The organism is Streptomyces sp. NBC_01506 (genome assembly GCF_045040295.1).
GTDB lineage: Bacteria > Actinomycetota > Actinomycetes > Streptomycetales > Streptomycetaceae > Streptomyces.
This window is the reverse complement of the sequence record NZ_CP109422.1, coordinates 6643973-6757812: the sequence shown is the minus strand read 5'-3', so window position 1 is coordinate 6757812 and position 113840 is coordinate 6643973. Positions and strand designations below refer to the sequence as shown.

The 113840-nt window shown below is 69.5% G+C and carries 107 protein-coding genes, 2 tRNA genes, 12 other RNA genes and 5 pseudogenes (1 of these 126 cut by a window edge); 36 read left to right on the top strand and 90 right to left on the bottom strand.

The genetic code is table 11. The features are described 5' to 3' along the window. Window positions 1-80: 80 nt before the first annotated feature. Together OG329_RS30350 and OG329_RS30345 are read left to right on the top strand one after the other, a co-directional pair. Window positions 81-803, top strand: coding sequence for an MBL fold metallo-hydrolase (locus tag OG329_RS30350; protein WP_405799578.1), 723 nt, complete (start codon window positions 81-83; stop codon window positions 801-803). A 24-nt stretch (window positions 804-827) separates the two neighbouring features. After that, on the top strand, window positions 828-1646 hold the full coding sequence (locus OG329_RS30345) for a DUF3097 domain-containing protein (protein ID WP_405799577.1): 819 nt from the start codon (window positions 828-830) through the stop codon (window positions 1644-1646). Window positions 1647-2173: 527 nt separating this feature from the next. Here the strand turns inward: OG329_RS30345 and hemW are convergent. Then, complete coding sequence (gene hemW, locus OG329_RS30340; protein ID WP_405799576.1) at window positions 2174-3406, bottom strand: radical SAM family heme chaperone HemW; 1233 nt, start codon at window positions 3404-3406, stop codon at window positions 2174-2176. Between the two features lie 30 nt (window positions 3407-3436). Further along, window positions 3437-5626, bottom strand: coding sequence for a SpoIIE family protein phosphatase (locus OG329_RS30335; protein WP_405799575.1), 2190 nt, complete (start codon window positions 5624-5626; stop codon window positions 3437-3439). A 344-nt stretch (window positions 5627-5970) separates the two neighbouring features. Between OG329_RS30335 and OG329_RS30330 the strand changes: the two genes are divergently transcribed. Further along, window positions 5971-6408 carry a two-component system response regulator gene (locus OG329_RS30330; RefSeq protein WP_405802096.1) on the top strand — a complete coding sequence of 146 codons (438 nt, stop codon included), beginning with the start codon at window positions 5971-5973 and terminating at the stop codon, window positions 6406-6408. 51 nt (window positions 6409-6459) lie between these two features. On the opposite strand, the gene OG329_RS30325 is transcribed toward OG329_RS30330, so the two are convergent. Together OG329_RS30325 and lepA are read right to left on the bottom strand one after the other, a co-directional pair. Continuing rightward, on the bottom strand, window positions 6460-8349 hold the full coding sequence (locus tag OG329_RS30325) for an AMP-dependent synthetase/ligase (protein WP_405799574.1): 1890 nt from the start codon (window positions 8347-8349) through the stop codon (window positions 6460-6462). 254 nt (window positions 8350-8603) lie between these two features. Next, window positions 8604-10469: a translation elongation factor 4 gene (gene lepA / locus OG329_RS30320; protein ID WP_078077404.1), complete on the bottom strand. Its 1866-nt coding sequence runs from the start codon at window positions 10467-10469 to the stop codon at window positions 8604-8606. Window positions 10470-10670: 201 nt separating this feature from the next. Between lepA and rpsT the strand changes: the two genes are divergently transcribed. Further along, the gene (gene rpsT / locus OG329_RS30315; protein WP_405799573.1) at window positions 10671-10937 is read left to right on the top strand and encodes a 30S ribosomal protein S20; all 267 of its coding nucleotides are present in this window, start codon (window positions 10671-10673) and stop codon (window positions 10935-10937) included. A 200-nt stretch (window positions 10938-11137) separates the two neighbouring features. Here the strand turns inward: rpsT and holA are convergent, their stop codons facing one another. Then, complete coding sequence (gene holA, locus OG329_RS30310) at window positions 11138-12124, bottom strand: DNA polymerase III subunit delta (RefSeq protein WP_405799572.1); 987 nt, start codon at window positions 12122-12124, stop codon at window positions 11138-11140. Window positions 12125-12205: 81 nt separating this feature from the next. Here holA and OG329_RS30305 point away from each other — a divergent pair, with 81 nt between their 5' ends. Beyond that, window positions 12206-12454 (top strand): hypothetical protein, encoded by a 249-nt coding sequence (locus OG329_RS30305; protein ID WP_405799571.1) that lies wholly within the window; start codon window positions 12206-12208, stop codon window positions 12452-12454. A 151-nt stretch (window positions 12455-12605) separates the two neighbouring features. Here the strand turns inward: OG329_RS30305 and OG329_RS30300 are convergent, their stop codons facing one another. The 6 genes from OG329_RS30300 to leuS form a co-directional block, all read right to left on the bottom strand. Then, the gene (locus tag OG329_RS30300; protein ID WP_405799570.1) at window positions 12606-13487 is read right to left on the bottom strand and encodes a YceI family protein; all 882 of its coding nucleotides are present in this window, start codon (window positions 13485-13487) and stop codon (window positions 12606-12608) included. A 279-nt stretch (window positions 13488-13766) separates the two neighbouring features. Beyond that, window positions 13767-16280, bottom strand: a complete 2514-nt coding sequence (locus OG329_RS30295; RefSeq protein ID WP_405799569.1) for a ComEC/Rec2 family competence protein — start codon at window positions 16278-16280, stop codon at window positions 13767-13769. Next, window positions 16277-16948, bottom strand: coding sequence for a helix-hairpin-helix domain-containing protein (locus OG329_RS30290; protein WP_405799568.1), 672 nt, complete (start codon window positions 16946-16948; stop codon window positions 16277-16279). Before OG329_RS30290 ends, OG329_RS30295 begins: the two co-directional genes overlap by 4 nt. A gap of 614 nt (window positions 16949-17562) precedes the next feature. Beyond that, window positions 17563-18408 carry a DegV family protein gene (locus tag OG329_RS30285; protein WP_405799567.1) on the bottom strand — a complete coding sequence of 282 codons (846 nt, stop codon included), beginning with the start codon at window positions 18406-18408 and terminating at the stop codon, window positions 17563-17565. A 278-nt stretch (window positions 18409-18686) separates the two neighbouring features. Next, complete coding sequence (locus OG329_RS30280) at window positions 18687-19523, bottom strand: hypothetical protein (RefSeq protein ID WP_405799566.1); 837 nt, start codon at window positions 19521-19523, stop codon at window positions 18687-18689. A 212-nt stretch (window positions 19524-19735) separates the two neighbouring features. Continuing rightward, the gene (gene leuS / locus OG329_RS30275; RefSeq protein WP_405799565.1) at window positions 19736-22636 is read right to left on the bottom strand and encodes a leucine--tRNA ligase; all 2901 of its coding nucleotides are present in this window, start codon (window positions 22634-22636) and stop codon (window positions 19736-19738) included. Window positions 22637-23182: 546 nt separating this feature from the next. Between leuS and OG329_RS30270 the strand changes: the two genes are divergently transcribed. Then, window positions 23183-24727 (top strand): hypothetical protein, encoded by a 1545-nt coding sequence (locus OG329_RS30270; protein ID WP_405799564.1) that lies wholly within the window; start codon window positions 23183-23185, stop codon window positions 24725-24727. Continuing rightward, window positions 24724-26314 (top strand): annotated as a pseudogene (locus tag OG329_RS30265) (NADH-ubiquinone oxidoreductase-F iron-sulfur binding region domain-containing protein). The gene OG329_RS30270 and the pseudogene OG329_RS30265 overlap by 4 nt, the downstream one beginning before the upstream one ends. Window positions 26315-26342: 28 nt before the next feature. On the opposite strand, the gene OG329_RS30260 reads toward OG329_RS30265, so the two are convergent. Both OG329_RS30260 and OG329_RS30255 read right to left on the bottom strand, forming a co-directional pair. Beyond that, window positions 26343-27242, bottom strand: coding sequence for a putative RNA methyltransferase (locus tag OG329_RS30260; protein ID WP_405799563.1), 900 nt, complete (start codon window positions 27240-27242; stop codon window positions 26343-26345). A gap of 108 nt (window positions 27243-27350) precedes the next feature. Continuing rightward, window positions 27351-27423, bottom strand: a tRNA-Ala gene (locus tag OG329_RS30255). A 119-nt stretch (window positions 27424-27542) separates the two neighbouring features. Between OG329_RS30255 and OG329_RS30250 the strand changes: the two genes are divergently transcribed. After that, window positions 27543-28793 carry a glycosyltransferase 87 family protein gene (locus OG329_RS30250; RefSeq protein WP_405799562.1) on the top strand — a complete coding sequence of 417 codons (1251 nt, stop codon included), beginning with the start codon at window positions 27543-27545 and terminating at the stop codon, window positions 28791-28793. On the opposite strand, the gene OG329_RS30245 is transcribed toward OG329_RS30250, so the two are convergent. The 3 genes from OG329_RS30245 to OG329_RS30235 all read right to left on the bottom strand — a co-directional run bounded on the left by OG329_RS30245 (window position 28772) and on the right by OG329_RS30235 (window position 30732). Beyond that, window positions 28772-29005 (bottom strand): hypothetical protein, encoded by a 234-nt coding sequence (locus OG329_RS30245; protein ID WP_031231688.1) that lies wholly within the window; start codon window positions 29003-29005, stop codon window positions 28772-28774. The two genes, OG329_RS30250 and OG329_RS30245, sit on opposite strands and share 22 nt — an antisense overlap. A 3-nt stretch (window positions 29006-29008) precedes the next feature. After that, a complete protein-coding gene (locus OG329_RS30240) occupies window positions 29009-29173 on the bottom strand; it encodes a hypothetical protein (RefSeq protein ID WP_405799561.1) in 165 nt (54 codons plus the stop codon). A gap of 101 nt (window positions 29174-29274) precedes the next feature. Then, window positions 29275-30732, bottom strand: a complete 1458-nt coding sequence (locus tag OG329_RS30235; protein ID WP_405799560.1) for an MFS transporter — start codon at window positions 30730-30732, stop codon at window positions 29275-29277. A gap of 94 nt (window positions 30733-30826) precedes the next feature. On the opposite strand from OG329_RS30235, the gene OG329_RS30230 reads away from it, so the two are divergent. Next, window positions 30827-31714, top strand: coding sequence for a helix-turn-helix transcriptional regulator (locus OG329_RS30230; protein ID WP_405802095.1), 888 nt, complete (start codon window positions 30827-30829; stop codon window positions 31712-31714). Window positions 31715-31762: 48 nt separating this feature from the next. Here OG329_RS30230 and OG329_RS30225 read toward each other — a convergent pair. The 6 genes from OG329_RS30225 to OG329_RS30200 all read right to left on the bottom strand — a co-directional run bounded on the left by OG329_RS30225 (window position 31763) and on the right by OG329_RS30200 (window position 35712). Beyond that, a tRNA-Ala gene (locus OG329_RS30225) sits at window positions 31763-31835 on the bottom strand. Between the two features lie 128 nt (window positions 31836-31963). Then, window positions 31964-32617 (bottom strand): histidine phosphatase family protein, encoded by a 654-nt coding sequence (locus tag OG329_RS30220; protein WP_405802094.1) that lies wholly within the window; start codon window positions 32615-32617, stop codon window positions 31964-31966. Next, complete coding sequence (gene rsfS / locus OG329_RS30215) at window positions 32614-33045, bottom strand: ribosome silencing factor (RefSeq protein WP_405799559.1); 432 nt, start codon at window positions 33043-33045, stop codon at window positions 32614-32616. Before rsfS ends, OG329_RS30220 begins: the two co-directional genes overlap by 4 nt. 75 nt (window positions 33046-33120) lie before the next feature. Further along, on the bottom strand, window positions 33121-34845 hold the full coding sequence (locus OG329_RS30210) for an LCP family protein (RefSeq protein WP_405799558.1): 1725 nt from the start codon (window positions 34843-34845) through the stop codon (window positions 33121-33123). A 19-nt stretch (window positions 34846-34864) separates the two neighbouring features. Then, entirely contained in the window at window positions 34865-35509 is a 645-nt protein-coding gene (nadD, locus tag OG329_RS30205; protein WP_405799557.1) for a nicotinate-nucleotide adenylyltransferase, read from the bottom strand. Window positions 35510-35547: 38 nt separating this feature from the next. Beyond that, entirely contained in the window at window positions 35548-35712 is a 165-nt protein-coding gene (locus OG329_RS30200) for a hypothetical protein (RefSeq protein WP_405799556.1), read from the bottom strand. A gap of 195 nt (window positions 35713-35907) precedes the next feature. On the opposite strand from OG329_RS30200, the gene OG329_RS30195 reads away from it, so the two are divergent. After that, a complete protein-coding gene (locus OG329_RS30195) occupies window positions 35908-37056 on the top strand; it encodes a M48 family metallopeptidase (RefSeq protein ID WP_405799555.1) in 1149 nt (382 codons plus the stop codon). 25 nt (window positions 37057-37081) lie between these two features. Here OG329_RS30195 and OG329_RS30190 read toward each other — a convergent pair whose 3' ends face one another. The 12 genes from OG329_RS30190 to OG329_RS30135 all read right to left on the bottom strand — a co-directional run bounded on the left by OG329_RS30190 (window position 37082) and on the right by OG329_RS30135 (window position 53028). Then, window positions 37082-38176, bottom strand: a complete 1095-nt coding sequence (locus OG329_RS30190; protein ID WP_405799554.1) for a hypothetical protein — start codon at window positions 38174-38176, stop codon at window positions 37082-37084. A gap of 104 nt (window positions 38177-38280) precedes the next feature. Then, a complete protein-coding gene (locus OG329_RS30185) occupies window positions 38281-38877 on the bottom strand; it encodes a hypothetical protein (RefSeq protein ID WP_405799553.1) in 597 nt (198 codons plus the stop codon). A gap of 71 nt (window positions 38878-38948) precedes the next feature. Beyond that, entirely contained in the window at window positions 38949-40241 is a 1293-nt protein-coding gene (locus OG329_RS30180) for a glutamate-5-semialdehyde dehydrogenase (protein ID WP_405799552.1), read from the bottom strand. Between the two features lie 171 nt (window positions 40242-40412). After that, window positions 40413-40949, bottom strand: a complete 537-nt coding sequence (locus OG329_RS30175; RefSeq protein WP_405799551.1) for a hypothetical protein — start codon at window positions 40947-40949, stop codon at window positions 40413-40415. 144 nt (window positions 40950-41093) lie between these two features. Further along, complete coding sequence (gene proB / locus OG329_RS30170; protein ID WP_405799550.1) at window positions 41094-42221, bottom strand: glutamate 5-kinase; 1128 nt, start codon at window positions 42219-42221, stop codon at window positions 41094-41096. Window positions 42222-42673: 452 nt separating this feature from the next. Continuing rightward, entirely contained in the window at window positions 42674-44851 is a 2178-nt protein-coding gene (locus tag OG329_RS30165) for a hypothetical protein (protein WP_405799549.1), read from the bottom strand. A gap of 140 nt (window positions 44852-44991) precedes the next feature. Continuing rightward, window positions 44992-46494, bottom strand: a complete 1503-nt coding sequence (locus OG329_RS30160; RefSeq protein ID WP_405799548.1) for an SDR family NAD(P)-dependent oxidoreductase — start codon at window positions 46492-46494, stop codon at window positions 44992-44994. 294 nt (window positions 46495-46788) lie between these two features. Next, window positions 46789-48825: a glycosyltransferase family 4 protein gene (locus OG329_RS30155; protein WP_405799547.1), complete on the bottom strand. Its 2037-nt coding sequence runs from the start codon at window positions 48823-48825 to the stop codon at window positions 46789-46791. A 363-nt stretch (window positions 48826-49188) separates the two neighbouring features. Beyond that, on the bottom strand, window positions 49189-50625 hold the full coding sequence (gene obgE / locus OG329_RS30150) for a GTPase ObgE (RefSeq protein ID WP_405799546.1): 1437 nt from the start codon (window positions 50623-50625) through the stop codon (window positions 49189-49191). A 143-nt stretch (window positions 50626-50768) separates the two neighbouring features. Continuing rightward, entirely contained in the window at window positions 50769-51026 is a 258-nt protein-coding gene (gene rpmA / locus OG329_RS30145) for a 50S ribosomal protein L27 (RefSeq protein WP_363242380.1), read from the bottom strand. 14 nt (window positions 51027-51040) lie between these two features. Next, on the bottom strand, window positions 51041-51364 hold the full coding sequence (rplU, locus tag OG329_RS30140; protein ID WP_354603360.1) for a 50S ribosomal protein L21: 324 nt from the start codon (window positions 51362-51364) through the stop codon (window positions 51041-51043). 239 nt (window positions 51365-51603) lie between these two features. Continuing rightward, window positions 51604-53028 (bottom strand): hypothetical protein, encoded by a 1425-nt coding sequence (locus OG329_RS30135; RefSeq protein WP_405799545.1) that lies wholly within the window; start codon window positions 53026-53028, stop codon window positions 51604-51606. Between the two features lie 264 nt (window positions 53029-53292). On the opposite strand from OG329_RS30135, the gene OG329_RS30130 reads away from it, so the two are divergent. The 3 genes from OG329_RS30130 to wecB all read left to right on the top strand — a co-directional run bounded on the left by OG329_RS30130 (window position 53293) and on the right by wecB (window position 56273). Then, window positions 53293-54381, top strand: coding sequence for an acyltransferase family protein (locus tag OG329_RS30130; RefSeq protein ID WP_405799544.1), 1089 nt, complete (start codon window positions 53293-53295; stop codon window positions 54379-54381). 66 nt (window positions 54382-54447) lie between these two features. Then, window positions 54448-55059 carry an acyltransferase gene (locus tag OG329_RS30125; protein ID WP_405799543.1) on the top strand — a complete coding sequence of 204 codons (612 nt, stop codon included), beginning with the start codon at window positions 54448-54450 and terminating at the stop codon, window positions 55057-55059. Window positions 55060-55142: 83 nt separating this feature from the next. Then, a complete protein-coding gene (wecB, locus tag OG329_RS30120) occupies window positions 55143-56273 on the top strand; it encodes a non-hydrolyzing UDP-N-acetylglucosamine 2-epimerase (protein ID WP_405799542.1) in 1131 nt (376 codons plus the stop codon). A gap of 63 nt (window positions 56274-56336) precedes the next feature. Here wecB and OG329_RS30115 read toward each other — a convergent pair whose 3' ends face one another. The 9 genes from OG329_RS30115 to OG329_RS30075 form a co-directional block, all read right to left on the bottom strand. Beyond that, window positions 56337-57890 (bottom strand): glycosyltransferase family 4 protein, encoded by a 1554-nt coding sequence (locus OG329_RS30115; protein ID WP_405799541.1) that lies wholly within the window; start codon window positions 57888-57890, stop codon window positions 56337-56339. 24 nt (window positions 57891-57914) lie between these two features. Then, entirely contained in the window at window positions 57915-59198 is a 1284-nt protein-coding gene (locus tag OG329_RS30110; protein WP_405799540.1) for a nucleotide sugar dehydrogenase, read from the bottom strand. Further along, window positions 59195-60832, bottom strand: a complete 1638-nt coding sequence (locus OG329_RS30105) for a glycosyltransferase family 2 protein (protein ID WP_405799539.1) — start codon at window positions 60830-60832, stop codon at window positions 59195-59197. The genes OG329_RS30110 and OG329_RS30105 overlap by 4 nt, the downstream gene beginning before the upstream one ends. Continuing rightward, complete coding sequence (locus OG329_RS30100; protein ID WP_405799538.1) at window positions 60829-62439, bottom strand: glycosyltransferase family 4 protein; 1611 nt, start codon at window positions 62437-62439, stop codon at window positions 60829-60831. The genes OG329_RS30105 and OG329_RS30100 overlap by 4 nt, the downstream gene beginning before the upstream one ends. A 108-nt stretch (window positions 62440-62547) precedes the next feature. After that, window positions 62548-63561: a Gfo/Idh/MocA family protein gene (locus OG329_RS30095; protein ID WP_405799537.1), complete on the bottom strand. Its 1014-nt coding sequence runs from the start codon at window positions 63559-63561 to the stop codon at window positions 62548-62550. Beyond that, the gene (locus OG329_RS30090; RefSeq protein WP_405799536.1) at window positions 63558-64676 is read right to left on the bottom strand and encodes a DegT/DnrJ/EryC1/StrS family aminotransferase; all 1119 of its coding nucleotides are present in this window, start codon (window positions 64674-64676) and stop codon (window positions 63558-63560) included. Before OG329_RS30090 ends, OG329_RS30095 begins: the two co-directional genes overlap by 4 nt. A 350-nt stretch (window positions 64677-65026) precedes the next feature. Then, window positions 65027-69055, bottom strand: coding sequence for an Rne/Rng family ribonuclease (locus tag OG329_RS30085; protein WP_405799535.1), 4029 nt, complete (start codon window positions 69053-69055; stop codon window positions 65027-65029). A 247-nt stretch (window positions 69056-69302) separates the two neighbouring features. Next, complete coding sequence (locus tag OG329_RS30080) at window positions 69303-70085, bottom strand: TIGR03936 family radical SAM-associated protein (RefSeq protein WP_405799534.1); 783 nt, start codon at window positions 70083-70085, stop codon at window positions 69303-69305. A 131-nt stretch (window positions 70086-70216) separates the two neighbouring features. Next, on the bottom strand, window positions 70217-71359 hold the full coding sequence (locus tag OG329_RS30075) for a hypothetical protein (protein WP_405799533.1): 1143 nt from the start codon (window positions 71357-71359) through the stop codon (window positions 70217-70219). Between the two features lie 274 nt (window positions 71360-71633). Here OG329_RS30075 and OG329_RS30070 point away from each other — a divergent pair, with 274 nt between their 5' ends. The 3 genes and pseudogenes from OG329_RS30070 (at window position 71634) to OG329_RS30060 (ending at window position 75142) form a co-directional block, all read left to right on the top strand. Beyond that, window positions 71634-72833: a glycosyltransferase family 2 protein gene (locus OG329_RS30070; protein ID WP_405799532.1), complete on the top strand. Its 1200-nt coding sequence runs from the start codon at window positions 71634-71636 to the stop codon at window positions 72831-72833. 394 nt (window positions 72834-73227) lie between these two features. Then, window positions 73228-73434, top strand: a pseudogene (locus OG329_RS30065) (IS5/IS1182 family transposase); the annotation flags it as partial. Between the two features lie 283 nt (window positions 73435-73717). Continuing rightward, window positions 73718-75142, top strand: a complete 1425-nt coding sequence (locus tag OG329_RS30060; protein WP_405799531.1) for a hypothetical protein — start codon at window positions 73718-73720, stop codon at window positions 75140-75142. A gap of 21 nt (window positions 75143-75163) precedes the next feature. On the opposite strand, the gene OG329_RS30055 is transcribed toward OG329_RS30060, so the two are convergent. Next, window positions 75164-77392, bottom strand: coding sequence for an alpha-L-fucosidase (locus tag OG329_RS30055; RefSeq protein ID WP_405799530.1), 2229 nt, complete (start codon window positions 77390-77392; stop codon window positions 75164-75166). 302 nt (window positions 77393-77694) lie between these two features. Between OG329_RS30055 and OG329_RS30050 the strand changes: the two genes are divergently transcribed. The 14 genes and pseudogenes from OG329_RS30050 to OG329_RS29985 all read left to right on the top strand — a co-directional run bounded on the left by OG329_RS30050 (window position 77695) and on the right by OG329_RS29985 (window position 91045). Next, entirely contained in the window at window positions 77695-78348 is a 654-nt protein-coding gene (locus OG329_RS30050) for a TetR/AcrR family transcriptional regulator (RefSeq protein ID WP_405799529.1), read from the top strand. A 258-nt stretch (window positions 78349-78606) separates the two neighbouring features. Continuing rightward, window positions 78607-78909 (top strand): hypothetical protein, encoded by a 303-nt coding sequence (locus OG329_RS30045; protein WP_405799528.1) that lies wholly within the window; start codon window positions 78607-78609, stop codon window positions 78907-78909. Window positions 78910-79247: 338 nt separating this feature from the next. Beyond that, a complete protein-coding gene (locus OG329_RS30040) occupies window positions 79248-80312 on the top strand; it encodes a sugar ABC transporter substrate-binding protein (RefSeq protein WP_405799527.1) in 1065 nt (354 codons plus the stop codon). A 45-nt stretch (window positions 80313-80357) separates the two neighbouring features. Continuing rightward, the gene (locus OG329_RS30035) at window positions 80358-81920 is read left to right on the top strand and encodes a sugar ABC transporter ATP-binding protein (protein ID WP_405799526.1); all 1563 of its coding nucleotides are present in this window, start codon (window positions 80358-80360) and stop codon (window positions 81918-81920) included. Beyond that, window positions 81913-82956: an ABC transporter permease gene (locus OG329_RS30030; RefSeq protein ID WP_405799525.1), complete on the top strand. Its 1044-nt coding sequence runs from the start codon at window positions 81913-81915 to the stop codon at window positions 82954-82956. Before OG329_RS30035 ends, OG329_RS30030 begins: the two co-directional genes overlap by 8 nt. Before the next feature lie 110 nt (window positions 82957-83066). After that, window positions 83067-84398 (top strand): enolase C-terminal domain-like protein, encoded by a 1332-nt coding sequence (locus OG329_RS30025; protein ID WP_405799524.1) that lies wholly within the window; start codon window positions 83067-83069, stop codon window positions 84396-84398. A 19-nt stretch (window positions 84399-84417) separates the two neighbouring features. After that, window positions 84418-85341, top strand: a complete 924-nt coding sequence (locus tag OG329_RS30020; protein WP_405802092.1) for an amidohydrolase family protein — start codon at window positions 84418-84420, stop codon at window positions 85339-85341. Then, entirely contained in the window at window positions 85332-85769 is a 438-nt protein-coding gene (locus OG329_RS30015; protein ID WP_405799523.1) for an RbsD/FucU domain-containing protein, read from the top strand. The genes OG329_RS30020 and OG329_RS30015 overlap by 10 nt, the downstream gene beginning before the upstream one ends. Next, window positions 85766-86809, top strand: coding sequence for a zinc-binding dehydrogenase (locus OG329_RS30010; protein ID WP_405799522.1), 1044 nt, complete (start codon window positions 85766-85768; stop codon window positions 86807-86809). Before OG329_RS30015 ends, OG329_RS30010 begins: the two co-directional genes overlap by 4 nt. Beyond that, window positions 86806-87567 (top strand): SDR family oxidoreductase, encoded by a 762-nt coding sequence (locus OG329_RS30005; protein WP_405799521.1) that lies wholly within the window; start codon window positions 86806-86808, stop codon window positions 87565-87567. The genes OG329_RS30010 and OG329_RS30005 overlap by 4 nt, the downstream gene beginning before the upstream one ends. Continuing rightward, a pseudogene (locus tag OG329_RS30000) lies at window positions 87552-88195 on the top strand (bifunctional 4-hydroxy-2-oxoglutarate aldolase/2-dehydro-3-deoxy-phosphogluconate aldolase). The gene OG329_RS30005 and the pseudogene OG329_RS30000 overlap by 16 nt, the downstream one beginning before the upstream one ends. Continuing rightward, the gene (locus OG329_RS29995) at window positions 88192-89259 is read left to right on the top strand and encodes a sugar kinase (RefSeq protein ID WP_405799520.1); all 1068 of its coding nucleotides are present in this window, start codon (window positions 88192-88194) and stop codon (window positions 89257-89259) included. The pseudogene OG329_RS30000 and the gene OG329_RS29995 overlap by 4 nt, the downstream one beginning before the upstream one ends. 59 nt (window positions 89260-89318) lie before the next feature. After that, window positions 89319-90332, top strand: coding sequence for an aldo/keto reductase (locus OG329_RS29990; RefSeq protein ID WP_405802091.1), 1014 nt, complete (start codon window positions 89319-89321; stop codon window positions 90330-90332). Next, on the top strand, window positions 90323-91045 hold the full coding sequence (locus OG329_RS29985) for a FadR/GntR family transcriptional regulator (protein WP_405799519.1): 723 nt from the start codon (window positions 90323-90325) through the stop codon (window positions 91043-91045). Before OG329_RS29990 ends, OG329_RS29985 begins: the two co-directional genes overlap by 10 nt. A gap of 52 nt (window positions 91046-91097) precedes the next feature. Here OG329_RS29985 and OG329_RS29980 read toward each other — a convergent pair. The 45 genes and pseudogenes from OG329_RS29980 to OG329_RS29760 all read right to left on the bottom strand — a co-directional run. Then, window positions 91098-91193, bottom strand: a pseudogene (locus OG329_RS29980) (nucleoside-diphosphate kinase); the annotation flags it as partial. 128 nt (window positions 91194-91321) lie between these two features. Then, window positions 91322-91528, bottom strand: a pseudogene (locus OG329_RS29975) (IS5/IS1182 family transposase); the annotation flags it as partial. A gap of 308 nt (window positions 91529-91836) precedes the next feature. Then, on the bottom strand, window positions 91837-93447 hold the full coding sequence (locus OG329_RS29970; protein ID WP_405799518.1) for a recombinase family protein: 1611 nt from the start codon (window positions 93445-93447) through the stop codon (window positions 91837-91839). Between the two features lie 4 nt (window positions 93448-93451). Continuing rightward, window positions 93452-93577 carry a hypothetical protein gene (locus tag OG329_RS29965; protein WP_405799517.1) on the bottom strand — a complete coding sequence of 42 codons (126 nt, stop codon included), beginning with the start codon at window positions 93575-93577 and terminating at the stop codon, window positions 93452-93454. A 384-nt stretch (window positions 93578-93961) separates the two neighbouring features. Further along, the gene (locus tag OG329_RS29960; protein WP_405799516.1) at window positions 93962-94462 is read right to left on the bottom strand and encodes a hypothetical protein; all 501 of its coding nucleotides are present in this window, start codon (window positions 94460-94462) and stop codon (window positions 93962-93964) included. A gap of 42 nt (window positions 94463-94504) precedes the next feature. Then, window positions 94505-94569, bottom strand: an RNA gene (locus OG329_RS29955) — hammerhead ribozyme type II. Between the two features lie 16 nt (window positions 94570-94585). Next, window positions 94586-94933: a hypothetical protein gene (locus OG329_RS29950; protein WP_405799515.1), complete on the bottom strand. Its 348-nt coding sequence runs from the start codon at window positions 94931-94933 to the stop codon at window positions 94586-94588. Window positions 94934-95042: 109 nt separating this feature from the next. Further along, window positions 95043-95618, bottom strand: a complete 576-nt coding sequence (locus OG329_RS29945) for a hypothetical protein (protein WP_405799514.1) — start codon at window positions 95616-95618, stop codon at window positions 95043-95045. Further along, a complete protein-coding gene (locus tag OG329_RS29940) occupies window positions 95611-95841 on the bottom strand; it encodes a hypothetical protein (RefSeq protein ID WP_405799513.1) in 231 nt (76 codons plus the stop codon). The genes OG329_RS29945 and OG329_RS29940 overlap by 8 nt, the downstream gene beginning before the upstream one ends. Further along, window positions 95838-96122: a hypothetical protein gene (locus tag OG329_RS29935; protein WP_405799512.1), complete on the bottom strand. Its 285-nt coding sequence runs from the start codon at window positions 96120-96122 to the stop codon at window positions 95838-95840. Before OG329_RS29935 ends, OG329_RS29940 begins: the two co-directional genes overlap by 4 nt. Next, a complete protein-coding gene (locus OG329_RS29930) occupies window positions 96122-96451 on the bottom strand; it encodes a hypothetical protein (protein ID WP_405799511.1) in 330 nt (109 codons plus the stop codon). The genes OG329_RS29935 and OG329_RS29930 overlap by 1 nt, the downstream gene beginning before the upstream one ends. A 17-nt stretch (window positions 96452-96468) precedes the next feature. Next, window positions 96469-96531, bottom strand: an RNA gene (locus tag OG329_RS29925) — hammerhead ribozyme type II. 10 nt (window positions 96532-96541) lie between these two features. Then, entirely contained in the window at window positions 96542-97273 is a 732-nt protein-coding gene (locus OG329_RS29920; RefSeq protein WP_405799510.1) for a DUF2786 domain-containing protein, read from the bottom strand. Window positions 97274-97291: 18 nt separating this feature from the next. Continuing rightward, window positions 97292-97355: hammerhead ribozyme type II (locus tag OG329_RS29915), an RNA gene on the bottom strand. Window positions 97356-97366: 11 nt separating this feature from the next. Next, a complete protein-coding gene (locus tag OG329_RS29910; protein ID WP_405799509.1) occupies window positions 97367-97540 on the bottom strand; it encodes a hypothetical protein in 174 nt (57 codons plus the stop codon). 2 nt (window positions 97541-97542) lie between these two features. Then, on the bottom strand, window positions 97543-97827 hold the full coding sequence (locus OG329_RS29905) for a hypothetical protein (RefSeq protein ID WP_405799508.1): 285 nt from the start codon (window positions 97825-97827) through the stop codon (window positions 97543-97545). After that, complete coding sequence (locus OG329_RS29900; RefSeq protein WP_405799507.1) at window positions 97824-98066, bottom strand: hypothetical protein; 243 nt, start codon at window positions 98064-98066, stop codon at window positions 97824-97826. Before OG329_RS29900 ends, OG329_RS29905 begins: the two co-directional genes overlap by 4 nt. 17 nt (window positions 98067-98083) lie before the next feature. Then, window positions 98084-98144, bottom strand: an RNA gene (locus OG329_RS29895) — hammerhead ribozyme type II. A 3-nt stretch (window positions 98145-98147) separates the two neighbouring features. Next, complete coding sequence (locus tag OG329_RS29890) at window positions 98148-98330, bottom strand: hypothetical protein (RefSeq protein ID WP_405799506.1); 183 nt, start codon at window positions 98328-98330, stop codon at window positions 98148-98150. Beyond that, window positions 98327-98890, bottom strand: coding sequence for a hypothetical protein (locus OG329_RS29885; RefSeq protein ID WP_405799505.1), 564 nt, complete (start codon window positions 98888-98890; stop codon window positions 98327-98329). The genes OG329_RS29890 and OG329_RS29885 overlap by 4 nt, the downstream gene beginning before the upstream one ends. A gap of 90 nt (window positions 98891-98980) precedes the next feature. After that, window positions 98981-99538 carry a hypothetical protein gene (locus tag OG329_RS29880; protein ID WP_405799504.1) on the bottom strand — a complete coding sequence of 186 codons (558 nt, stop codon included), beginning with the start codon at window positions 99536-99538 and terminating at the stop codon, window positions 98981-98983. Between the two features lie 15 nt (window positions 99539-99553). Continuing rightward, window positions 99554-99614, bottom strand: an RNA gene (locus OG329_RS29875) — hammerhead ribozyme type II. A 39-nt stretch (window positions 99615-99653) separates the two neighbouring features. Continuing rightward, window positions 99654-99809, bottom strand: coding sequence for a hypothetical protein (locus OG329_RS29870; RefSeq protein ID WP_405799503.1), 156 nt, complete (start codon window positions 99807-99809; stop codon window positions 99654-99656). After that, window positions 99806-100231, bottom strand: coding sequence for a hypothetical protein (locus tag OG329_RS29865; RefSeq protein ID WP_405799502.1), 426 nt, complete (start codon window positions 100229-100231; stop codon window positions 99806-99808). Before OG329_RS29865 ends, OG329_RS29870 begins: the two co-directional genes overlap by 4 nt. Before the next feature lie 11 nt (window positions 100232-100242). Beyond that, complete coding sequence (locus OG329_RS29860) at window positions 100243-100545, bottom strand: hypothetical protein (protein ID WP_405799501.1); 303 nt, start codon at window positions 100543-100545, stop codon at window positions 100243-100245. Then, on the bottom strand, window positions 100545-100682 hold the full coding sequence (locus OG329_RS29855) for a hypothetical protein (RefSeq protein WP_376521181.1): 138 nt from the start codon (window positions 100680-100682) through the stop codon (window positions 100545-100547). The genes OG329_RS29860 and OG329_RS29855 overlap by 1 nt, the downstream gene beginning before the upstream one ends. Before the next feature lie 18 nt (window positions 100683-100700). Then, window positions 100701-100761: hammerhead ribozyme type II (locus OG329_RS29850), an RNA gene on the bottom strand. A gap of 4 nt (window positions 100762-100765) precedes the next feature. Continuing rightward, window positions 100766-101014 (bottom strand): hypothetical protein, encoded by a 249-nt coding sequence (locus OG329_RS29845; RefSeq protein WP_405799500.1) that lies wholly within the window; start codon window positions 101012-101014, stop codon window positions 100766-100768. Further along, on the bottom strand, window positions 101011-101226 hold the full coding sequence (locus tag OG329_RS29840) for a hypothetical protein (RefSeq protein ID WP_405799499.1): 216 nt from the start codon (window positions 101224-101226) through the stop codon (window positions 101011-101013). The genes OG329_RS29845 and OG329_RS29840 overlap by 4 nt, the downstream gene beginning before the upstream one ends. Continuing rightward, window positions 101223-101564 carry a hypothetical protein gene (locus OG329_RS29835; RefSeq protein WP_405799498.1) on the bottom strand — a complete coding sequence of 114 codons (342 nt, stop codon included), beginning with the start codon at window positions 101562-101564 and terminating at the stop codon, window positions 101223-101225. The genes OG329_RS29840 and OG329_RS29835 overlap by 4 nt, the downstream gene beginning before the upstream one ends. A 16-nt stretch (window positions 101565-101580) precedes the next feature. Then, window positions 101581-101643: hammerhead ribozyme type II (locus tag OG329_RS29830), an RNA gene on the bottom strand. 17 nt (window positions 101644-101660) lie between these two features. Further along, window positions 101661-102461: a hypothetical protein gene (locus OG329_RS29825; protein ID WP_405799497.1), complete on the bottom strand. Its 801-nt coding sequence runs from the start codon at window positions 102459-102461 to the stop codon at window positions 101661-101663. 9 nt (window positions 102462-102470) lie between these two features. Beyond that, window positions 102471-102548, bottom strand: an RNA gene (locus OG329_RS29820) — hammerhead ribozyme type II. Window positions 102549-103005: 457 nt separating this feature from the next. After that, window positions 103006-103069: hammerhead ribozyme type II (locus tag OG329_RS29815), an RNA gene on the bottom strand. Window positions 103070-103228: 159 nt separating this feature from the next. Next, window positions 103229-103606: a hypothetical protein gene (locus OG329_RS29810; protein ID WP_405799496.1), complete on the bottom strand. Its 378-nt coding sequence runs from the start codon at window positions 103604-103606 to the stop codon at window positions 103229-103231. 13 nt (window positions 103607-103619) lie between these two features. After that, window positions 103620-103680, bottom strand: an RNA gene (locus tag OG329_RS29805) — hammerhead ribozyme type II. A gap of 3 nt (window positions 103681-103683) precedes the next feature. Beyond that, the gene (locus tag OG329_RS29800) at window positions 103684-103893 is read right to left on the bottom strand and encodes a hypothetical protein (protein WP_405799495.1); all 210 of its coding nucleotides are present in this window, start codon (window positions 103891-103893) and stop codon (window positions 103684-103686) included. Window positions 103894-103911: 18 nt separating this feature from the next. Continuing rightward, window positions 103912-103974, bottom strand: an RNA gene (locus tag OG329_RS29795) — hammerhead ribozyme type II. After that, entirely contained in the window at window positions 103974-104126 is a 153-nt protein-coding gene (locus tag OG329_RS29790) for a hypothetical protein (protein ID WP_405799494.1), read from the bottom strand. The genes OG329_RS29795 and OG329_RS29790 overlap by 1 nt, the downstream gene beginning before the upstream one ends. 10 nt (window positions 104127-104136) lie before the next feature. Then, window positions 104137-104307: a hypothetical protein gene (locus tag OG329_RS29785; protein WP_405799493.1), complete on the bottom strand. Its 171-nt coding sequence runs from the start codon at window positions 104305-104307 to the stop codon at window positions 104137-104139. Then, window positions 104307-104489 carry a hypothetical protein gene (locus tag OG329_RS29780; protein WP_405799492.1) on the bottom strand — a complete coding sequence of 61 codons (183 nt, stop codon included), beginning with the start codon at window positions 104487-104489 and terminating at the stop codon, window positions 104307-104309. The genes OG329_RS29785 and OG329_RS29780 overlap by 1 nt, the downstream gene beginning before the upstream one ends. Window positions 104490-104506: 17 nt before the next feature. After that, window positions 104507-104567: hammerhead ribozyme type II (locus OG329_RS29775), an RNA gene on the bottom strand. Window positions 104568-104583: 16 nt separating this feature from the next. Next, window positions 104584-104976 (bottom strand): hypothetical protein, encoded by a 393-nt coding sequence (locus OG329_RS29770; protein ID WP_405799491.1) that lies wholly within the window; start codon window positions 104974-104976, stop codon window positions 104584-104586. Between the two features lie 1115 nt (window positions 104977-106091). Further along, the gene (locus OG329_RS29765) at window positions 106092-106727 is read right to left on the bottom strand and encodes a hypothetical protein (protein WP_405799490.1); all 636 of its coding nucleotides are present in this window, start codon (window positions 106725-106727) and stop codon (window positions 106092-106094) included. A 42-nt stretch (window positions 106728-106769) separates the two neighbouring features. Beyond that, complete coding sequence (locus tag OG329_RS29760; RefSeq protein ID WP_405799489.1) at window positions 106770-106946, bottom strand: hypothetical protein; 177 nt, start codon at window positions 106944-106946, stop codon at window positions 106770-106772. 442 nt (window positions 106947-107388) lie between these two features. Between OG329_RS29760 and OG329_RS29755 the strand changes: the two genes are divergently transcribed. From OG329_RS29755 to OG329_RS29745, 3 genes are all read left to right on the top strand, one after another. Next, entirely contained in the window at window positions 107389-107703 is a 315-nt protein-coding gene (locus OG329_RS29755; RefSeq protein WP_405799488.1) for an HNH endonuclease, read from the top strand. 258 nt (window positions 107704-107961) lie between these two features. Further along, window positions 107962-108192, top strand: a complete 231-nt coding sequence (locus OG329_RS29750) for a hypothetical protein (protein WP_405799487.1) — start codon at window positions 107962-107964, stop codon at window positions 108190-108192. A gap of 34 nt (window positions 108193-108226) precedes the next feature. Next, window positions 108227-108658 carry a hypothetical protein gene (locus OG329_RS29745; RefSeq protein WP_405799486.1) on the top strand — a complete coding sequence of 144 codons (432 nt, stop codon included), beginning with the start codon at window positions 108227-108229 and terminating at the stop codon, window positions 108656-108658. Here the strand turns inward: OG329_RS29745 and OG329_RS29740 are convergent. Beyond that, entirely contained in the window at window positions 108631-109011 is a 381-nt protein-coding gene (locus tag OG329_RS29740) for an endonuclease domain-containing protein (RefSeq protein WP_405802090.1), read from the bottom strand. The genes OG329_RS29745 and OG329_RS29740 overlap by 28 nt on opposite strands. Window positions 109012-109631: 620 nt before the next feature. Here OG329_RS29740 and OG329_RS29735 point away from each other — a divergent pair. The 3 genes in view from OG329_RS29735 to OG329_RS29725 are tightly spaced (at most 32 nt apart) and all read left to right on the top strand, a layout consistent with a single transcriptional unit that may run on beyond the window. Next, window positions 109632-111272, top strand: coding sequence for a terminase (locus OG329_RS29735; protein WP_405799485.1), 1641 nt, complete (start codon window positions 109632-109634; stop codon window positions 111270-111272). 32 nt (window positions 111273-111304) lie between these two features. Next, window positions 111305-112780, top strand: a complete 1476-nt coding sequence (locus OG329_RS29730; RefSeq protein ID WP_405799484.1) for a phage portal protein — start codon at window positions 111305-111307, stop codon at window positions 112778-112780. After that, a protein-coding gene (locus tag OG329_RS29725) for a hypothetical protein (RefSeq protein WP_405799483.1) crosses the window boundary here: on the top strand, window positions 112777-113840 show its 5' portion. 22 nt of this gene lie beyond the right edge of the window; 1064 of the gene's 1086 nt are visible here — the first part of the coding sequence; its start codon is at window positions 112777-112779; the stop codon falls past the right edge of the window. The genes OG329_RS29730 and OG329_RS29725 overlap by 4 nt, the downstream gene beginning before the upstream one ends.

Here is a 113840-nt window from a genome sequence, read left to right as displayed (position 1 = left end):
CCGTGAGGTACGCCCCTAGCAAGGCCGACCGGTCACGCTACCGCGCGCGGCACCGCCGCTCCCACCGATAGCGTCGCCGTATGAACGTCCGTTGGGAAGAGCACGACTGGGAACGGATCGCCCCGGGGGTCGGCAGACGGAGACTGCCTGGCTGGGATGCGACGGTCGGTCTGGTCGTGGGCGAGGACGCGGTCCTTCTGTACGACACGGGCTCCACGCTCCGTGAGGGCGCGCGAATCCGCGCGCAGGTACAGGCGCTGTGCGGCGGCCGGCGCGTCACGCACATCGTGCTCAGCCATCCCCACTTCGACCATGTCCTGGGGACGGCGGCCTTCTCGGGTGCGCGGGTGTACGGCGCGGTCGGCCTGGCGGAGCTGCTGCTCCGCGACCGCGAGAGCCTGCGCGCGTCGGCCGTACGGCACGGGGTGTCCGCCGCCGAAGCCGCCTCCGCGGTGGACGTGCTGGTCGTGCCGGGGCACCCGGTGTCCGGCGAGTGGACGCTCGATCTCGGCGGACGACAGGTACTTCTCGCCAATGTCGGCCCCGGGCACACCGGGCACGATCTGGCGCTGCTCGTCCCCGGCGACCGGGAGGTCGTCTTCTGCGGCGACCTGGTCGAGGAGTCGGGCGAGCCGCAGGCCGGGTCCGACGCGATCCCGGCGCGCTGGCCGGCCGCGCTGGACCGGCTGCTGGCGCTGGGCGGCGAGGACGCGGTGTACGTTCCCGGCCACGGCGCCACCGTCGACGCGGCGTTCGTACGGGCCCAGCGTGGCGCGCTGGCCGCGCGTTTCGGCACGGGGTGAGCGCGGCCCCGTTATCGTCTGCGGATGCGCAGTTACAGCCCCGATCTGACCCCGCCCTGGAAGCGTTCGAAGCCGGTGCCCGAGGTGCCCGCCGAACCCGATCTGGTGGTCGAGGAGGTGTCGACGGGCTTCTGCGGCGCGGTGATCCGCTGCGAGAAGACCGCCGAGGGCCCGACGGTCACCCTGGAGGACCGCTTCGGCAAACACCGGGTGTTCCCGCTGGTGGAGCGGGGGTTCATGCTCGAAGGCCGGATCGTCACCCTGGTCCGGCCGACCACCGGCGGCCCCTCGCGTCCCACCCGTACGGCCTCCGGCTCGGTCGCCGTCCCGGGCGCGCGGGCACGGGTGGCCCGTGCGGGGCGCATCTACGTGGAGGGGCGGCACGACGCGGAACTGGTCGAGCGGGTGTGGGGCGACGACCTGCGGATCGAGGGCGTGGTCGTGGAGTACCTGGAGGGCATCGACGATCTCCCGGCGATCGTCGCGGAGTTCGGCCCGGCGGCGGACGCGCGGCTCGGGGTGCTGGTCGACCATCTGGTGCCCGGCTCGAAGGAGTCCCGCCTCGCCGCAGAGGTCACCGGGGACGACGTGCTGATCGTGGGCCACCCGTACGTCGACGTCTGGGAGGCGGTGAAGCCGTCGTCGGTGGGCATCGGGGCCTGGCCGACGATCCCGCGCGGCCAGGACTGGAAGACGGGCGTGTGCCGCGAACTGGGCTGGCCGGAAAACACCGGTGCGGCGTGGCAGCGGATCCTGGGCTCGGTCCGCTCCTACCGAGACCTGGAGCCGGCGCTGCTGGGGCGGGTGGAGGAGCTGATCGACTTCGTGACGGAGTCACGTTGACCCTGCGGGCCGGTTTCGTCCTCAAGCGCCGGACGGGCTTGGTGGTTGCGGTCTCGTTGCCGGGGCGGGGTGCGGGCCCTCCGGGTGGGTATGTCCGGACGGCATGATTTACGCCGCGTGCAAGGCTCATTGGTCCCGACGGGACCGGCATGTCCACGCGACACAAATCAGCCTGAGTGTCCGAACACACCCACCCTCCGACCCCACACCCCTCCACGCCGCCCCGGCCCGCAGTTCAGGCAAACCCCACCTCCCGCGCGGGGAAGGGGGACGCGCAGGGGTCGTGTCCGGACACTAAAGCGTGATTTGTGGCGCAACCCGGACCAGCACCACACCAACACCGCTGGGCGCCGTAAATCATGCCGTCCGGGCATGACCCCGGAGCGGCACCCGGCCACCACCGCAACCACCAAGCCCGTCCGGCGCTTGAGGACAACGACCACCGGCCCGCAGGCGGCAAACAAAACCGGCAACCACCCAGCCCGTCCGGCGCTCGAGGACGAACCCGGCCCGCAGGCCGCAGACCCTCAGTCCACCAGCCCCCGCACCACCGCATCCGCCAGCAACCGCCCCCGCAACGTCAGCACCGCCCGGCCCTCCCCGTACGGGCCCTCCGACAGCAGCCCGTCCGCCAGCGCCCGGCCCGCCGCCGCGAGCCCCGCAGGCCGCAGCAGGGACAGCTCCACGCCGTCCGACAGCCGCAGTTCCAGCAGGATCCGCTCCACGCGCCGGTCCTCCGCCGTGAGGAGTTCACGGCCCGCGCCCGGCGACCGCCCCGACGCGAGCGCCGCCGCGTACGCCCCCGGGTGCTTGACGTTCCACCAGCGCACCCCGCCGACATGGCTGTGCGCCCCCGGCCCCGCGCCCCACCAGTCCGCGCCGCGCCAGTACAGCTCGTTGTGGAGGCACCGACCGGCCGGCGTGGTGGCCCAGTTGGAGACCTCGTACCAGGAGAACCCGGCCGCGGCCAGCGTCTCGTCCGCGATCAGGTAGCGGTCGGCGTGCTCGTCGTCGTCGGTCATGGGGACCTCGCCGCGCCGGATGCGCCGGGCGAGCCCCGTGCCCTCCTCCACGATCAGCGCGTACGCCGAGACATGGTCCGGCCCCGCCCCCACGGCCGCCGCCAGCGACGCGCGCCAGTCGTCGTCGCTCTCGCCGGGGGTGCCGTAGATCAGGTCGAGGTTCACATGGTCGAACCCGGCCGCACGGGCCTCCGCGACACACGCCTCGGGCCGCCCCGGGGTATGCGTGCGGTCGAGCACCTTCAGCACGTGCTGCCTCGCGCTCTGCATACCGAAGGAGATCCGGTTGAAGCCGCCCTCGCGCAGCTCCGCGAGGTACGCCGGGTCGACGGACTCCGGATTGGCCTCGGTGGTGATCTCGGCGTCGTCCGCGAGGCCGAACTCCTCGCGTACGGCGCCCAGCATCCGTACGAGGTCGGCGGCGGCCAGCAGCGTGGGCGTACCGCCGCCGACGAAGACCGTCCGGACGGGCCTGGAGTCGTCGCCCAGGACCTTGCGGGCGAGCCGGATCTCGTCGGTGAGGGTGTCGGCGTAGTTGTCGCGGGAGGCCAGCACGCCGCCCGAGCCGCGCAGCTCGGTCGCCGTGTAGGTGTTGAAGTCGCAGTAGCCGCAGCGCGTCGCGCAGTACGGCACGTGCAGATAGAAACCGAGCGGGCGGTCCGCCGCGCCCTTCAGGGCGTGCGGGGGAAGCGCGCCGGACTCGGGCATGGGGTCACCGTCGGGCAGGGCGGAAGGCATGCCCCCAGTGTCCCGCACCCCCGCGGGTAGCTACACCGCGCGCAGCACCAGCATCGCCAGGTCGTCCGAGGGCGGGCTCGGGTCGAAGTCGTGCACGGCGCGTCTGATCCGCTCGGCGACGCCCTGCGCGCTCAGTCCCGTGCAGCCCGCCAGGATCGCGGTGAGGCCGTCGTCGTCGTCCAGGAGCAGCCGCCCGGAGCGGCGCTCGGTGATGCCGTCGGTGACGCACAGGAGGGTGTCCCCGGACTCCAGGTCGAAGCTGAGGCTCTCGTACGCGACGTTCTCGTCCACGCCGAGGAGCAGTTGCGGCTCGGCCGCCACCCGTACCGTCCCGTCGGGCTTCAGCAGCAGCGGCAGGGGGTGGCCGGCGCTGGCGAGGGTGCAGCGGGCGCCGCCGCCGGTGCCGGGGAGGGGGGCCAGCTCGCCGTAGAGCAGGGACAGGAAGCGCGACTGGCCGCCGTCGGCGAGGCCGCCGCCGTGGCCGTCGTCGAGGCTTTTGCCGATGTCGCGGATGTCACCGAGCGGGCCGAGGTCGCTGAGGCCGGGGAGGCCGCTCTCGCCGCCGGAGAGGTCCTGTCCGCCGGCGACGGCGACCATCAGCGCGGCGGCCTCGGCGGCTTCCATGGCGTCGTCCAGCAGGAGCCGGTTGAGCCGGTCGAGGACTTCGCCGACGCCGTACCCCTCGCGGGCGAGGAGCCGCAGCCAGGGGCGGGCGAGTCCGGTGACGACGGCGGCCTCGGGGCCGCTGCCCTGGACGTCGCCGAGCATGAAGCACCAGCGTCCGCCGGGCGGCGCGGGGAAGACGTCGTAGAAGTCGCCGCCGACCACGCCGTCGTCGGCGGGCTCGTACACGAGGTGGCTCTCGACGCCCGGGATCCGGGCGACCTGGCTGGGCAGCAGGCTGCGTTGCAGGACGCGGCTGATGGTGGCCTGCCGGGTGTAGCGGCGGGCGGCGCCGATCGCGAGGGCGACGCGGCGGGCGAAGTCCTCGATGAGCGCGGTCACTTCGTCGGGCATCCGGGCGAGCCGCCGCCGGCCGAGGACCAGGGTGCCCAGCGGGCGGCCGTTGGCGACGAGCCGGCAGGAGACGGCCGCGCCGTCGTGCGCGCCGGTCTGGCCGGAGCCGGGCCACGGGACGGGGACGGGGACGTTGCGCCCGCTCCCCGTGCCGGTGCCCGTGCCGTCCCGCTCGCGCCGGGAGTCGAGCAGCCGGGGCGGCTCCTTCTCCAGCAGGGCGCGCAGCGTCTCGATGCGGGACTCGTCGGCGTGCCAGACGCGCGCGAGCCGGGGTGTGGCGCCCGCCCTGCCGTGTCCTTCGCCCTCGCCGTCGAGCCAGATCGCGCACCAGTCGGCGAGGCGGGGGACGAGCAGTTGGCCGGCGAGGGCGGCGACCAGGTCCTCGTCGAGCTGTCCGGCCAGCAGGTCGGAGGCTTCGGCGAGGAAGGACAGGGCGCCGCGGCTGATCCAGTCCGGGTCCTCGCGCGGCATGCCGCGCGGTGCGGGGGCGAGGATTTCGGCGGCGCGCAGACCGCGGCGCAGGGCGGGTTCGCCCACGACGCCGTTTCCGTTGACGCCCACGGCTCCGTCGGCGCCGGTGCCCGCCGCGGCCTCGGTGGTCGGCCCGTCGAGCGGGATACGGGCCCACACGGTCTTGAGGCCGGTGCGGTACGTGATGCCCCAGCGTTCGGCGAGGGCGGCGATGAGCTGGAGGCCCCGGCCGTACTCGGGGGAGCCGCCGCCCGCCGGGCCGTGCGCGTCGCTGCGTACGGAGCGGGCGGGGTGGTGGTCGGACACCTCGATGACGAGTGCGGCGGACTCCCGCACGGGGGTGGCGCCGTCACCGGACGCGGTGCGGGGGCCGGCGGCGCCCGGCCCGGTCTCGGACGTGTCGTCGGGTCCGTCGCCGTCCGGCTCCCTCAGGGCCGCTTCGAGGCGGCAGAGCAGTTCCACGTTGGTGCCCGCGTGGACGACGGCGTTGGTGACCAGTTCGCTGACGATCAGCACCGCGTCGTCGGCCGCCCCGTCGGGGCTGTGCCGGCCCGGTGGGCACACCTGGTCGCCCTGGCACAGGGCGCAGGTGGTGAGCAGCCCCAGGCTGGTCCACTCGGCGAGCGCGGCGCGCACGAAACGGCGCGCTGCGGACGGGGCGAGCGGGTTCCCCGGCAGGCTGGTGTGTCGCTCGTCGTTCCGGAACGTCCGGCTCCGTGCCGGAGTCGGCACTTCCGGATCGTCCGTGTCCCGGCAGTCCCCTATAGGCCCCACGTGCGGCTCCTGATTGTTTCTTCCGTTGCGCCGCTTACGACCCCGACAGAGTGACAGACTGAGCCTGCCCATAAGCGTCGAGTCATCGAAATGGGCGAAGAAGTGGGGCGAAGAACGGAGCTCAAGGGCCACCTCCCGGCCGCCACACCCGCATCACACTACGCACCCGGATCCCCCACACCGGGCCATCACCTACTCGGACGCCACCCACGATGAGCAACCCGATACCCACCGAACCACCCGTCGAACCACCCACGGACACCTCGGTCACCGACCGCGCGGGCATCCTCCTCGTCGACGACATGGAGGAGAATCTTCTCGCGCTCGAAGCGGTGCTGGCATCGCTCAACGTGCCGCTGGTGCGAGCCCGTTCGGGCGAGGAGGCGATACGGGCGCTGCGTCACGAGCGGTTCGCGCTGGTCCTGCTGGACGTACGGATGCCGGGCATGGACGGCTTCGACACCGCCGCCGGGATCAAGCGTCTGGACCAGGCGAAGGATGTCCCGATCATCTTCCTGACGGGGAGCGATCCCGACGGCGGCTTCACCTTCCGCGGCTACGCGACAGGGGCCGCCGACTTCATCCCGAAGCCCTTCGACCCGTGGGTGCTGCGCGCCAAGGTGACCGTCTTCCTCGAACTGCACCGCAAGAACCGCGAGTTGGAGGCCCTGCGCGACCGGGTGGCCGGGCTCGAAAACCTACTGCGGGAGTTACGGCGCGGACAGAGCCCGCGACCGTAGCGCCCGACCGCCGGCCCCGCCCGCGTCCTCGTCCACGACGCGTAGACGCGACTACGCCTCCCGCGCGCCGTCGTACATCTCGTCCAGCAGGTGCTTGTACTCCCGCTCCACGACCGGCCGCTTGAGCTTGAGGCTCGGCGTCAGCTCACCGTGCTCGATGTCCAGGTCGCGCGGCAGCAGCCGGAACTTCCTGATCGTCTGCCAGCGCTGAAGGCCCTCGTTCAGCTCGTTCACATAGCCCTCGATCAGCTCCCGGGTCCGGGGCGACGCGACGACGTCGGCGTACGACATGCCCTCCATGCCGTTCTCGGCCGCCCAGCCCAGCAGGGCCGCCTCGTCCAGCGAGATGAGCGCGGTGCAGAAGTTCCGGTCGGCGCCGTGCACCAGGATGTTGGAGACGTACGGGCACACCGCCTTGAACTGGCCCTCGACCTCGGCCGGCGCGACGTACTTGCCGGCCGACGTCTTGATCAGGTCCTTCTTGCGGTCGGTGATCCGCAGATAGCCGTCGACCGACAGCTCGCCGATGTCGCCGGTGTGGAACCAGCCGTCGGATTCGAGGACTTCGGCGGTCTTCTCGGGCAGCCCGTGGTAGCCGTCCATGATGCCGGGGCCGCGCAGCATGATCTCGCCGTCGTCGGCGATACGGACCTCGCAGCCGGGCAGCGGCTTGCCGACGGTGCCGGTGCGGTACGCCTCGCCCGGGTTGACGAAGCTCGCGGCGCTCGACTCCGTCAGGCCGTAGCCCTCCAGGATGTGGACTCCGGCGCCCGCGAAGAAGAAGCCGATGTCGGGCGCGAGCGCGGCGGATCCGGAGATCGCGGCGCGCAGCCGGCCGCCGAACGCCTCGCGGAGCTTGGCGAAGACGAGTTTGTCGGCGACGGTGTGCTTGGCGCCGAGCGCGAAGGGCACCGAAGCGGTGCCGGTGTGGCGGAAGTTGTCCTGGCTGACCTTCGCGTACTCGCGTGAGACCCCGGCGGCCCACTGGAAGATCTTGTACTTCGCGGGGCCGCCCGCGCGTGCCTTGGCCGCGACGCCGTTGTAGACCTTCTCGAAGATGCGGGGCACCGCGGCCATGTAGGTCGGCCGTACCACCGGCAGATTCTCGATGATCTTGTCGACGCGGCCGTCGACGGCGGTGACATGACCGACCTCGATCTGGCCGGAAGTGAGCACCTTGCCGAAGACGTGCGCGAGCGGCAGCCAGAGGTACTGGACATCGTCCTTGGAGATGAGTCCGGTGGCCGCGATGGCCTTCGCCATGTAGGACCAGTTGTCGTGCGGCAGCCGTACGCCCTTGGGGCGGCCCGTGGTGCCCGAGGTGTAGATGAGGGTGGCGAGCTGGTCGGCCGTGATCGCGCCGACCCGCTCCTTGACGGCCCCGGGCTGGTCCTGGAGGTGCTTCGTCCCGCGCTCCTCCAGCTCGGCGAGCGAGAGGACCCAGCCCTCGGGGTCGCCGTCGGCGGGCTTCGCGTCCGCGGCCTCGATCACCACGACATGGGCGAGGTTCGGCAGCTCGGCGCGGCGCTCGCGCGCCTTGGCCAACTGGGCGGCGTCCTCGGCGATCAGGACGCGGCTCTCGGAGTCGGCGAGGATGTACGCGAACTCCTCGGCGTTCGTCGAGGGGTAGACCGTCGTGGTCGCGGCGCCGGCGCACATCACACCGAGGTCGGCGAGGATCCACTCGACCCGGGTGGCGGCGGCGAGCGCGACGCGCTCCTCGGGCCGTACGCCGAGCGAGATCAGACCGGCGGCCACCGCGTACACGCGTACCGCGGCCTGGCCCCAGCTCAGGGACTTCCAGTCGTCGGGGCCCTGACCCGAGGCGGGCGGAACGGGATAGCGGTACGCCTCGGCGTCCGGCGTGGCCGCCACGCGCTCAATGAAGAGGGCCGCCACCGACGGCGGCCTGTTCTCGATCAAGGTCTTTGTGTCGCTCACGACGTCCTCCGGGCCCCGCGAAGCTTGCGCGACGGGCTTGTTGTTTAACTGGTGAGTAACCATCGAGCAGTGATCAGAGTAAAGCGCACCCGCCCGGTGCGTAAGGGGACGCGGGCAGCCGCTTCATAACGAACCGGACCAACGAACCGGGCCCATGAACGGGACCCGTGAACCGGACCCGTGAACCGGACCCGTGGACGGCGGCCGGGCCCACGCGTCCGCGCGCACGGGCCCGACCGGTCAGTTCCCCGCGGTCACTTCTTCTTGCTCGACGATTCGTCGCTCGAAAGCACCGCGATGAACGCCTCCTGCGGCACCTCCACACTGCCGACCATCTTCATCCGCTTCTTGCCCTCCTTCTGCTTCTCCAGCAGCTTTCGCTTACGGGAGATGTCGCCGCCGTAGCACTTGGCGAGGACGTCCTTACGGATGGCGCGGATCGTCTCGCGGGCGATGACCCGCGAGCCGATGGCCGCCTGGATGGGCACCTCGAACGCCTGGCGCGGGATCAGCTCCCTGAGCTTGGCGACGAGCCGTACGCCGTACGCGTACGCCTGGTCCCGGTGCGTGATGGCGGAGAAGGCGTCGACCTTGTCGCCGTGCAGCAGGATGTCGACCTTGACGAGCTGGGCGCTCTGCTCGCCGGTGGGCTCGTAGTCCAGTGAGGCGTAACCGCGGGTCTTGGACTTCAACTGGTCGAAGAAGTCGAAGACGATCTCGGCGAGCGGGAGGGTGTAGCGGATCTCGACCCGGTCGGCGGAGAGGTAGTCCATGCCCAGCAGCGTGCCGCGGCGGGTCTGGCACAGCTCCATGATGGAGCCGATGAACTCGCTGGGCGCGAGGATCGTGGCCCGCACGACGGGCTCGTGCACCGAGTCGATCTTCCCCTCGGGAAACTCGCTCGGGTTGGTGACGATGTGCTCCTTGCCGTCCTCCATCTCCACCCGGTAGACCACGTTCGGCGCGGTCGCGATCAGGTCGAGATTGAACTCGCGCTCCAGCCGCTCGCGGATCACGTCGAGGTGCAGCAGCCCGAGGAAGCCGACGCGGAAGCCGAAGCCGAGAGCCGCGGAGGTCTCCGGCTCGTAGACGAGGGCCGCGTCGTTGAGCTGGAGCTTGTCGAGGGCGTCGCGCAGCTCGGGGTAGTCCGAGCCGTCCAGCGGATAGAGGCCGGAGAACACCATCGGCTTGGGGTCCTTGTAGCCGCCCAGCGCCTCGGTCGCGCCCTTGTTGAGGGAGGTGATCGTGTCACCGACCTTGGACTGCCGGACGTCCTTCACGCCGGTGATGAGATAGCCGACCTCGCCGACCCCGATACCGTCGGCGGGGGTCATCTCGGGCGAGGAGACGCCGATCTCCAGCAGTTCGTGGGTGGCGCCGGTGGACATCATCCGGATGCGCTCGCGCTTGTTGAGCTGGCCGTCGATGACACGGACGTAGGTGACGACGCCCCGGTAGGAGTCGTACACCGAGTCGAAGATCATCGCGCGCGCCGGGGCGTCGGCGACGCCGACCGGCGGGGGCACGTCCTTGACGACCCGGTCGAGCAGCACGTCGACGCCGACGCCGGTCTTCGCGGAGACCTTCAGGACGTCCTCGGGCTGGCAGCCGATGAGGTTCGCCAGCTCCTCGGAGAACTTCTCGGGCTGCGCGGCCGGCAGGTCGATCTTGTTGAGCACCGGGACGATGGTGAGGTCGTTCTCCATCGCCAGATAGAGGTTGGCGAGGGTCTGCGCCTCGATGCCCTGCGCGGCGTCCACCAGCAGGACCGTGCCCTCGCAGGCGGCGAGCGAGCGGGACACCTCGTAGGTGAAGTCCACGTGGCCCGGAGTGTCGATCATGTTCAGGACATGGGTGGTGCCCTGGTCAGGACCCTCGTTGGGGGCCCACGGCAGCCGGACCGCCTGGGACTTGATCGTGATGCCGCGCTCGCGCTCGATGTCCATCCGGTCGAGATACTGAGCGCGCATCTGCCGCTGGTCGACCACTCCCGTCAACTGGAGCATCCGGTCGGCGAGCGTCGACTTGCCGTGGTCGATGTGCGCGATGATGCAGAAATTACGGAGCAGCGCCGGGTCCGTACGGCTGGGCTCGGGCACGTGGGTAGGGGTCGCGGGCACGCAGGGTCCTGATTCTTGAGACGCGCGGCGTCTCGTCTCGGGTCGACATCGGATCGATACGTAGCCTCCATCGTCCCATGGGTACGGGGCTGCGCCCGGTTTGGGCCGTTCGGACGGTGGCTGGTAGCGTGGGCGGCTGTGTCTGCTGCCGTCTCGGCACGGACGCTCATTCAAAGATCATCGAACCTGAAAAGGCATTTCGTGGCGAACATCAAGTCCCAGATCAAGCGGAACAAGACCAACGAGAAGGCGCGCCTGCGCAACAAGGCCGTCAAGTCGTCGCTGAAGACCGCGGTCCGCAAGGCCCGCGAGGCTGTCGTCGCCGGTGACGTCGAGAAGGCCAACGCCGCCGTCCGTGAGGCGTCGCGCAAGCTCGACAAGGCCGCCTCGAAGGGTGTCATCCACAAGAACGCCGCCGCCAACAAGAAGTCGGCGCTGGCGTCCAAGGTTGCCGCCCTCCAGGGCTGAGCGCGTTCTCGCTCATTCTTGATCCACTCTTGATCTCAACCGCCGGAACGGACTCAGCGGGCCCTCTCTACCGCTCCTGACCGGCGTTCTCGGATCCGTACACGACTGCGTTCGCCACGCGGGTGCGGGTCCACACCAGGTTTGACGACGAAGGCCCCGGTACGGCGTACCGGGGCCTTCGTGTTGTCCGGTAGGGGCGTTCAGCGGCCGGCGCGGGCCGCTCGGGCGATCGTGACGACCGCCTTCTCCAGCGCGTACTCGGGGTCGGCGCCGCCGCCCTTGACGCCCTCGTCGGCCTCCGCGACCGCGCGCAGCGCCGTCGCCACCCCGTCCGGGGTCCAGCCCCGCATCTGCTGGCGCACCCGGTCGATCTTCCACGGCGGCATGCCCAGCTCACGGGCGAGGTCGGCGGGCCGGCCGCCGCGCGCCGACGAGAGCTTGCCGATGGCGCGCACGCCCTGCGCGAGGGCGCTGGTGATCAGTACGGGCGCGACGCCGGTCGACAGCGACCAGCGGAGCGCTTCGAGCGCGTCGGCCGCGCGGCCCTCCACCGCCCGGTCGGCGACGGTGAAGCTGGAGGCTTCGGCGCGGCCCGTGTAGTAGCGGGCGACGACGGCGTCGTCGATCGTGCCCTCGACGTCGGCGGCGAGCTGGGACACCGCGCTCGCCAGCTCCCGCAGATCGCTGCCGATCGAGTCGACCAGCGCCTGGCACGCCTCGGGCGTGGCGGAGCGGCCCAGCGCGCGGAACTCCGACCGGACGAAATTGAGCCGCTCGGCGGGCTTGGTCGTCTTCGCGCAGGAGACCTCCCGGGCGCCGGCCTTGCGGGCCGCGTCCAGCAGGGGCTTGCCCTTGGGCCCGCCCGCGTGCAGCAGCACGAGCGTGATCTCCTCGGCCGGTGCGTCGAGGTACGCCTTGACGTCCTTGATCGTGTCCGCCGACAGATCGTGCGCGTTCCGTACGACGACGACCTTGCGCTCGGCGAACAGCGACGGGCTCGTCAGCTCGGCGAGGGTGCCCGGCTGGAGCTGGTCGGAGGGGAGGTCGCGCACGTCCGTGTCCGGGTCGGAGGCGCGGGCCGCCGCCACGACCTGCTGGACGGCGCGGTCCAGCAGCAGGTCCTCCTGGCCCACGGCGAGCGTGAGAGGGGCGAGCGGATCGTCGGGGGAAGTCTTCCTGGTGGCCATCGCGGTCCAGCATCGCACGGCCCACCGACAGCGCCCCGACCACCGCCCCGACCACCGCCTGCCGTGCGGGACAATGGCCGGGTGAGTGACGTTCGACATGTACTGGTGCTGCCCGACCGCGCCGCCGCCGAGGAGGTCGCGGGTGAACTCGCGGACCGCTTCGGGGTGTTGGAGGAGCCTCAGCTCGTACGGGACGCCCTGGCCGGCGAGGACGACGCCGAGGACGCGCAGTGGCTGGTCGTGATCGAGGACACGCGGGCCCGGCTCGACCCCACGGCGCTGGACGCCTTCGCCGCCGAGTACGAGGGCTGGCTCGAAGCCGGTGACTGACGGTACGCGTGCGACGACGGCCGTAGCCGCGTCGAGCTGCTGACCGGCCATGTCGCAGCCGCGCGGCGGCACCGTATCGAGGACATCGCGGCCCGCTGAGCGCGTCGGCCCGTTTCCGGCCGGTGACTTCTCGTCAGGCGCCGGACGGGCTTCAGACCTTGCGGACGATCTGGACGTCCAGGTCGATGGCGATGCTGGAGCCGACGACCGCGATGCCGCGGGCCAGCATCGTCTGCCAGGTGAGGGTGAAGTCCTCGCGGTGCAGCTCGGTCGTGGCACGGCAGGCCGCGCGGGTCTCGCCCTCCATGCCGCTGCCGATGCCCAGGTAGCGGGTGTCGAGGGTCACCGTACGGCTCACGCCGTGCAGGGTCAGCGCACCGGTCACGCCCCAGTGGCCGCCGCCCCGGTGGACGAAACGGTCGCTGTAGAACTCCAGCGTCGGATAGTTCGCCACATCGAGGAAGTCCGCCGAGCGCAGGTGGTCGTCGCGCATCCGGACATTGGTGTCGATGGTCGAGGCGTCGATGATGACGTGCATCGCCGACTGGTCCATGCGCTCGGCTATCCGCACGGCGCCGGCGAAGGTGTTGAACCGGCCGTGGATCCGCGCCAGTCCGATATGGCGCGCGGTGAAGCCGATCTGGGAGTGCGTCGGCTCGATCTCCCACTCCCCCGGCTCGGGAAGTGCCGGGGGTGCCGCGATCCGGAGGGTCACATCGCCGAGGCCCGCGTGCGCGCCCTGGCTCACCGTGGCGTTGGCGTGGTGCGGGGTGAAGCCGTCGGCCGTGACCGCGAGTCGGTAGTCACCGGCCGGGACGGTCGCCATGACCGAGCCGAACGGATCGCTCTCCCCGCCGACGACCTTGCGCCCCGACCGGTCACTGAGAACGAACTCGGCCTGCCTGACGGGTTCACCGCCGGGATCGAGAACGCGGCAGCTCAGTACGCCCGCCATGGGCGGCACCGACACCTCCGCGAGCGGACCGGCCGCCGCGGCACCGGCCGCGCGCCCGCCGAACCAGCGTCTGAACATCTCCACACACCCCCGTGCCCTTCGGGACTACTCGTGGCCCGCACCCGGCAGCACATCGTTGCCGAATACACGGACCCTTCATGAACAGGCATTCGATCACTCTTGTGCCGTTCGGGGCAAACACGGATGGTCGGAGGGGGTTTGACCGTCCCCTACCCGCAAGTACCTGACGTCCAGTTAAGTCCCTCCCTCCCACCATGCGTCGTTCGTCCTGGCCCGCAGGGGGGGCACGGCCACCTCCGGCCCCGCGAGCCGTCCGCGCCTCCCTCCTCCCGCCCCTCACGCGGGCCCGCGCGCCACGGCCCGCAGCCCCGCACCCGCGCCCGTCACCGCGACGGCGCCGTCGGTGTCCGTACGCATCACCACCGCTCCCCCGGCCCGCAGCGCACCGACCGTGCGCGGCGAGGGATGGCCGTACGGGTTGTCCCTGCCGCAGGAGATCAGGGCCAGCCGGGGCCGGGCCGTACGCAGCAGTCCGGGGTCCTGGAAGGCCGAACCGTGGTGGGCGACCTTCAGCACATCCACCGACGGCAGCGTCGGATGGTCCCTCGACAGGCCCTGCTGGGCGGGCGGTTCGAGGTCTCCGAGCAGCAGCAGCGTCGTACCGCCCGCCGTCCGGACGAACAGGGTGACGCTCGCGTCGTTCGGCCCGCCCGCACCCAGCCCCGGCCCGGCCCTCGGCCACAGCACCCGCCAGTCGAGCGGCCCGACCCGGCGCCGCTCCCCCGGTATCGCACGCACCAGCGGGATGTCCGCCGCCTCGGCCGTGCGCCGTACGAACGCGCTCTGCTCCCAAGGCTCCTGAAGGGTCGTCGTCTGGATGGCACCGACCCTCCTGCCACGCAGCACCCCGGGCAGCCCGGTCACATGGTCGGCGTGGAAGTGGCTGACCACGAGCAGCGGTACGCGGGTGATCCCGAGGTCCCGCAGACAGCGGTCGGCCAGTTGGGGATCGGGTCCCGCGTCCACGACCACCCCCGCGCCCTCACCGGCCGCGAGCACCATGGCGTCGCCCTGGCCGACGTCGCACATCGCAAGGGCCCAGCCCGGCGGCGGCCAGCCGGTGACCATCCGGGTCAGGGGAGCCGGCCGCAGAACCACCAGCAGCAGGAGCACCGCGCAGGCGGCGGCGACCCAGGGGTGCCCCCGTATGCGTCGTACCGCCCACACGACGAGCATGGTGACCACGGCGAGCAGCGCCCCGCCCCGCCAGCCGCCGGGCCACTCGGCCTCGGCTCCCGGGAGCGCGGCCCCGGTGCGGGCGACCGAGGCGATCCAGCCGGCGGGCCAGCCCGCGCACCGGGCCAGCAACTCGGCCACCGGCATCGCCACCGGCGCGGTGGCGAGCGCCGCGAACCCGAGCACCGTCGCGGGCGCCACCGCCAGCTCCGCGAACAGGTTGCAGGGGATCGCGACGAGACTGACCCGCGCGGCGAACACCGCCACCACCGGCGCGCACACGGCCTGCGCCGACGCGGCCGCCGCCAGCACCTCGGCGAGCCGGGGCGGCACGCCGCGCCGCCGCATCGCCGCACTCCAGCGCGGCCCGATGGTGAGCAGCGCCCCGGTGGCGAGCACGGACAGCACGAAGCCGAAGCTGCGCGCCAGGGCCGGGTCCCACAGGACGAGGAGCAGGACGGCGGCGGCCAGCGCCGGGATGAGCGATCTGCGCTGGCCGGTGCCGATCGCCAGGAGGGTGATCAGTCCGCAGGCCGCCGCCCGCAGCACGCTCGGCTCCGGCCGGCAGACCACGACGAAGGCGAGCGTGAGCGCCCCGCCGAAGACGGCGGTCGACCGCAGCGAGATCCCCAGACGCGGGGCGAGTCCGCGCCGCTCGGCCCTCAGCGCGAGCCCCGGAGGCCCGATGAGCAGAGCGAGAACGATCGTCAGGTTGCTTCCGGAAACAGCGAGTAAGTGAGACAGATCGGTCGCCGTGAACGCGTCGTGCAGCTCGGGCGGGATACGGGTGGTGTCCCCGACGACCAGTCCGGGCAGCAGGGCACGGGCGTCCGGCGGCAGCCCTTGGGTCGCCTCCCGCAGCCCCGCGCGCAAGTCTCCGGCCGTGCGTTGCAGACCGGTCGGCGGCCGTACGACCTGCGGCGGCCCGCTCCCTTCCACCCGCAGCAGCGCCGCGTACCGCTCGTCCCCCTCCTTCGGCGGCGCGAGCCGCCCGGCCAGCCTGAGCCCGGTGGACGGCAGCAGCCGCCGCCACGCCCCGGCCCCGACCTCCGCCCCGGCCCCGACCTGGGCGAAGACAAGCACCGGCGTTCGGAGGGTGGTGACGGCTCCGTCGGTGGACCTCACGCGCGTGAGGTCCGCGTCCAGGACCAGGCCCGCCGACGAGAGCGAGTCGCCCCGGACTCGCGGTCTGGTGGGGCGCGGGTCGGAGGTGACCGTCAGGTCCACCGTGACGTGTGCGTACCGCTCCGCCAGTCCCGGCACCGGGCCCCGGTGCCGGTCCGCGCCGTGCAGCCAGGCGGACCCCGCCCCCGCGCCGGCGCAGAGCAGCACAGCGGCGACAGCGACCCCGTTCACCCGCCGCCGCACGCCGTCCGGCCCCGCGCCCGCCCGGCGCGCCACGAGAGCCGCCCGCACCAGCAGCACACCCACCACGGCCAGCCCGGCCAGCACCGCGCCGGCCGTCCAGTCACCCGGTGCGCCCGTCGCCACCGCCGCGGCGGCCCAGGCCGCCAGCGCGGGCGGGACCAGCCGCAGATCGGCCGGACCTTCCTGGCGGGGGTCCGCGGCACCCAGCGGGTGCCCCGATGCGGTGTGCACACCCGCGCGGGTCACGGCAGCACACGGGGCTCGATGTCGGCGAACCGGCGTTCACCGATCCCGTTCACCTCGCGCAGCTCGTCGACGGACCTGAAACCGCCGTGCTGGGTGCGGTAGTCGATGATGTGCTGCGCGAGCACCGGGCCGACGCCGGGCAGCGTGTCCAGTTGCTCCACCGTGGCCGTGCTGAGACTCACCGACGCCCCACCGGGAGCCGCGCCGCCGGCGCCCGGCCCCACCGCCGCCCCGCCGGGCGCGGCCTGTCCGGGTGGCGCGGGGCCGCCCACGACCACCTGCTCGCCGTCCATGAGCACACGCGCACGGTTGAGCCCGGTCAGATCGGCGCCGGGCTCGACGCCCCCGGCGGCCCGCAGCGCGTCGGTGACCCGCGACCCGGCCGGCAGTTGGTGGACGCCGGGCCTGCGCACCTTGCCGCCGACATCGACCACCACGCGCTTGGCCGACGACGCGGCGGTGGCGGCGGCAGGCGGGGGTGCCCCGGGCGACGGCCCCGGCTCCCCCGCCGACCCCGTCGTGGCCACCTCTTCACGGACCGTCTCCGGCGCGCTGACCGGCTGCGGCCGGCCGGACCAGAAATGCTGCGCGGCCAGGACGGCGGCGACCACGAGCACCACCGTCAGCGCGGCGAGGGTCTTCGGCTCAAGCCCACATCTGAGCTGCACCCACAACGGCAACCGCTCCCGCACGGCGAGCCACGCCCGCTCGCGCTTGTTGACGCCACCGACCGCCGCCCCGGCCGCAGTTGGGGACGGAACTGGTGGCGAAGCGGGCGGCGGAGCTGGTCGCGGCGCCGGCGGCGAAACCGGCGGCGGCACCGGCGGCGAGGCTTGGACCGGAGCCGGTGGCGGGCTCGCGCCCACCGTCGCAGCCGTCCGAGCCGCCCGCGCGTCCGCGAGCCCCACAGCCCCTGGCGGCGCGGCACCGGCCGCCGTCACGGCGAACAGGGCGTCGGCGCGGCGGCGTAACGCGGCCGTCGCGGGTGTCGTCCCCGCGCGCCGGTGGCGCGGGCGTGGCGTGCGGGAGAAACGACGAGCGCGGCCGTCGGACATCGGGGCGCGACCGGGGCCGCTGGTCACGGAATGTGATCGGAGAGTCATGCCCCAGACGGTAGGCACTCCCGCCCGATCCCGCCGAAGAGGCCGAATTACCGTGGATAACTCACCAGTTGTGGATAACTCGGCCACCCGAACGAGTGCTTCCGCCCTGCGACAACGACCGCAGCACTGACCCCGACCCCGACCCCGCCCACTACCCCAACCACCGGGAGTCCCCCACCTCAGCGCGGTGAGACCACAGCCCCCAACAGCCCCGGCCCGGTGTGCGCCCCGATCACCGCGCCCACCTCGCTCACATGCATCTCGGCCAGGCCCGGCACCCGCTCCCGCAGCCGGTCGGCGAGCGCCGCGGCCCGCTCGGGCGCCGCGAGATGGTGCACGGCGATATCGACCTGACCGGCGCCCGCCCGCTCGGCGACGATCTCCTCAAGGCGGGCGATCGCCTTCGACGCCGTACGCACCTTCTCCAGCAACTCGATCCGGCCGCCGTCCAGTTGGAGCAGCGGCTTCATGGCGAGCGCCGAGCCGAGCAACGCCTGCGCGGCGCCGATCCGGCCGCCGCGCCGCAGGTAGTCGAGCGTGTCGACGTAGAAGTACGCGTACGTCCCGGCGGCCCGCTTCTCGGCCGCCGCCACCGCCTCGTCCAGCGAGCCGTCCGCCTCCGCGGTCTCGGCCGCCGCCAGGGCGCAGAAGCCGAGGGCCATCGCGACCATGCCGGTGTCCACCACCCGTACCGGCACCGGCGCGTCGCGGGCGGCGAGGGCCGCGGCGTCGTACGTCCCGGAGAATTCCGCCGACAGATGCAGCGATACGATGCCCGTCGCACCGGCCTCGGCGGCGGCGCGGTAGGTGGCGGCGAAGACTTCGGGGCTCGGCCGCGAGGTGGTCACGGAGCGCCGTTTCTGTAGCGCGAGGGCGAGCGATCTCGCCGAGATCTCGGTGCCCTCTTCGAGTGCCCTGTCGCCGAGAACCACGGTCAGCGGCACCGCGGTGATGCCATGGCGCTCCATCGCCTGCGGCGGCAGGTAGGCCGTTGAATCGGTGACGATCGCGACATGGCGGGACATGAGCGGGAGGTTACCCGCCGCGACCACCGGCCGGGAGCCCGGCCCCGCCTCGCCGAGCGAATCCGAAGAGGTCCCCATCGGCTTCCGCCCTCTTCCTCGCTTCGACGTTCGTCATCTCGACGGGTCCACACCTCTGACGGTCCAACACCCGCCGTGCGTGTGCCCCGTCCGGCGACGCTCAACCACACGCACACGCGCGCCGTCAGATCAGTTCAGGATCAATTCAGTTCAGTTCAGTTCAGTTCAGACAGGATCAGTTCAGATCGGATCAGATCGGATCAGTTCGTCGTCTCCGGACGCGCCGACTTCTCCTGCCACGGATAGGTCGTCTGCCGGGGGTCCGGCGGCTCGATCGCCTGCGGCCCCTCACCGGCCGGCGGCGGGTCGGGCCATGTCTGATCGGCGAGCGTGGGCTCCACGCCCGCCGGGCGCGCCGCGCCCCCGCCTCGCTGCCCCGCCCGCTCCGGCCCGCTCGCGGACTCCGGGGCGGACGTCTGCTCCGGCTCCGGCCACTCCATCGGCTGCGGGCGCACCGGCTCCCCCTGCGGGTTCGACCGCGACTCGGGGTCCACCGCCGACCAGTGCCGCAGCGCGCCCGACTCGACGTCGATCTGTTCGCTCAGAAGCGTCAGCTCGTCCTCGGAGAACTTCCGCGCCCGGTCCCTCGCCGCCCACCGCAGCGAATCGGCCGACTTCGTGATCCGTTCCGTACGATCCCGCAGCTCGGGGAGGCGCCGCGCGAGCGTCGCCCGGTCCGGGTCCCGCTCCAGCCGCCTCAGCTCGTCGTCCAGCTCGCGCCCGTGCACACTCAGCCGCGCGAAGAGGCTCAGCGACTCCGACAGCGAGGCGTCCTCCGCCTCGTTCGCCCGCAGCGCCTCCTGGGTGGCGCGCATGGACGTGCGCAGTGTGAGCCGGAGCTGGGCCAGCTCGGCCGTCACTCCGGTCTGCCCGAGGCTCTTGGCTCTCAGGGTGGTGTCCTCGACGGTCCGGCGGGCCTGCGTGATCGTACGGTCCACGCCCCGCTTGGCCGCGCGGACCGCCTTGACGCTCACGTACACGCCCAGGGCCACGAATGCGACAAAGAGCAGCGCCACGATCAAAAGCACGGCCTCCATGTGGATGCCTCTCCGGTGTCGACGTCGGTACTTCCACGGTAAACGGAACGGGCAGCCTGAGGGTTCCGTCGGAACCCCCAAACTGCCCGTAGGGGAAAGCCCTGCGCCCGCGCCGAGCCTACGAAAACCCGCGCGAGCCCCACAGAGACCCGCACGAGCCCCACGAACAACCCGTGCGAACCCTATGCAAGCCCCACAAAAGCTCCCGGCGTCTACTCAGGCACGATGTTGACCAGCTTCGGCGCCCGCACGATCACCTTGCGGATGCCCGCGCCGCCCAGCGCCGCGACCACCGCCGCGTCGCCCAGCGCCAGCGCCTCCAGCTCCTCGTCCGAGATCGACGGCGGGACTTCCAGCCTCGCCTTGACCTTGCCCTTGACCTGGACGACGCAGGTGACGGTCTCGTCCACCACATACGCCGGATCGGCGGCCGGGAACGCCTCGTGCACGACCGAGCCGGTGTGCCCCAGCTTGCGCCACAGCTCCTCGGCGACATGCGGCGCCAGCGGCGCCACCAGCAGCACCAGCCGCTCCGCGACCGAGCGGGCGACCGGCCCGCCCGTCTTGGTCAGATGGTTGTTCAGCTCGGTGATCTTGGCGATGGCGGTGTTGAAGCGCAGCGCGGCCATGTCCTGGCCGACGCCGTCGATCGCCTTGTGCAGGGCGCGCAGCGTCGTCACGTCGATGTCGGCGTCCGGGACGTCGACGACCGTGACCTCACCGGTCGTCTCGTCCACGACGTTGCGCCACAGCCGCTGGAGCAGCCGGTACTGGCCCACCACCGCGCGCGTGTCCCACGGCCGCGAGACGTCCAGCGGGCCCATCGCCATCTCGTACAGCCGCAGCGTGTCGGCGCCGTAGTCCGCGAAGATCTCGTCCGGAGTGACCGCGTTCTTCAGGGACTTGCCCATCTTGCCGAGCAGTCTGGTGACCTTCTCGCCCCGGTACCAGTAGCCGTCCTCGCGCTCCTCGACCTCGGCGGCCTCGACCGCGATGCGGCGGCTGTCGCGGTAGACGTACGCCTGGATCATGCCCTGGTTGTACAGCTTGTGGAACGGCTCGACCGCCGAGACATGGCCCAGGTCGAACAGCACCTTGGACCAGAAGCGCGCGTACAGCAGGTGCAGTACGGCGTGCTCCTGGCCGCCCACGTACAGGTCGACGCCGCCGTGCGGCATGCCCTCACGCGGGCCCATCCAGTACTGCTCGACGGTGGGGTCGACCAGTTGCTCGGTGTTGTGCGGGTCCAGGTAGCGCATCTCGTACCAGCACGAACCGGCCCAGTTCGGCATGGTGTTGGTCTCGCGGCGGTAGCGCCGTACGCCCTTGCCGTCGCCCAGGTCCAACTCGACGTCGACCCAGTCCTCGTTGCGCGACAGCGGCGTCTCGGGCCGGGTGTCCGCGTCGTCGGGGTCGAACGTGCGCGGCGAGTAGTCGTCCACCTCGGGCAGTTCCAGCGGCAGCATCGACTCGGGCAGGGCGTGCGCGATGCCGTCCTCGTCGTAGACGACGGGGAAGGGCTCGCCCCAGTAGCGCTGCCGGCTGAACAGCCAGTCGCGCAGCCTGTAGTTGACGGTTCCCTCGCCGATGCCCTCGGCGACGAGCCATTCGGTGATCTTCGCCTTGGCGTCGACGACGCCCAGCCCGTCCAGCGTGAGGGCGGGGGACGACGAGTTGACGATCTTCGCGTCGTACGCGACGAACGCGTCCTCCCACTGAGAGGCGTCGGTGCCCCGGCCGTCCGTCGGCTCCACGACGCAGCGCACCGGCAGCTCGAAAGCGCGTGCAAACGCAAAGTCACGGCTGTCATGGGCCGGGACGGCCATGATCGCGCCGGTGCCGTATCCCATCAGGACGTAGTCCGCGATGAAGACCGGGATCCGCTCGCCGTTGGTCGGATTCGTCGCGTACGCCCCGGTGAAGACGCCCGTCTTGTCCTTGGCCTCGGCCTGCCTCTCGACGTCGGACTTCGACGCCGCCTGCTTGCGGTACTCGCCGACGGCGTCGGCGGGCGTGGCGTGGCCGCCCGTCCATACGTCGTGCGTGCCCTCGGGCCAGCCGGCCGGGACGATCCTCTCGACCAGCTCGTGCTCCGGCGCCAGGACCATGTACGTGGCCCCGAACAGGGTGTCCTGACGGGTCGTGAAGACGGTGATGGCACCGGCGTCGCCGACCGGGAAGTCGACGCGCGCGCCCTCGCTGCGCCCGATCCAGTTGCGCTGCTGGAGCTTGATGGCCTCGGGCCAGTCCAGCTCGTCCAGGTCGTCCACCAGCCGGTCCGCGTAGGCGGTGATACGCATGTTCCACTGGCGCAGCTTGGACTTGAAGACCGGGAAATTGCCGCGCTCGGAGCGTCCGTCGGCGGTGACTTCCTCGTTGGCCAGGACGGTGCCCAGGCCGGGACACCAGTTGACGGGGGCCTCGGAGGCGTACGCCAGCCGGTACTCGCCCAGAATGTCCGCCCGCTCGCTGTCGGTCAGCTCACGCCAGCTCCGGCCGTCCGGCGTCGCGCGCTCGCCGCTCTCGAACAGCGCCACCAGCTCGGTGATCGGGCGAGCCTTGTCGGCGTCCGGGTCGTACCAGGAGTTGAAGATCTGTACGAAGATCCACTGGGTCCAGCGGTAGAACTCGGGGTCGATCGTGGCGACCGAGCGCCGCTTGTCGTGTCCCAGGCCCAGCCTGCGCAGTTGCCGCGTCATGTTCTCCATGGCGGCCTCGGTCGACACCCGGGGGTGGGTGCCGGTGCTGATCGCGTACTGCTCGGCGGGCAGGCCGAAGGCGTCGAAGCCCAGCGTGTGCAGCACGTTGTAGCCGCTCATGCGCTGATGGCGGGCGTAGACGTCGGTGGCGATGTAGCCGAGCGGGTGCCCGACGTGCAGTCCGGTACCGGAGGGGTACGGGAACATGTCCATGACGTACTTCTTGGGGCGTGCGACGACGGCCGGGTCGCCGGCCAGGTCACCCGTCGGGTTCGGCGCCTCGTAGGTGCCGTCCGCGTCCCAGAAGTCCTGCCAGCGTGCCTCGATGTCGGCGGCCATGGCAGCCGTGTAGCGGTGCGGCGCGGTCGGCGCGGTCGTCTCCGCGCCGGCGGCGGCCGGATTCGTCTCGCTCATGTCCTCTGAAGCTCCATCGATCGTCTCTGCCGCGGGAATGAAAAAACCCCTCGCACAGGAGGGGGCAGCCACGCTGATTCCGACCGGATCTGTCTGTCATCCGTCGGTACTGATCAGCGCGGCTCGCTAAGCAGAAGGCGTACGGCACGCATGGGGGCAGGGTACCGCAGCGGGCACAGCGCCCGCACGGCGGATCGGAGGACGGGACGTCGGCGATGGCTATCACGAGGGGGGGCAGCGGCGGCGGCTGCGACTGCGACTGCGGCGAATTCGCAACGGCGACGAAGTCAGAGCCGAAGACGACGATGACGGGCCGTTCGACGGCCATACAGGATCGTTCGAAGCGGGAACAGGCCAACAACCCCTATGTGATTCATCGAACCTTCGAGCCCGGATTACTCCGCGTATCAACCCGATCCGGGGCATCCCCAGGGGCAGTTGACACTCAATCCCCTCGGTAAACCTGCAAAAAGCGTACTGCCCAGTATGGAGCGACTTAGCATGCGGCAACGGGACCGCTTTGCCGAGCCATTCGGAGTCGCCCCTATGAATCTCCAGAGCAAGATCCGTTCTTCGCTTCCCCCGAGCCACGGCATGGGCCGCTCGGTCCGGGGCGGGCTGTGGGTCGCCGCACTCGTTCTCGTCCCCCTCCTCGCCGTCGCGGGGAGTGACGGATTCCGCGCGATGCTCGACTTCACCACCGGCGTTCTTTCGCTGGTGTCCCTGACGGCCGCCGTCGCCTGGGGACTGATAGCCACCGACCGGCTGCTGCTCTCCCCGCGTCACCGGCTGCTCGCCCAGGGCATCCACCGGTTCATGGCGATGGCCTCTCTCGGCTTCCTGCTGCTGCACGCCACGGTGAAGATCGCGCTCGGACACGTGGCGCTGATCGGCGCCGTACTGCCTTTCAGCCTCGGAATCACCGGCACGAACGGTCTGATCGGCTTCGGCTCGCTCGCCGGATTCCTGATGGTGACCGCCGCCGCGACCGGTGCGCTGCGCAGTGCCTTCGCCGTCCCCGGCAAGATCGCCGGCCGCTGGCGCGCGCTGCACATGCTGGCGTATCCGGCCTGGTGTTTCGCGCTGATGCACGGGCTGTACGCGGGACGTGCCGCCGCGACCTGGGTGATGACCCTGTACTGCCTGGCGCTCATCGCCGTCATCGGCGCCGTCTCCGTACGACTGCTGCCGCGTCCGGTGCGGCGCCGTATCGCGGACACGATCCTCGAGCTGACCGGTGGTGTACGGGAGACTCCCGAGCCGGACCGGCCGGACCGGCCGGAGCGCCGCGACCCGAACCGCGACCTGGACCGCGAACCGCTGCCGGGTACGGCGGGGATGCCGCGGGTGGAGTTCGAGCAGCGGTTCCCGCGCCCGCGGCCCGCGTCCGCACCGGCCTCTCCGCCGGCGTCGGCGGTGCCGCTCGGGCCGCCGCTGGGCGCGACGCGTGTCCCACCGCGCATCGCCCCGCCATCGCCTCCTCTTTACGAGGCGGGGCGCCCGCCGGGCGCCGACCCGTTCGCCGACCCGTTCGCGGACACGTTCGCCGCCCCGGGGACGCGTACAGGCGCCGGTACGGGCCTGTCGGCCGGCTACCGGGCCGTCTCGCTCGGCGCCGAACCCCCGGCCCGCACACCGGCGCCCACGCCGTCGCCCGCACCCTTCGGCGGCCCGCCCGGCCCGCCCGACCCGCTGACGTCGAGCACGATCCCGTACGCCGAACGCGTCCCCATGACCGAGGAGATACCGGTCATCAGCGAGCCGTCGGCGGCCGGGGCCGGTCTGTGGCCCACACCGTCGCCCCCGCCTCCCGTCCAGGCCCATGCCCCGGCCCCGGCCCCGGCCGACCCGTACCAACAGGACTACCAGCAGCAGGAGACGTACCAGCGGGTTGAGACAAACCAGCGGTCGGACACGTACCTACAGTCGGCCCCCTACCCACAGCCCGACGCCGCGCCAGGGCCCGACCTGTACCAACAAGCCGATCCGTACCGGCAGTCGGACGACACGTTCCAGCAGCATCCCGCCAACGGCGGGGGAACCCCGAGTGCCGGTGAACCCTGGTACCCACCCGCAGGAGACCGACCGTGAACGCCCCTCTCCCCGATGTCCCCGAAGTCCGTGTCGTCGGCCTTCCCCAGTTGACACAGGGATTCGACCTCGTCGAACGACTCGACCTCTCCATGCACCTGAAGGTGCACGGGCCGCTGGAGCCGCTGACCGGGGAACTGCTCGCGCGACTCGCCGAGGACATCACCCTGCGCGGACGCGGGGGCGCCGGTTTCCCTTTCGGCAAGAAGCTGCGCGCCGTCGCCAAGGCGTCGATCCGGCGCGGGGTGCGCCCCGTCGTCGTCATCAACGGCAGCGAGGGCGAACCGGCGTGCCGCAAGGACACCGTGCTGCTCAACCGCGCGCCCCATCTCATCCTCGACGGCGCCCTGTTGGCGGCCGAGGCGCTGGGCGCACGCACCCTGGTCGTCGCCGTCACCCGCAACTCCACGGAGATATCCATGCGGGCCGCCCTCGCCGAACGCGGCCTGTCCGACCGGCGCGGGCAGCCCCTGCGGGCGCGGGTGGTCCGTACGCCGGAGCGCATGGTCTCCGGCGAGGCGTCGTCCGTCATCCGCGCGGCGAACGGCGGGCCCGCCCTGCCGCCCGGCCGCCGCGAGCGGGCCGCCGAGTCCGGCGTCGGGGGCGCCCCGACGCTGCTGTCCAACGCCGAGACGTACGCCCAACTGGCCATCGGCGCCAGGATCGGCGCGCGCCGCTACGGGCACACCGGGCTCGACGCGGAGCCGGGCACGGTCATGCTCACCGTCTCCGGCGCCGTCGCGCGCCCGATGGTCGTGGAGGTGCCGACCGGAGTGCCGCTGCGGTACGTGCTCCAGCTCGCCGGGGCGCCGCCGCTCCCCCAGGGCGTGCTGACCGGTGGCTACCACGGCAACTGGATCGACTCCGTGGCCGCGCACGACGCCGTCGTCTCTCGCGAATCCCTCGCCGCTGTAGGAGGTTCGCTCGGCGCGGGCGCGATCCTGCCGATCGGCCCGGAGACCTGCCCGCTCGGTGAGGCGCTGCGGGTGGCCAACTGGCTCGCCGCCGAGACCGCCGGTCAGTGCGGGCCCTGCAAACTCGGCCTGCCGGCCGCCGCGGGCGGCCTGAGCGACGTGCTGAACGGGGGCGGTCCGGCGGCCCTGGAGGCGCTGCGCGAGGTGACTCAGGCGGTACGGGGGCGGGGAGCCTGCAAGCACCCCGACGGGTCCGCGCGGTTCTTCATGTCGACCCTCTCCGCCTTCACCGACGACCTCGCCGCGCATGTGCTGGACGGCGGCTGCGGGCGTGACACCACCGGTGTGCTGCCGCTGCCGGGGCCCGGCTACCGGAGCGCCGAGGAGTCCGTCCCGAGCGGCGAGAAGCTGGCCGTGGACGCTCTGCCAGGGGCACGGGCTCTGCGCGGACATCGTGCCCGAGCTGATCCGGCTCGGCCCGGACGGCTATCCCGCGCTCGCCGACGCCTCCGTACCGATGCATCTGCGCGGCCGTGCCCAGCGTGCCGTACGGCGCTGCCCGGCGCTGGCGCTCCGTATCGAGCAGCCGGCGCCGCAGCGCGCCGCGCGGCAGGGCGGTCCGGCGGCCTTGATGCCGGGCGGCGGCAGGAAGGCCCTGGGCAGCGGGCGCTGACCCGCTCGCCTCTTAAGGAGGCCGGTCGTCAGTGCGGCCGGTAGACCGAGACGAGGAAGGAGACGGTCACCGGGAGCGGTGTGTCCAGCGACGCGACGCTGCGGTGCACGTCCTCGGCGCTCAGATGGTGCGCGCTCGGGCCCATGAGGATCAGATTCCGTATGTCCTGGTCCGTCATGGCGACCTCCCGCTCCACGACGTCCGTACGCTCCTGCCGGAAGTGACCGGACAGTGTGCGGTGCAGCCGGTCCTCCTTGGCGGCGTCGACCGACAACATGCCCAGGCCGGCGGGGAGTTCCGCGAGGTGGCGTGCGGTGGGGGTGACGACGACGAGGGCGCCGTCCGGCCGCAGGACGCGCTGGAACTCCGGACCGTTACGGGGCGCGAAGACGTTGATCACGACGTCGGCGGCGCCGCTCACGACAGGCAGCGGCTTCCAGATGTCGCCGGTCGCGGCACCGGCCCTCGGGTGGGCCCCGGCGGCCCGGCGCAGCGCGAACTTGGAGGCGTCGAGGCCCAGTCCCACGGCTTCGGGCAGGGCGTCGAGGACGGCCGCCAGGTAGTACCCCGTGCCCGCCCCGGCGTCCATGACGGTGCCGTCGGCCGGGCACAGCTCGGCGACGGTCCCGGCCAGCGCGCGGGCGAGCGGTTCGTAGTGGCCGGCCTTCAGGAACAGCGTCCGGGCCGTCACCATGTCCGCGCTGTCGGCGTTCGCCGCGTTCGCGCCGCCGGTCAGCAGGCTGAGATAGCCCTGCCGGGCGATATCGAACGAGTGACCCTCGGCGCAGCGCAGGGACTTGACCCCGCGGAGGGTCGGGAAGGACGCCGGGACGCCGTGCGGGGGTGCGAGCGGTCCGCCGCACAGGGGGCACCTGAGCACATCGAGGAGCCGGTGCCAAAGGCCGGGCGCGGCGGGTGAGTTGGACACGGCGTTCCTCCGCGACGGGCTGTCGACGAGAAGGGCTGTCGACAAGAAGGGGCTGTCAACGAGAAGAACCCGCCCGGACGCGGCGTCCGGACGGGAACTTCTGAGATGTGGAGCTAAGGAGAATTGAACTCCTGACCTCCTGCATGCCATGCAGGCGCTCTACCAACTGAGCTATAGCCCCTTGTGATGTACCGCACTTCGGGTATCCCCTCGGCGGCGGTGCCAACATTACACGGTCCCTCGGGCCCACCGCCAAATCGTTTCCGATTTGCACCGATAGGACTGCTACTGTCACCCTTCGTGACCGTATCCACTCTCGTGCTCACGCGAGTCACCGCCACTCGGCGGTCCACCCTCGTCGGCGCCGGTGTCTGTCTGTTGTCCTTCGCGGGATTCTGGATCGCGCAGCGTCTCGCCGCGGTCTCGATGATCGATCTAATGGTCTACCGGGCCGAGGGCCGCACGGTCCTCGACGGGCTCGACCTCTACGCGATGCGCGCGACCCGCGCGGGTCTGCCGACGACGTATCCGCCGTTCGCGGCAGTGCTGTTCACGCCGCTGACCCTGCTGCCCGTCCCGGAGATGCGCACCCTCGCCACGGTGGGCAATCTCCTGCTCCTCGTCGCGTTCGTCCACCTCTCACTGAAGCTGACGTTCCGCGACGCGGTGCGGCCCGGTGCCGCGCTGTGGGTGGCCGCGATCGCCGTCTGGTGCGAACCGGTGTGGACGACCCTGCGCTACGGGCAGATCAATCTGCTGATCGGCGTCCTGGTCCTGTGGGACCTCACACGCCGCGACGGCCACCGCTGGGCGGGCGTCGGCATCGGTCTCGCGGCGGCGATCAAGCTGACCCCGGCGCTTTTCGCCGTCATGCTGCTGATCACCGGCCTGCTGCGGTTCCGCGAGGCCGGCTGGAACCCCTGGCTGCGGAAGGCGGCCGTGGCGGTGGGCGCGTTCCTCACCGCGAGCGTCGCGTCCGCCGTCGTCCTGCCGTCCGACTCCTACCGCTTCTGGACCGACATCGTCTTCCAGGCGGACCGGGTGGGGCGCGTCGAGGGCGCCGCGAACCAGTCGTTGCGCGGAGTGTTCGCGCGGGCGCTGCACACCACCGATCCGTCGCAGTGGTGGCTCCCCGTGGCGACCGTGGTCGCCGTGGCCGGGCTGGCTGTCGCGGTGAGCGCCGCGCGACGCGGCAGGACGGCGGAGGCCGCCATGGCCTGCGCGGCCACGGCACTGCTGATCAGCCCGGTCTCCTGGTCGCACCACTGGGTGTGGTGCGTGCCGATGGTGCTGCTCCTGGTGGCGCACGGCAGGACGGAGTGGGCGGCGGCCATGGGGATGACCTTCTGCTCGTACGCCCTGTGGCGGGTACCGCACGGCGCGGCCGAACGGCTTGAACTCGCCCAGAACCGGTCGCAGATGGTCTTCACGGCGCTCTATCCGACGATGGCGCTGGGGCTGCTCGTCTACCTGGCGGTCGTCGGCCGCGACGAGCGTGCGCCTGCGGACAAGGAGCGGGCGCCGGCGGATTACGCGGTGGCGAAGGAGTAGAAGCGCTTGAGCGTGCAGTGCTCGTCCAGGAGCCGCCCGTAGATGGGCTCGCCCTCCAACTCCCGGTAGGTCTCGATGGGGTCGCCTTTTATGATGAGCGCGCGGGCGCATTCCTCGCACCAGTACTGGAACGAGGCGTTGAGCGGATCCATGTCCCGGACGATGGGGGTGCCGCTGCCGCACCAGTCGCATTTTCTCCTGTGTGCACCCATCACTCAGCTCCAGCAGTGGCCGCAGGCCGTGCACACGTAGGACACTCCGCCGTTGTCGCCTAGCACTTGGGCCACATGGAACGAACCGCACGAAGGGCAGCTCAGGCCGCTGACCGACTCCGCCACCGCGAGCAGTTCACCGACCGTGTCGATGCTGCTGGCGGGCATCGCGCTCTCTCCTCCCCATCCGTGCCGTCGTCCCCCTCCGGCCGTCCGATTCTGTCACGGCTTGGCAAGGACAACACCATGATCAGGCCGGGCCTTTGCCTTCAGCGCGACCTTTGCCGTCGTCGGGGACCTGCCGTCACCGCGCCGACGACCGCGGCGCCGGCCAGCGCGAGCGAGACGACCCACAGGGCCTCGCCCGAAGCGGCGGGCCCCGCCGCGTCCAGTTGGGCGAGGAACAGCGTGCCGAAGGTCGCGACGCCGATCACCTGGCCGAGCTGGGTCACGGTCACCAACAGTCCGCTCGCGTCCGCCGCGTCCTCCTTACGGACGTGGGCGAGCGCGCCCGTCAGTGTGGGGCTGAACGCGAGCGCCAGGCCCGCGCCCGTGCCGAGGAACGCGGCGTACATCCACACCCCGCCGTCGCCGCCGCCCCGCAGCACCTGTCCGATGCCCACCGCGCACAGCGCGACGAGCGCGAACCCGGCCGGGATCAGCCTCTTTTGGAGGCGGGCCGGCCAGTTGCGCCAGGTCAGGCCGACCGCTCCGAAAGCGACGGCCGTCGGCACGAAGGTCAGCCCGGTGCGCAGCGCGCCGTGTCCGAGGCCGCCCTGGAAGTGCAGGGTGAGGACGAAGAGGAAGCCCGAGTTCACCGCCATCGACGTGGTGATCCGCAGGGCGGCCGGGCCCATCCCCGCGATACGCAGCACCCGCGGCTCGATGAGCGGGGCGCCGCCGCGTCGGGCGAGCCGGGACTCGTAAGCGAGGAAGACGCCGAAGGCCATGGCGCAGGCTCCGAGTGCCAGCCAGGTCCACAGGGGCCAGTCCTGCTCCTGCCCCAGGACCAGCGGGACGGTGAACAGCGAGACGGCGGCGGCCAGCAGTACGAGGCCCGGCAGATCCAGGCCACGGGTCCGGTCCGCGGACGCGGGACGGTCGTCCGGCAGTACCCGTGCACCGAGGACGAACAGCGCCACACCGACGGGGACGTTCACGAGGAACACCGGCCGCCAGCCCATCCCCAGGAGATCGGCGCTGACCAGCACTCCGCCGACGACCTGTCCCGCCGCCGCGCCGGTGGCGAGCACCGCCGCGTACGCGCCCAGCGCCCGGGTCCGCCGCTCGCCGGTGAACTCACGCTGGATGAGACTGAGCACCTGCGGGATCAGCAGCGCCGCGCCCGCGCCCTGCACCAGCCGGAAGGCGATCAACTGGCCGGTGCCCGCGGCCAGTCCGCAGGCGAGCGACGCCGCCGTGAACACGGCGAGCCCGCCGAGATAGGCGCGGCGGTGGCCCAGCAGTTCGCCGAGCCGTGAGCCGGTGATCAGCAGGACGGCGTACATGATGGTGTAACCGGCGATGACCAGTTGCAACCCGGCCCCGGAGGCGCCGAGTTCGGTACGGATCGTAGGCGCGGCCACATTGACGATGAAGGTGTCGAGCAGGGCCATGAACTGCGCGGCGAGTACGACGCCGAGCAGCGGGCCCGGCCGTCTGTCAGTGCCACCGGCTTTACTGAGTACCGGGGTGCCGGACGAGGTGGTCGGTGAGGGGGTTCTCATGACCGCGAGCCTCACCCGGTTCGGACACGGGGACCGAGAGCCCCCCGACACGGGTACTGACAGCACCTGGCAACAGCGGGGCGGGCACCGCACGATGGGGGGCGTGACGACGATGGCGATGGCACGGGTGACGGGCCGGCGGCGCAGACCCGAGTTGGCGGCCTTCCTCCGCAGCCGCCGGGCGCGGGTCACACCGGCGGACGTCGGTATGCCGCCGGGGCTGCGCCGCCGCACCCCGGGTCTGCGGCGCGAGGAGGTCGCCCAGCTCTCCGGTGTCGGGGTGACCTGGTACACGTGGCTGGAGCAGGGCCGTCCCATCAACGCGTCGGCGCAGGTGCTGGACGCGGTGGCGCGCACGCTGCGGCTCGACCAGAGCGAGCGCGAGCATCTCTACCAACTGGCCCGGGTGCCGTACGCGCCGGACCGGGAGGCCGACACGCACGCCGTCGACGCCGAGGTGCAGGGCATCGTCGACGCGCTGGACCCGCATCCGGCCGTCGTCTACAACGCGCGCTACGACATCCTGACCGCCAACGCCGCCTACCGGGATCTCTTCGATCTCCAGGTGCTGCGGGACATCGGGGTGCGCAATGTGCTGTGGATGCTCTTCGCCGTGCCCGAGCCTGACTGTCCGCTGGTCTTCCGGGACGTGGAGCTGCCGGTGATGGTGGCGACGCTGCGCGGCGCGTACGGACGGCATGTGGGCGAGCCCGCGTGGGAGTCGTTCGTACGGCGCCTGTCGGCGGCCAGCCCGTACTTCGCGGAGCTGTGGTCGAGCGGGGACGTGGTGCCGCCCGGCCCCCGGGTGAAGACGTTCCGGCACGAGGCGGTCGGTGAGATACGGATGACGTCGGTGTCGCTGTCGATCGACGGAATGCCGGACTGCCGGATCGTGGTCTACACACCGGACGACGAGGAGAGCCGGGACCGGACGGCGGCCCTGCGGAAACTGCGCCCATCACAAGAAATCCCGCCCTCGTGACGAGGACGGGATGTCGGAGTGTGGTGCTTGTGGAACTGAGGAGACCTGTGGAGCTAAGGAGAATTGAACTCCTGACCTCCTGCATGCCATGCAGGCGCTCTACCAACTGAGCTATAGCCCCTCATGTCCGTAGCGCTCCGCGCTGTGAACAAGAAGAACTTTAGCCTGCGGCCCGCCGGAAAGTGAAATCACGTCCGGCAGGCTCCTGGCGCGGTCCTACGGCCCGCGGCAGGCATCCGGGGGCGCCGGTCAGTCGTCGTCGCCGAGCACCGGCTCGGGGAGCGTCCCCGCGTTGTGCTCCTGAAGACGCCAGCCCCGCGCGCCCTCGCCCAGGACGGACCAGCAGCAGTTGGAGAGCCCGCCGAGCCCTTCCCAGTGGTGCGCCTCGAGACCGAGCAGCCGGCCGATCGTGGTGCGGATCGTGCCGCCGTGGCTGGCCACGACGAGCGTGCCGTTGTCGGGGAGCTTGTCCGCGTGGTGGAGCACGACGGGCGCGGCCCGGTCGGCGACCTCGGTCTCCAGCTCGCCGCCCCCGCGCCGTACGGGCTCGCCGCGCTTCCACGCCTGATACTGCTCGCCGAACCGCTCCACGATCTCCTCGTGGGTCAGGCCCTGCCAGGCGCCCGCGTAGGTCTCGCGCAGCGCGGAGTCGTAACTGACGGGGAGCCCGGTCAGGGTGGCCAGCTCGTTGGCCGTGGCCACGACGCGCTGGAGGTCGGAGGCGACGATCGCGTCCGGCCGCAGCGACGCCAGCAGCCGGGCGGAGCGACGCGCCTGCGCGACACCGTCCGCCGTCAGCTCGATGTCCGTCGTGCCCTGGAAGCGGCGCTCCAGATTCCAGGACGTCTGGCCGTGCCTCCACAGGATGACGCGGCGGCCTCTGCCGCCCTTGCCGCCGTTCAGCTCAGCTCACCTTCCATGGAGCCGTTCACGTCCGCGTGCTCGGCGCCCTTGTCACGGGTCTTGACGGCGTCCTCCGGCAGCGGCAGCTCCGGGCAGTCCTTCCAGAGGCGCTCGAGCGCGTAGAAGACCCGCTCCTCGCTGTGCTGGACGTGGATCACGATGTCGACGTAGTCCAGGAGGATCCAGCGGGCGTCGCGGTCGCCCTCACGGCGCACGGGCTTGGCGCCGAGCTCCTTCTGGAGACGCTCCTCGATCTCGTCCACGATCGACTTGACCTGACGGTCGTTGGGAGCGGAGGCGAGCAGGAACGCGTCGGTGATCGACAGCACGTCACTGACGTCGTACGCGATGATGTCGTGCGCGAGCCGGTCTGCCGCCGCCTGGGCGGCGGCGTTGATGAGCTCGATGGAGCGGTCCGTGGCGGTCACAGGCGATGCTTTCGTCGGCGGTCTGGAGACCCCCAGGGTCTCACGGACCGCCGACAAGCAGACGCAGCCTTGTGATCAGCCGCTTTCGTAGTCCCCACCGAGGGTGACCGAGACATCGGCGTTGGGCAGGGCCTTGTCCTTCTTGACCGCGCTCACCGGCAGCCCGAGCGTCTTGGCGACCTCTTCCGCCTGTGCCTTGTTCTTCGTGTCGCTGTAGGTGACCTGTGACGACGCGGCCGGATCGGCCGTACCGCCGTCCACGAAGGCATAGCCGCCGTTGATGATCGAGACCCGGGCGGCGTCCCTGTCCGCCTTGTCGCCCGTGGCGTTCTTCACACTGACCCGCAGTGCGGCGCCCTGCTCGGGGGCGCTGACGGTGCCGCCGAGGATGTCCTTGACGACGGTCTCGGTCGCCTTCTCACCAAGGGTGCCGTCCTCCGCGACGGGCAGGACGGTCGTCTTGTAGTCGCCGACCTTGGCGTGCGCCGCGAGGTTCGCCAGTGCGGCGCCCAGGTCCTGCTCGGTCATCGGCGGTTCGAGGATCTGCGCCAGGGTCTCGACGGTGATCGTCGCGCCCTTCGGGTCGTCCGAGATCTTCCGCAGGACGCCCTGCATGACCGCGCCGAAGCGCTCCAACTGCTTCACCTCGGACTCGCCGGACGCGAGGTAGGTGGCGTACGCGACGGCCGCCGGCCCGTTCAGCGTCTGTTCCTCGCCCTTGGTGACCAGCGGGTCCTCGCCCTTCTTGGCGGCGGGGACCTCGGCGTTCGTGGTGATGTCGATGTTGCCGACCAGCTCGACCAGATTCTCCAGATACGGGGTGTCGAGCCGCCAGGTGCCGGAGATCTTGGTGCCGAGCAGGGTGTCGACGGAGTCGCGTGTGCCCTGCGAGCCGCTGTCGGCGAGGGACTTGGCGAGGGTGCCGGTGGTGCCGGTCTCCCCGTCGGCCACGGCGAGGGAGTTGGGCAGCAGGACGGTGGTGCCCTGCTTGGTCGTGGAGTTGTTGACGAGCAGCGCCGTGGAGGTGTCCTTGTTCTTCGTGTTGTGCAGATTCACCATGATCACGTCGCGCTTCTGCGGCCCGGTGACGGTGTTGTCCTTCTTCTCGTCGGCCGAGAAGCCGGGCAGCTTGCCCGCGTACCAGAGGTAGCCGACGCCGCCGGCGACCACCAGCGCCATGACGACGACCAGCGCGACGACGCGGCTGCGGCCACGGCGGCGGGCCTCCTCGCGGCGCTCGGAGCGGCTTTCGGTGAACTTCAGCCAGTCGATGACGTCTTCGGAGTCGGCGTCCGGCTCCTCTATGAAGGAGAACTGCTCGGTCTTGTACTCACCGTCGGGCGCGGAGCGCCGCTGGCCGGGGACGGCGGGCTCGGGGGCCGGGGCGGGTGCGGAGGCGGGTGCGGGTTCTTCGACCGGCGCCGACTGCTGCTGATGCGGCTGCTGTTGGTGCTGTTGCTGTTGCTGTTGCTGCGGAATGTTCCACTGCGTGGTGTCGACGGCCGCCGGCTGCTGGCCGGTGTCGTAGCCGTAACCCTGCTGTTGCTGTTGCTGCTGGGCGTACGGGTCGTACGGAGCCTGCTGCCCGCCGTACGGGTCGTAGCCGTATCCCTGCTGAGTCTGCTGGTCCTGCTGCTGTTGCTGCGCGTACGGGTCGTACTGCTGCGCCTGAGGCGGCTGTTGTTGCTGTGGTTCCTGCTGCTGGTGCTGTTGTTGCTGATACACCGGCTGCCCGTACTCGTCGTAGCCCACGATCTGCGGCTGCGGGTAATACGGGTCGTACGGCTGCTGGTCGTTCACCGGTGCCCCTCTCCGTGGCTCATTCGCCTCGGTACAACTGGCGCTTGTCGATGTAGCGCACCACACCGTCCGGCACCAGATACCAGACCGGATCGCCCTGCGCGACCCTTCCCCGGCAGTCGGTCGACGAGATCGCCAGCGCGGGCACCTCCACCAACGAGACGCCGCCCTTGGGCAGTCCGTCGTCCGTCAGATCGTGTCCGGGCCGGGTGACACCGATGAAGTGGGCCAGTGCGAACAGTTCCTCGGCGTCCCGCCAACTGAGAATCTGGGACAGGGCGTCCGCCCCGGTGATGAAGAACAGATCCGCGTCGCCGTGCAGGGAGCGCAGATCCCGCAGCGTATCGGTGGTGTAGGTCTTGCCGCCACGGTCGATGTCGATACGGCTGACCGAGAACTGCGGGTTGGAGGCCGTCGCGATGACCGTCATCAGATAGCGGTCCTCGGCCGGGGAGACCGCCGCCTGGCTTTTCTGCCACGGCTGTCCCGTCGGTACGAACACCACCTCGTCGAGGTCGAACAGCGCGGCCACCTCGCTGGCCGCCACCAGGTGCCCGTGGTGGATCGGGTCGAACGTCCCGCCCATCACGCCGAGACGGCGCCTGGCGCCACGCGCGGGACCGGACGCGGAACGGGCGCTGATCGGCACTTTCCGCTCTCCCATGCCCGCTGAGCCTACTGGCACGGCGTTACGGCTCCGTCTCAGCGGTCGCGGTTGAAGCGGGTGGTGATCCACAGCGCCAGAAGCAGCGCGAACAGCGCCCCACCGCCGGTGAGGTACGCGCTGAGGCTGTCGTGGTTGCCGCTGTGCTCGCCGCCCTCTGCGGCGACGGTGACCAGGTTGGCTGCGGTGCTGTAAAGGCTCATCTTCGGCAGGACCTATTCCATCGGGAGCGGAGACTTCGCGGCACATCGTATGCGGGCCCACCGGGCACGCTCACGCCGACTCGGACGTTGTCCCGGCGACGGCGCACCGCGGCCCACGCACAACCGTAGCGGCACCGCATACGGTGGGGGCTGTCAGGGGGACGAGCCGACGACTCGTACGAACAGGGGATTTCCATGACCGATGACAGCCACGAGGCGCACGAGGCAGCCAGTCACGAGAATGTGCCGAGCAGGCAGCGCAAGCGCTTCCCCGGTATCTCCTCACGTGCGTACGAACATCCGGCGGACCGCTCGGCCCTGGTCGCGCTGCGCAAGCTGAGCGGTTTCGACACGGTCTTCAAGGCGATGAGCGCGCTGCTGCCGGAGCGCAGTCTGCGGCTCCTCTTCCTCTCCGACTCGGTGCGGGTCAGCGACGTGCAGTTCGCGCATCTGCACACGATGCTGCTGGACGCCTGTTACATCCTGGACCTGGAGAAGGTCCCCACGATGTACGTCGCGCAGAATCCCATGCCCAACGCGATGTGCATCGGTCTCGACGAGCCGATCATCGTGGTCAACACGGGTCTGGTGGAGCTGCTGGACGAGGAGGAGATGCGGGCGGTCGTCGGCCACGAGGTGGGCCACGCGCTGTCCGGGCACTCCGTCTACCGCACGATCCTGCTGTTCCTGACGAATCTCGCGCTCAAGGTCGCCTGGATCCCGCTCGGCAATGTCGCGATCATGGCGATCGTGTCGGCGCTGCGCGAGTGGTTCCGCAAGTCGGAGCTGTCGGCGGACCGCGCGGGGCTGCTGGTCGGCCAGGACGCGCAGGCGTCGATGCGCGGTCTGATGAAGATCGCGGGCGGCAACCATCTGCACGAGATGAACGTCGACGCGTTCCTGGAGCAGGCGGCGGAGTACGAGGCGGGGGGCGACCTGCGCGACTCCGTGCTCAAGATCCTCAACGTCCTGCCGCGTACGCACCCGTTCACGACGGTGCGCGCCGCCGAGCTGAAGAAGTGGGGCGAGAGCCGCGAGTTCCAGCGGATCATGGACGGGCACTACCCGCGTCGTACGGAGGACAAGGACACGTCCGTCAGCGACTCGATCCGCGACTCCGCCTCGCACTACGCGGACACGGTCCGCACCAGCAAGGACCCGCTGATGAAGCTGGTCGGCGACATCGCGGGCGGCGCGGGCGATCTGGGCGGCAAGCTCCGGGACAGGTTCACGGGCGCCGGTTCGCCGGGCAACAGCCGCGGCAGCGGCAGCAACGGCGGCGAGGGCGGCAGTGGCGGCGACGGCAACGGCAGCCGGCCGGCGGACGACAGCGACGGCAACTAGCCGCCGCGAGACACGCCCCGGGGCTCTAACCGCCGGGCAGCGCGCGGCTGTCCAGTACCCCGCACAGCCCGGCGGTGGGCGGCCCCGTCGCGTACGGATCGGTGCCGGCCGGGCCCGTGGGTTTCGCCCTGCCGCCGGCCAGCAGCGGTAGCAGCGTGCTCGACGCGCCGGTCGAGCACGCCTGCGGTCCCGCCTGGACCTGGCTGGTCAGCAACTCGGCCCGGTGTCTGGCCAGATCCTCGCGGTCGAAGCGGAAGTGCAGTGTCCGGCGGACGGTGAACAGCGACGCGTCCTGCCCCGCCGGCTGCCCGGCCGGGCGCAGCGCGTAGACGAAGGTGTGGTCCGACAGCACGTCGATCGTGCCGGCCGCCGACTCCGCGAACCGCAGCGTGCCCCGTACGTGTACGGCCGGGGCGGCCATCGCCACCTTCGCCGCGTCGAAGCGCACCAGCCAGCCCGCCGGCGCGTGTCTGCCGTCGTCGGCCGGGTTGGTGAAGCTCGCGTCGAACTGGGCGAGCTGCCCCGGATCCACCATCGCCCGCACCGTGCGCCGCTGGGCGCCGGACAGGACGTCCGGATCGAGGGACGAGGCGACGAGATAGTCCTTGGCGGTGGTCAGCGCGGTCATCACCTCGTTCTCCGTGAAGTTCGGTGTGCGCCGGGCCAGGGGCAGCGGGATCCCCGAGGCGCCCGTGGCGAACTTCGCCGCGGGGCTCTGCCGCAGCAGGCTCTCGGGGGGCCCGCCCGGCACCGCGCCGGCCGGGGCGAGCGGAATGACCGTCATACGCAGCGGTTCCGCCGAACGGGTGATCGCCGGCCGGTACGGGGGCCGGACACCGACGTAGACGGCGGTGCCGAAGGCCACGGCGATCACCAGCACCAGCAGCAGCACCTGGAGCGATCCCTTGCGGGGGGTCAGCGAGCCCGCGCCGGGCCTCTCGGCGGGGTCCCGTCGGCGTACGGCGTGGGAGTGGTCGCCCATGCGCTCCCGGGCGGAGAACTCCTGTAGCCGGGCAGCTCGGATGAACGATTCGTCGAAGACGACGGACCGGTATTCGTCCTCGCCACCGCCCGGCGTTCCGTCAGGCGTGCCCTCGGGTGGGTCTCCGCGCGCTGCCATACCTTCAGGTTAGGTCGGCGGGGCCGAACATAAACGCGGACGGCGTCCTCGGGAGCGACACCCGCGACGGAGCGTCACAGCGCTCTCCGGCGGGGCCACGAGGGTCAGGGACCGCCGCGCGGAACGGCGGAGACCTCGGGGACCGAATACTGGCTCGAGGCCGCCGGACCGCCCGCGCCGTGCGGCGCGTCGACGCCGGTCGTGGCGGGCGGCGGGACCCGGTCCTGGCGGTTGCCCGAGGCGCCTCGGTAGACGGCGGTGAACGCGAGGGCGACCATCCCGATGCCCATCACCACGGCGAGGATCCAGGCGACGGGCCGGTGCCAGCGGGCGCTGCCCCGGTAGGGGCGCAGAGCGCCGCCGTGGCGTCCGTACGGGCCGAAGTCGCCGTGCGGGTCGTCCGGGTCGTACGAGGCGCCGTAGGGCCGTCGGTCGGCGTACGCGCCCGCCGGGCCGAACCCGTCCTCGTAGCGGTCGTCGTCGGACGAGCCGCCGTACGCGCGGGCGCGGGCCGCCTCGGCATCGGCCCGCGCCTGCGCGGCGGCCAGCAGCCGCTCCACGGCGGTCGGTTCATGAACGGGTGCGGACCGGATGAAGTCCTCGTCGAACACCACGGAGGCGAAGTCCTCGTCCGCGCCTCCGCGGTCGTCGTCGGGCTCCCAGCCGTCCGGGAACGGCTTGCCCCCCACGTCGTCCGGCACCTTCTCAGAGTAGACCGGGGCGGGCGTTTTCGGCAGAGACAGCGGAGATTCCCTCGGATTCCCCCACAGAACTACCGTGTGTGACCGTCGCCCGTGACGATGTACTTGGTCGACGTCAGCTCCGGCAGCCCCATCGGTCCCCGCGCGTGCAGCTTCTGTGTGGAGATGCCGATCTCGGCGCCGAAGCCGAACTGGCCGCCGTCCGTGAACCGCGTCGACACATTGACCGCGACCGTCGTGGAATCGACCAACTGGGTGAACCGGCGGGCCGCCGCCTGCGAGGTGGTGACGATCGCCTCGGTGTGGCCGGAGGACCAGAGCCGGATGTGGGCGACGGCCGCGTCCAGCGAGTCGACCACGGCGGCGGCGATGTCGTACGACAGATACTCGGTCTCCCAGTCCTCGGCGGTCGCCGCCACGACGGTGGCCTTCGTACCGCCCGCCGCCTGCGCGAACTCCAGCACCCGCTCGTCGGCGTGCACGGTGACGCCGGCGTCGGCGAGCGCGTCGAGCGCGCGCGGCAGGAACGCGGCGGCGATGTCCTGGTGGACGAGAAGCGTTTCTGCGGCGTTGCAGACACTCGGGCGCTGTGCCTTGGAGTTGATGAGGATCTCGACGGCCATGTCGAGGTCGGTCTCGGCGTCCACGTACACATGGCAGTTGCCGGTGCCGGTCTCGATGACGGGGACGGTGGACTCCTCCACGACGGTGCGGATCAGCGAGGCGCCGCCGCGCGGGATCAGTACGTCGACCAGACCGCGGGCGCGCATCAACTCGCGTACGGAGTCACGGTTCTCGCCGGGCACGAGCTGGACGGCGTCGGCCGGCAGCCCGGCCCCGCCGACGGCGTCGCGCAGCACGCGCACGAGCGCGGTGTTGGAGGAGTACGCGGAGGACGAGCCGCGCAGCAGTACGGCGTTGCCGGATTTCAGGCACAGCGCCGCCGCGTCCACGGTGACGTTGGGCCGGGCCTCGTAGATGATCCCGACCACGCCCAGCGGGACGCGCACCTGGCGCAGATCGATCCCGTTGGGGAGCGTCGAGCCGCGCACCACCTCGCCGACCGGGTCGGGCAGCGCGGCCACGTCCCGTACGTCGGCGGCGATCGCGCGCACGCGCTCGGGGGTGAGGGTCAGCCGGTCGATGATCGCCTCGCCGGTGCCCGCTTCCCTGGCACGCTCGACGTCCTCGCCGTTCGCCTTGATGATCTCCTGCGTACGGACCTCGAGGGCGTCGGCGATCGCCAGCAGCGCGTCGTCCTTGACCGAGCGCGGCAGTGGAGCGAGATCCGCGGCTGCCGAGCGGGCGCGGTAGGCGGTCCTGGTGACCGGTGTCAGGTTGTCGTACGGCGAGAGCGAGGTCATGCCCGCAGAGTAATGCGCGTGCTGCGGGCACTTCCTCCGTATCCCGTACTACGAGACGGCCGCGGCCTCCGAGGTGTAATGGCGCGGCGGTAGGACGCGCGTACGGCACGGCCGTGCGACGCGACCGTCTCGTAGTACGTAGGACATGGCCGTACGACGCGGTCTCCTCGGTCAGAACGGGTGGACTCCCACCGGCGCGGCCGGCGGCGGGCCGTAACCCTCCGCGATACGCAGGTGGTAGGTCTCCCGGTCGATGACCTCGAGACCGACGATCTCCCACGGCGGCAGCTTGGCGCTCGAGCGGTGCTCCCCCCACAGCCGTAGCGCGACCGCCGCCGCGTCGTGCAGATCCCTGGCCTCTTCCCAGTAGCGGATCTCCGCGTGGTCGTTCGCGTACCTGCTGGTGAGCAGGAACGGATGGTCGTGGGCGAGCTGTTCGAGGCCCCGTCTGACCTCGGTGAGCGGCGCCTCGGAACCCGACACGCTGAGCGTGATGTGCCACAGCTTCGACACCGCGCGGTCCTCGCCGCGCGACTGTGCCTTCCGGGACGTGCCCGGATCCTGGACGTCGTCGAAGTCGTCGAAGCCGTCGAAGTCCGGCCCCGCTCCGACGCTGGTCAGCGTCCGCTCTTCCCCCGCGGCCCTCCGGGCGTGCAAGGTGCCTCCTCCTGACCCGAGGGACCCCGCCCCCGGGCGCGTTCGTCTCACCGGCGGCCTCCTGTTGCTGCGTCGTCCTACTGCTACCCCGCCTCGTACCCCTGAGACAAAGTTGACCAGCCCGGGACGGGGCATGGGGTGCTTTCGGTAAAGGTCCCTTCCAAAAAACCGGACTTTCAGCCGTTTCAGGGGAAGTCAGGGATGCAGGATGACCAGATCGTCCCTGTGTACGACCTCCCGCTCGTAAGCGGGCCCCAGATCCCGGGCCAGATCCCGGGTGGAACGGCCGAGGAGCTGGGGGATCTCCTTGGCGTCGAAGTTGACCAGACCGCGGGCCACGGCCCGGCCGGCGGTGTCACGCAGCTCGACCGGGTCGCCCGCGCTGAACTCGCCCTCGACCGCGGCGATCCCGGCCGGCAGGAGTGACGTGCGGCGCTCCACGACGGCCCGTACGGCGCCGTCGTCGAGGGTCAGGGCGCCCTGGGGCGTGGACGCGTGGGCGAGCCAGAGCAGCCGGTCGGCCGAGCGGCGTCCGGTTCGGCCGAAGTACGTGCCCGTGTCACGCCCGGCGAGTCCGTCGCCCGCGCGCCCGGCCGACGTGAGGACGACGGGGATGCCGGCGGCGGCGGCGATCCTGGCCGCCTCGACCTTGGTGACCATGCCGCCGGTGCCCAGTCCGGCCTTGCCCGCGCTGCCCATGGAGACGCCGACCAGGTCGGCGGGGCCGTCGACGCGCGCGATACGTGAGGTGCCCGGCTTGCCGGGGTCGCCGTCGTACAGGCCGTCGACGTCCGAGAGCAGGACGAGCAGGTCGGCGCGGACGAGATGGGCGACGAGCGCGGCCAGCCGGTCGTTGTCGCCGAAGCGGATCTCCTCGGTGGCCACGGTGTCGTTCTCGTTGACGACCGGGACGGTGCCCATGGTGAGCAGTTGGTCGAGGGTGCGGTAGGCGTTGCGGTAGTGCGAGCGGCGGCTGGTGTCGTCGGTGGTGAGCAGGACCTGGCCGACGCGCAGCCCGTAGCGCGCGAAGGACGAGGCGTAGCGGGCGACGAGCAGCCCCTGTCCGACGCTGGCCGCCGCCTGCTGGCGGGCGAGGTCGCGTGGGCGGCGGGCGAGGCCGAGCGGGGCGAGGCCGGCGGCGATGGCGCCGCTGGAGACGAGGACGATCTCCTTCTCGCCGCCGCTACGGGCCTTGGCGAGTACGTCGACCAGGGCGTCGACGCGGTCGGCGTCGAGCCCGCCGGAGGCGGTGGTGAGCGAGGAGGAGCCGACCTTGACGACGATCCTGCGGGCTTCCGTTACGTACTGCCTTACCACTGTCACGCGGCGAATCTATGCCAGCGGACGGCGGCGGCGCGCGGTCGTTTCACGCGCTGGACAGGGCGGGTTCCGCCCGCCGGGCGGGTACGGGTCGTACGCCCGCGCCTGTACGGCCGGCCTGCCGGGGTGCGCCGGGCGGCGCACACGGCGCGTACCTACGTACCCGCGAGTCCGCCGGTACGCCGCCGCGCCGAGTAGGGGGTACGCCTCCAGGCGTCGTGCCGGACCTGCGGAGCTGCGTGAACGTGTCGGCACTCGCGACGCGCCCGGCGCGCGAGCTGTCCGGGGGCGTACGCCTCCGGACGTACGGTCGGCCCGCCGGGGTGCGCGAGGTGGCAGGCACTGCCCGGCGGCCCACGCACCCACGCACCCGTGAACCCGCCCGGACGTGGCGACGGCCCGGAGCGGCCCCCCTGCGAGGGGTCGTCCGGGCCGTACACGCCGGTGTGCCGGTCTCAGCGGGCGACCGGGGCCTCGGCGCCGTTCGGCTCCTCGGCGTCCGCCGAGGGCGGCGCCTGCGCCACCGCGCCCTCCGCCACCGCGCCCTCCGCCTCGGGGTCGGCGGCCGGCTCGCGCTCCGGCTCCGCGCCGGGCTGCTCCTGGGCGCTCAGCCGCTGCCGTACGCCCGCGTTACGGGCCACGGCCTTGGCGCCCAGCGCGGCCACGGCGGCGTTGAACTGCTCGATCGACGTCGGCTCGTCGGGCCCGAGCAGATACGACTTCAACTCGCGCCTGGCCGAAGCCAGTTGGTCGGCCGCCGGATCGGCGACCGCCGTCAGCAGCTCGTCCAGCTCCGCCGCGCTGTTGGACAGGACGACAGCGGCCCGTACGGCGGTGTTCTGCCGCTTGAACTCCTCGACGCCGAGCTGCGCCGAGTCCGTCACGGCGTACGGCTTGCCGCTCGCGATGAAGTCCGACACCACGCTGGAGATGTCCGAAACCATGCCGTCGGACTGGTTGAAGCAGTCGTACAGCTTGGGCTCCGCGCCCGTCACGACCTTGTGCTCCCACCAGCCGAAGGTGCGCCAGTACGCGTCGTTCCACTCGGCCCGCAGGGCCTTCGCCCGGTCCAGGCGCTCCGGGTCGGCGAGCGAGACGCGCGACTCCTCCGACTCGTCGCCGCCGGAGCGGCCGGGGGCGGTGAGCGCGGCCAGTTGGCCCTCGATACGGGTCAACTCGGCGCGCGCGGCGCTCTGTCCGGCCTGCGCCTCGGCGACCTCCTTCGCCCAGCGGGGCTCGGCGGCGCGTGTCACGTTCGCCGCGTCGACCATGGCGGTGATCCGGTCGTGGACGGCCTTGGCCTTCTTGTCGCGGATGCCGGTGAACGGATGCGGCTTGTAGATGACCCGGACCGGCTTCTCGGCCTTCAGCAGCTTCTTGACGATGTTCTCGCCGGCCAGCAGGAGCGAGGTGTTGCCGGGGTTGTCGTCCCAGCCCTCCCAGGTGGGGGCGTACAGGATCGTCGGGACGGGGCGGCCCGGCGTGCCCGAGCCGGTCTTGATCGGCGCGAGCTGCGGGCGGCCCACCTCGACGATGTCGTCGTCACGGACGCCGACGTCGGCCAGCGCGTACCGGTCGCGCCCGGCCCGGCCGGCCGTCCACACCTCGTCGTACACCTTGCTGAACGGGTTGACGCTGGCGATCTTGTCGCTGTCGCCGTGGCCGATGAAGACGTGCTTCATGGTCGGCACGCGCAGCAGGTGGATGTTCTTGCCGACGTTGGCCGCGTACAGCGCGACCTCGACCGACGACAGGTCGAGGTTCATCAGGTGCGTACCGCCGGGGACGCAGAGCACCGGCAGCCAGGTCGGGGCGAGTTGGGTCATGATGGCCCGCTCGCGCAGCACGACCAGCGGCCGGCCCTCGGACTGCTCCAGGGTCTCCAGCCACATGTTGACCTGGTAGGCGGACTCCTTGGAGCCGGAGAAGTACAGGATCACCGAAGGCTGGTACTCCCGCAGCCAGTTGTCGACGGCGCCGAGGACCACCGGCGGCGTGGGCACGCGGCGGCTGCGGCGCAGGTAGGGCACGAGCAGCAGGATGTAGATCGCGCCGAGGACGAGAGTGACGCCGAGGCCCGCGTAGCCGTACGCGTCGGTGCCGGTCTGGGCGGCGACCAGCAGACCGGCGATCGCGAACACGTCGAGGTGGAGCATCTTCTCGGCGGACCGGTTCACCAGATACTCCGGCGGGGCGTCCGGGATACGCAGGGCGTGCAGGTCCACGTTGCGGGCGACGACCGGCATGCCGCGGCGCAGCCGGATCAGGGTCGCCAGCGCGCCCTGGGGTGCCTGGAGGCCGTAGAACAGCAGGAAACCGGCGACCGCCGCGTAGAACAGGGGCTGTTCGGCCAGGTCCATCCGGGCCAGGAGCAGCACGAGCAGCAACTGGCGCACCAGGAAGCGGATCGAGAGGCCGGCCCGGACCTTGTTGAGCCGGTTGATGAGATAGCTGTTGCGCTGATGCAGGAATCGGTCCGCGCCGTAGGTCACGGCGCAGGCCGCCGCGAAGAACCAGAGGTTCGGGATCAGCGCTGCGAGCATGACGCACGGGTATCCCAGCCCCAGCAGGGCGGCCGCGGCCAGCTCGGCTCGGCTGCCCACGCGGGCCAGGCGGATGGCGGTCGAAATCACGAAGAACCTGCTCCAGGAGAGGGTGCCGGTTATTTCACAGTTAGCGGGAATTGTGAAGCCGGGGCTTCACGCACACGGGCCTCTGCAATTCACCGAAAGGTGAACACAAAGGCCCGTAAATACAAACTTGTGGAGAATTATTACACATCTTCCTGACGGTCAAGGACCGAGGCCAGCGCCTGCTCGAATCCCGACCCGGCGGTGGATGCCTCCCGGGTCGGGTCCTGCTGACGTACGTCGATCACATGACCGGTCAGCTCGGACAGCAGAACGTCGAGCGACGTACGGGCCACGGCCTCGGAGGAGAGCAGCGAGCCGGCGGGCTCGACACCGAACGCTTTCGTACGCATCGGCGTCGCGGTCCGTTCCGGATTGACGCAATTCACCCGGATGCCGTCCCCCGCCCATTCGTCCGAGAGGGCCTGGGTGAGATTCACCATGGCCGCCTTGGTGGAGGAATAGAGGCTGTATTCGGCGCGGCCTCGGGTGTAGCTGCTCGATGTGTACAGGAGCAGTTGGCCCCTGGTCTCGGCCAGATACTTGTACGAGGCGCGGGCGATCTGGACGGGCGCCAGATAGTTGACGTTCAGCGCTTCTTGGATCGTCGTGTTGTCCGTCTCGGCCAGTTTGCCGATACGCAGCACGCCCGCCGTGTTGATCACGTAGTCGATCCGGCCGGTCGCCGAGTACGCCTTCGACAGCGCGTCGTCCACATGCTCCGGGTTCTCGACATGGGTGCCGGTGGTGGAGCGGCCCAGCGCGTACACGTTCGCGCCGTACCGCTCGGCGAGGGACGCGATGTCGGCGCCGATGCCGTACGAACCGCCGAAGACCACCAGCGTCTTGCCGGACAGCAGCTCGCGGTAGGCCGCCTCGTCCGCCTGGACGGGGGCGGCGGTGGAGGCGAGCTGGAACAGCTTGTCGGCGATGAAGACGTCGACCGGCTGCGTCACCTTCATGTTGTACTCGTCGCCCGCGACCACATAGATCGGCACGTCGGGCAGATAGCGCAGGACCACCGAACAGTCGTCGGTGGCCTGGAAGTTGGGGTCGCCGGCCGCGATCTCGTACGCCTTGCGGATCGTGGACAGCTTGAACGCCTGCGGTGTCTGGCCGCGCCGCAGCCGCGAGCGGTCGGGGACCTCGGTGATGAACTCGCCGTCGCCGCCGTGGGTGCGGGTCACGATGATGGTGTCGGCGGAGGGAATCGCGACGTCGACGGCGTCGTAGCGGTCGAGCGCGTCCACACAGTCCTTGATGACGCGCTGTGACAGAAGCGGACGGACCGCGTCGTGGAACAGGACGTTACGGTCCTCGCCGTCGGCGAGTCCCTCGCCGAGCGCCGAAATGGCGCGCTCCGTGGTCTCGTTGCGGGTCTGGCCGCCCTCGATGACCTTGGTCACCTTGGTGAGACCGGCCTTGAGGATGATCTTCTCCACGTCGGGCACGAAACCCGGTGCCATCAGCACGATCACGTCGTCGATCGAGTCGGACTGCTCGAAGATCGACAGCGTGTGCTCGATGACAGCCTTCCCCGCGATCTTCAGCAACTGCTTGGGGATCGACAGGCCCACGCGCTGGCCGGTACCACCGGCGAGCACGACTGCCGTGGTGCGGGGATGGGCTGCATGCGGCACAGACACAGAACGACCTACCTTGAGACGAGTGGGGAACGCTGTGATGGTCGCACTCTCCGTGACCGTCTCGCAAGGCGGACGCCAGTTACCCCACACTCACAGGAAACCATCCGTTCACCCTCTGGCCAGCCAGATTGGGCTCGCGTCCGGCCAAGTACGGCGTGACCGACACCACATCGGCACGCCGACCCGGCATGTACCTCCACCGGACCTCTACTTCGCGTCCGCTATTTTCCGGCCGCGAAGTAAGTGCCGCGTAAGGGAGGTCCCCCGCTCGTCAGCGTCTTTGCGGTTTCCGCGCTATTTCAGCGGTGCGTCCGCCACGTTGACGACGAGGTCGTTGGTCCCCATGTACATGATCTGTACCCGCACCCACTGGGCGGGCCGGCTCCTCAGTTTACGGACCACTCTGCGCAACGGTCCCCAGGGCCTGCTCTTACGTACTTCCGTGACCGGGTATTCGTAGATCGGCCGCTTCTCCACGACATCGTCCAGCACCCGCGCGACCTTCACCGGCGCCGCGTCCGGTGCGTACTTGAGCAGCAGGTCCCACGACTCCGACCTGGCGATCTGCCGCCCGGCCGGTCCCGAGACGGGGAAGGTGAAGCGGAAGCCGCGCTCCCCCTGCCGGCTGCCCGCGTACGTCAACTCCTCGGCGGCCTTGCCCCGTCGGCGTACCACGAGCGAGGGCTCCGGGGCCATCACACCGGCACCGAACAGCTCGCCCGCGAGCGTGATGCGCTTGCCCTCCACGCGGATCTCACCGGCCTCCGCGTGGATCGGCCGGACCCAGGAGCGCAGCGCGAGCAGCTTCCCGGGCCGGGTGGCGTACGGGACGAGATGGTGGACCGGCTCGCCGTGGCGCGCGCGTTCGCAGGCGCTCATCGCGCCGCGCTGGTCGATGGAGCGGGCCGCGATCCGTACCCGCCGTCCGGATTCCGGGAGTTCGGCGAAGCACTCCCACACGCCCTCGGTGAACTCGGCGTCCGCCGCGATCGTGACCGTGCCGTTGCCGGACAGCGGGAAAACGCGCTCCTCCGTACGGATGTCGGCGCGTACGCAGACGAGTTTCAGGCCCTCGTGCACGACCGCGGCGGCCTGCGGGGCGACGAGGGTGAAGGCCAGCGCGCCGCCGGAGTCCACCACACAGTCGGCGACCGGCGCGAAGTCACCGAGGGCCGCGCGCTGGGCGGCGACGGTCCCCAGCTCGCCGAACAGCTCCTCGTACTTCTTGGCGATCTGGCCGGGGTCGAACCGTGAGGCGTTGCGTACGGCCGCCGCGCTCATCCGGCGGCGCAGCGGCTCGTCGTCGATGAGGGTGATCAGCGCCCGCGCGACGGCGTCGGGGTCCGAGACGGGTACCAACAGGCCGTCCACGCCGGGCTGGAGGATTTCCCGGGGGCCGTAGTCGCAGTCGCTGCTGACGACCGGCAGACCGCAGCGCATGGCCTCCACGAGGGTCATGCCGAAGGACTCGTGGCGCGAGGTGGACGCGGCGATGGCGCCCTTCGCCCACTCCGGTTCGATGGGCGAGACCGAGCCCATCAGACGCACGCTGTTGTAGAGGCCCAGCGCGTCGACCTGCTTGCGCAGATTCTCCTTCTCCGGGCCGCCGCCGTAGATCCGCAGGTCCCACTGCGGGCGCTCGGCGACGACCTTGGCGAAGGCGTCGACAAGCACGCTGTACTGCTTCTCGGAGGAGAGCCGGCCGGCGGCGACGATCGTGGTGCCGGATCCGGTGGACGGCTCGATCGACGGCTCGGGCACGGAGTTGGAGATGGCGAGCACCCGGGTCGCGGGCAGCGGCATCCGCTCGCGGTAGACGGCGGCGTCTCCCTCGGAGACGGTGACGTAGGCGTCGAGCGCGTCGATGTGCTGGTACATCTCGTCGCGCAGCGCGGGCTTGTGGTGGTTGTACGTCATGTGCTCCTGGCCGATGAGCACGGCGCTCGCGGGGGCGAACTGGGCGACGTACGCGGCGAGTCCGGGCCGGGTCCCGATGACGACGTCGGCGTCCGAGTGGGCGTAGTGGTTCCTGACCCGTTCGTCGGTCAGCTTGCTGTACTCGCGGTAGCGCGCCTCGTGCCGGGGGAAGTGCTCGGCGGGCTGGAGATGGAGCGGATGGTCCTTCTCGTACGTCGGGGACTCCTTCCAGGTGTGGATGAGCGGTACGAGGGTGATGCGGGGATCCACGTCGAAGAGCGGGACGGGCCGGTGCCGGAAGACCGAGACGATCTCCACCTCATGCTGGTCGGCGAACTCCTCCGCGAGGTTGAGCGTGGTGCGGATGGTGCCGCCGATGCCGTAGATGGTGTGGATGAGAAAGGAGATCTTCACTCAACGCTCCGTTCGGTGTGTGGAACCCCGGGCGGTCGTTCCCGGGTTCCCCTTGGTTCCCCTTCAGGTCCGGACGGGTTCACGCGACCCGGTTGTGCGAGCACCTGGAAAGAACCGCATGACCCATTATTCCGCCCATATCGCTCAATGTTCGTAGATGGCTTTCGGCCACCCCGCGCGTCGTGGGAGCGCATGACGAAGGCCGCGACCCGCTCCGGAGGGGAGCGGGCCGCGGCCCCGATGACCGAGACGGCACGTAACCGACTATCAGCACACAGTCACTGCTCGTTCACTGCTCGAAAACGACGCTTACGGAACCGGACGCGAACCTGGTCGAACTGGCCCACGACCGCCCTCGCACCGCTAGAACGGCTTGAATTCGTCGTACTCCTTGTCCGCATCGTCCCGTTCCGCGTCCCGGTCCCTGCGTCGTACGGCGGCCGGTCGGGGCACTTCGAGACGGTGGTCCTCGCCGCGCCGCCCCAGCATCTCGGCACCGGCCATCACGGTCGGCTCCCAGTCGAAGACGACCGCGTCGTCCTCGGGACCGATCGCGACGCCGTCGCCGGAGCGGGCCCCGGCCTTCATCAGTTCGCCCTCGACACCGAGCCGGCTGAGCCGGTCCGCGAGATAGCCGACCGCCTCGTCGTTGCTGAAGTCGGTCTGCCGGACCCAGCGTTCGGGCTTCTCGCCGCGTACGCGGTAGAGGCCGTCCTCCTCCAGCGACACGGTGAAGCCCGAGTCGTCCACGGCCTTCGGCCGGATGACGACCCTGGTCGCCTCCTCCACGGGCTTCGCCGCGCGCTGGGCGGCGATGATCTCGGCGAGCGCGAAGGACAGCTCCTTGAGGCCGGTACGGGCCACGGCGGACACCTCGTACACCCGCAGACCGCGCGCCTCCAGCTCCGGGCGGATCATCTCGGCGAGATCCAGACCGTCCGGGATGTCGATCTTGTTGAGGACCGCGATGCGCGGGCGGTCGTCCAGCCCGCCGTACTGCTTCAGCTCCTCCTCGATCGTGTCGAGGTCGGAGATGGGGTCGCGCTCGGACTCCAGCGTGGCGGTGTCCAGGATGTGTACGAGGACCGAGCAGCGCTCGACATGGCGCAGGAACTCCAGACCGAGACCCCGGCCCTGGCTGGCGCCCGGGATCAGGCCGGGGACGTCCGCGATGGTGTAGACGGTCGAACCCGCGGTGACGACGCCCAGGTTGGGGACGAGCGTCGTGAACGGGTAGTCGGCGATCTTGGGCTTGGCCGCGGAGAGCACGGAGATCAGCGACGACTTGCCGGCGCTCGGGTAGCCGACGAGCGCGACGTCCGCGACGGTCTTCAGCTCCAGGACGATATCGCCGGAGCGGCCGGGCTCACCGAGGAGCGCGAAGCCGGGGGCCTTGCGGCGGGCGGAGGCGAGAGCGGCGTTGCCGAGACCGCCACGGCCGCCTTCGGCGGCGACGTAGGTCGTGCCCTGGCCGACGAGGTCGGCGAGCACGTTGCCCCGCTTGTCGAGGACGACGGTGCCGTCCGGGACGGGCAGGACGAGGTCCTGGCCGTCCTTGCCGGAACGGTTGGCGCCCTCGCCGGGCCTGCCGTTGGTGGCCTTGCGGTGCGGCGAGTGGTGGTATTCCAGGAGCGTGGTCACCGACTGGTCCACGACCAGGATGACATCGCCGCCACGGCCGCCCGTGCCGCCGTCCGGGCCGCCGAGCGGCTTGAACTTCTCACGGTGAACGGAGGCACAGCCGTGGCCTCCGCTACCCGCGGCGACAAGCAGCTCGACGCGGTCCACGAAGGTGGTCATGGTGGTGCCTCCAGTACATCGGAAAGTCTTGCGTACACAGGTTTCAATTGGTTTCAACAAGCGAAGGGCGGACCCGCTTCCCCTACGGGAAGTGAGGTCCGCCCTCGCGAGAAACCGATCGAAATCGCTCTACGGGTACCGAATTACTCGGCGACCGGAACGATGTTCACGACCTTGCGGCCACGGCTGGTGCCGAACTCGACCGCCCCGGGGGCGAGCGCGAACAGCGTGTCGTCGCCACCACGGCCCACACCCGAACCGGGGTGGAAGTGGGTGCCACGCTGACGGACGAGGATCTCACCGGCGAGCACGACCTGACCGCCGAAGCGCTTCACGCCGAGCCGCTGAGCGTTCGAGTCGCGCCCGTTACGGGTGGACGATGCGCCCTTCTTGTGTGCCATGTCTCCTCAGTCCCTTACTTCTTCGCAGCCGCGGGAATAGCGGTGACCTTGATCGCCGTGTACTGCTGGCGGTGACCCTGGCGACGGCGGTAACCGGTCTTGTTCTTGTAGCGAAGGATGTCGATCTTCGCGCCCTTGTGGTGGTCCACGACCTCGGCGATGACCTTGATGCCGTCCAGGACCCACGGGTCGCTGGTCACGGCGTCGCCGTCGACCACGAGCAGGGTCGAGAGCTCGACCGTGTCGCCAACCTTGGCAGTGGGAATCTTGTCAACCTCAACGATGTCGTCAACAGCAACCTTGTGCTGACGACCACCGCTGCGCACGATGGCGTACACGCGGATCTCACTCTCGCTCGGAACGGAACTCCTGATGCCAGCCGCTCACGGGACCCGGGGGCCCCGCTGCATCCGGGATGGGACGAACGGCCTCCGCCGACGGCGTCGAGGACAGCCACCGGTAGGTGAGGTGCTCAGGAGCTGGCGCGCACAGAAAGCACGCCGACGATGAAGAGTACGGGGCGGCTGGGTGGGGGGTCAAACCAGGTGGGGGCTGCCCCTGCGGAAGGCGCGCGGCGTCAGGACGCATTCGCCCTCGACTCGGGGTCCGCGTTCGGGCCGGGATCGGTCAGGCCCGTGCCGGCCGTCCAGAGCTGGCCAGTGAAGCTCCCGAGAGATTCGTGCCATACGGCGGTGGCCCGGCCCTCGGGACCGCCCGCGACCTGCCCGATGGCCACGGCCGACGGCTGCCTGCTGAGCTGTACCGGCGCGCTCCAGACGCCGTCGACGCGGGCGGCGTGCAGGAACACCCGCCCGTCCTGGTCACCCGTCGCGGCGTTCTGCACCCACCCCGCCTGGACCGAGCCGTCGGGGCCTATCTCGGCGTCGAACTGCTCGGGGACGTACTGCGTCGACAGGGTCTGTACGGCGGACCAGTCGCCGGTCGTCGAGCGGGTGACGGTACGGACGCCGTAGGTGTCGCGCCAGTCGACCCACACCAGGGTGATCTCCCCGTTCGGGGCGACCAGCGGCCTGGGTACGAGGGCGTTGTCGATCGGGCCGACGGTCTCGACGGGGCCCCACTCGCCGCCGCCCGCCGGGCGAACGACCGCCTCCAACACCTCGGTCCCCGCCGTGTCGGAGCCGGTCCACACGAGCATGGCCTCACCGTTCGGGCCCGCGCCGGCCTGAACGCCACCCGCCCAGGAGGTGGGGGCGGAAAGCGTCCTGGGAGCGGTCCAACCGGTGGCCCCGGCGGGCTTGTCGACGGCCTTGACCCTGTGGTGCTCCGGGCCGTACTCGCTCCACACCGCGGTCAGCGATCCGTCGGCGGCGACGAGGACCTGCGGGACACTTTCCTGTATCTCGGCCGGAGTGTCGTCCAGGCGGACGGCGGGTGACCAGGTGCCGTTCGCGCCGTCGCGCTCGGAGGCGTAGACCTGGGTGGCACGCCCGCTGGACTGGTTCCAGACCGCGACGGCCTTTCCGGACGCGCCGATCGCCGTGGTCACGTCGAAGAACCGGGTGCCCTGCGCGATGTCGACCGGGGTGGACCAGGCGCCTTCGGTGAGCGTCGAGGTGCGGATGGTGTTCTCGCTGCCGGCACGGACCCAGGTCAGGGTGACGGAACCGTCCGGCGCGGGCAGCAGTTGCACGGTCTCCCGGCCCGCGTTCAAGGTGTCGATCACGATCGGCGCGCCCCAGGTCGCGCCGGACGCGGGGCGCACGGCCACGCGGAGTTCGAGCTCAGAGCTCCCGGCGGCCTGCCGGTACATCGCGGCGACCACGGTTCCGTCGGTCGCGGTCCGCACGTCGATGACGTCCACGCGCTCCGCGGTGCCGGTCAGCGCGGTCGGGACGCTCCACGGGCCGTCCGCGGCGGCGCGCGTGCCGGTGGTGACGGACGCCGGCGCGGCGGCGGCCGCGGTCGTCGCGACCGCCCCCGAGGCGGCGATGCCCAGGGCGAGAACCGGTACGAGTGAGGCGCCGAGGATTCTTCCCACGGTCGCACGACGCGGCTGAACGTTACTTCTCACGGTTTCCTCCGACTACCTGTCTGCGGGCATGGAGGGAACACGGCGTCACCGCCGCTGTCGTCACGCGAAGCGAGCCCCCGCCCGATCCCCCCAAGTGGGCAGAGAGTAACAGCGCGTCCACGCACTGTGTAACTCCTTTAGAGGAGGCCGTAGAGGGGCGGGCGTTCACGCGGTCGTACGGGAGAAACCCGCCTACGGTCCGATCCGAAAGGCACGCCCTAGGGTGTCCTGATGGTCTCCCCCCTCTCCCCGGCACGGACCGGCACCCCGGCGTCCGGCCCCGCTCCCACCAGTACCGGCGCCGGTGCCGGGGAGCGGGATCCGTTCTTCGACAACGCGAAGTACCTGGCCATCGTCCTGGTCGCCGTCGGGCACTCGTGGGAGCCGCTGCCGGACAGTGGGCGGGTGGTCGAGGCCCTCTACACCTTCGTGTACGCGTTCCACATGCCCGTCTTCATCGTGATCGCGGGCTACTTCTCGCGCGGCTTCGACCTGACCCCGAAGCGGGTGTGGCGGCTGGTCACCGGGGTCCTCGTGCCGTACGCCGTCTTCGAGGTGGCGTACACGCTTTTCCACCGCGCCGTGGAGGACCCCGGCTTCCCGCTGACGCCGGCGGACCCGTACTGGATCCTGTGGTTCCTGCCCGCCCTGTTCCTGTGGCGGATCACGACACCGTTCTGGCAGTTGGTGCGCTGGCCGGTGCCGCTGGCCCTGGCCGTCGCCGCGCTCGCGTCGATGTCGACCGGGATCGGGGACGACCTCCAGCTCATGCGCGTCCTTCAGTTCCTGCCGTTCTTCGTCCTGGGGCTGCGGCTGCGCCCCGAACACTTCGCGTATCTGCGCCGCGCCCGGGTGCGGATCGCGGCGCTGCCCGTCGCTCTGGTCGCCCTGCTGGTGGCGTACTGGTCGGTCCCGCGCGTGACCACCTCGTGGCTGTTCAGGAGCTACAGCGCCCGCGAGCTCGACGAGCCGGTCTGGACGGGCGCGGCGATGACCCTGCTCCTGTTCGCCGCGGCGCTCGTGCTGGGCGCCTGCTTCCTGGCGTGGGTGCCGCGCCGCCGCCTGTGGATGACCGCACTGGGCGCCGGGACGCTCTACGGCTATCTGCTGCACGGCTTCTTCATCCGGGGCGCGCGCTATCTCGGCGGCTACGAGGACCCCTTCCTGGAGACCTGGCCGGGCCGGATCGCGGTCACCCTGGCTGCGGCGCTGCTCGTGACGGCGCTGTGCACACCGCCGGTACGACGGGTGTTCCGGTATGTCGTGGAGCCCAGGATGCGATGGGCGCTGCGCCAGGAGGAGGCCGGGAAACGGGCATAGCCGGGCGCGGAACCCGACGTATGCTCAACCGTCGGAAACTTACTCGGAAATCCGGAAGGCGACAGCGTGAACTACAGGGTCCAGCCAACCGCCCAGGTCGACGAGACCGCGGTGGTCGGTGACGGGAGCAGCGTCTGGGAGCTCGCGCAGATCCGGGAGAACGCGCGCCTGGGCGAGAACTGCGTCGTCGGGCGTGGTGCCTACGTCGGGACCGGGGTGCGGATCGGTGACAACGTCAAGATCCAGAATTACGCGCTGGTGTACGAGCCCGCCGAGCTGGCCGACGGTGTCTTCATCGGGCCCGCCGTCGTCCTCACCAACGATCTGAACCCGCGCTCCGTGGACCCCGACGGCAAGTTGAAGCGCGGCTCCGACTGGGAGGCGGTCGGGGTGAAGATCGCGGAGGGTGCCTCGCTGGGCGCCCGGTCGGTCTGCGTCGCGCCCGTGCGGATCGGCCGCTGGGCGATGATCGCCGCCGGTGCCGTCGTCACGCAGGACGTTCCTGACTTCGGGCTGGTCGTGGGGGTTCCGGCCCGCCGGATCGGCTGGGTCGGGCGGGCCGGTGTGAAGCTCGTGGCGCGGGACGGGGAGCCGGGCGTGTGGGAGTGCCCGCGGACCGGCGCGCTGCACGACGAGCGGGACGGTGTCCTGACCGAGCGGGGCGCGCCCGCCCGCTGAACCGCACACGTTACGAAGAAGCCGTCACACACCAGACCGCCACCGCCACCGCCACCGCCCGTGGCCTTGCAGAAGAGTGTTCGATGAAAGTCATCAGCATCGTCGGTGCCCGCCCCCAGTTGGTCAAACTCGCGCCCGTCGCCGCGGCGTTCGCGCGGACCGAGCACCAGCACGTCATCGTCCACACCGGACAGCACTACGACGCGGACCTGTCGGACGTCTTCTTCTCCGGCCTCGGGATACCCGACCCCGATGTCCATCTGGGCGTCGGGTCCGGCAGCCACGGCGTCCAGACCGGAGCCGTACTCTCCGCGCTCGACCCGGTCCTCGAAGCCGAACAGCCCGACTGGGTGCTGGTCTACGGGGACACCAACTCCACCATCGCCGGCGCGCTCTCCGCGGTGAAGCAGCATCTGCCGGTCGCCCATCTGGAGGCGGGCCTGCGGTCGTTCAACCGCCGGATGCCCGAGGAGCACAACCGCGTCCTCACCGACCACTGCGCCGATCTGCTGCTGGCCCCCACCGCCGAGGCCATGCGTCACCTCGCGAACGAAGGTCTCGCCGAGCGCGCGGAGCTGGCCGGCGACGTGATGGTCGACATCTGCCTGCGGATCCGCGACGCGGTGCTCGCCGGTGAGTTCGCGGCCCCGGCGCTGCCGGAGGGGATCGATCCCGGCGCGCCGTTCCTGCTCGCCACCCTGCACCGCCCGGACAACACCGACGACCCCGTCAGGCTGGCGGCGATCATCAAGTCGCTGGCCGAACTGCCGCTGCCGGTCGCGCTGTTGGCGCACCCGCGCCTGGTGGCCAAGGCGCGGCTGCACGGCATCGAGCTGAACCAGGGCTCCGTACGCGTGGGCCGCCCCCTCCCGTACGCGGGTCTCGTCGCCGGCGTCCTGGCGTCGGCCGGTGTGGTGACCGACTCGGGCGGCCTCCAGAAGGAGGCGTACCTCCTGGACCGTGTCTGCACCACGATCCGGCCCGAGACGGAGTGGGTCGAGACCCTTGAGGACGGCTGGAACCATCTGGTCCCCGACCCGCACGAGCTGTCCCCGGAGAAGTGGGCGGCGCTGGCCGTACGGTCGGCCCCGACGGCCCCGCACGGCGCCCCGTACGGCGACGGAACGGCCGCGCGACGCGTCGTCGAGCTGATGGAGCGGGCCAGCGACCGGGCGGCGATTCCCGCGCAGGCGACCCGGGCCGTCCACGCCTGACCAGAAGGTGTACGAGTGAGGGCCACCCGCAGGCGGGTGGCCCTCACTTCGATACCGCGAATCTCAGCCGAGATGCTTCAACAGCCTCTCGTACAGCGTCACATACTTCTCCGCCTGCGCTTCCCAGCTCCACTCGTCCAGCATGCCCGGCCGGTCGTACGGCGCCGTGTACCGCTCCCGGTCACTCAGCACGGCCCCCACCGCCCGCGCCAGGTCCTTGCCGTCCTCGGACCGGAAGACCTCGCCGTTGCCGACCCGGTTGACCTCGTCCGACATGGCCTTCACATCGCTGACCACGACGGGCAGCCGAGCCTGCATGAACTCGAAGAACTTGGTGCTGAGGGCGACTTCGTGGTTCACCGGCCCCTTGCGCAGCGGGTGGATGCCGACGGACGCCGTCGACAGGAACCGCACCAGCACGTCGTACGGCACGTACGGCATGAAGTGCACGCGGTCCGCGGCGCCGATGCTCTCGGCGAGCGCCCCCAGCGAGCGCACGTACTCGCTCTCCAGGTTGTTGATCATGAAAGCGGCGTGCAGGTCGTCCGAGAACGCCAGCGACTCCACGATCGTGTGCAGACAGCGCTGCGGCGCCGCCCCGCCGCAGTACACGGCCAGCGGGGTGTCCGGCCCGAGCCCGCACGCCTCGCGTACGTCCCTGGCGCCGCCCTCCGTGGTCCAGTCCGAGGACTCGCCCTCGCCGGGCACCAGCTTCGGGGGCGCGTTGAGGGTGACGACCGGCAGTTCGTTCAGACCGTGCGACGTCTGAAGCATCTCCGCCAGCGCCGGCGACACCGTGACGACGGCGTCGACGTAGGGTATGTGCTCACGCTCGTAGGCGACCTGCGAGGCGAGCCACTTCTTCGAGGGGCTGGCCTGCGCGAGTCCCGGCACATACTCGTGCGCGTCGTAGACCACCCGTACGTCACGGCCCGCCGCGCGGGCGCGCACACCGGCGCGCGCCGCGACACCGATCATGCGGTAGTCGTGCGCGTGGATCAGATCGGGCTGAAGCTCCTCGATCTTGTCGCGGTAGCTCAGCTCGTAACGCAGCGGCAGCGGATCCAGCCGCCGCCACGCCCTGTCGCCCATCGTGGCACCCCAGAAGGCCGTCTCCAGACCCTCCAGCGCACCGTTCTTGTCGCCCCAGGCAGCGGCGGCGGCCTTCGTCTGGCGGCTCCTGGCCTGGATCGTGCTGCGCCGGACCTTGCCCGCCAACCGCGCCGCGATGAGCGGCAGTTGCTTGGTGGTGGGCGCCTTCGCGATACCGGTACGGGCGGCGGCGCCCGCGGCGCGCACCTCCAGCTCGGCCCAGTCGACCTTGATACGGCGGGTCTTGAGCACCGCCTTGTCCTGGTTCTCGTACGCCAGCGGATAGCGGATGCCCGTCACCCGGCGGCGCAGCGACTTGCGCGGGGGCAGCCGGCGCAGCGGCAGCCGGTGGATCCGCGCCTCGCCGAGCCGGTAGCTGTCCGGGCCGGTCGACGGCGCGCGGCCGATGAGGTGGACCTCCCACCCCGCGTCCGCCATCGACCGCGCGTGCTTCTGGACCCGTGAGTCACCGTCGATGGTGTTGTCGACAAGCATCACGACTCGTCCGGGGCGACGCTCTGGCATGTCTCTCGTTCCTTCGCTCACCGCTCAGCCGCCGATGACGACGCGGCGTACACCGCGCCAGGCGTCCGGGTCGGTGGTACGCCGGCCGTCGACCAGCACCGTGACGTCCGGCAGGTCGGCCGGCTTCAGATCGCGGTACTCGGCGTGGTCCGCCTGGAGCACCGCCGCCGTCACCTTCTCGCCCTCGTGCGGGGGCAGACCGTGCGCGGTCAGCTCCTCGGAGGTGTACATCGGGTCGGAGACGTACGGTACGGCGCCGCGCGCCCGCAGCGCGTCGACGGTCGGGAAGACACCGGAGAACGCGGTCTCCTTGACGCCGCCCCGGTAGGCCGCGCCCAGCACGAGCACGCCCACGCCGGTCAGATCGCCGTACGCGGCGGCCAGCAGGTCCACGGCGTACTCGGGCATCGCCGCGTTCGCCTCGCGCGCCGAGCGCACGACGGTCGCCGCCGGGTCGTTCCACAGATACATCCGCGGGTAGATCGGGATGCAGTGGCCGCCGACGGCGATGCCGGGCTGGTGGATATGGCTGTACGGCTGGCTGTTGCAGGCTTCGATGACCTTCTTGACGTCGATGCCGTTCTGGTCCGCGAAGCGGGCGAACTGGTTGGCCAGACCGATGTTGACGTCGCGGTACGTGGTCTCGGCGAGCTTCGCCAGCTCGGACGCCTCGGCAGTGCCGAGGTCCCACACGCCGTTGGCGCGCGGCAGGTCCTCACGTACGTCGAAGTCGAGCACGGCCTCGTAGAAGTCGACGCCGTGCCTGGCCGACGCCTCGTCGATGCCGCCGACGAGCTTGGGGTAGCGGCGCAGATCCGCGAACACCCGCCCGGTCAGGACGCGTTCGGGCGAGAAGACGAGGTGGAAGTCCTCGCCGGGGGTGAGCCCCGAGCCCTCCTGAAGCATCGGCGCCCAGCGGGTGCGGGTGGTGCCGACGGGCAGGGTGGTCTCGTACGACACGAGGGTGCCGGGCTTGAGGCCCTTGGCGATCGCCTTCGTCGCGGAGTCCATCCAGCCGAAGTCGGGCACGCCCTCGGCGTCCACGAACAGCGGGACGACGACCACGACGGCGTCGGACTGCGCGACGGCGGCGGCGGTGTCGGTGGTGGCCGTCAGCAGCCCGGCGTCGACGGTCTCCTTGAGCTTGACGTCGAGGTCGTGCTCGCCGGGGAAGGGCTCCGTACCGGCGTTGACCAGCGCGACGGTCTTCTCGTTGACGTCGGCGCCGAAGACGCGGTGGCCCTTGGCGGCGAACTGCACGGCGAGCGGCAGTCCGATCTTACCGAGCGCGACTACACAGATTTTCATCGGATTACTTTCCTCTTGAACCGTGGCAGCAGGCTTCGTACCCGCGCGCGGAAGGATGGTGTCGGCTCCCACAGCGGAGCCGTGGTGATCACCAGTCGCCCCTTGGCATTCACATTGGCCGATGCCCGGTACGGAACGGCGTCGCCCCACCGGCGGGCCAGCGGCATGGGCAGGCCCCGGGTCCGGATCGGGATCTCGTACGTCGATCCGGCGACGTCCACATAGACGCGGGCGCCCGCCTTGACCCGGGCCGCGGCGAGCGGGATCCGGGCGGTCAGTATCGTGCCGCCACCGCCGTCGGGCTCCGGTTCGCGGGTGAACTGCCCCACCGGGTCCGGGAGTTGGTGGGAGGCCGGCAGCCGGCGGGCCGCCGCCTTGTCCGCGGTCTTGGGCATCGCGGTCCGGGCCAGCCGGATCACGGCGGAGTCGGTCTGTCCGCCGACGCCGATCCGTACGACGAACACCGCGAACAGCGTGTCGCCGGTCCGCTCCCATCCGGCGGAGATCAGCCGGGTGCCGTTGGCGAGCCGGCCGGGGACCGACTCCCCCACCAACTCGTAACCACGGTCGGGCAGTTGGACAAGCGGGTCGCGCAGGCCGGGATAAGCGGCGAACGCCCGCCCGTCCTCGAGGAGGAACGGCGGCGCGCCGTGCTCGGCCTCGTCGGTGACGGCCTTGGTGAGTTCGGCCACGGCGCCGCGCTGGGCCAGCAGAATCCGCACCCGCCGTTTGACGTCGAGCGAGTCGCGCAGCTCGTCCGTCAGATAGTCGTCGGCGAGTTCGGCGATCCCCGCACACAGTTCGAGCCGTGTCCCGGGGTCGAGCGGCGGGAAGTCGCCCTGGACGAGTTTGGCCAGCTCCCAGGTGAAGTGCCGTTTGAGGACGGCGTCGCGCCGCGGGCCGGCCTCGATCAGAGCGGCCGTGTGCCGCATGATGCGGGTGGTGCAGTGCAGCCTGGTCAGGTGGTCGGCCCGGTAGGTGATGTTGCTCGCGTCGCCGCGCTTCACCGCGTAGTAGTACGTGTAGTCGCCGAGGACGGAGATCCGGCCGGCCCGGACGCACGCCTCGATCGTGAACGGCTGGTCGCTGCCGACCGGCAGGTCCTCGGGGAAGCGGAGCTTGTGCTTCTCCACCAGCTCACGCCGGAACAGCTTGGTGTTGGCGAGGGTGAACGGCAGATCGGAACCGTACAGACTGACGTCCGGATCGTTCTTCTTGTACATCGCCTGCCGTACGTAACGGCCGTTGGTGCCGACCATCTTGCCGATCACCACGTCCGACCCGTGCTCGTCGGCGCAGGCGACCATGCGCTCCAGCGCCTGCGCGCCGAGGTAGTCGTCGGAGCCGACGAAGTAGACGAAGCGGCCGGTGGCGATCTCCAGGGCGCGGTTGCTCGGTGCCGCGGGGCCGCCGCTGTTCTCCTGGTGGATCACCTTGACGGTGTCCGGGTACTCCTTGGCGAACCGGTCGAGTTCGGCGCCGCTGTCGTCGGTGGAGCCGTCGTCGACGGCGATGACCTGAAGCCGCTCCAGGCCGATGGACTGGCCGACGAGCGAGTTCAGGCACTCGGTCAGGTAGGGCATCGTGTTGTACACGGCCACCACGACCGTGACATCGGGAGTGATCGTCGTCATGGCCTGGGCTCCGACTTCTTCCGGTCCGTGACCAGCGTCGAGTACAGCTCGTCAAGCACTTCGGCCTGCGCTTCCCAGGTCCAGGCGTCGAGCAGGCCGGGCTTGTCGTACACGGCCCGGTACGGCTCCGGATCGGCGAGGACCTGCTTGATCGCGCGGGCCAGACCGTCGATGTCCTGGGCGGTGAAGACCTCGCCCTGCCCGGTGGACCGGGTGACCTCGGACATCGTCTTCACGTCGCTGACGACCAGCGGCAGCCGCGCGTGCGAGTACTCGAAGAACTTCGTGATCAGCGCGATCTCGTGGTTGGGCCAGTGGTGGATCGGGATGCAGCCCGCGTCGGCGGCCGACAGGAAGCGCACGACCTGCCAGTGCGGCACGTAGGGCACGGCGTGCAGCCGGTCGCCGGCTCCCAGCTCCTCGGCTCGGGCCAGCAGGCTCTGTATGTACGCGGCGGACGGGTTGGGCACGACGAACGCGATATGGACGCCGTCGAGCCGGGGCAGCGTCTCGACAAGATCTCCGAGACCGCGCTGCGGGCCGGGCGAGCCGCTGTAGACGATCAGCGGTACGTCGGGGCCCACACCGCACAACTCGCGCAGGTCCGGCACGGGCTCGGGTTCACCGTCGGCGTCCCCGGCGTCCCCGGCGCCCCCGCCCCCCTCCCCCGGCCGGTCCGGCGCGTTCAGGACCACCGTCGGGCGCTGGGTCAGCCCGTGCCGCTCCATCAGCAGATCGGCCAGGCCCTCCGAGACCGTGACCACCGCGTCCGCGTACGGCGCGTACTCGCTCTCGTGTGCCGTGTTGCCCGGGATCCAGTGGGCGTTGTCCTCCCACGGGCGTACGCCGGGCAGGAACTCGTGCGCGTCCCAGACCAGCTTCACCGACCGGCCGGCCGCCCTGGCGCGGACCGTCGCCCGTGCGCCGACGCCCAGCATGCGGAAGTCGTTGGCATGGATGACGTCGGGCCTGAGCGCGTCGATCTCCGGGCCGTACGTCAACTCGTAGTCCCACAGGGCGGGTTCGAGTCTGCGCCAGGCGCGTCTGCCCTTGACCGCCGTCCAGGACGCGGTGAACAGCCGGTCCAGCGGACCGCGCAGCCGGCGGCCCGCCTGCTGGGCCGCCGTGCTGTGCCGTGAGCGCAGGCCGACCCAGCGCTGGACGATGTTGGAGACCGGGCCGGCCACCTTGAGGCGGACGCCTTCGACCCGGCGGAACAGCGGTGTGCCCACCGCGGCCGGTGCCACCTTGAGCGCGGCCCGGCGCGTCGCGACGTCCGCGCGCCATGCCTTGGCCCACTGCCGCCGGTACGCGGCGATCGGGCCGGGCGGGTAGGCGAGCGGGCGGCGCAGCAGGGAGCGGTGGCGTTCGGCGTGGCGCTTGGCGAGCGGCGCCTTCAGCGGCAGGAGCCGTACCTCCGCGTCGCCGAGCCGCCATTCGCGGCCCTTGCCGGTGCGGACCAGCCCGAGCAGGGTGACGTCCCAGCCGGCCGCCGCCGCGGACTCGGCGGCCTTCTGCACCCGCGAGTCGCCGTCGACCTTGTTGTCGACGAGCATGACCACGCGTCCCTTGCCGGTCATGTCACCACCGGCACTCTGCGTATCCATCAACTGCCTTTCTGAACCGGTCACTTGAGGAAACTGGTACGGACCTGCGCCGTGCGTGTCGGGAGAAGCGGCGGGGACCCGTAAGAGGGAAAGGACGGCGCCGAGGTTTCAGCCGGGGCTGTTTTCCGGGTCGAGCCGCACGGTCGTGCCGTTCGCGGCCGACTCCAGGAGGGACGCGGCCACCTCCACCGTGCGCAGCCCCTGCCGCAGCGTGCAGATGTCGTACGACTCACCGAGTACGGCGTCGCGGAACAGCTCGTGCTCCACCAGCAGCGGCTCGCGCTTGGGGATGGCGTAGCGGATCATGTCGCCCTCGGCCACACCGCGGAACGCGCGCAGCGCCTCCCACTCGGTGGTCACCGCCGCGTTGGAGTAGAAGGTCAGGTCGGCGGTCAGGGTGTCGGCGATGAAGCAGCCGCGCTCGCCGGTGACCGAGGTGAAGCGCTCCTTGAGCGGGCTCAGCCAGTTCACCAGGTGGTTGACCATCGTGCCGTCGGAGAGCCGGCCCACGGCGGACACCATGTCCTCGTGCGGACGGCCGCTCTTGGACACCGTGTGCGCGGAGATCGAGGTGTACGTCTGGCCGGTCACCCAGCCGGTCAGGTCGATGTCATGGGTGGCGAGGTCCTTGACCACGCCGACATCGGCGATCCGGTGCGGGAACGGCCCCTGACGGCGCGTCACCACCTGGTACACGTCGCCGAGTTCACCTGCCTCCAGGCGGGCGCGCAGGCTGCGCAGCGCCGGGTTGCAGCGCTCGATGTGGCCGACCCCGGCGACGAGGTCGCGCGACTCGAACGCCTCGACCAGCCGCCGCGCGCCGTCGACCGTGTCGGCCAGCGGCTTCTCGATGAGCGCGCCGACCCCGGCCTCCGCGAGCTGGAGGCCGACCTCCTCGTGCAGGGCGGTCGGGCAGGCGATGACGGCGTAGTCGACGCCGATCGCGAGCAGTTCCTCGACGGTGGCGAGGACGGGCGCGCCCTGCGCCAGCCCGTTCTTGTCGCCGAGGGGGTCGACGACCCCGACGAGCGTGACGCCGTCGAGACCGGCCAGTACGCGTGCGTGGTGGCGCCCCATCGAGCCCAGGCCGATCAGGCCGGCGCGCAGTCCCGCGGTGGTCACAGGTTCTCTCCCAGCTCGTTCACGGCGGTCACGATCCGCTCCAGGTCCGACTGCGACAGCGAGGGGTGCACCGGAAGCGAGACGACCTCGGCCGCCGCCCGCTCGGTCTGCGGCAGGTCCCAGTTCCGTCCGGCCTTCTGGTCCGGCTCCCAGAACGGCCGCAGCCGGTGGATGGGGGTCGGGTAGTACACGGCGTTGCCGACGCCCGCCTCGGTGAGCTTCGCCATCGCGGCGTCGCGGTCACCGGTGATCCGGACGGTGTACTGGTGGTAGACGTGGTACGCGCCTTCGGCGACCGGCGGGGTCACCACACCGGGCGCGGTGATGTGCTCGTTCAGGTACGCGGCGTTGGCGCGGCGCCGCTCGGTCCAGCCGGCGAGCTTGGTGAGCTGCACCCGGCCGACGGCGGCGGCCACGTCGGTGAGGCGCATGTTGGCGCCGACGATCTCGTTCGCGTACCGCTGCTCCATGCCCTGGTTGCGCAGCAGCCGCAGGGTGCGGGCGACCTCGGCGTCGCCGGTGGAGATCATGCCGCCTTCGAGGGAGTGCATGTTCTTCGTCGGGTAGAAGCTGAAGGTGCCGCCGGAGCCGAAGGCGCCGACCGGCGTGCCGTGCAGCGACGCGGCGTGCGCCTGGCAGGCGTCCTCCACGACGGCGAGCTTGTGCTTGTCGGCGATCGGCATCAGCTTGTCCATCGACGCCGGGTTGCCGTACAGGTGCACCGGCATGATCGCAGCGGTACGCGGGGTGATCGCGGCCTCGACGGCCGCCGGGTCGAGACCGAAGGTGCCGGGCTCGATGTCGGCGAAGACGACGTCGGCGCCGACGAGCCGGACGGCGTTGGCGGACGCGGCGAACGAGAAGGACGGCACGATCACCTCGTCACCCGGGCCGATACCGAGGGCGAGCAGCAGGAGGTGGAGTGCCGAGGTGCCGGAGTTCACGGCCACGCAGTGGCGGCCGGCGACGAGTTCGGCGAAGCCTTCTTCGAACGCGGCCACCTCGGGGCCCTGCACGACCCGGCCGGTGCGCAGCACACGTACCGCGGCCTCGATCTCTTCTTCCCCGATGACCGGGCGGGCAGCGGGGATGGGTGGCACTTCACTGCTCGACATGGACGTCGTCCTCCTTGAACACCGCGAAAGCTCTCTGGGGCAGAGACCAGGGGTGCAGCGGACGTCTCACGAGGCCGCGTGTACCCCCACGGCACGATTGGCCGACGCCCTGCCGAGGAATGTGGGACCGCTGTCCCTGTACGGGCCGGTCCACGACCGCAGGTTCCGGGCGGGGACTGTCAACGGCGGGGACCGCCAGTCACATTATCAGGAATTTCTCACGGAATTTCAGGCTTGTTAACTGCCAATCACATCAATTCCGAAACAAAAGGGCCCGTATCCTGCCCTGGATTCCCAGGGCAGGACACGGGCCGTTCAACCGGCTGTTACCAAACGTTCAGATCAGCGGCTCAGCCATCCGTGGGCACGGACACCGTGGGGGCCGTCTGCTGCTCGGCCGCCGATGCCTTCTTGGCCGCGGACTTGGTGGCCGCCTTCTTGGTGGTGGTCTTCTTCGCCGCGGTCTTCTTGGCGGCCGTCTTCTTCGTGGCCGCCTTCTTGGCCGTGGCCTTCTTGGCGGTCTTTCGAGCCGCCTTCTTGGCCGGAGCAGAAGATTCCGCACTGTCGTCGCCGGACCGGTCGGCGTGTCCTTCGGATTCGGCCGATTCGGCGGACTCGGCCGCCGAATCCACCACCAGGACCGCCGCTTCCTCGGCACCCGCCGGCGAACCGGCCGGAGCCGACGCCTTACGCGTCGCCCTGCGGCGCGCCCTCGGCGGTGCGGCCTCGGGCGTGTCGCCGGCCGTCGTGTCGCCGGCCTGCTCGGCCTGTACGGCCTCCGGCTCCGCCGCGACAGGCGCCGCGACGGGCGCCGCCGACTGCTCGACCACGACCTCGGCCGCCTGCCCGGCAGCCTCGTCGGACCCGGCCGTCTTCGGCGAACCGGCCGGAGCCGACGCCTTCCGGGTGGCCCTGCGGCGGGTACGACCCTGCGGAGCCGCCTCCTCCACGGCTTCCTGCACGACCGTCTCGGGCTCGGACTCCGGCACGGACGACTCGACCGGGACGGGCACCCGCGCGGGCTCCGGCTCCGCCGAGCGCGGCGAACCGGCCGGAGCCGACGCCTTGCGCGAGGCCCGGCGGCGCGAACGCCCGCCACGGGCGGCCGTCTCGGCCTCCGCGACGCTGCTGTACAGCTCCTCGTCGGGCACGAACTCCGGCGCGGACAGCGCGACCGGCGCGGCGACCTCCGCCGCCACCTCGGCCTCCGACTCGCTCTCGGTCTCCGAGTCCGTCAGACCCTCGGCCGTCTCGTGCTCGTGCTCGTGGTCGTGGTCGTGGCCGGACCCGCCGCGCCGCTTCTTCGCACGCTTGCCGGTACCGCCACCGCCCGCGTTGCCACCGCCGCCGCCGGAGCTGGTCGGCTGCTCCATGTGGACGATCACACCGCGCCCGTTGCAGTGGACACAGGTCTCGGAGAACGACTCCAGCAGCCCCTGGCCCACCCGCTTACGGGTCATCTGGACCAGGCCCAGCGATGTCACTTCGGCGACCTGATGCTTCGTACGGTCCCGGCCCAGGCACTCCAGCAGCCGCCGCAGCACCAGATCCCGGTTCGACTCGAGCACCATGTCGATGAAGTCGATGACGACGATGCCGCCCAGGTCGCGCAGCCGGAGCTGACGCACGATCTCCTCGGCCGCCTCCAGGTTGTTCCTGGTGACGGTCTCCTCGAGATTGCCGCCCTGACCGGTGAACTTCCCGGTGTTGACGTCGACCACGATCATGGCCTCGGTCTTGTCGATCACCAGCGAGCCACCGCTCGGCAGCCAGACCTTGCGGTCCAGCGCCTTCATCAGTTGCTCGTCGATCCGGTACGAGGCGAAGACGTCGACCTCGCTCGTCCAGCGGTTGAGCCGGTCCGACAGGTCGGGCGCGACATGCGCCACGTAACCGTGGATGGTCTGCCACGCCTCGTCACCGCTGACGATGACCTTGGTGAAGTCCTCGTTGAAGATGTCGCGCACGACCCGGACGGTCATGTCCGGCTCACCGTAGAGAAGGGTCGGGGCGTTGCCGCTCTTCGCCTTCTTCTGGATGTCCTCCCACTGCGACTGAAGGCGCTCGACGTCGCGGCGCAGCTCGTCCTCGCTCGCGCCCTCGGCGGCCGTACGGACGATGACGCCCGCGTCCTCGGGGACGATCTTCTTCAGGATGGTCTTCAGCCGCGCCCGCTCGGTGTCCGGGAGCTTGCGGCTGATGCCGGTCATCGAACCCTCGGGGACGTACACGAGGTAACGGCCGGGGAGCGAGACCTGGCTGGTGAGGCGCGCGCCCTTGTGGCCGATCGGGTCCTTCGTCACCTGGACGAGGACCGACTGGCCGGACTTGAGCGCGGTCTCGATACGGCGCGGGCCGCCCGACATGCCAAGCGCCTCGAAGTTGACCTCACCGGCGTACAGGACGGCGTTGCGCCCCTTGCCGATGTCCACGAACGCGGCCTCCATGGACGGCAGTACGTTCTGCACCTTGCCCAGGTAGACGTTGCCGACGTAGCTGGTGGCCTGCTCCTTGTTGACGTAGTGCTCGACCAGGACGTCGTCCTCGAGGACGCCGATCTGGGTGCGCTCGCCGTTCTGCCGGACGACCATCACCCGCTCGACGGCCTCACGGCGCGCCAGGAACTCCGCCTCGGTGATGATCGGCACCCGGCGCCGGCCCTGCTCGCGGCCCTCGCGGCGGCGCTGCTTCTTCGCCTCCAGACGGGTCGAGCCCTTGATGGACTGGACCTCGTCCACTCCGGTGCCGGGCTCGGTGTCCTTCGCCCGGCGTTCACGCGGCTCGCGGACCTTGACGACCGTACGCTCCGGGTCGTCCACGCCGTTGTTGCTCTCGGCGTCGGAGCCACCGTCACCGCTGCGACGGCGCCTGCGACGGCGCCGGCGGCTGCTGCTGCTTCCGCCGCCCGACTGGCCGGCGGACTCGTCGTCGTCCTGCTCGTCGGAGTCGGCCTCGGCGCCGGTGTCGGCACCCTCTTCCTCCTGCGACACCTGCTTCTTGCCGCGCTCGCGGCTCCGCTCCTCGGGCACGTCGTCGGACTGCTCGTCCGACTGCTCGTCGGCCTCGGCGGACTCGCCACGACGACGGCGCCGGCCGCCCCTGCGGCGGCGGCGCGACGGACGGTCGTAGTCGTCGGAGTCGTCCGCGTCGGACTCGTCGCCCTCGGCGGAGTGCTCGGTGTCGGGCTCGTCGTCGGCGTCGCGCTCGGCGGCAGCCGCGGCGGCGGGGGCCGCAGCGGGCGCGGGCTCGGCCGCGTCGGCGGACTCGCCGCGACGACGGCGCCGGCGGCGGCCGGAAGGCTCGGGGGCGGGCGCGGCGACGGGCTCGGCCGTCGTCTCGTCCTCGACGTCGAGATCGTCGTCGTCCTCGACGTCAACGGCGGCGGCCATCGCGGCGGCCGTCTCGGGCGTCTGGAACATCGGCTCGGCGAAGACGGGCGCCTGGAAGACGGCCACGGCGGGCCGGTTGGCGCGCCGGCGCGACCGCTCGGGTACGGCGCTCTCCTCGCGCTGCTCGGCCTTGGGTTCGGCCTTGGGTTCGCCCTTGGGCTCGGCGGTCGGCTCCGGCGAGCCGCCGGCCCTGCGGCGCGTACGGCCACGGGTCGCGGCCTTCTCGGCGGCCTCGACCCGCTCCTCGTCGGCGGTGATCTGTGTGACGGCGGTCGCGGGCAGCGTCTCGCCCTGCGCGGCCCCGTCGTTCTCCTCGTCGGCCGTCTCGGCGGGACGGGGGGTGGTGGCCGGTGCGGTCACCTTCCGGGTCGCCCGGCGCCGGGCGCGGGGCGGCGCGGCCTCCTCGGCCACCGGCTCGGCGACGGCCTCGGGAGCGGTCTCGGGGGCGGTCTCGGCCACCGGCTCCGCCACGCTCTCGGCGGGGGCGGCGACCTTACGGGTCGCACGACGGCGCGCACGCGGCGGCGCGGCCTCCTCGGCGACAGGCTCCGGGGCGGCGACGGCCTCGGTGGCGGCGGGCTCGGCAACAGGCTCGACCACCGGTTCGGCGACCGTCTCGGCGGGGGCGGCGACCTTACGGGTCGCCCGGCGCCGGGCACGCGGCGGCGCGGGCTCCTCGGCGGCCGGCTCGGCAAGCGTCTCGGGTGCGGCGGCCTCGGGAGCGGGCTCGGCCACGATCTCCACGGGCGCGGCGGCCTTACGGGTGGCACGGCGCCGGGCACGCGGCGGCGCGGCCTCGTCGGCGGCGGCGACAGGCTCCGGGGCGGCGACGGCCTCGGCGGCGGGTTCGGTGCTCTCCACGTCCGCCGCGGTCGGCGGCCCCGCCGGACGCGACGCGGCGCGGCGCCTGCGGCGCGGCGGCAGCGTGTCGCTGGGGCTGTTCAGTTCTTCTTCGGTTTCCCGGTTCGTACCGGGTTCGTTCTGGGACATGCGGGCGGTTCTCCCGTCACGCTCCCGGGCGCCACGCCTGGATCCGGTCCGGCCGCGGCCCGCGCCAGTGCGCGAATGCCGCCGTCCGGGGCGCGGGCGCCGCACAGGAGCTGTTATGTCTGGGTCGCCGGTTCCGTACGTACGCGTTTGTACGTACGGCCTGGCGAAAGTCTTCGTGGTCAGCCGCGCCGCCCGACCCAGGTGGCTCCCGGGTCTGTTTTCAAGGGCTGCGCTACAACAACCGTCCCTACGCGGAACCTGCACCTTCCGGCGCCTTCGCGGCGGCGGGTCCGGCGGCCATGGATGAGCCTGCCGTGACTGCCTCGCGGTCGGGCGCGAGCGGGTCGGTCACCGTTCCGGACTCCTCGTCGAAGAGCCCCTGCGCCAGCCTGGTCACCGCTGCGGGGACCGGCGGCGCCAGGTCGGCCACAGCTCGGAGACCGGAAAGGACGTCGTCGGGTCGAACGGCGGGTGTCACGTGCCGAACAACCAGCCGCAGTATCGCACAGCGCTCAGCCTGCGGCCTATCGGCCTGTGGACGCAGCGCCCGCAGGTCTACGACGGCCTCCCGGGCGTCGAAGGTCCGCAGGCCGTTCTTGGCACGCCGCTCCACCTCCACCACCTCGGCGGCGAGGAAGGCGGTCACGGCGCGCTCGGCCTCTTCGTGCGCCACCCCGTCGAGCCGCAGCTCCCACTCGGAGGCGGTCAGCCGGTCCGCGAGCCCCGGTGTACGGGCCTCGACGGCATCGATGATGTCGAGCCCGGTGGGCAGCGACTCGTCGAGCAGTTCGCGCAGTGTGCCGGGGTCGCGCGGCGCCGCGAGGGCGATCTCCAGATACTCGGCCTCGCTGCCCGTGCCGGTGGGTGCGGCATTGGCGTAACTCACCTTCGGGTGGGGCGTGAAGCCCGCCGAGTACGCCATGGGGACGTCGGCGCGGCGCAGTGCCCGCTCGAAGGCGCGCTGGAAATCGCGGTGGCTGGTGAACCGGAGGCGGCCACGCTTGGTGTAACGCAGTCGGATGCGCTGCACGGCCGGCGCGGGCGGTGGGCCTTCGGGCTGTCGCTTGCCCAGTGGTTCTTCTCCTCGGTGCGGGGTGCGCGCGGTGGCGCACACCCTCTCAGCGCGCGGCCGACCGGGCGGTCGGCCCCGGAAAACCCGGCTCACACCTGCTTGTGCAGGGAGATCTCGGGTGCGGGTGCCGCGCCGGGGACGGTTGTTGTACTACCCAGCGTACGCGCCTCGCCGACCGGCGCCGTCACAGGCTCGGCCGGGCGGGGAGCGCCGACCAGGGCGCGCCACGCGTCGCGGCGGACCTGCCGGACGGTTTCCCCGGCGGTCCGCAGCGCGTGCCTGACCGCCCGGCCGGTCTCGACGGCGGCCTTCCTCGCCGGGGCCCAGACGCCGTCGCGCAGGACATGCCCGACCGGTGTGCACACGGAGCGGTAGAACCAGCTCACCGGCTGCCCGATCAGGATCCAGGCCAGCCATTTCAGCGCCCGGCCGACAGCGCGGGAGATCTGTCCGGCGATCCGCCAGGCGACGGAGATCGCGTCGGCGATCTCTCTCCCGGCGGGGGCGAGGACCTTCCGGTAGAACCAGCTCAGCGGGGTGATGAGCAGGGTCGTGACGAGCCACGCGAGCGCCTTCCAGATGCCGCCGATACTCAGTACGACGCCTCTGACGAGCCCGACGAGCAGCCCGGCGACGCCATGGCCGATCGGGGTGAGGACCTGTCGGTAGAGCCACACCACCGGCACCACGAGCCCGTAGTACCCGACCGGCACCAGCACATGGCGCCACAGCGCCACCCACGGCCATACGAACAGCGCCTTGCCCACCCACCCCAGGGCATGGCCGATCGGCGTGAGCAACGTCTCGTAGAGCCAGGAGCAGACGAAGGCGATGCCGTGCCCGACCGGGGTGAGGACCCGCGCGTACAGCCACACCACCGGTACGACGAAGCCGTACCGCGCCACGGGCACGACCACGTACCGCCACAGCGCCACCCACGGCCACACGAACAGCGCCTTGCCCAGCCACCCCAGCGCACGGCCGATCGGCGTGAGCAACGTCTCGTAGAGCCAGGAGCAGGCCAGTGCGACACCCCGCCCGACCGGCCGCAACACCGAGCGTTGCAGAGCCCGCGCCCCGGCGGCGAGCAGATCCCACACCATGCGTACGGGGACGACGAGAACCAGCACGACGATCCGCACCGGGATGCGGACGGCGGTGGTCAGGCAGCCCTCGCCCGGCTCGTACCGCTGCGGTGGCGGTCCGGCGACAGGGGGCTTTTCGAGGTCCATACCCGACAGGACGCGGGCGGCCCGCGTTCGGATCCCGAAACCGGCTTCGGGCCGATCGACCGCCCGCCCGGAGGGCCGGAAGCGGAAGGGGACGAACCGGTTTCTGTGGCGTGAAAACGACCGCCCGGCAGGCTCAAAAACAGCTCGGGAGATCCCGGCCCGAACGGCATCGGGGCAGGTCAGACCCGTACCTGCGAGAAGGAGTGACGCAGCTCACTCGCTTCGCGTGAATAGCCGCACAACGAACAGCTTCCCTCAACTCTCTAGCCATACGATGAATGACATTCGTGTCCCAGACGTAAGCGTGGTCGTCGGCGCCTATGAGGCGATGCCGTATCTCGTCCGCTGCCTCGAATCGGTGGAGAACCAGACCCTGGGCGCCAGACGCATCGAGATAGTCGCCGTGGACGACGGCTCGACCGACGGCACCGGGGAGTACCTGGAGAAGTTCGCCGCGAAGTCCGCCGTTCCGACCCGCGTCGTACGGCAGGCCAACTCCGGTGGGCCGAGCGGCCCGCGCAATCTGGGTCTGTCGATGGCGCGCGGACGCTATGTGTTCTTCCTCGACGCCGACGACTACCTCGGTGAGGAGGCTCTGGAGCGGATGGTCGCCATGGGCGACCGGGCCGGGACCGATGTCGTGGTCGGCAAGGTCGAAGGGGTCAATCGCGGCGCGCCCAGGTCCATGTGGGTCCGCAACGAGGAGCGCGTCGACCTATTCACCTCGCGGGTCATCTACACGCTGAGCGCGCAGAAGTTGTTCCGCCGGGATCTGCTCAGCCGTCTGGACCTGAAGTTCGACGTCGGACTCAAGACCGGCGAGGACGCCCTGTTCACCATGGAGGCGTTCCTCAGAGGGGCCGGTATCTCCGTCGTCGCCGACTACACCTGCTACTACCTGGTCGGCCGCGAGGACGGCAAGCACGTCACGAAACGCGGCGGCTACCTCCTGAGGTTCGACTCGGCGCGCACCCTGATGGAGCTGATAAGCCGCCTCGTACCCGCCGGCCCCAAGCGCGACCGGCTGATGATGCGGCCCTTCACGGTCACCCTGCTCAAGCAGTTCGGTGTGGGGCTGCTCAGACAGTCCGAGAAGGTCCAGCACCGCAAGATGGAACTCGCCGCCCCCCTGCTCGCCGAGCACTGGACCCCCGGACTGGCCAAACGGCTGCGGGTGAGTGACCGGCTGCGGCTGGAGTGCATCGCCATGGGCCGGCTCGATCTGCTGCTGGACGTCCTGACGTTCATCAAGAAGGACACCGCGCCCGAGGTCGTCCGCAAGGGCCGCGCCGGCACGACGTATCTCGCCTTCCCCCACTTCAGGGACGAGCGGGCCGGCATCACCGACGCGGCCTACCGCGTCACCGTCCCGGACTGGTCGGGCAGCCGGAAGGTCCAGCCGACCAGGACCCTGTCCAGGCGGGTCGTCCACAGACTGCGCACCCAAGTGCGGGCGCTGGCACCGAAGAAGTGACCCCGAAGGGCCGGCAACCTTACGGATCCACGTCCGTACGGTCCGCCGGCCCCCGGACTGTCACTTGACCGTCAGCGGCAGCAGCTTCTTGCCCGTCGGGCCGATCTGGATGTCAAGGTCGAGCTGAGGCCAAACACCAACTCCACAATCCACGAGAACCTTCCCTGGTCAGAGGGTTATGGGAGCTGACCTATTTGCCAACGACGGTAGACAGCGGACGCCTCACAGAAGCTGTTGTCGTTCCGATCTTGAGGGGTGCGCGTCGAACGGGAGTCTCGATCGGGTGGTTGGCGCCGGCTGCGGGCATGAAGGCAGGGCCTCTTGGTAGCTCGGGGTTGCGAAGCCAACCGGGATCCAGGAGACCCTGTTGCCGCAGTTGTACGTGCTCGCGCCGGTGGAGTTCAACTCGGTTGCACCGTCGTGTGATTGTGTCGCCCACCGGTTCGGAAACGCGGCCGATCACCCGGAACGTGTTCGGTGGTATCCCTCGGACATGACGGACGCGGAGTGGGCCGTGGTCCGACCACTGCTGCCGGTGCCGGGCTGGTTGCGTGGCCGGGGAGGGCAGCCGGAGGCGTACTGCCACCGGGCGATACTCGATCAATGCCACGAAGTTAAGGCCCAGTTGACGTTGTCAAGACCTCCGGAAGAGGGATCTTGTACGTACTCGGCGCCGTGCGGATGAGTCGGCCGTTGCGTGTCCAGTAGCAGCGCTGTGCGTTGAAGCCGCTGAGCACGCGTCCGGTGACAGTGAGGCCGAGGTTTCCTGCGATGTCACGGGCATGCGTGGCCTGGTTGGAGTTCTCCGCCAGGATCCGGCAGACCTGCCCCCAGCGGCCGGTGTCGGCCCGGTCCGGGGCATGCGCGGTGGGAAGGGCCGGTGGATGCACGGTGATCACGACGGCTGTGATCGGTGTGCTGTCTCGAGGTCGTTCGTCGCAGTTCCAGATGGCATAGCGGGACGTTCCGCACTTGACGATGCGAGCGGACAGCCGCATCCGGCGCTTGGGCAGCAACGCCCGCAGGACACGGGTGCCGTTAGGTCCGACCAGGTCGAGGCGTCCGCTCGCACCTGCGGCTGCGGACGTCCCGTCGGCGCCGCGACCCGCACCCGGGCCTCGGGCACCGACGGGTACCGCACCCGGCCGACCTGGCCCTGGGCCCAGGACACCCACAGCTACTACCTGTCCGGCAAGGACAGCGCCGCGCACTGGACCAACGACTTCCGCAGCGCCAAGGCCAACGTGCAGTTCGCGAAGGCCACCGCCGGAACATCCGGGCCCGGGGTGCAGGTCGAGTCCGACGGCCGGGACTCCGTACGCCTGGTCCCCACCCAAGCGCTCCTCGTCGACGACGCGTCCCCCGGGATCGTCTACACCGGCGCATGGACCCACGCCGACATCAGCGCCGGCTACACCGTGGGGGATCTCTTCGGCACGGAGTCGTTCACGGACGCGGCCGGGGCGACGGCGGAGCTGATGTTCACCGGCACCGGAGTCGGCTTCTACTCCGCCCTGGCCGAGAACCTGGGCATCATGAAGGTGTACGTCGACGGAACGCTCGCCGGCTCCGTCGACCTCTACGGCCCCGGGAAGTCTCCCGGCCAGCTCGTCTTCCGCAGTGCGCCGCTGCCCTACGGCGTGCACACGATCAAGATCGAGTGCACCGGCGAGAAGAACAACTGGGCGAAGGCCGCCTACGTCCTCGTCGACGCGTTCCGCGTGGTGGACCCGATCATCGACGACACCTCGCCACGTATCTCCTACAGCGGCACGTGGACGCACGCGGATGAGTCGGACGCGTGGACCAGCGGGGACCTGAACCACACCGAGTCGTTCAGCAAGACGGTCGGCGCCACCGCCTCCGCCACCTTCCAGGGCACCGGTATCCGCGTCATCCGCCCCAAGGGCCCGCGCCAGGGCATCGCCGAGATATCGGTCGACGGCGAGCCCGCGGTCCGTGTGGAGCTGCACGCCGACAACAAGCAGTACCAGCAGAAGGCGTTCGTACGGACGGGCCTGACGGACGGCGAGGAAACCATCACCGTCAAAGTCACCGGAGACAAGAACGTCAACTACCCGGACCTCGCCTGGGGCTACTACACCGATCCCTCGATCACCCTGGAGGCAGGTCAACCACGGCCCGCCTACGCCTGCTGGCCTGACGTCCAGCACACGGACAGCATCAAACACCGACCCGGACCAGGCGGACTCGGCGGGTCACCGCAGACCAGGGCCCCGAGAGCGTCCTGCGCTGGGCCGGCGAGCAGGAAGGGGGCTGCTCGCCGGCCCGCCGGGGGCTTTTCCTGACAGGGAGTCGGGAACCGGCGATCACACAGTGAAGGTCCACAGCAGATTGGTGCTGCTGTTGTAGGCCCACTGCTTGGCGACGGAGCCCTTGGCGACCTTGCCTCCACTGTCGAGGACCAGGCCGGTGGTCCGATTGGCTATCGAGTAGTGGCCGCCGCCCCGATGGGTGACCGACCACTGCTGATTGTTTCCGCCATGCCAGACGGCCTGGCGGGCGGCCGAACCGTCCACGGTGGCTCCCCAGCCATCGGCCACCATGCCGTTGGTGCGGTTGACCAGCTTGTAGTAGCCGTTTCCGACCTCCACGACCTGCCACCGCAAATTGGTGCTGCCGTCCCGTGTCCACTGCTTGAGAGGGGTGCCCGAGGGCACCTCGCCGCCCCTGTCGAGCACGAGTCCGTTCGTGACGTTGGCGATGTGGAAGGAGGACGAGGGGTCGAATTGGACCCTCAGCGAGGCGATCTGGTCATTGTTGCCCGTGACCTTGAGGTCGGGGGTGTCGGCGGTGAAGGTCCAGGAGGTTCCGGTGAAGCCGCCGCCGGAGTACCCGATGACCCTGTAACCCGAGGCGAGCTGCAAGGAGGAGAGGGAGCGTGCCGGAAGTCCGCCGGCGGCCAACTGGTCTGCGGTGTGGTCACCGACAGCGAGTGCTACATGTGCCCCCGAGTAGCCGACGTCCTGAAAGGCGACGGCACCCGTCAGCGGCTCCGGCTTGGGAATCCCGCCGGGGAAGGTCAGTTTCAGAACGTAGGCGTTGGCCTGGTAGGGCGCTGAGGACGGCAGAGCCACCCTCAGGCCGGAGGAGTCCTGAGTCGGCCGGGCCAGGTCGATGTATGTGCCGGCGGTCGTCCCGAGCAGTTGTGCGGAGGGCGGCGACGAGAGGGGGAACCGCTCCGAGCCGAGCGTCCGAATCGTCAGCGAGCTGCCCGGCCAGCCCAGGACGGTGGCGTACAGCACGTTGTTCGCCTTGTTCCGGGTGAAGCGAATGTCCTGGGCGGTTCCGGCGACGGGCTGGTGGAAGGAGCCGCCGCCCATCTTCGTCGGGCCCTCGCCGTAGACGCTCCACGCGCGGGTCTCGTAGACGGACTCCCCGAAGCGATTCAGGTGGTCGCCCATGCCGAGCAGGATGTCACGCTGCGCCTGAGGGATGGTGCCGTCGGCCTTCGGGGCGATGTTCAGCAGCACGTTGCCGTTCTTGCTGATCCGGTCGAGGAAGGAGTGCAGCATCTGCTGAATGCTGTAGTAGCGGATACCCCCTGTGTGGCTCCAGCTGTTGCTGGAAAGGCTGTCGTCCGTGAGCCAGTACGGGGTGGTGAGGTCTGCCGGGCCGCCGCGTTCGTAGTCGAAGACCTCGCCCTTGTCGTTGAAGCCGTCCTTGTAGGTGGCGACGACCTCGCGTCCCCAGTCGTCGGCCTGGTTGAAGTAGTACGACAGGAAGTTCAGCCGCTGCGTCTCGTCGACGTCGTCCAGAGCGAAGTCCTGCCACAGGATGTCGGGCTGTGCTTGGTCGACGACCTCCTTGAGCTTGTCGTACCAGAGCTGGTTCGCCTCGGCCCTGCCCTGCTGTCCGTACAGCTTCTTGAGGCTGCCGTCGGTCTGGGCGGGAGCCCATTGGTAGAAGCCGTTGAAGTTGTAGGCATGATGCATGGCCACCAGCAGCTTGAGGCCCTTGGCGCGGATGGCTGTGGTGAAGAGGCCCAGCAGGTCGAGCTTTGGCCCCTTGGCCACGGAGTTCCACTCGTTCACCTGGCTGTCCCACATGGAGTAGCCATCGTGGTGCTCGGCGACGGGACCGGCGAATCTGGCGCCGGCGTCCACGAAGAGCTGAACCCATTCGTCGGGGTCGAAATTACCGCCCTGCGACTTGAGCTTGGGGGCGAACTGGACATGGTTCCCGGACAGGTCCTTGGCTCCGTCGATGAAGTTGTGGTACGGCCAGGTCGACGGGGCGCCGTAGGTGGCGGTGTGGTGCTTGTAGGTCCCTTTGCCGAACTCGTACATGGAGCGCGGGTACCACTCGTTCCCGAATGCGGGGACGCTGAAGACACCCCAGTGGAAGTAGATGCCGAACTTGGCGTCCTGGAACCACTCGGGGGCGGGCGGGTGTTGGTCGACCGAGCCCCACGTGGGGGTGTATTCGCCTGGAGCCGCGTACGCCCCCGATGCGCCGAACACACCCCCGGCTACTGCCACCGCTGCTACGGAGGTTGCTGCGGTCAGGAACTGACGCCTGTTCATCGAACTCGACATGAATTCATCCCTTTTGTGCGGAAGGGGAGGGTGGATGAGAGCGGAGGGTGAACACGCCCGCCGTGACGGCGGCACCGCCCGACACGTACGAAGGTCGGCCATGCGGACGGCGATGTCAACGGATGTGCAGGGATGGATAACGCCGTTTGAACAGACGCGCTGACCCTTATCTAGTGACTTGTTGGCTTTCGTTCGATTTGATGCATGGGATGTTTCTTCGGAGCGCGGCACCCCGCGTCGACAGCCACCGCTCAGCCGCCTACCAATATTGGACACGCCTTCAATATCGGTAGGCTGAAGGCATGCCGAAGCCCGACAAGCGCTATGCCAAGGGCGCGCGCCGTCGTGAAGAACTCCTGGAAGCCGCAGTCGAGGTCCTGGCGGAGCAGGGCGTCGCGGGTCTCACCCACCGGGCAGTCACCGAACGAGCCGGATGCCCCTACACCTCCGTCTCCTACTTCTTCGGCACGATCGACCAACTGGCCGTCGCCGCAGTGCAGTTCATCGCGGGGAATCTCGACACCCACATGGAGACACTCGCCCAGCGGTTCGAGACCGGAGGAGTCAGCCCGGCAGACGTCGCTGCCGAGTTCTCCACGCTTCTGACCAGGTACTCGCAAGCCCTGGAACTGGCCCGCTACGAAGTGCTCCTTCATGCGGTACGGAATCCGGAACAGTCCGACGCGCTCTCCGGCATCGTCCGGAGAATGGAGCATGTTGCCGAGGTCGCCCTCCGGGCAGCGGGCGCCAGGAGGCCCGAGGCCGGCGCCCGTGCATTCGCGGCCCTGGCCGAGGGGCTCAATCTGCACCATCTCGTCAGTCCCCGACCGGACGACGTCGAGGCGGCTCAGAAGGCCTTTCACGCCATGTTCATCGCTTATGCAATGGACGATGAGGATCTGTCGTCGTGGGAAGAGCAGTTCAGGACCAGACCTTCGGAACCCCGCTCCGGATGACGGAAAGCGTTCCCCGGGCGACCTCCAGGCCGGCGGGTCGAGGATGCGATGACGCCGGGAGGCTCTCAACCATGTGGCGGGGTCTGCGGCCGGGCGGGGGAAGCTCTCTCGCCGGGCAGCAGCGCGGACGCCGCCGAAGGCGGCGGTGCACGGTGATGTATCAGGTCTCACGGCCACCCGCCGGACTCGGGTAGGCCTCGTCCGAGGAGACGAATCGGACCTCCAGCGGCATCGAACTCGCGCCGCACGGCGATGGCCATGACTGTGCGCACGGCCTCGGCGGCGTACGTACGGGGGATCGCCCGCGCCGGCGATCGACACGTCGATGTCGCCGAGGTTCGCGAACGCGAGGTCGTGGTCGTACATCAGCGCCCCGAGCGTGATCCCCACTGCGACGTGCACCGGGCCCGCCGCCCCGTCGATATCGCGTGCCGCAGCGGCGATGGCGTCGCTCGCCTCGGCCGTACCGCTCGGCCGCTCGAAGACCGCGGTGCGACAGCTCTGATCACCCGCGATGCGGACGCCGCCGCTCCGGGCGGGTCGGCGACGCGATCGCACTGACACCGTGACCCAATGTGGAAGAATCCTTCAATATTCTTCTCCTCCAGCCACCGCCGGCCGCCGCCCGCATGGGCACGACGCCGGCGGGGAGCGCTCCCGCCCCAGGATCCAGCGGCAAGACTCCAGTGCGGCTTGATTCATGGGATGGTTTACCGGGTCTCACGGGTGGACCCAAGCCCTGAAAAGTGCACATAACGCCCTCATTTACCGGCCCTGGCGCACAAGGGCTGGACAGAGACCCGCGCCTCGCCTATATATACATCCCATGTGTTCGTGGCGACTCGCTGTTGTTGCCTCGGCGAAACCTCTCCCCTCCGTTACCGAGCGAGGACACACCCATGAGACTCACCAGCCCCCTCAGATCCGCCGTCGCGGGCTTGGCCGCAGTGGCGCTGCTCAGCGCGTGCGGCAGCGGTTCCGGCAAGCCTGCCTCCGCCGACGGCAAGACGCTGGTCGGCGTCGACTACCCGCGATCCGACACCGACTTCTGGAACTCGTACATCAGGTACACGCCGAAGTACGCCAAGGAACTCGGTCTCGAGCTCAAGACCACCAACTCCCAGAACGACGTCGCCAAGCTGACCGCCAACTTGCAGACGTTCATCAGCCAGGGCGTCAAGGGCCTGGCGATGGCCCCGCAGGACACCGCCGCGATCGCACCGACGCTGGCGCTGCTGGAGGCGAAGAAGATCCCGGTGGTCACCGTCGACACCCGCCCTGACCAAGGCAAGGTCTTCATGGTGATCCGCGCCGACAACCGGGCGTACGGCGAGAAGGCGTGCAAGTACCTGGGCACCAAGCTCGGCGGCAAGGGCAAGGTCGTCATGCTCCAGGGCGACCTTTCGTCCATCAACGGCCGTGACCGCACCGACGCCTTCAACGACTGCATGAAGAAGGACTACCCGGACATCAAGGTGTTCGGAGAGGCCACCAACTGGGACGGCGCCGTCGCCGCACAGAAGCTCCAGACGGACCTGACCGCTCACCCGGACATCAAGGGCATCTACATGCAGTCCAGCTTCGCCCTGTCCGGCACGCTCCAGGTGCTCAAGCAGAAGGGCCTGCTGGTCGGCCCCGACGACAAGAAGCACGTGTTCGTCGTCTCCAACGACGGCATCCCCGAAGAGCTCCAGTCCATCGCCGCCGGAAAGATCGACGCCACCGTCTCCCAGCCGGCCGACCTCTACGCCAAGTACGCCCTGTACTACCTCAAGGCCGCGCGCGACGGGAAGACGTTCAAGACGGGCAGGACCGACCACGACAGCACCATCGTGCAGGTCCGCGACGGACTGCTCGAGGACCAGCTCTCCGCCCCGCTTGTCACCGCCGACGGCGGCACCTACGACGGCGTGCCCAGCCTCAAGAGCGACGACACGACCCTGTGGGGCAACAACGTCGGCTGAGGTACGCACGAGAATCCCCAGGCTTGCGAACACAAGGCGGTTGAAATGAGGGACGGGAAGCGAGCAGTCGCCCCCACACCCGCCCCGCCGGACGACGGACGGGCTCCAGCAGCTCCGCCCGTCGTCGAGGCGGCGGGTATTGTCAAACGATTCGGTCCGACGGTGGCCCTCAACGGCACCAGGATCACGGTCAGGCCTGGCGAGACGCACGCGCTCGTCGGCCGCAACGGTGCCGGCAAGTCGACCCTGGTGTCCGTCCTCACCGGACTTCAGGCCCCGGACGAGGGAACAGTGACCTTCGGCGGCAGCCCGGCGCCGAGGCTCACGGACCGCGACGCCTGGCGGCAGCGGGTGGCATGCGTCTATCAGAAGTCGACGATCATCCCGACGCTGAGCGTGGCCGAGAACCTCCTCCTGAACCGACACGAGCACGGCCGGGGCCGGCTGATCAGCTGGCAGGGAGTGCGGCGCCGCGCACAGGACCTGCTGTCGACCTGGTCCGTGGACGTCGATCCGCACACCCTTGCCGGCGATCTCGACGTGGAGCAGCGGCAGTTCGTCGAGATCGCCAGGGCACTGTCCTTCGGCGCGCGGTTCATCATCCTCGACGAACCCACCGCCCAGCTCGACGGCGCGGCGATCGACCGGCTCTTCGAGCGGATCCGCGAACTGCAACGCCAGGGCGTGACCTTCCTGTTCATCAGTCACCACCTCCAGGAGATCTACGAGATCTGCGACATGGTGACCGTGTACCGGGACGCGCGGCACATCCTGACCGCTCCGGTGGCCGAGCTGTCTCGTACGGAGCTCGTCGCCGCCATGACCGGTGATGCGGCGGAGGAGCGGCGCGTGGAGCGGGCGAGCACGCTCGACGCCGGCTCGACGCCGGCGCTGAGCGTCCGTGACGTCAGCGGCGACGCCTATGAGAATGTCACCTTCCAAGTGGGCGCAGGCGAGATCGTCGGGCTCGCAGGCGCCACGGGAAGCGGTCGCACCGAGCTCGCCGAGGCCGTGGTGGGACTGCGGGCCGCGGAGAGCGGCGAGATCGAGATCGCCGGTCAGCGGCCTCGCCCGGGAAGTGTCTCCGCCGCACTCGCCGCAGGCGCCGGGTTCGTCCCGCAGGACCGGCATCGCCAGGGTTTCGTCCCCGACATGTCCATCGCGGACAACGCCACGCTGTCCGTGCCGGGGCGGCTCGGCCACAGCGGCTTCATCAGCAGTAGGCGTCGGGACCGGCTGGCCGGCGAGATGATCGAGAACTTGGCGATCAAGACCCCGGGCCCCGATCTGCCCGTATCAGCTCTTTCCGGGGGCAACCAGCAGAAGGTCGTCATGGCCCGCGCCCTCGCCGACGACCCCAGGCTGCTGGTGCTGATCAACCCGACCGCGGGCGTGGACGTGCGCTCCAAGGAATTCCTCCTCGGCAAGGTCGAGGAGATCGCGGACACAGGCACCGGAGTGCTCATCGCCTCCGATGAACTGGACGACCTGCGTATGTGCGACCGGGTCCTGGTGTTGTTCCAGGGCCGAGTAACCGAAGCGATCTCCCGCGGCTGGCACGACCACGATCTCGTTGCCGCGATGGAAGGGGTGGAGCTCGATGCCTGAAACCGTCCTGGCGGACACACCAGCCGCGAAGGCCAAGGAGCCGCAGGCCAAGCGGACCGTACTGATCGGAGGCCGTATCCCGCTGGCACGGCTGCGCGACCTTGCCCTCGTGCCGGCCATCGTGGTGATCGCGATCGTCGGCCAGATCGTCAACCCGGTCTTCCTGCAGGCCGACAATCTGGTCAACGTCTTGCAGACCATGTCCGAGATCGCCCTGTTGGTCCTCGCCCAGACGATGATCCTGATCGTGAAGAAGATGGACTTGTCTCTGGAGTCCACCATGGGCCTCGCGCCCGGCGTCGCCGCCTGGCTGGTGGTACCGACCGGCGCGGGACACGGACTGGGTCTTCTCCCCGGGGGCTGGGCGATCCCTGTCACGCTTGCCGTGGGCGCACTCGTCGGCGTGCTCAACGCGTTGCTCATCAACCGCTTCGGCCTGAACGGCTTCATTGTCACACTCGGCATGCTGATCGTCCTGCGCGGTGTCCTGACCGGGATTTCCGGGGGCCAGACGTTCTTCCAACTGCCGCAGTCGATGCTCTACCTGGGCAGCGTCGCATGGCTCGGTATGCCCGCGTCGGTCTGGATCTGCCTGGTGCTGTTCGCCGTCGCCGTCGTTGCCCTGGGCTGGACCAGCTTCGGCCGCTCGCTGTACGCCATCGGCGGCAACGTCGATGCGGCCAGGGCCGCCGGTATCCGCACCGACCGGGTGCTGTGGATCGTTCTCGTCAGCGGAAGCGTGCTCGCAGCGCTCGCCGGACTCCTGCTGTCCGGGCGGCTCGCCTCGGTGGCCTCCGCGCAGGGCAACGGCTACATCTTCACCGTCTTCGCCGCCGCCGTCATCGGCGGGATCAGCCTCAACGGCGGCAAGGGCACCATGTTCGGCGCCTTCAGCGGCATCCTGCTGCTGTTCATGATCCAGAACGTCCTCACCCTGGCGGGCGTCCCCGCCCAGTGGATCGGAGCCCTCAACGGCCTGATCATCCTGGTCGCGCTGACCATCTCACGCATCACGGGCGGCAAGGTCCAAGAGTGAACCCGGCGGCCGTCGACGGCCCTCATGGGCGGGCGCACGGCCGCCGTGCACCCTGCCGCCCACCCCTCTCGACGCAGGGGACCCGCCTCCCCTGCCCCATAGGAGCTGTCATGCCCTCCCCTTCCGCTGACCCCGGGTCCGCCCGGATCACCGCCCTCGACGTCCTCGACGTGCGGTTCCCGACGTCCGAGCACCTGGACGGGTCGGATGCCATGAACCCCGAGCCCGACTACTCCGCCGCCTACGTCGTCCTGCGCACTGACGTTGGCGACGGCCTGGAGGGACACGCCCTCGCCTTCACCACCGGGCGGGGCAACGACGCACAGGCGGCAGCCATCGCGACGCTCGCCCCGCACGTGGTCGGCCTGTCCGTCGACGAGGTCTGCGCGGACCTCGGAACCTTCGCGCGCACGCTCGTCCACGACCCCCAACTGCGCTGGCTGGGACCGGAGAAGGGCGCGATCCACATGGCCACCGGCGCTGTAGTGAACGCCGCCTGGGACCTGGCGTCCAAGCGGGCGGGCAAGCCGGTGTGGCGGTTCCTCGCCGAGATGACGCCCGAGGATCTGGTGGCCCAGGTCGACTTCCGCTGGCTCAGTGACGCCCTCACCCCCGAGGACGCGCTGGAAATCCTGCGCCGTGCCGGGCCGGGCCGCCAGGAGCGCATCGCCCTTCTGCTGGAGCGCGGCTACCCCGCCTACACCACCACCCCCGGCTGGCTCGGCTACTCCGACGAGAAGCTGTCCCGGCTCGCCCGGGAGGCCGTCGCCGACGGCTTCACCCAGATCAAGCTGAAGGTGGGTGCATGCCTGGAGGACGACGTGCGGCGCCTGCGCATCGCACGCGAGACCGTCGGTGACGACATACGCATCGCCGTCGACGCCAATCAGCGGTGGGACGTCCAGCCCGCCATCGACTGGATGCGCGCACTGGCCCCCTACGACCCGTACTGGATCGAGGAACCCACATCCCCGGACGACATCCTCGGCCACGCCACTGTCCGCGAGGCGCTCGGCCCCATCAAGGTCGCCACCGGCGAGCACATCGCCAACCGGGTCGTCTTCAAGCAGTTGCTCCAGGCGCGCGCCGTGGACATCGTGCAGATCGACTCGGCGCGGGTGGGCGGCATCAACGAGAACATCGCCATCCTGCTTCTCGCCGCCAAGTTCGGCATCCCGGTCTGCCCGCACGCCGGTGGTGTCGGCCTGTGCGAGATGGTCCAGCACCTGTCGATGTTCGACTACGTCGCCGTCTCCGGCACCGTCGAAGACCGCGTCATCGAGTTCGTCGACCATCTGCATGAACATTTCGTCGACCCGGTACGCGTGGAGCGCGGACACTACCTGGCCCCTGTGCTCCCCGGCCTCGGCGCCGAGATGCACCAGGACTCGCTCAAGAAGTACACCTACCCCGACGGCCCGGTCTGGTCGTCCCGTGTCTGAGAGCAGTGGGGCGCCGGAGATGCGGCTGGGGCCGGCCGGCGGGCTGGTGGACGCACACCACCACGTGTGGAATCCGGACCGGCTGCCCCAGCCCTGGCTCGACGAGCCCGGGCACGAACCGATCCGCCGCACCTTCGGCATGTCCGACCTGCACGTCGCAGCGACGCGGGCGATCGCCGGCCGGCGGCTGGAGTGCACGGTGGTGGTCCAGTGCGTGGCCTCCGTGACCGAGACCCGGGAACTGCTCGCCCTGGCCGACACCGACCCCGACACCGACCCCGAGATCGGAGCGGTCGTGGGCTGGGCCGATCTCACCTCCCCGGCCGTCGGCGAGGTACTCGACGACCTGAGCTCCGGGCCGGGCGGCCGGTACCTGCGCGCCCTGCGGCACCTCGTCCAGGACGAACCGGACCCGCAGTGGCTGCAACGTCCCTCCGTGGAAAGAGGGTTGCGAGCGGTGCAGGAGCGCGGGCTGGCGTACGACGTGCTGATCCGTAGCCACCAGTTCGACCAGGTCGTTCGACTGGCCGAACGCTTCCCCGGCCTGCCGCTCGTCCTCGACCACGCGGGCAAGCCCCCCATCGCCCAGGGTGAACTGAGCACCTGGGCGGCGGATGTGCGCAGGCTCGCGGCGTACCCCCAGGTGCGGTGCAAGGTGTCGGGACTGGTCACCGAGGCCGACCACCGGACATGGGCGACCGACGGCATCCGGCCCGTGTGGGAGGTCCTGCTGGCAGCGTTCGGCCCCGACCGGCTGATGTTCGGTTCCGACTGGCCCGTCTGTGTTCTCGCTGGCGGCTGGGACCGGTGGGCCACCACCGTGGACGAACTGCTCGACGACTGCTCGCCTGCCGAGACCTCGGCCGTCCTCGCCGGCACCGCGACCAATTTCTACCGCCTGAAAGCGGCCCTTGAGCGGGACGGGGGGACACCATGCTCCTGACCAGCCTGCTCCACCCCGGCATCCTGCACGCATTGGCTGGCGCCGGTCACGGCGCCCGGGTACTGCTCGCCGACGGCCACTACCCCGCGAGCACCGCCACCGGGGAACGCGCCCGGACCGTCCACCTCAACCTGACACCGGGCCTGTTGGACGTCACCACCGTCCTCGACGTGCTGCTGGGCGCCGTGACCGTCGAGTCGGCCCAGGTGATGGTGCCACCCGAGGGCGAGCCGGAACCGCCGGCCGTCGCCGAATACCGGAAGCGTCTGGCGCCCGCCCCAGTCGGAGCCCTCGGCCGCTTCGAGTTCTACGACGCCGCCCGCTCACCCGACGTGGCACTGACGATCGTCACCGCCGACATCCGTACCTACGCCAACCTGCTGCTGACCATTGGCGTCAACGCGGAAAGGACCCTGAGAGCACGATGACAATTGCTGTTCGTTACACAGCCGCCTTTACCTTGGAGACCGTTCACGCCGGGGCCGGCTGCCCGGGCCCCGGTGAGGTGGAACTGGCCCCCGCCTACGTCGGCATCTGCGGCACCGATCTGCACATCTTCCACGGAGACATGGACGCCCGTGTCAGCGCCCCGGCCGTCCTCGGACACGAGATGTCCGGCCGTGTCGTACGCGTCGGACCGGGCGTCGAGGGGTGGAGCCCCGGCGACGCGGTGACCGTGATGCCGCTGCGCTGGGACGGCACCTGCCCCGCGTGCCGCGCCGGCCACCAGCACGTCTGTCAGCACCTCGACTTCATCGGCATCGACTCGCCGGGCGCCATGCAGCAGCGCTGGATCGTGCCTGCCGCCGCCCTGATCCGGCTGCCCGGTTCCCTGCCCCTGGACCAGGCCGCACTCGTCGAACCCACCGCCGTCGCCGTCCACGACGTGGCCCGCGCGGCCGTGCGGGAGGGCGAGCGGGTCGTCGTGGTCGGCGGCGGGCCCGTGGGCATCCTGATCGCGCTGGTCGCTCAAGCCGCCGGCGCCGGCGTACGGGTCGTGGAACTCAGCGCCCACCGGCGCGCGCTCGCCGGGGAACTGGGGCTGGAAACCTGGGATCCGGCAGCCGACGACGTCCCCCGACTGGTGAGCGAGTGGACCTCGGACGCCGGAGCGGACGTGGCGTTCGAGGTGTCCGGTGCGGCGGCCGGCGTACAGACGGCGGTCGACGTGCTCGGGGTGCGCGGCCGGCTGTGCCTCGTCGCCATCCACCCTCACCCCCGCGAGGTGAACCTGCACCGCTTCTTCTGGCGTGAACTCACTCTCGTCGGCGCTCGGCTGTACGACCGCTCCGACTTCGAGCGCGCCGTGGCACTGGTCGCCGACGGCACGATCCCGGCCGGGCGGCTCATCAGCAAGATCGTGCCGCTCATCGAAGCGCACACCGCCTTCCACGCCCTGGAAGGTGGCGGTGACGTGATGAAGATCCTGGTGGACTGCACTGACGACACTCAGGGAGTGGCCGCATGAACGCCTTCGACGTCAGCGGGAAGCTCGCCGTCGTCACCGGAGCCCGGCGCGGCATCGGCCGTGCCATGGCCCGGGCGCTCGCGGAGGCGGGCGCGGACGTCATCGGTGTCAGTGCGAACCTGGAGCCGACCGGCAGCGGTGTCGAGAAGGACGTGCTCGCCGCGGGTCGTACCTTCGAGGCCGTCCGCGCCGACTTCGCCGACCCCGAAGCCGTGCGAGATCTCGGTGAGCTTCTCGCCGCGCGCGTACGGCCGGTGGACATCCTCGTCAACAACGCGGGCACCATCCGCCGTGCCCCGGCCGTCGAACACACCGACGCGGACTGGGAACTGGTCCTTCAAGTCAACCTCAACGCCCAGTTCGCGCTCACCCGCGCCATCGGCGCGGCGATGGTGGCCCGAGGTCGGGGAAAGATCATCTTCACTGCCTCGTTGCTGAGCCACCAGGGTGGAGTCACGGTTCCCGGATACACCGCTGCCAAGCACGGCATCGCCGGACTGACCAAGGCACTGGCCAACGAGTGGGCCGTGTACGGCGTCAACGTCAATGCCATCGCCCCGGGATACATCGCCACCGACAACACCCAGGCCCTGCGGGACGATCCCGTACGCAGCAAGGCGATCCTGGACCGCATCCCGGCAGGCCGCTGGGGCACCGCGGACGACCTGGCGGGCGCCGCGGTCTTCCTCGCCTCGGACGCCGCCGCGTACATCCACGGCACCCTGCTGCCCGTCGACGGCGGATGGTTGGGCCGATGAGCGACACCGGCCTGGCCTCCGTACTGGCCGGCGCACGGTTCATACCGGTGCTGACCGTGCCGGACGCCACCATGGCCTGCCCCCTGGCCGAGGCCCTCAGCCTGGGCGGCGCCCGCTGCGGCGAGATCACCTTCCGCACCCCCGACGCCGAGCAGGCGCTCAAGGCGATGGCGGCACACGGCGAACTGGTCGTCGGCGCCGGCACGGTGCTCACGGCCGAACAGGCCGAGCGCGCCGTGGCGGCCGGGGCCCGCTTCGTGGTCACGCCCAGCTTCGACGAAGAGGTCGTCGCGAAATGCCGGGAGCTGGGGGTGCCCGCGGTGCCCGGCATCGCCACCGCGACCGAGCTCGCGTGTGCCCTGCGGGCCGGCGCCGACACCGTCACGCTCTTCCCCGCCGAGCCCCTCGGCGGCATCCGAATGCTGCGCGCGCTTGCGGCCCCTTCCCGCAGGCGCGATTCGTGCCGACCGGCGGCATCGGCGCCGCCCAGCTCGCCGGCTACCTCGACGAGCCTGCGGTACTCGCCGTGGGAGGCAACTGGACGGCGACCTCCGAGCACCTGGAGCGGGGCGACTACGAAGAGATCCGCCGACTGACCGCCGACGCGGTTGAAGGGAGCACGATGTGACCGACGTCGTGGCCCTCGGTGAGGTGATGCTCCGCCTCGACCCGGGCGAAGGACGTATCCGCACCGCCCGTTCCTTCCAGGTGTGGGAGGGCGGCGGCGAATACAACGCCGTCCGCGGACTGCGGCGCTGCTTCGGCCTGCGCACGGCGGTCGTGACGGCCCTGGCGGACAACGCGGTGGGCCGCCTCATCGAGGACCTGATCCTGCAGGGTGGCGTCGACACCTCTCTCATCCGCTGGGTGCCCGACGACGGGGTGGGGCGCGCTGCCCGGAACGGTCTCAACTTCGTCGAGCGAGGCTTCGGTATCCGGGGCGCGCTCGGCGTCAGCGATCGAGCCGACACCGCCGTCTCCCATCTGCGCAAGGGTGACATCGACTGGGAGGCGGTCTTCGCGGCAGGGCCGCGGTGGTTCCACACCGGTGGCATCTTCGCCGGGCTGTCGGACACGACGGCGGACGTGGCCGAGGAGGCCATGGCGACCGCGCGACGGCACGGCGTCACCGTGTCGTACGACCCCAACTACCGGCCGAGTCTGTGGCACGGCAGGGGTGGTGCGGCCAGGGCACGCGAGGTCGATCTGCGGCTGGTAAGGCATTCCGATGTCGTGGTGGGCGCCCTGGCCCTGTCAGGACCGCGGCCCGGAGAGGAACGGCTGCCCGCCGGCGCCGTACCGGAGGCGCTCGCGGAGGTGTCGGACCTGGTCCCCGGCGCCAGGCTGCCGGCAACGACCTTGCGCGGGGTGCCGTCGGCCGGCGTCAACGACTGGTCCTCGGCCGCATGGTCCGCCGAGACCGGATTCGTCGCCGGTCCCCGGATGCCGGGTCTGCACGTCCTGGACCGCATCGGTTCCGGCGACGGCTTCGCCGCCGGTCTGATCCACGGTCTGCTGACCGGGCACGGCCTGTGGCCGGGTCCGTTGACGGCTCCCTGCCTGGAGCGCGCCCTTGCCTACGGCACCGTTCACGGCGCGCTCACCATGACCACGCCCGGCGACGTCTCCATGGTCTCGCTCGCCGAGGTCGAGGCGTTCGTCAACGGTGGCTCGGCCGCAGTCAGACGCTGACCGGCCGACGCACTGCCAGATCACCGCAGTAACGAGGAGCGACGTTGCGACATCAGACAATGGGACCGCGCACGATCACGAGTACCCCCGTCGAGCTCACTCCGCTCGGCTTCGGAGCCTCCGGCATCGGCAATCTCCACAGAGTCACCCCTCCCGGCGACGCGGAGGCCGCGGTCGGGGCGGCCTGGGCGGCGGGCATCCGCTACTTCGACACGGCGCCGCACTACGGGCTCGGCCTCTCCGAGCGCCGCTTGGGCGCGGCCCTGCGGGACCGGCCACGGGACGCGTACGTCGTCTCCTCGAAGGCCGGCCGCCTGCTCGTGCCCAACGAGCAGCCGCGTGGCGTCGACGACGAGGGCTTCATAGTGCGGGACGACCTTCGCAGGCAGTGGGACTTCAGCCATGACGGAGTGCTCCGCTCCATCGAGGAGTCATTGGAGCGCACGGGCCTGGACCGCCTCGACGTCGTCTACCTTCACGACCCTGACGACCAATGGAGGCAGGCGGCCGGCGAAGCCATGCCGGCCCTGGCGGAACTGCGCGACCAAGGGGTGATCGGCGCGATCGGCGCCGGGATGAACCAGTCGGCCATGCTCGCCCGCTTCCTGCGGGAAACCGCGGCGGACGTGGTAATGCTCGCCGGGCGGTACACACTCCTCGACCAGTCGGCGCTGGACGATGTGCTGCCGGCCGCCCTGGAGTCGGGCAAGAGCGTGGTGGCGGCCGGAGTGTTCAACTCGGGACTGCTGTCCCGCGACGTGCCCGCCGCAGGTATGACGTACGACTACCGGCAGGCACCGCAGCCCCTGGTCGCGCGCGCCCTGGCGATCGCCGACGTCTGCGCCACGCACGGAACGGTCCTGCCCGCCGCCGCGATGGCCTTCCCCCGCACCCACCCCAGTATCATCAACGTCACCCTTGGCATGCGAACCCAGGAACAGGTCGAACGAAACGTGCGTCTCCACCATCAGCACGTCCCCGAAAGCCTCTGGGACGATCTCCGCGCCCGAGGACTGATCAGACGGGACGTGCCGACGCAGAGCGGCCAGGGGAGGGGGTCGCAGTGTCCCTGACCGACAAGGCCATCGCGAAGATCCGCGAGCTGATCCGCACCGGCGCCCTGCCTCCCGGATCGAAACTCCCTCCTGAGCCGGACCTGGCCGCCCAGCTCGGCCTCTCCCGTAATCTCGCCCGCGAAGCGGTCAAGGTACTGTCCGTCGCCCGAGTGCTGGAAGTCCGACGCGGTGACGGCACGTACGTGACCAGCCTGCAGCCGAGTCTCCTCCTGGAGGGCCTAGGCGGAGCGGTGGACCTCTTGCAGGGAGACTCGGCCGCCCTGCAGGACCTCATGGAAGTACGACGACTCCTCGAACCGATCGCCACCGGCCTGGCCGCCACCCGCATCTCTGACGAGCAACTGGCCACAGTGAAAACCCACTTGGACGCCATGCGCGAAGCGCACGACGATGTCGAGCAGCTCAACACCCACGATGCCGCTTTTCACCGCGCCGTCATCGCGGCCACGGGCAACGAGTCGCTACTCACCCTCCTGGAGGGCATCTCAGGGCGCACACTGCGGGCCCGCATCTGGCGTGGACTGGTCGACGACCAGGCCGCAGGCCGGACCCTGGCGGAACACGAGGCGATCTTCCAGGCCCTCTCCACCGGCGACGCCTCCCTCAGCCAGGCCGCCGCACTGCTCCACGTGAGCAACACCGAGCAATGGTTGAGAGAGCACTTGCGCTCCAACGAGAACTTCCCCTACGAAGCGATGGAACAGGACTGACTCCGGCACATCACGCGGAGGGCCGGGGCACCGGGTCGGTGGGAACCTGGCAGCGGACCCAGATGGCTCCTGCCAGGCCACGCGCCAGTGCATCGGGCTTGAGCAGGATGAGTGTGCGCTCGACAGTTTGTGCCTGATCCTGGACCATTGACTCCCTTTCGCCACCGGGCCTCTGCTTTCTCAGGAAGATCTTGGTCGATCCCCTGGATAGCAGAGGCCCGTCTCGTACACACTCGCGCTTGACAACGTCAACTGGGCCTTAACTTCGTGGCATTGATCGAGTATCGCCCGGTGGCAGTACGCCTCCGGCTGCCCTCCCCGGCCACGCAACCAGCCCGGCACCGGCAGCAGTGGTCGGACCACGGCCCACTCCGCGTCCGTCATGTCCGAGGGATACCACCGAACACGTTCCGGGTGATCGGCCGCGTTTCCGAACCGGTGGGCGACACAATCACACGACGGTGCAACCGAGTTGAACTCCACCGGCGCGAGCACGTACAACTGCGGCAACAGGGTCTCCTGGATCCCGGTTGGCTTCGCAACCCCGAGCTACCAAGAGGCCCTGCCTTCATGCCCACTGTTCGCGGAGAGCGCACTCGCGACGCGCCTCACAGTCGCATCTGTTCGGCCGCCTGTTCCCACAGGTCAGGAGCCCTTCTTGACCGTCAGCGGCAGCAGCTTCCTGCCCGTCGGGCCGATCTGGATGTCAAGGTCGAGCTGAGGGCAGACGGACACAGCCCCAAAACAAGAACAGCCCCCCATCCATCAAGGATGAGGGGCTGTTGCGTACGTCAGAACTGGTCGGCGAACTCGTCCTCACGGACCACCAATCGCTCACGCACGTCGGCGGGGATGATCAACTTCAAGTGAACCTTCGGCGCCCGGACCTTCGGCATCTTCGTGCGTGTGACCTCGCACTTGATCCCCACGCGAAGGAGGTCGGCAGACATCGCCTCCATCCCGCCGGCCTCCCACTGTTCACGGAACGTCTTGCCGTTGTGGACGCTCACCCAACGGTCCTGCGCAGTGTCGGGGTCGATCTTCTGGAGATCGCCAATCATCTTGTCGAGCGTTTCCTCAGCCTTCTCCCGAGTGAACCGCGCCTTCGTGTAACGCCCGCCCGGCTCAAGCTCCTTCATGTAGTGGGTGATCGCATCCTCCAGCCGCTTCATCTCCTTGCGCGCCTCGGCGCCTTGCGCGTACTCGCGCACCCGAACCGGCTCATCACCGAGCACCTTCAGAACGTCCGCGACGACTCGCTCGTACACCGACATGGGGTGCGGGGCTCCGAGCCCACCGCTCTTGCACTTCTGGCACCGCAGGTAGCGGTACTCGCCGTGACTGTTGCAAGTGACCTGCACAGTCATGTTCGAGCCGCAGTCCGAGCAGATCAGTACGCCCAGGAACTTCGTCGCACCCCGCGTCCGCCGCGGCTGCGTCTTCCCTCGGCGGTCGATCGCCACCTGGAGTGTGTCGAACTCCTCCTGGGTGAAGATCGGCTCCGCGACCTTGACGTAGTTACCATCGCGCCCGATCACCAGCTTTGAGCGCCGTACGCCGCCGTCCTTCTCCTCTTCTACTCGGAGCCCCAGGAGACCGGGGTTCCGAAGCCGCCGGAGCAGGGTGGTGCTGGTCAGGCCCTCGCTCATGAGTCCCGAACGCTTCAATCGGACGACCATGCGGGTGGCGGACACGCCACGCAGAGCCATGCGTCGGGCCCAGTGCAGGGCCTTGTAGGCGTCCTCGTCGATGACGAGGACGACCTTGCCCTGATCGTCATCCGCGGTTACGTATCCGTACGGCGGCTTCCCCACAAGCCACTCGTCTTGGGTCTTCGTGTAGTCCCAGAGGCTCGCCACTCGGGTGCTGGTGTTCGCCGCCTCGATCTCGGCGACTCCGCCGATGATGGTGACCATGATCTTCCCTGCCGTCGTGGTCAGGTCGATCGTGTCGTGCTTGGACACCAGGTTCTTGCCATACTTCAACGACCAGTTCATCATCACGTTCAGGTCATTCAGGTTTCGGATGAAGCGGTCGAGCTTCCAGAACCAGAGGACGTCGAACTCTGGAGTGCGGTCGTTGAGCCACTTGCCGAGCGCCTTGCGCTTCCACGGCGGAACCTTCGTGGCCGACACGTTGAGGTCGCTGGCCACACCCACAATTCGGTGCCCCTTGGACAACGCCTCCTGTCGGAGATCGAGTTCCTGACGTACGGGCGAGGTGGTGTCGTCAGTGAAGACGGACAGCCGTACCGAGAGCAGGGCGCGGAGAGCGTCGTCTGGAAGCAGCGCTTCCCGCGCCTTCAGATCCGCCAGCAAGGCGAGGTCCGACTCAGTCCATTCGTTGTCAACGCTGTAGGCGACCCGTTCCGACGCAGGCCGACGCTTCGGACGCTTCAACATGGCGTCAGATCAGACTCGGGTCGTAGGAGGACTCGTTGCCCTCGTCATCCACAACGACGATCTCGCTCTCGATCACGATGGTGCGAACCAGATCTGCGCCGCCGTCGCTCTGGTACTTCAGGTCAGGCACTGCTCAACTCCTCGCTCTCGATGTCGTCGCAATGTCGTTGCTGGTGGTGAGCCGCCTCTGCTTCGGGCAGAAGAAGAACTCGCGGTGCCCCTTCTCCGGGCATGTACCGATCGCCGAGCGGATGGAGTCACTGCACTCGCACACTCCCCGGCCCTTCTCCCACTTCACGCGACCTGCCTGGTGTCGTACGACTTGCGGTTCTCGCTGGTCAGGTGCCAGCGCCCGAGTTCGCAGTCGTAGACGCGATGCTCGATGTGCTGCCCTCGCCGAGTGCCGGCGGCGTCGGCCCTCCGGTTCCTCTTTGCTCGGGCCCGACCAAGGGCCCTCTCCGCGTCTCGCTCGGTGGCCCAGCCACGCTTGATGCCACACTTGCACATGATCCAGTCAGAGCTCATTGATCGATTTCCCCGTCCCCTTGCTGGCCGCCTTCCTGGCGGGCTTCTTCTTGTTTGGGTCGTCCTTGCGGAACTTCGAGCAGGAGCACGCCTCCAGGTGGCACTTGCCGCGGCTTGCGCCCTCGATCGCATGCGTCCATGGGGCGTGCCCGCAACCCTCCGCGTAGCAGTAGCCGGGCCAGCTCGTCTTGCCGTCGTGGTTCGCGAGCAGCACGCCCGAGGAGGTGATGGGGACCGGCCGGCCAGTGCCGCCGAACGACATCCTCTTGGCGAAGGCTTCCGCCTCGGCGATCGAGCCGAACGGGCCCATGTTCAGGCCCTTCGAGCCGCCGGCCCAGGTGTGCACCAGTACCACCAGGTCGCGCATCTGCACGATCTCGGCGACTTCCTTGATGACCGCCTTGGCCAGTTGCTCCGGGCTGTCGAAGGTCGGGTCCTCCAGGATCTCGACGACCCTCTGAATCTCGTGCGTTCTCGGGGTGAGCCTCACTCGCCGCTGACTCTCAGGTACTTCATTTCGGGGCCCCTTCCGTCCTGGCTGCCATCGTCAGGGCCGGAGCGCCATCTCCGGCCGACTCCCCTCCGGGAGTTTCGGCTCGTTACACTTGCACAGTCAACCCAACAGAGCGGACAGATCTCGCAGCAGGGCGCCGAGGTCTTCGCGGCTCTGGTTGTTGACCTCGCTTGTCGCCCCCTCCCGCGCGGCTTCGCGGGCCTGGCACATCTCGGTGAGCTTCTTGGCCTTGCCGATCAGACCTCCGAGCTCAGAGAGCAGGCTGCCGAGGTCGCCATGCGAGTCGTTCCATGCGTCGTAACTGTGCTCGTCGTACGCCTCGTAGGAGTTGCCCTCCTTCAGCTCCCCCTCGTCGTCGAGGAAGGCAAGGATGCCGGCCTCGCGATTGTCGTACGCCTCCGCATACCGTGCGGCCAGCTCCTTCATCGTCTCGGACTGCTCGCTCACTACTCGGTTCCCCTCTCGATGGCCCGCACCCCGCGGCGTCGGGTATTGACGCATGCCCAGGCATTCTGCGTGAGATCGACTGGCGATTTCAGCGACAGTATCACACGCGCTACAGTTGCACGAGATCGGCCACGCCATGCAGCTTCAAGTGCAGGTCCCGCACCGTGCCGTCGTTGACCAGGATGTGGTCGAAGCTCCAGTCGTCGAGCGATGTCTCGCTCTCGTGGACCCGGCCCACCCTGTCTCGCGCCGGCCCCACGCCGGGCCTCTCCACTCGGATCATGACGCCACCCCGATCTGCCACCGCTTGCGCCTCGTTGGGGAAGCGACAGTCCGTGATGACCAAGGCCGGGGCCCCGGCGTGGGCCCGGAACAGAGCATCCACCCACACGTCCGCGCCGAGGACTCGCCTGCCAGCCTCAGTGCCAGCGCGCTGGAGCAGGGCTCGCACCTCGGGGTACGAGTCCTTGGCGTACTCCCATCCGGCGTCAGCGATGAGGAGTTGCAGCCGAACGTTCCCGACGCCGACCGGGCCGGGGATCACGGGATTCAGGGCAAGCAGGAACTCGCGCAGCTTGTCCGCGAATCCCGCCTGGCTCCATCCGTGCTGCACCAGGGCCTCGGCCGCCTCGTTCTTGCCAGAGCGGGAGTAGCCGCTGAGCCCGACGATCAGTCGGTCACTCACTCCCGCTCCCGGTGTGGTCGAGCAGGTGATCGAGGAACTGCACCGCCTCCTGGTTGCGGTAATCGGCGATGAGGTCCCAGTTCTGCGTGTATACCCGGATCTGGAACGCCTTGGTGCTGTCGCTCCCGGACTCGGGCCCGTAGCCGAAGATCACCTGGTACGGCTCGGCGCACCGCATGTCGGCGAAGTACTGCTCGATCGCCTTTCGGAACAGGGAGTTCACTCGCCATCCTCCTCGGGGTAGTTGGGGAAGGTCAGTTCTGCCGCCTTGTTGAGCCCGAGGCGCACGCCCAGTTCCAGCTCCGGGTGCTGGCGGTACTCCCCGTACAGCTTCTCGGCCGCATCGCGCTGGGCCGCGCGCACCAGGTCTTCGAGCCGGCGCCGGATCTCGTCGTACTCGTGTCCGTACAGGCCGCCCGTGATCTCGGCCATCGCGATCTCGACGGTCGGCGCCCAGCGAGGCTGGCCACCCACGTACTCCCAGCCGTCTCGCTCTCGCGACATCAGACGGCCGCCGCGAAGGAGAACTCCTGATTGACGGCGCCTGCGCTGACGAGCTCGCCCTCCAGCCGCACGAACTCCCGGTCCACGGTGACCGCCACCGTCTGGACACGAACCCGCCCCTCGATGAAGCCGATGCCCTTCGTGGTGATTGACCAGCGCTGCTCCTCCTCGCGCTTGGCGAGTCCGAACCAGGCCAGCCGAGCGAACACCGCGTACTCCGCGTTTCCCAAGCCGATCTCCTCGCGCTTCAGGGCATCGCCGCCCTGGAGGTACAGCTTTCCGAGTCCGCTGACCTCGCGCTTGCCCAGCTTGTAGTGCTTCTCGCTCACTTCGGTTCTCCTCTTCTCATGGTCTGGCTCATCAGGACGTGGGCTACCACCTCACGCCGACCCCCGAAGGGGTTTCGCCACACTTGCACGTCAGGTCAGCGACTCACGAGTGCGACCACCGAGGTGACTGCCGCCCAGGTCAGCGCTGGCTCCCGCCTTCACGCCGTCCTTCCAGCCAGCGCCGGTCAGGCGGCGCTTCGGTGCATGCTTGACCCCCGGATGCTGGCCCTTGAAGTACGCCAAGACGGCCTGCTCGCGCTTGACCAAGACGAGTTCAGCGCCGGTCGCCCCGCCCTCATTTGCCTCCTGGGCGGCCGACTCCTCGGCCAGTTGCAGGCGTTTGCGTACCGCGCTGGAGAAGCCGGAGAGCCAACTCTTGCGGTAGGCCGTGGTCGACTCTCCGGGCTGCGGACGCCCATACTGGACGCCGTTGAGGGCCTGGAGCTGGAGTGAGGTGAACAGCACGTCGATGCGGGCCAGCGTCGAGGCGTGAGCGTAGATCCGCACGAGCCGGTATCGCTTGCCCGTGTTCCAGTTGGTCAGGTTCCAGAAGATGTTCTGCGCGCCGAGCGCGTGGCTGATGGCGAACAGGAGGGTGGCTCGATCGGGGACGTAAGTGCCCTCGATCTTGAACTCCTGGGAGTCGAGCGTGTCGGTGCCCGGTTCGGCTTCGGAGAGCATGGCCTGTTCGATCCCGTGCTTGGCCATCAGGCTCGCGGCCTTGGCGAAGTACGCTTCCGCTTCCGCGGGCGAGGCGGCCGGGTCCTCGGCCTTGGCCAGGAGCGCCTTGATCGTCGCGAGCTTGGGGTTGGTCTCGGTCATGGTCTTCACCTCGTATGGATTCGGCTTGGCTCATCAGCACGTAGGCAGCCGTCCCACGTGGACCCCCGAAGGGGTTTCGCCTGGAGGGGGAGTTCATCGCTGGATGGTCACGTCGCGCACGAGTTCTGCGCCGACGGGGTACATGCAATGCAGCAAGTTCGCCATGTATGACCGCACGTCCTCGCGAACGTCCGCGGGGTCCAGTCCGTACTCCTCGGCCCATGCCTGCTCGTCCACGTCGAGCGTGAAAGTGATGCGCTGCTTCATGGTCAGGACTCCTTCGAGGGCTTCGATCGAGGGATGTTGAGGGCGCCTGTACGGGGAGGCGGGGGCATCCACTTGGGCGGGAGCTGGTACTGGTAGGCGGTCAGCTTGGGAATCTCGCGAGGCTCGGCGACACCGTTCTCTACGGCCACGGCGTACACCTCGGCGAACAGCGCGATCGACCGCTTGATCAGGTCGCTGTTACTCAGCCCGGTTGGGGCGAGGGTTGTGATGTGACGGGCCAGTTCCTCGTCGACCCGCGCACTCAACTGCCGCGGCAGTTCGCTCACGACGTGGCCCGCTCATCGAGCTTGTCGAGCACCTGACCGGCGAACTCGCTGATCTCACCCTCTTCGGTGAGGCAGCCCGTATCGATCAGCTCGCTGGCCATCCGCCCGTAGGCGCCCTGAAGGGTCCAGGCCATACCGCTGTTGATCAGGACGCCGAACAGCTCCAGCGTCTCTCTGGCGTTCAGCTCGCCCGCCTCGTAGTCCATGAGGTCGATCGCGATGTCTTTCATCCGTCCCATCTCTGCCACACTTTCACACTTGGTTGGCTCGTCAGGGCCGGAGATCCACTCCAGCCGACCCCCGGAGGGGTTTCGCCTTGGTCACAGCTCGGTGATGCGCACGCTGTAGGTGCGCTCATCGCCCATCGGGTCCTGAGTGACGAGGTGGATCTCTACCGGCTCGCCTGGAATCGGGGGCGTCATCTCGGCCGATACGATCGCGGCCGGCCGGGCAAGGCCCGAGAGGTACTTGTAGAGCTCGTAACGGACTTCGAGACTGTTCATCCGGCGGCGCCGAGCTGATCGATGCGGGCCTGCCACTCGTCCGCCTCGCGGATGGCCTTGGCCGCCTTCTCTCGCGCGTCCTTCGCCTTGCCGTTCTGGGCGTCCCGCTGGATCTCGAAGAGGGTGCGGATGCTCTCGGTCTGCCAGTCCGGGTGATCCTCCTCGAAGCGGTTCAGCGCCCCGAACTCCAGCTCTCGGAGTGCGCCGTAAGCCTTCGTCTCGCGATTGACCTTCGCGCCGACCTCGTTGCGGAATCCGGCGAAGTACGCAGGTTCCTGGTACCACCCCTTGGTGAATCCGTGGTCGTCCAAGCGCCCCTCGCCCTCCGGAAGTCGCCGAACGGTGTCCCCGATCGCGTACTTGCGGCCCCGCAACATGACGAAGCCCTTGTTGACGTGGACCTGGAACTCGGGGTCGGTGGCGATCTCGACTCGGGGGCGAAGCTCCTCGGACTCGGGCTTCCCGTTCCGTCCATACGTTTTGAGCTCGGCTGGCAGGATTCGGATGTATACCTTGCCGCCCGCGATCTCGTACTCGTGGACCATCGCTTCTTCGCTCACCCTGTCCCACTTTCACACTTGGTTGGCTCATCAGGACTGGAGATCCACTCCAGCCAACCCCTTACGGGGTTTCGCCTTGAGTCTCGAAGGTCAGGCGTCCAGCTCGTCGATGCGGGCCTGCCACTTGGCCGCTGCGGCGTCGTCCTTGTCGGCTTCCGCGCGCTTGCTCTTGGCCTCGCGGGTCAGGCTGTCTCGCTTGTACTCAAACAGCTTTCGCGTGCTGTTCTTCACCCACTCGGAATGTTCTTCGTGGAAGCGGTCCAGCACCTCGCGCTCGATCTCCCCAAGGGAGCCCCACGCCTTCGCCGAGTAGTCCACCTTGCGACCTCGGTCGTTGCGGTATCCACCGACGTACGAGGTCTCGTACGTCCAGTGGGACGCACCACCGCGGCGACGAGCCTGCGCCTCGGGCAGGCGCTTCGAGATCTGCTCAATGCTGTACTTCCGGCCTCGCACCTTCACGAATCCGAGGGCGACTTCACCCTTCCATTCCGGGTCCGTGCCCAGATGCACGCGGGGCAGTATCTCCTCGGCAGGGAGGCTTACATCCCCGTCCCACTTCTCGATTTTCCGGCGCTCCGCCATCAGAACGCGGAGGTAGATCTTGCCGCCCGCGATCTCGTACTCGAAGTGATGCCCATTACTCATTCGCTACACCTTTACAGTCGGTTGGCTCATCAGGGCCGGAGGTCCACTCCGGCCGACCCCCGAAGGGGTTTCGCCTTGATGTGAGGAAATGCATCACTCAGCTACATTTGCACATCTACTCAAGTTCGAACTCGTGGTCGTATCCCGCGGCCTGGTTGACGATTTCCTCCAGACGATCGGCCTGCTCCTCCGAGAGGCGCGCGAACACCACGGGCTCGGCGTCGCCCTTCAAGACGATTGCCCGGTAGGTCCGAGCGATGCTGGCGCTCATCCGTAATGAACGTGGTCGAAGATGGCGACCTGAACCAGGACGTCAGCCGTACCGGCGTCGATGAGGCCCGTGTCGATCCCGTCCTTCTCGGTTCTGTCGAGCCACGACTGGACGACGTACCCGTGATACTCCCGCCCCACGTAGTCCTGATTGAGGTCGAGCAGCTTGGTGTACGCCTCGCGGATGTCGTCAGCGTTGAGGTAGTTCACGCTGTCGACCTCGCGCTTCTCCCCGAAGGTCCAGATGGGGTGCGGTTCGGTTCCCTCAACGATCGTCCAGGTCTTACCCTCGGGCAGGCCAGCGAACTGCTCGTCGTCCGGCTGGATCGCCCAGTAGGTGATGCCACCCTCGCTCGCGGTGTCGATGATGTCCTGGGCGACCTCATCCGTGACGTACTGCTTGATCTCTTCAGCGCTCGGCACTGTCGGACTCCTCAGCCCTCAGAGTGGATGACTGCCCGGTGAGTGCGGGTCGACTTGATGAACTCAGGGAAGACCCGCACGATCGCGGGCGCCCCGAGGGTGGGGTGAACGAGGCGGACCAGAACCAGCTCGCCGGTCGGGCAGCACCCGTCAATGCAGTTCTCCCAGTACGAGATCAGGCGATGGTCGTCCATCCACATCTCGTCGACCGCCAGCTTGAACTCGGCCTGTCTGGAATCCCCTTCGGGCTTCGCAAGGATCGTGCGCAGCCGGTTCGCCCAGCGGTTGAACCGCTCGTCGATCTCGGCGGACATCAGTAGTTGGCCGTGACTACGCGGGCGCCGGCCTCGTACTTGCTGAGCCGCACCCGTCGCCGGGCCAGGGTGGTGGCCTTGTCCTTGCGCTTCGAGTCGCGGACGACGTTGTCATTGGTGCGGAACTTCGGGGTCACAGGACGTTCTCCGTTCACGTTCGGCAGGCTCATCAGGAGCGGGATGCCAGCCCGCCCGACCCCCTGAGGGGTTTCGCCTTGAGTCACCCCCCGAACTCGAAGGTCTTGCCGGTGAGCTCTGAGTCTGTGGACGCGACGACCTCGGCCTCGTACCAGGCATCGCCATCTCGGCCCGTGCCGGTCTCCGGGAAGATGTGCTCGTACGCCCATTCCTCCCGCTCATCGGGGTCGATGGGATACGGGACAGGGACAGTGATGATCGCGCTGGTCTCGATCTCTGCGCCGTCGAAGTACGTGTTGGTGATGGCGAGCTGGATGGTCGCGCTGTTCACAGGCCCATCGCCTCCGCCAGCTCCTCGACGGTCGGGATCGGCTGCAACTCCCAGGGGAGTGCGGTCAGCAGGCCCTCAACCTGCTCCGCCAGGTCGATCAGGGTGTACCACTCTGTGGTGCCGGGGTCGTGCTCGTTGCGCCACTTCCCGACCTCAAGGACGAGGGCCTGGAGCTTGGTCGTGCGCTCGCGGATGTCCTCGTTGTTGGTCACGCGGCCAACTCCTCGACGTACGAGGCGATCTCGTCCGCATTCATGACGTGCCCCTCGCCGCCCTCGTCGTTCTCGTAGAGGAAGTGGGAGTCATCGCCCTCGTCGCCGCTCGCGTGGCCCTCCAGCCAGGTGACGGCCTCCGGCTTGTATCCGGTCAAGGCCAGGACGCGGGCGACCGAGTCCGCCTCAGCGCAAGTGAAGCCCGGTCCGGTCTGATCGGCGGTCATGCCGTCCCCGAACGCGCCCGCCAGTACGGCCAGGGCGCCGTTCAGCTCGTCGTGCTGGATCACTACGGTCGGGGCCCCAACGCTCTTGCGCTTGAACGGGTTCCAGTTCACTGTCACACCTTCACATTCATGGCTGCCATCATCAGGAGGTGAGAGCCACCCCACCCCGACCCCCGAAGGGGTTTCGGCTTCGCTACACTTGCACATTCACGCCACAGAAAAGAGTCCGAGTTGGTCAGGGCTGTATCCGAGTATGTTCCACCGGTAGACCTCGGTTGCCAGTTCCTCGAAGTAGGCGTCACGCGCCGCCCCGTACTCCTCGGCCACGGTCTCCCAGCTCACGTCTTCCGGGCGGCACCACTGGTTGCGGTGCGTCGTCGAGTCGTCGAGGTAGAACCGCTGCGCGATGGCCTCGTCCTCCTCAACGGTGTCCACCAGGGTGTACTCGCGTTGCGCCTGCTCGACGGCTTCCTTCATCGCCGCCTCGAACGCCTCACTCTCCCGCTCGGAGTAGTCGGAGTCGTCGAGGATCGCGCCGTCACCCTTCAAGTAGAGGGCGAGCTTGACCGCTTCGACGAACGCGGGGGTGTACGCCTGCTCGTCCGGGAGGCACTTCTCCCCGTCGCACTCGACGAGGCAGAAGTTCTGGCAGTACCACGACTCCCCATCCTCGCCGCACCCGTCCTCGTGCTCCCAGGTGGGCTCACACTCGCACTCCTCCTCGAAGGTCTCGTAGACCTGGACGTACAGGGCCCGTATGTAGCCGAGGGCGAAGTGTCGCTCGCTCCCGTCGATCACGTGCTCCCCCGCGTCGTTCCCCGCCGCTCCCGTGATCGCCTCCAGGGCGGCATGGAAGTTGGACTCGGCGAGGATGTCGCCACCACTCTCCGCCCAGTGCCACACCAGGCCGTGCGTGTCGAACAGTCGCTCGTCGTAGAACATCGCATCGCTCGGCCGGGTCAGCGCCTCCTCGGCCGCCTCCTTCAGCGTGTCGCGGTCCAACTCCACGTCTCTCCTCGATGGCTGCTCATCAGGGCCAGGCCGCCACGCCTGACCGACCACCCGGCCGACCGCGGCCGGCCGGGGGTTTCGCAAATGTGAGGTGCGCCCCTACTCACGTACTGGGGGTGCGCAAGAGGGCGTCAACCGTGGCTTGTCCTCCTGAAGAAGCCCGGCTCCCCGTTGCTGTCTTCGCGCTTTCGGCGCGCATCGAGCAACAGTGTCGTCCCCCTGATGTCCTGCATGTTTGACCCTTCGGTCTGCCGTCCGACTTGCCGGTTGGCTCGTCAGGGACCGGGAACCACCCAGCCCGACGCCCGTAGGCGTTTCGCCTTACTCGTAGCCGAGTTGGATTCGGGTCTCGTACTCCTCCGGGGCGGCGCTGGTCTTCCAGCTCGCTCCGCAGTGTGAGCAGGTGACCCCCCACGTTTGGGGCTCCCTCGGGGGGTGACTGAACGTCAGGGTTACGCCCTGATCCGCCGCAGCGCAGTACATCCCCTCGCGCCGTACGTCCTGCTCGGCCTTCTGCAACAACATCGCGCTCACTCCCTCGTTCCGGCTGGCTCATCAGGAGCCGGGAACCACCCCGACCCGACCGCCTCTCGGCGGTTTCGCCCTCACTCGTAGTGCTCTGCCGCCTTCTGGTCAGCGAGCTCCAGGACCCGACGACGCTCGGTGTATTCCAACTCGGCCAAAAGCTCGGCCAGCTCCTCGACGCTGCACTTCACTCGCTTCTCCTTGATCGATGCCGCAAACCGTCAGTTACACTTACACACCTAGAGCGACATGAACACCACGTCGGGCTCACCGGACGTCCAGTTCGGAACCCGCTCGGTCTCCGCGAACCCGAAGCGCCTGTAGTACTCGGTCAGGAACCCGTCGAAGCAGTCCAACCTCTTGGCCCCCTTGTGTGCGACCGCGTCCCACACCAGTTCCTCGCCACGCCCCTTGATGAGGGAGAACAGGCCGACCAGCGTGCCGTCCTTCGCCACGCCGAATCCAGACTGGAAGTCGTCGGTCAGGTAGTACGAGTGGTCGGCGGGCATCTCCTCCGGCCTGCTTGTCGCGCCAGCGATCAACTCGCTCAGCCTTCGAGCTTGGCGCAGCGCGCCCACGTAGATCGCATGGTGCACGTTGTAGACCTGCAAGATCACCACCTCCATCTTGAGCGGGCTGGCTCATCAGCGACCAGGGACCACCTGGCCGGACGCCCGAAGGCGTTTCGCCTTGCTCAGTGCTTGATGCACTCCTCGACGTCGCGCACCAGGCCCTCGAAGCCGTCGTCGTCGAGCTCCGCAAGGAGGTCATTCAGATCGTCCGCGACCTCGTCTTCCTCCATCTCGGCCAGCTCCGCGACAGTGACGCCCTTGAGCTCGGCCATCTCCTCGTCGGTCAGGTCGCGTCTGTGCTCGCTCGTTTCGATCCACCGCACGGTGTACACGTCATCTCCTGGAGTTCGAGCAGGCTGGCTCATCAGCAACCGGCAGCCCATGCCGGCTGGACCCCCGAGGGGGTTTCGCCTCAGTCCTCGCTGTGCGGCTGGACCCCGTAGTGCCAGTCCTTGCACTCCCCGCAGAAAGGGACGATGCCCTCGTACTGCGCTGCGGTCTCCTCGACGTGCGCCCGGCTGTAGTACGGGCGCCGCGACAGGAATTGGTCGACGTTCTCGTTCATCGGCCGCCCCTCATCCGATCTCGATGCGAGCGATCTGCGACCGCCACCCCACCCGCACCTTGATCACGGTGTCGTCGTCCGCGCTGGGGTCCACCGCATCCAGCAGCTTGCGGAGCTCACCCAGGGTCAGGCCGACCTTGCCGTCTGCGGCGTCGGTCTTGACGGTGGTGGTGATCGCCATCACGCACCGCCCTTCGAGGTCGAGCCCCGGCCCGCCTCCCACGCCATGACCTGGGGGAGGTGGGCGCGAAGCCGGAACTCCATCGACAGGGCACTCAGGCTGTTCCTGCGCACCTCCGCCAGCGTCGCAACGCGCGCCCTGCCGTAAGCGGTCGTCAGTGACGTCTTGCCGAGAAACACCATGACTGTCTCCTTGGTTGAGCGGGCTGGCTCATCAGCGACCAGGAACCACCTGGCCGGACGCCCGAAGGCGTTTCGCCTTGCTACACTTGCACATTTACGCCGCAATCAGCGGCAGGCAGGTCACACGGGTGACCTCCACCGTGACCCGGACCGCCTCCAGGTACTGAGGGTGGTGGCGGTTGTGCGCGGCGTCTGCGATCAGCCAGCGTGCCGCTTCGGTGTCGCAGGCGGCGACCGTCTCGACCCACCACTCGGCCAGCTCCTCCTCGAAGGGCCAGGTCACAGCAACCTCATCCTCGTTGCCGTCGCCGTCGTGGAAGAGGATCACGTAGCCGGGCACTCGCAGGGCCGTTCGCGGCGGCACGAGCTCGATCAGGTACTCGGGGTACCCGAACTGCTCGGCGTGGTACCCGCACCGGCCGGAGTTTTTCCCACCGGCCGTGCGGTAGTAGTGCGTGGCCCCCTCGGAACAGATCGCGCAGATCATGTCACACCCCCTTAGATTGTTACACTTGGTGCGAAAGATCGACCCGCATCGGCGGGGACCTGGCACTACCCGAGGCTTCTGACGCTCGCCCACACCGCCATCGGCGAACCGATGACCCATGGAATCGGGTAGCTCTGCGGAAGCCTTGCGACTCCCTCCGCCCGTTCGCACCGGACGGGACGTTCTCTTTCGGATCTTGCTGGCAGGGTTCCGAATCCCTTGTCACCGTTCGCCCGTCCCGGTCCGTTTGGCGTTTCCGCTTCGCGGTCCGTTCGGTTTGAACGATGAGCCCTGGTCACCTACTGGCACTGGCAGCGTTCGTAGCCCTCCGGATCGTGGCATCCCTCTCCGAAGCGTACGGCCTGAACACGGCTGCCCGATTGAACGGGCGTCGTTTGGTGGCTGTACCCCAGGGGTTCGGTCACTGCCTCACCTTCACACCTGGGTCACTGGTGTGGATACCCACACCTACCAGGTGGTCCAGATTGGGGGACCGTCGCCCTGCCTACCCACCACACCGGGAAGAATCCCGGCTGCGACGTCCCTTTCGGGGGCCGGTGAGCGTCGTTCTGAAGTTCGTGTGTTGCGGTTTTGCTGAGCTGTACGTTACCGGACTCCTCCGGGCTGTGCAAGTGTCGCTGTCTTGCGATTCGCTTGGCTGGACCGTTGCGAGCGAGCCGTTTACCACCGGTCGCAGTACGTTCCCAGGTGCATCGGTATCCCTGGTCACCCACTCGCTTGCCTGCCTTGCTGAGCTCGACTCTACGTGAGTTCTGCTCGATGTGCAAGTGTCGCGGCCGGGATGGTTTCCGGTTACCCGGTCGCCGTCCGTCGTGCTGACGAGGAGGACACTGCCACACTTGCACATCCTGGTCAAGTCTCGCAGGTCAGAGCGTGTTTGATCATGGCTGAGCGGCCGTCTCCGGGCCTGTTGGCCGGTCCGTGGCCGGTTGCTTCAAGGGAAGCCGGGCGCGCGGTGAGAAGCCGCGCAGGCGCCGCGCGAGGGCGCGCGAGAGTAGCACGAGCCGCGATGGGGTGGGGGGTGACCCCCGGAGAGCGGAAGCCGGCACCGCCGTGTCTTACCGGCCAGGATCGCGCCACGGTTTCAGGGTCGATCACTGAAGTGCGGCGACCACAGTGAGGCCGGTCGAGGCGACGCCAAGAAGTATCGCCATGACTCGGAACCTCAACTCGACCTGCTCGGCGGGGCTGACCGTCTCCTCTCGCACCTGCACGTCGATGAGGGGGGCTGCAATGCAGCGGACCGGGGTCACCGGCCCATCGACGAGCATCGAGACGCTGACCTTCTGCTTTCGCACCAGCAGGCAGGGCGGGATCTGTATGCGGCCCAACTGGGAGGGCGTCACGACTGGCGAGACGGCTCCGTCCGGGGAGGAGGCCACCTCCAGGACGGCCACTACTTCGACTCCAAGGTCGAACACGATGTTCTCGTTGGCGTGAAACTGCGCTGCCGTAATGTCACGACGCCCAGCGTTCATCAGCTCCAGCTCGATCACTCGGGGTCGCGCCACCGCCGTCCCCGAGTGAGTAACGGAGAGCGCCCCGGTCTGGGTGTGCGAAGCCACGAACAGCGACGTGTTCGCGAGAGTTCGATACGTTAGCCGGCGCTTTGGGTTACTTGCCCGCGTCGTTGCGAAGGCCCCCAGGGCGCCAAGTGCTACCGCAACGATGATGGTGATGACGAACTGCCAAAACGATCCGGACTCATACCAGGGGCTCGCGATCAACATGATTGAGATTGTAGAGAGTTGGGCGGGGCTTTCCCGCTTCCACTACAGCCGGCCGTCCTGTGCCTTCGCGATGACCTCTTCAGTCACGGCCTCCGGTCCATGCTCGGCGGCGAAGGCAAGGACGTGGGCGAGCGGGGTATCGGGAGCGGGGGGCTCGGTCGCCAACTCGGCGCCAGTGACCTGGAGGGCGAATTGAAGGCCCGTGTCGAAGTTGTCCATGGCTCCCACGGTAGCGGCTGAACAGTAAGACGTCTCTGGATTGCGGGCCGCGGAGCGGCCCCTCAGCAGCTTGCTGGCCCTACCCTGTGGCGCCCTTGGGCGCTCCTGCCGCTTCGCCCACCAGCATCTCTTCGCCGTCGCGTCTACGTCAGGTGGCCGCCGCCAGGCGGCCCAGCCTCGAAGACTCATTGTGCAAGTGTGACCACGGTCACACCGAAGGCGCCCTGACCAGCAAGGGGCGAGCTCCGTATCAGTAAGTGTAAGGGTAGGCACGAAGGACGAAGTAGCAGGCTGGAGGCCCTGTCGGGCCTCGCCTGGTAGAGCTCCTTACGTCTTACTGCAAGTGCAAGTGAGACTTCCCCTCGGGTTGACAGCGATCGAGCAGCTACCTCATCAGGTAGGGCGTCACCGAGGGGATCGGCTTCCACGTCGGGAGTGATCGATGCCGAACTGGCAAGGCTCGGAGAGGCGTTCGCGCCTGCCGGCCGACTGGCAGAAGATCCGGCTTCGGGTCCTGCGGCGAGACGGAGGGCAGTGCACCGCGCTCACAGAAGCGGGTGCGCGCTGCGACTCGTCCGCATCCGACGTGGACCACATCCAAGCCGGTGACGATCACAGCTTGAGTAACCTGCGTTCGCTGTGCTCGTACCACCACCGGATCAAGTCGAGTCAGGAAGGTGCTGCGGCGTACAACGCCAAGCGTCGTGCAATCGCCAAGCGATTCCACCGCGGCGAGCAGCACCCCGGACTCCTCTGACCCGCTCTCCAGGCCCTCACCCGCCCGGAGAGTGAGGCGCCCCCGAGACCTCCTCTCCTCGGGCGCGGCGCCCGCCCCCTGGCTCGCTCCGGCCAGCCAGGGGGCCGTGACTTCGGTCGTCGCATGTGAGTCCTCGTATGCGTTGCGGCGGCCGGCCAGACGGCAGTGATGGTGGCAACACTGACGAAAACAACTCGCCCACCCGCGCTTACCGGGCCGCGCGTCGTAACGCCCGATGAACCCGAAGGAGGTGGCCAGTTGACTGGCTTTGAAATCGCCTGGGCTGCCTGGATCGGAGCCTTCGTCGTGATCGAGGGCATCGCCCTGAAGCGCAAGGACAAGAACGACACCCTGTCTGAGCAGGTCTGGAAGATCTTCCACACCAGACAGGGCCAGAAGAAGACGAAGACCACACAGGTGCGACGCGCCGTGCTGGTCATGTTCCTGGCCTGGCTGGTCGGCCACTTCGTGACCGGCGGCAAGATCTGACTCAAGCTGGCCCGTGACGAAAAGGGGGTGACCGGTGGGCGCTCGCGGCCCCATCCCGAATCGCGAGGAAGACCTCGCACGCCCTCGGTCACGCAAGGGCACGGACGAACAGGACGCCAAGAAGGGCCTGATGCGCAAGGTCACCGTGCCTCGCGCCGACCCCGAGTGGCACCCGATCGCAAAGCAGCTCTACGACTCGCTGAAGAAGTCCGGCCAAGCCGACTTCTACCAGCAGTCGGACTGGGCGTACGCCTACGCGCTGTGCGACGACCTGTCGCACTACAAAAAGTCGGGCAAGCGGAGCGCGCAGATGGCGCAGACCCTGTATTCCGCCCTTGGGAACCTGCTGGTGACCGAAGGCGACCGGCGCCGCGTGCGCCTCGAACTCCAAGAGCCCGAGGCGGAGATGACGTCGGCGTCCGTGCTCGCCATCGCCGACTACAAAAGGGAGTTGGGCTTCTCCTGACGAGTACGGCGTAGGAACCTGAAGCGGTACTGCCTGGTTTCAACGCAGCGATCAGCCGGCGAGTTCGCCAGGTAGTCGTTCAAGCGCTGCCAGTCTCGCAGGGCGTGCGGTAGGGATTCGTACCAGCCAACACCACGCACATTGCATCCATTGCACAGCAACCCTCGGACGCACCCGCCGCATGTCGGGCGTTCGAAGCGACAGCAGTTGTGGTCGTGGTCGATGCACCAGTACGAGCGGCCTTCGTCTCCCGCCGGCCCCAAGCCACACAAGGCGCAGACGTGCCCCTGGACTTCCAAGATCTTGATGACATCATTGACCGTAAGGTTGTGCCGCCGCGCCTGGCGGGCCATGGGGCTACAGCTCAGGCAGTGCCCTCCCACCCGTCCGCGTTCGCCGTACTTGTAAGTGGCGCCGCATTGATCGCAGTTCTGCGATGTATCGGCAGTGAGCGGGATTTTGTAGTGTCCGCGATACATGCTCGAACAGTAGCGGCGGACACTGACATCGGCTCCTGAGCCAATCTCCGCCCCCATCTACTCGGTGGGGGCGGAGATTGATCACGACCGCTTCGACCTGTACTCGTCCGGCTCGGCCACTGAACAGCCGAACCCGGAGTTGGCCAGCTTCTTCACTGCCCTTCTTCGTCACCACGCAGCTCTCGGCGAACAGAACGGAGCGCGCGGATCGCCAAGACCGCCTTGCGGGCCAGCTTGGGTACTTGATCCAACAGGTGGCCGATGACCACTGCGGCGCCCGTAGCTACGGCAACACCAGTAAGGGCCCAACGTTCAACGCTCAAGTCATCCTCCCGCGTTTGAGCAGACAGAAGCAGCCAGACATGAGGACTGCTTGAACCTGCAACACGGAGAGTTCGGCGCTGAATTGGGAAGCACCGGGAGAGCCGTGGCCATTTGAATCAGTGCATCTTACAAAACCCCACGGCCCTCTACAACTTTGGGGGTGAGCCGCGTTGCCTCTTGCGCTCACCCCCAAGGAGATCGACCTCCTGGAGCCGACGTTCATCGGCCCCACCTGGCAGAAGGACGCCTTCGGGCGTTGGGTTCTGCCGACCAAGACGTTGGGCTGGCAGATCGCCGGCTGGTGCTCGGAATGGTTGAGGTCCGAGGAGGGCGGCCCCTGGAAGTTCACCAGGGAACAGCTCCGCTTCGTTCTCCACTGGTACGCCGTTGACGACACCGGGCGGTTCATCAACCGCAAGGGCGTCCTCCAGCGCATGAAGGGCTGGGGCAAGGACCCGCTTCTGGCGGTCCTCTGCCTCGTCGAGCTGGTCGGGCCGTCGCGCTTCTCCCACTGGGACGAGGCCGGCGAGCCGGTCGGCAAGGCTCACCCTCGCGCCTGGGTCCAGGTCACGGCCGTCAACCAGTCGCAGACCACGAACACGATGGCGCTCATCCCGTCCCTCATGTCGGATGACTTCAAGGCGAAGCACGACGTGAAGGACGGCGCGGTTCTGATCCGCGCCAACGGCGGCAAGGCCCGCCTGGAAGCGGTGACTTCGTCGTACCGCGCCCTCGAAGGCAAGAGAACGACATTCACCCTGCTCAACGAGACGCATCACTGGGTGAGCGGCAACAACGGCCACAAAATGTACGAGACGATTGACGGCAACGCGACCAAGCAGGACTCGCGTTACCTGGCGATCACGAACGCCTACCTGCCCGGCGAAGACTCTGTTGCCGAGCGAATGCGCGAGTCCTTCGAGAAGATCCGCGAGGGCCGCGCGGTCGACGTCGGCTTCATGTACGACTCGATTGAGGCGCACCCAGAAACTCCCCTCTCCCCAGAGGCCCTGCTCATCGTCATCCCGAAGATCCGGGGCGACGCGGTCTGGCTCATCCCGCAGACCATCGTCCAGTCTGTTCTCGACACAACCATCTCGGCCTCACGCTCCCGGCGCATGTGGCTGAACCAGGTCGTCGCCGAGGAAGACGCGATCTACGGGCCGGCCGAATGGGACCCGCTGCTCGACGAGGGCAAGAGCCTGAAGCCCGGAGACGAGGTTGTCCTCGGCTTCGACGGCGGCAAGAGCTCGGACTCAACGGCTCTGGTGGCTCTGCGCGTTCGGGACATGCACGTCGTACTGCTCAACATTTGGGAGCACCCCGAAGGCGAGGCCGGCAAGCACTGGAACGTGCCTCGGCACGAGGTGGACAGCGCCGTACACGAGGCGTTCCGCCTCTTCGACGTGAAGGCGTTCTTCGCCGACGTCGCGCTGTGGGAGTCGTACATCGCCGACTGGTCGGAGACGTACGGCGAGCGCCTGGCGGCGAAGTCGCCGGTCGGCAAGGACGCGATCGGCTGGGACATGCGTGGCTCGCAGAAGGCCGTGACGATGGCGCACGAGCGCCTGATGCGCACGGTCTTCGACAAGAAGCTGAGCCACGACGGTGATCTGACGCTTCGTCGGCACGTGCTCTCGGCTCGCCGACGCACGAACAACTACGGCATCTCGTTCGGCAAGGAGTCGAAGGACTCGCCTCGCAAGATCGACGCCTACGCGGCCCTGATGCTCGCACATGAGGCGCTGTACGAACTCCGAGTCCGCGGCAAGAAGGTGCGCAAGCGCACCGGACGCGGCTACTTCATGTAACGACGTGCAAGTGTAGCGGAAGGTGGTGAGACATGGCCGACACCAGCCCAGCATCGCTGGCGAAGGAACTCCTCGCCATCCTCGATCGCGACGAGGGCCGGCTGGAGCGGATCGACCGCTTCATCCAGGGCAAGCACGACGACCCGTACATGCCGCCCCAGGCGGACGACGAGTACCGACTGCTCGCGAAGCGGGCGGTATCGAACTGGACGCCCCTGCTGATCGGGACGCCGGCCCAGGCCCTGTACGTGGACGGCTTCCGGCCGGGCGGCTCCAGCGAGGGCCTGCCAGCGGAGTCGTCCTCCAAGGGCGCGGCCTGGAAGCACTGGCAGCGCTCCCGCATGGACGCTCGACAGGCTGCTGTCTACCGAGGCGCCCTCGGCTTCGGCCACTCCTTCGTCCTGACCGAGAAGACCAAGAAGGGGACCGTCTCCAAGGGCCTTTCGGCCAAGAAGACGGCGGCCCTGTACGAGGACCCGGCCAACGACGACGATCCGTACGCCGCGCTGACGATCACGGCCAAGCCGAAGGGCGACACCCTCGGCAAGGCCCGGATGTTCGACGCGAAGTACGAGTACGCGGTTACGTACAAGTCGCTCGCCGACCTGGACTCTGTACGCGTCTCGAAGGGCAGGCTGCACGGCGCCTCCGAGTGCCCGGTCACCCGATTCGCAGCCCAGGTCGACCTCGAAGGCCGCACGATCGGCGTGGTCGAGCCGATGATCCCGTTGCAGAACCGGATCAACCAGACGATCTTCGATCTCCTGGTCGCGCAGACGTACACCTCGCACGAGGTGCGGTACGCGACCGGCATGGCTCCGCCCATGCAGATGGAGCTCGTTGACGAGAGCGGCAACGTCACCACCGATCCGGCCCTCGCGGTCGACAGCCGGCCCAAGCTCGACGCGGCCGGCAATCCGATCCCCGCACAGATCAACCACAACGCGCGCCGGTTCCTCTTCGCGGAAGACCCGGACGTGAAATTCGGCAGCCTGCCGGCCGGGCCGATCGCACCGCTGATCGAGTCGGTCGACATGAGCATCCGGCACTGGGCCGCGATCTCCCAGACCCCGCCGCACCACATGTTGGGTCAGATCGCGAACCTCTCCGCCGAGGCCCTGCTTGCTGCCGAGACCGCACTGAGCCGGAAGATCGCTGAGTTCCAGTCCCTCTTCGGGGAGTCGTGGGAGCGGGTGTTCCGGATCGCCGCGGAGATGGACGGCAACACGGAGGCGTACGAGGACTACTCGGGCGAGGTGCAGTGGCGCGACATGGAGTCGCGCTCGTTGGCGCAGGCCGCTGACGCTCTCGGCAAGCTCGCCGACCAGCTCGGCATTCCGAAGCGCGGCTTGTGGAAGCGCGTGCCTGGCGTGACTCAGACCGAGTACGAGGACTGGGAGCAGATGGCCGAGGAGGACGACTCCGTTGGCCAGCTCGCCAGTGCCCTGACTCGGGCCACGCCGAGCGCGCAGACCTCAGCCCCCGAGGCTGAGTTGGTCGCAGCGTGACGTCCCCGGCGCGTAACGCCGAGGCCGATCGCGCCGCAGTTGCGTTCCAAGTGGCCCTCGGTCAGATCGGGGCGGGCACCATCGACGAGGCATTCCGACTGTGGGAAGGCGTGCCGGCCGCGGGCCGGACGCTCACCGCGGGGGCCTGGTTGAGGCGGGCCGTCACGATGGTGATGACCCGGCGGCGCATGAGCCGCGACCTGGCCCGCGCTTACTACCGCCTGGCCCGCGCCTTGCGCACGGGTACGACAGCGGCCGACCCCTACCACCCCGAGCCGACGTACATCACGCTCGATGTGCTTCGCAGAGAGTTCGCAGACCTGGCCGGAGTCGCTGAGAGCCCCCAGGAGGGGCGTGCAAGTGAGTCCGGTCCCAACGCTCCAGAGTCCTCCTCGTCGGCCGCGAGCGGCGCGTCCGTGGAAGCTGGCGAGGAGCTGGACGACGAGGAAGCCGATCGGATTCTCGTCGAGGAGCTTGAAGGTCTGCGCGCTGCTGAGGAACAGATCGAGCGCGAGGCGGAAGAGGAACTGAAGACGGTCCTCGAAGCCCTCGGAACGGCGAACCTTCAGCAGAGGGTCGACACCATCGACGGCGCCAGGAGCGCTGACGAGGTCGACGAGCTTCGCGAGGAGGCCCACCGCCAGGCCGGCGCACAGCAGGCGGCAGCCGCCGAACGCGTGGCCATGAACGGTGGACGCTCAACGGTCTGGAACCACACCAGCCGCGATCGACGAGCCATCGGCTACATCAGACTCTCGCGCTCCGGCACCCCTTGCGGATGGTGCGCGATGCTCATTTCCCGTGGTCCGGTCTACCGATCGGAAGCCTCCGCGACGTACGCGGACGGCGACAAGTACCACGACAACTGTCATTGCTACGCGGAGCCCGTGTTCTCCCACGAGCAGTACAGAGGCTCGTCCGCGTACGAGCTGAACCGCCGGTACGAGGAGCTGTGGCCCAAGGTCACGCGCGGCCTGTCCGGCAAGGCGGCAGTGGCCGCCTGGCGCCGGTTCATCCGGCAGGAACAGAAGGCCGCAGCCCAGGAGGCTCGGCGACCCAT

What these genes read in the sequence shown, in the direction of transcription:
- OG329_RS30020 (WP_405802092.1), top strand. Translation starts at nt 84,418, where the DNA reads ATGCGGCTGGGGCCGGCCGGCGGGCTGGTGGACGCACACCACCACGTG.
- OG329_RS30200 (WP_405799556.1), bottom strand. Translation starts at nt 35,712, where the DNA reads ATGAGCCTTTACAGCACCGCAGCCAACCTGGTCACCGTCGCCGCAGAG.
- obgE (WP_405799546.1), bottom strand. Translation starts at nt 50,625, where the DNA reads ATGACCACCTTCGTGGACCGCGTCGAGCTGCTTGTCGCCGCGGGTAGC.
- OG329_RS30100 (WP_405799538.1), bottom strand. Translation starts at nt 62,439, where the DNA reads ATGGATACGCAGAGTGCCGGTGGTGACATGACCGGCAAGGGACGCGTG.
- OG329_RS30105 (WP_405799539.1), bottom strand. Translation starts at nt 60,832, where the DNA reads ATGACGACGATCACTCCCGATGTCACGGTCGTGGTGGCCGTGTACAAC.
- OG329_RS30235 (WP_405799560.1), bottom strand. Translation starts at nt 30,732, where the DNA reads ATGAGAACCCCCTCACCGACCACCTCGTCCGGCACCCCGGTACTCAGT.
- OG329_RS30010 (WP_405799522.1), top strand. Translation starts at nt 85,766, where the DNA reads ATGACAATTGCTGTTCGTTACACAGCCGCCTTTACCTTGGAGACCGTT.
- OG329_RS29900 (WP_405799507.1), bottom strand. Translation starts at nt 98,066, where the DNA reads ATGGGACGGATGAAAGACATCGCGATCGACCTCATGGACTACGAGGCG.
- OG329_RS29920 (WP_405799510.1), bottom strand. Translation starts at nt 97,273, where the DNA reads ATGACCGAGACCAACCCCAAGCTCGCGACGATCAAGGCGCTCCTGGCC.
- OG329_RS29990 (WP_405802091.1), top strand. Translation starts at nt 89,319, where the DNA reads ATGGGACCGCGCACGATCACGAGTACCCCCGTCGAGCTCACTCCGCTC.
- OG329_RS30085 (WP_405799535.1), bottom strand. Translation starts at nt 69,055, where the DNA reads ATGTCCCAGAACGAACCCGGTACGAACCGGGAAACCGAAGAAGAACTG.
- OG329_RS30025 (WP_405799524.1), top strand. Translation starts at nt 83,067, where the DNA reads ATGCCCTCCCCTTCCGCTGACCCCGGGTCCGCCCGGATCACCGCCCTC.
- OG329_RS30110 (WP_405799540.1), bottom strand. Translation starts at nt 59,198, where the DNA reads ATGAAAATCTGTGTAGTCGCGCTCGGTAAGATCGGACTGCCGCTCGCC.
- rpmA (WP_363242380.1), bottom strand. Translation starts at nt 51,026, where the DNA reads ATGGCACACAAGAAGGGCGCATCGTCCACCCGTAACGGGCGCGACTCG.
- leuS (WP_405799565.1), bottom strand. Translation starts at nt 22,636, where the DNA reads ATGAGCGAGACGAATCCGGCCGCCGCCGGCGCGGAGACGACCGCGCCG.
- OG329_RS29970 (WP_405799518.1), bottom strand. Translation starts at nt 93,447, where the DNA reads ATGTTGAAGCGTCCGAAGCGTCGGCCTGCGTCGGAACGGGTCGCCTAC.
- OG329_RS30115 (WP_405799541.1), bottom strand. Translation starts at nt 57,890, where the DNA reads ATGCCAGAGCGTCGCCCCGGACGAGTCGTGATGCTTGTCGACAACACC.
- OG329_RS30075 (WP_405799533.1), bottom strand. Translation starts at nt 71,359, where the DNA reads ATGGACCTCGAAAAGCCCCCTGTCGCCGGACCGCCACCGCAGCGGTAC.
- OG329_RS29935 (WP_405799512.1), bottom strand. Translation starts at nt 96,122, where the DNA reads ATGTCGCGAGAGCGAGACGGCTGGGAGTACGTGGGTGGCCAGCCTCGC.
- OG329_RS30060 (WP_405799531.1), top strand. Translation starts at nt 73,718, where the DNA reads ATGCACGGTGATCACGACGGCTGTGATCGGTGTGCTGTCTCGAGGTCG.
- OG329_RS29880 (WP_405799504.1), bottom strand. Translation starts at nt 99,538, where the DNA reads ATGAGTAATGGGCATCACTTCGAGTACGAGATCGCGGGCGGCAAGATC.
- OG329_RS30015 (WP_405799523.1), top strand. Translation starts at nt 85,332, where the DNA reads ATGCTCCTGACCAGCCTGCTCCACCCCGGCATCCTGCACGCATTGGCT.
- OG329_RS29910 (WP_405799509.1), bottom strand. Translation starts at nt 97,540, where the DNA reads ATGAAGCAGCGCATCACTTTCACGCTCGACGTGGACGAGCAGGCATGG.
- OG329_RS29860 (WP_405799501.1), bottom strand. Translation starts at nt 100,545, where the DNA reads ATGTCCGCCGAGATCGACGAGCGGTTCAACCGCTGGGCGAACCGGCTG.
- hemW (WP_405799576.1), bottom strand. Translation starts at nt 3,406, where the DNA reads ATGCCTTCCGCCCTGCCCGACGGTGACCCCATGCCCGAGTCCGGCGCG.
- OG329_RS30245 (WP_031231688.1), bottom strand. Translation starts at nt 29,005, where the DNA reads ATGGGTGCACACAGGAGAAAATGCGACTGGTGCGGCAGCGGCACCCCC.
- OG329_RS30070 (WP_405799532.1), top strand. Translation starts at nt 71,634, where the DNA reads ATGAATGACATTCGTGTCCCAGACGTAAGCGTGGTCGTCGGCGCCTAT.
- OG329_RS30180 (WP_405799552.1), bottom strand. Translation starts at nt 40,241, where the DNA reads ATGACCTCGCTCTCGCCGTACGACAACCTGACACCGGTCACCAGGACC.
- OG329_RS30230 (WP_405802095.1), top strand. Translation starts at nt 30,827, where the DNA reads ATGGGGGGCGTGACGACGATGGCGATGGCACGGGTGACGGGCCGGCGG.
- OG329_RS30240 (WP_405799561.1), bottom strand. Translation starts at nt 29,173, where the DNA reads ATGCCCGCCAGCAGCATCGACACGGTCGGTGAACTGCTCGCGGTGGCG.
- OG329_RS29765 (WP_405799490.1), bottom strand. Translation starts at nt 106,727, where the DNA reads ATGTTGATCGCGAGCCCCTGGTATGAGTCCGGATCGTTTTGGCAGTTC.
- OG329_RS30300 (WP_405799570.1), bottom strand. Translation starts at nt 13,487, where the DNA reads ATGTTCAGACGCTGGTTCGGCGGGCGCGCGGCCGGTGCCGCGGCGGCC.
- wecB (WP_405799542.1), top strand. Translation starts at nt 55,143, where the DNA reads ATGAAAGTCATCAGCATCGTCGGTGCCCGCCCCCAGTTGGTCAAACTC.
- OG329_RS29890 (WP_405799506.1), bottom strand. Translation starts at nt 98,330, where the DNA reads ATGAACAGTCTCGAAGTCCGTTACGAGCTCTACAAGTACCTCTCGGGC.
- OG329_RS30270 (WP_405799564.1), top strand. Translation starts at nt 23,183, where the DNA reads ATGAATCTCCAGAGCAAGATCCGTTCTTCGCTTCCCCCGAGCCACGGC.
- OG329_RS29790 (WP_405799494.1), bottom strand. Translation starts at nt 104,126, where the DNA reads ATGAACGAGAACGTCGACCAATTCCTGTCGCGGCGCCCGTACTACAGC.
- OG329_RS29770 (WP_405799491.1), bottom strand. Translation starts at nt 104,976, where the DNA reads ATGATCTGCGCGATCTGTTCCGAGGGGGCCACGCACTACTACCGCACG.
- OG329_RS30280 (WP_405799566.1), bottom strand. Translation starts at nt 19,523, where the DNA reads ATGGAGGCCGTGCTTTTGATCGTGGCGCTGCTCTTTGTCGCATTCGTG.
- OG329_RS30055 (WP_405799530.1), bottom strand. Translation starts at nt 77,392, where the DNA reads ATGTCGAGTTCGATGAACAGGCGTCAGTTCCTGACCGCAGCAACCTCC.
- OG329_RS29870 (WP_405799503.1), bottom strand. Translation starts at nt 99,809, where the DNA reads ATGAGCGCCAGCATCGCTCGGACCTACCGGGCAATCGTCTTGAAGGGC.
- nadD (WP_405799557.1), bottom strand. Translation starts at nt 35,509, where the DNA reads ATGGGAGAGCGGAAAGTGCCGATCAGCGCCCGTTCCGCGTCCGGTCCC.
- OG329_RS30130 (WP_405799544.1), top strand. Translation starts at nt 53,293, where the DNA reads ATGGTCTCCCCCCTCTCCCCGGCACGGACCGGCACCCCGGCGTCCGGC.
- OG329_RS30030 (WP_405799525.1), top strand. Translation starts at nt 81,913, where the DNA reads ATGCCTGAAACCGTCCTGGCGGACACACCAGCCGCGAAGGCCAAGGAG.
- OG329_RS30090 (WP_405799536.1), bottom strand. Translation starts at nt 64,676, where the DNA reads ATGTCGAGCAGTGAAGTGCCACCCATCCCCGCTGCCCGCCCGGTCATC.
- OG329_RS29760 (WP_405799489.1), bottom strand. Translation starts at nt 106,946, where the DNA reads ATGGACAACTTCGACACGGGCCTTCAATTCGCCCTCCAGGTCACTGGC.
- OG329_RS30330 (WP_405802096.1), top strand. Translation starts at nt 5,971, where the DNA reads ATGGAGGAGAATCTTCTCGCGCTCGAAGCGGTGCTGGCATCGCTCAAC.
- OG329_RS29780 (WP_405799492.1), bottom strand. Translation starts at nt 104,489, where the DNA reads ATGGTGTTTCTCGGCAAGACGTCACTGACGACCGCTTACGGCAGGGCG.
- OG329_RS30035 (WP_405799526.1), top strand. Translation starts at nt 80,358, where the DNA reads ATGAGGGACGGGAAGCGAGCAGTCGCCCCCACACCCGCCCCGCCGGAC.
- OG329_RS30190 (WP_405799554.1), bottom strand. Translation starts at nt 38,176, where the DNA reads ATGGCAGCGCGCGGAGACCCACCCGAGGGCACGCCTGACGGAACGCCG.
- OG329_RS30285 (WP_405799567.1), bottom strand. Translation starts at nt 18,408, where the DNA reads ATGTCCCGCCATGTCGCGATCGTCACCGATTCAACGGCCTACCTGCCG.
- OG329_RS29755 (WP_405799488.1), top strand. Translation starts at nt 107,389, where the DNA reads ATGCCGAACTGGCAAGGCTCGGAGAGGCGTTCGCGCCTGCCGGCCGAC.
- OG329_RS30050 (WP_405799529.1), top strand. Translation starts at nt 77,695, where the DNA reads ATGCCGAAGCCCGACAAGCGCTATGCCAAGGGCGCGCGCCGTCGTGAA.
- holA (WP_405799572.1), bottom strand. Translation starts at nt 12,124, where the DNA reads ATGGCCACCAGGAAGACTTCCCCCGACGATCCGCTCGCCCCTCTCACG.
- OG329_RS30195 (WP_405799555.1), top strand. Translation starts at nt 35,908, where the DNA reads ATGACCGATGACAGCCACGAGGCGCACGAGGCAGCCAGTCACGAGAAT.
- OG329_RS29785 (WP_405799493.1), bottom strand. Translation starts at nt 104,307, where the DNA reads ATGGCGATCACCACCACCGTCAAGACCGACGCCGCAGACGGCAAGGTC.
- OG329_RS29740 (WP_405802090.1), bottom strand. Translation starts at nt 109,011, where the DNA reads ATGGCCCGCCAGGCGCGGCGGCACAACCTTACGGTCAATGATGTCATC.
- OG329_RS30350 (WP_405799578.1), top strand. Translation starts at nt 81, where the DNA reads ATGAACGTCCGTTGGGAAGAGCACGACTGGGAACGGATCGCCCCGGGG.
- OG329_RS30005 (WP_405799521.1), top strand. Translation starts at nt 86,806, where the DNA reads ATGAACGCCTTCGACGTCAGCGGGAAGCTCGCCGTCGTCACCGGAGCC.
- OG329_RS29730 (WP_405799484.1), top strand. Translation starts at nt 111,305, where the DNA reads ATGGCCGACACCAGCCCAGCATCGCTGGCGAAGGAACTCCTCGCCATC.
- OG329_RS30040 (WP_405799527.1), top strand. Translation starts at nt 79,248, where the DNA reads ATGAGACTCACCAGCCCCCTCAGATCCGCCGTCGCGGGCTTGGCCGCA.
- OG329_RS30345 (WP_405799577.1), top strand. Translation starts at nt 828, where the DNA reads ATGCGCAGTTACAGCCCCGATCTGACCCCGCCCTGGAAGCGTTCGAAG.
- OG329_RS30045 (WP_405799528.1), top strand. Translation starts at nt 78,607, where the DNA reads ATGACTGTGCGCACGGCCTCGGCGGCGTACGTACGGGGGATCGCCCGC.